This window comes from Stappia sp. (assembly GCF_048268045.1).
GTDB lineage: Bacteria > Pseudomonadota > Alphaproteobacteria > Rhizobiales > Stappiaceae > Stappia.
Genome location: NZ_JBLWWG010000013.1, coordinates 1 through 88,914 on the forward strand (window position 1 = coordinate 1; position 88,914 = coordinate 88,914).

Annotated in this window: 72 protein-coding genes, 1 tRNA gene and 1 pseudogene; 44 read left to right on the forward strand and 30 right to left on the reverse strand. The window is 65.5% G+C overall.

Features of this window, described 5'->3' with window-relative positions; translation table 11 throughout:
• Window positions 1–161: 161 nt before the first annotated feature.
• Both ACN0WF_RS17500 and ACN0WF_RS17505 read right to left on the reverse strand, forming a co-directional pair.
• Complete coding sequence (locus ACN0WF_RS17500; protein WP_417774058.1) at window positions 162–2,306, reverse strand: putative bifunctional diguanylate cyclase/phosphodiesterase; 2,145 nt, start codon at window positions 2,304–2,306, stop codon at window positions 162–164.
• A 321-nt stretch (window positions 2,307–2,627) separates the two neighbouring features.
• Window positions 2,628–3,446 carry a phosphodiesterase gene (locus tag ACN0WF_RS17505; protein WP_417774059.1) on the reverse strand — a complete coding sequence of 273 codons (819 nt, stop codon included), beginning with the start codon at window positions 3,444–3,446 and terminating at the stop codon, window positions 2,628–2,630.
• A gap of 348 nt (window positions 3,447–3,794) precedes the next feature.
• On the opposite strand from ACN0WF_RS17505, the gene ACN0WF_RS17510 reads away from it, so the two are divergent.
• From ACN0WF_RS17510 to ACN0WF_RS17525, 4 genes are read left to right on the forward strand one after another with little or no spacing between them, the layout of a single operon-like run.
• Window positions 3,795–5,528: an ArnT family glycosyltransferase gene (locus ACN0WF_RS17510; protein ID WP_417774060.1), complete on the forward strand. Its 1,734-nt coding sequence runs from the start codon at window positions 3,795–3,797 to the stop codon at window positions 5,526–5,528.
• Window positions 5,525–6,442: a phosphatase PAP2 family protein gene (locus tag ACN0WF_RS17515; protein WP_417774061.1), complete on the forward strand. Its 918-nt coding sequence runs from the start codon at window positions 5,525–5,527 to the stop codon at window positions 6,440–6,442. The genes ACN0WF_RS17510 and ACN0WF_RS17515 overlap by 4 nt, the downstream gene beginning before the upstream one ends.
• Window positions 6,439–7,266 (forward strand): glycosyltransferase family 2 protein, encoded by an 828-nt coding sequence (locus ACN0WF_RS17520; protein WP_417774062.1) that lies wholly within the window; start codon window positions 6,439–6,441, stop codon window positions 7,264–7,266. Before ACN0WF_RS17515 ends, ACN0WF_RS17520 begins: the two co-directional genes overlap by 4 nt.
• Before the next feature lie 9 nt (window positions 7,267–7,275).
• Window positions 7,276–7,590 (forward strand): lipid-A-disaccharide synthase N-terminal domain-containing protein, encoded by a 315-nt coding sequence (locus ACN0WF_RS17525; protein WP_417774117.1) that lies wholly within the window; start codon window positions 7,276–7,278, stop codon window positions 7,588–7,590.
• A 33-nt stretch (window positions 7,591–7,623) separates the two neighbouring features.
• Here ACN0WF_RS17525 and metC read toward each other — a convergent pair whose 3' ends face one another.
• Window positions 7,624–8,802, reverse strand: coding sequence for a cystathionine beta-lyase (metC, locus tag ACN0WF_RS17530; protein ID WP_417774063.1), 1,179 nt, complete (start codon window positions 8,800–8,802; stop codon window positions 7,624–7,626).
• Window positions 8,803–9,081: 279 nt separating this feature from the next.
• Here metC and ACN0WF_RS17535 point away from each other — a divergent pair, with 279 nt between their 5' ends.
• The 4 genes from ACN0WF_RS17535 to ACN0WF_RS17550 all read left to right on the forward strand — a co-directional run bounded on the left by ACN0WF_RS17535 (window position 9,082) and on the right by ACN0WF_RS17550 (window position 13,628).
• A complete protein-coding gene (locus ACN0WF_RS17535) occupies window positions 9,082–10,098 on the forward strand; it encodes an amino acid ABC transporter substrate-binding protein (protein WP_417774064.1) in 1,017 nt (338 codons plus the stop codon).
• Between the two features lie 171 nt (window positions 10,099–10,269).
• Window positions 10,270–11,472, forward strand: a complete 1,203-nt coding sequence (locus tag ACN0WF_RS17540) for an amino acid ABC transporter permease (RefSeq protein WP_417774065.1) — start codon at window positions 10,270–10,272, stop codon at window positions 11,470–11,472.
• 4 nt (window positions 11,473–11,476) lie between these two features.
• Complete coding sequence (locus ACN0WF_RS17545; protein ID WP_417774066.1) at window positions 11,477–12,778, forward strand: ABC transporter permease subunit; 1,302 nt, start codon at window positions 11,477–11,479, stop codon at window positions 12,776–12,778.
• 49 nt (window positions 12,779–12,827) lie between these two features.
• A complete protein-coding gene (locus ACN0WF_RS17550) occupies window positions 12,828–13,628 on the forward strand; it encodes an amino acid ABC transporter ATP-binding protein (protein ID WP_417774067.1) in 801 nt (266 codons plus the stop codon).
• A gap of 83 nt (window positions 13,629–13,711) precedes the next feature.
• Here ACN0WF_RS17550 and ACN0WF_RS17555 read toward each other — a convergent pair whose 3' ends face one another.
• Both ACN0WF_RS17555 and ACN0WF_RS17560 read right to left on the reverse strand, forming a co-directional pair.
• Window positions 13,712–15,760 (reverse strand): EAL domain-containing protein, encoded by a 2,049-nt coding sequence (locus tag ACN0WF_RS17555; protein ID WP_417774068.1) that lies wholly within the window; start codon window positions 15,758–15,760, stop codon window positions 13,712–13,714.
• 379 nt (window positions 15,761–16,139) lie between these two features.
• Window positions 16,140–17,177 (reverse strand): GlxA family transcriptional regulator, encoded by a 1,038-nt coding sequence (locus ACN0WF_RS17560; protein ID WP_417774069.1) that lies wholly within the window; start codon window positions 17,175–17,177, stop codon window positions 16,140–16,142.
• 451 nt (window positions 17,178–17,628) lie between these two features.
• On the opposite strand from ACN0WF_RS17560, the gene ACN0WF_RS17565 reads away from it, so the two are divergent.
• Entirely contained in the window at window positions 17,629–18,513 is an 885-nt protein-coding gene (locus ACN0WF_RS17565) for a hypothetical protein (protein WP_417774070.1), read from the forward strand.
• Window positions 18,514–18,804: 291 nt separating this feature from the next.
• On the opposite strand, the gene ACN0WF_RS17570 is transcribed toward ACN0WF_RS17565, so the two are convergent.
• A tRNA-Val gene (locus ACN0WF_RS17570) sits at window positions 18,805–18,879 on the reverse strand.
• A 368-nt stretch (window positions 18,880–19,247) separates the two neighbouring features.
• Here ACN0WF_RS17570 and ACN0WF_RS17575 point away from each other — a divergent pair.
• Entirely contained in the window at window positions 19,248–20,360 is a 1,113-nt protein-coding gene (locus ACN0WF_RS17575) for a hypothetical protein (protein WP_417774071.1), read from the forward strand.
• Here the strand turns inward: ACN0WF_RS17575 and ACN0WF_RS17580 are convergent.
• Both ACN0WF_RS17580 and ACN0WF_RS17585 read right to left on the reverse strand, forming a co-directional pair.
• A complete protein-coding gene (locus tag ACN0WF_RS17580; RefSeq protein ID WP_417774072.1) occupies window positions 20,341–21,021 on the reverse strand; it encodes an HAD family hydrolase in 681 nt (226 codons plus the stop codon). The genes ACN0WF_RS17575 and ACN0WF_RS17580 overlap by 20 nt on opposite strands.
• Window positions 21,022–21,119: 98 nt before the next feature.
• Window positions 21,120–22,814, reverse strand: a complete 1,695-nt coding sequence (locus ACN0WF_RS17585) for a methyl-accepting chemotaxis protein (protein ID WP_417774073.1) — start codon at window positions 22,812–22,814, stop codon at window positions 21,120–21,122.
• Between the two features lie 330 nt (window positions 22,815–23,144).
• Here ACN0WF_RS17585 and rpiA point away from each other — a divergent pair, with 330 nt between their 5' ends.
• Genes rpiA through gor form a run of 3 tightly spaced genes read left to right on the forward strand, consistent with a single transcriptional unit; the run spans window position 23,145 to window position 25,858 of the window.
• Window positions 23,145–23,840, forward strand: coding sequence for a ribose-5-phosphate isomerase RpiA (gene rpiA, locus ACN0WF_RS17590; protein ID WP_417774074.1), 696 nt, complete (start codon window positions 23,145–23,147; stop codon window positions 23,838–23,840).
• A gap of 56 nt (window positions 23,841–23,896) precedes the next feature.
• Window positions 23,897–24,430 carry a DUF2059 domain-containing protein gene (locus tag ACN0WF_RS17595; RefSeq protein WP_417774075.1) on the forward strand — a complete coding sequence of 178 codons (534 nt, stop codon included), beginning with the start codon at window positions 23,897–23,899 and terminating at the stop codon, window positions 24,428–24,430.
• A 54-nt stretch (window positions 24,431–24,484) separates the two neighbouring features.
• Window positions 24,485–25,858 (forward strand): glutathione-disulfide reductase, encoded by a 1,374-nt coding sequence (gene gor, locus ACN0WF_RS17600; protein ID WP_417774076.1) that lies wholly within the window; start codon window positions 24,485–24,487, stop codon window positions 25,856–25,858.
• A gap of 124 nt (window positions 25,859–25,982) precedes the next feature.
• Here gor and ACN0WF_RS17605 read toward each other — a convergent pair whose 3' ends face one another.
• Complete coding sequence (locus tag ACN0WF_RS17605; protein ID WP_417774077.1) at window positions 25,983–27,185, reverse strand: aminotransferase class V-fold PLP-dependent enzyme; 1,203 nt, start codon at window positions 27,183–27,185, stop codon at window positions 25,983–25,985.
• A 94-nt stretch (window positions 27,186–27,279) separates the two neighbouring features.
• Here ACN0WF_RS17605 and ACN0WF_RS17610 point away from each other — a divergent pair, with 94 nt between their 5' ends.
• The 7 genes from ACN0WF_RS17610 (at window position 27,280) to ACN0WF_RS17640 (ending at window position 36,366) form a co-directional block, all read left to right on the forward strand.
• Window positions 27,280–27,876, forward strand: a complete 597-nt coding sequence (locus ACN0WF_RS17610) for a gamma-glutamylcyclotransferase family protein (protein WP_417774078.1) — start codon at window positions 27,280–27,282, stop codon at window positions 27,874–27,876.
• A gap of 225 nt (window positions 27,877–28,101) precedes the next feature.
• Entirely contained in the window at window positions 28,102–29,484 is a 1,383-nt protein-coding gene (locus ACN0WF_RS17615) for a class II 3-deoxy-7-phosphoheptulonate synthase (protein WP_417774079.1), read from the forward strand.
• Between the two features lie 237 nt (window positions 29,485–29,721).
• Window positions 29,722–30,342 carry a response regulator gene (locus tag ACN0WF_RS17620; protein ID WP_417774080.1) on the forward strand — a complete coding sequence of 207 codons (621 nt, stop codon included), beginning with the start codon at window positions 29,722–29,724 and terminating at the stop codon, window positions 30,340–30,342.
• Window positions 30,343–30,506: 164 nt separating this feature from the next.
• Window positions 30,507–32,186, forward strand: a complete 1,680-nt coding sequence (locus tag ACN0WF_RS17625) for an NAD+ synthase (protein ID WP_417774118.1) — start codon at window positions 30,507–30,509, stop codon at window positions 32,184–32,186.
• 52 nt (window positions 32,187–32,238) lie between these two features.
• Window positions 32,239–33,459 carry an MFS transporter gene (locus tag ACN0WF_RS17630; RefSeq protein WP_417774081.1) on the forward strand — a complete coding sequence of 407 codons (1,221 nt, stop codon included), beginning with the start codon at window positions 32,239–32,241 and terminating at the stop codon, window positions 33,457–33,459.
• Between the two features lie 226 nt (window positions 33,460–33,685).
• A complete protein-coding gene (locus tag ACN0WF_RS17635; protein ID WP_417774082.1) occupies window positions 33,686–34,924 on the forward strand; it encodes an MFS transporter in 1,239 nt (412 codons plus the stop codon).
• Between the two features lie 80 nt (window positions 34,925–35,004).
• Window positions 35,005–36,366, forward strand: coding sequence for a glutamate--tRNA ligase (locus ACN0WF_RS17640; RefSeq protein ID WP_417774083.1), 1,362 nt, complete (start codon window positions 35,005–35,007; stop codon window positions 36,364–36,366).
• Here the strand turns inward: ACN0WF_RS17640 and ACN0WF_RS17645 are convergent.
• Window positions 36,329–37,615 (reverse strand): DUF2865 domain-containing protein, encoded by a 1,287-nt coding sequence (locus ACN0WF_RS17645; RefSeq protein WP_417774084.1) that lies wholly within the window; start codon window positions 37,613–37,615, stop codon window positions 36,329–36,331. The genes ACN0WF_RS17640 and ACN0WF_RS17645 overlap by 38 nt on opposite strands.
• 370 nt (window positions 37,616–37,985) lie before the next feature.
• On the opposite strand from ACN0WF_RS17645, the gene ACN0WF_RS17650 reads away from it, so the two are divergent.
• Both ACN0WF_RS17650 and ACN0WF_RS17655 read left to right on the forward strand, forming a co-directional pair.
• On the forward strand, window positions 37,986–38,330 hold the full coding sequence (locus ACN0WF_RS17650) for a hypothetical protein (protein WP_417774085.1): 345 nt from the start codon (window positions 37,986–37,988) through the stop codon (window positions 38,328–38,330).
• 65 nt (window positions 38,331–38,395) lie between these two features.
• The gene (locus ACN0WF_RS17655) at window positions 38,396–38,929 is read left to right on the forward strand and encodes a CreA family protein (RefSeq protein ID WP_417774086.1); all 534 of its coding nucleotides are present in this window, start codon (window positions 38,396–38,398) and stop codon (window positions 38,927–38,929) included.
• 13 nt (window positions 38,930–38,942) lie between these two features.
• On the opposite strand, the gene ACN0WF_RS17660 is transcribed toward ACN0WF_RS17655, so the two are convergent.
• Window positions 38,943–39,269 carry an ArsR/SmtB family transcription factor gene (locus ACN0WF_RS17660; RefSeq protein ID WP_417774087.1) on the reverse strand — a complete coding sequence of 109 codons (327 nt, stop codon included), beginning with the start codon at window positions 39,267–39,269 and terminating at the stop codon, window positions 38,943–38,945.
• Between the two features lie 169 nt (window positions 39,270–39,438).
• Complete coding sequence (locus ACN0WF_RS17665; protein ID WP_417774088.1) at window positions 39,439–39,690, reverse strand: hypothetical protein; 252 nt, start codon at window positions 39,688–39,690, stop codon at window positions 39,439–39,441.
• Window positions 39,691–40,030: 340 nt separating this feature from the next.
• On the opposite strand from ACN0WF_RS17665, the gene ACN0WF_RS17670 reads away from it, so the two are divergent.
• Window positions 40,031–40,843: a class II aldolase/adducin family protein gene (locus ACN0WF_RS17670; RefSeq protein WP_417774089.1), complete on the forward strand. Its 813-nt coding sequence runs from the start codon at window positions 40,031–40,033 to the stop codon at window positions 40,841–40,843.
• 90 nt (window positions 40,844–40,933) lie between these two features.
• Here ACN0WF_RS17670 and ACN0WF_RS17675 read toward each other — a convergent pair whose 3' ends face one another.
• A complete protein-coding gene (locus tag ACN0WF_RS17675) occupies window positions 40,934–42,652 on the reverse strand; it encodes a L,D-transpeptidase family protein (RefSeq protein WP_417774090.1) in 1,719 nt (572 codons plus the stop codon).
• A gap of 300 nt (window positions 42,653–42,952) precedes the next feature.
• Here ACN0WF_RS17675 and cysS point away from each other — a divergent pair, with 300 nt between their 5' ends.
• The 4 genes from cysS to rarD all read left to right on the forward strand — a co-directional run bounded on the left by cysS (window position 42,953) and on the right by rarD (window position 47,645).
• Window positions 42,953–44,398 (forward strand): cysteine--tRNA ligase, encoded by a 1,446-nt coding sequence (gene cysS, locus ACN0WF_RS17680; RefSeq protein WP_417774091.1) that lies wholly within the window; start codon window positions 42,953–42,955, stop codon window positions 44,396–44,398.
• A complete protein-coding gene (locus ACN0WF_RS17685) occupies window positions 44,395–44,895 on the forward strand; it encodes a GFA family protein (protein WP_417774092.1) in 501 nt (166 codons plus the stop codon). Before cysS ends, ACN0WF_RS17685 begins: the two co-directional genes overlap by 4 nt.
• 197 nt (window positions 44,896–45,092) lie before the next feature.
• Window positions 45,093–46,688 carry a citramalate synthase gene (gene cimA, locus ACN0WF_RS17690; RefSeq protein ID WP_417774093.1) on the forward strand — a complete coding sequence of 532 codons (1,596 nt, stop codon included), beginning with the start codon at window positions 45,093–45,095 and terminating at the stop codon, window positions 46,686–46,688.
• A 33-nt stretch (window positions 46,689–46,721) separates the two neighbouring features.
• Window positions 46,722–47,645, forward strand: a complete 924-nt coding sequence (gene rarD, locus ACN0WF_RS17695; protein ID WP_417774094.1) for an EamA family transporter RarD — start codon at window positions 46,722–46,724, stop codon at window positions 47,643–47,645.
• A gap of 53 nt (window positions 47,646–47,698) precedes the next feature.
• On the opposite strand, the gene pssA is transcribed toward rarD, so the two are convergent.
• From pssA to ACN0WF_RS17725, 6 genes are all read right to left on the reverse strand, one after another.
• Window positions 47,699–48,589, reverse strand: coding sequence for a CDP-diacylglycerol--serine O-phosphatidyltransferase (gene pssA, locus ACN0WF_RS17700; RefSeq protein WP_417774095.1), 891 nt, complete (start codon window positions 48,587–48,589; stop codon window positions 47,699–47,701).
• A 10-nt stretch (window positions 48,590–48,599) separates the two neighbouring features.
• Entirely contained in the window at window positions 48,600–49,301 is a 702-nt protein-coding gene (locus tag ACN0WF_RS17705) for a phosphatidylserine decarboxylase (RefSeq protein ID WP_417774096.1), read from the reverse strand.
• A gap of 142 nt (window positions 49,302–49,443) precedes the next feature.
• Window positions 49,444–51,390: an ABCB family ABC transporter ATP-binding protein/permease gene (locus tag ACN0WF_RS17710; RefSeq protein WP_417774097.1), complete on the reverse strand. Its 1,947-nt coding sequence runs from the start codon at window positions 51,388–51,390 to the stop codon at window positions 49,444–49,446.
• Window positions 51,387–51,797 carry an ArsR/SmtB family transcription factor gene (locus ACN0WF_RS17715; RefSeq protein ID WP_417774098.1) on the reverse strand — a complete coding sequence of 137 codons (411 nt, stop codon included), beginning with the start codon at window positions 51,795–51,797 and terminating at the stop codon, window positions 51,387–51,389. The genes ACN0WF_RS17710 and ACN0WF_RS17715 overlap by 4 nt, the downstream gene beginning before the upstream one ends.
• Before the next feature lie 234 nt (window positions 51,798–52,031).
• Window positions 52,032–54,182 (reverse strand): TonB-dependent receptor domain-containing protein, encoded by a 2,151-nt coding sequence (locus ACN0WF_RS17720; protein WP_417774099.1) that lies wholly within the window; start codon window positions 54,180–54,182, stop codon window positions 52,032–52,034.
• Between the two features lie 284 nt (window positions 54,183–54,466).
• Window positions 54,467–55,930 (reverse strand): LysM peptidoglycan-binding domain-containing protein, encoded by a 1,464-nt coding sequence (locus ACN0WF_RS17725; protein ID WP_417774100.1) that lies wholly within the window; start codon window positions 55,928–55,930, stop codon window positions 54,467–54,469.
• 175 nt (window positions 55,931–56,105) lie between these two features.
• On the opposite strand from ACN0WF_RS17725, the gene ACN0WF_RS17730 reads away from it, so the two are divergent.
• Complete coding sequence (locus tag ACN0WF_RS17730; RefSeq protein WP_417774101.1) at window positions 56,106–56,702, forward strand: TIGR00730 family Rossman fold protein; 597 nt, start codon at window positions 56,106–56,108, stop codon at window positions 56,700–56,702.
• A gap of 107 nt (window positions 56,703–56,809) precedes the next feature.
• On the opposite strand, the gene ACN0WF_RS17735 is transcribed toward ACN0WF_RS17730, so the two are convergent.
• Genes ACN0WF_RS17735 through ACN0WF_RS17745 form a run of 3 tightly spaced genes read right to left on the reverse strand, consistent with a single transcriptional unit; the run spans window position 56,810 to window position 62,069 of the window.
• Window positions 56,810–60,391, reverse strand: coding sequence for an efflux RND transporter permease subunit (locus ACN0WF_RS17735; protein ID WP_417774102.1), 3,582 nt, complete (start codon window positions 60,389–60,391; stop codon window positions 56,810–56,812).
• Window positions 60,388–61,491 (reverse strand): efflux RND transporter periplasmic adaptor subunit, encoded by a 1,104-nt coding sequence (locus ACN0WF_RS17740; RefSeq protein ID WP_417774103.1) that lies wholly within the window; start codon window positions 61,489–61,491, stop codon window positions 60,388–60,390. The genes ACN0WF_RS17735 and ACN0WF_RS17740 overlap by 4 nt, the downstream gene beginning before the upstream one ends.
• 23 nt (window positions 61,492–61,514) lie before the next feature.
• On the reverse strand, window positions 61,515–62,069 hold the full coding sequence (locus ACN0WF_RS17745) for a PadR family transcriptional regulator (protein ID WP_417774104.1): 555 nt from the start codon (window positions 62,067–62,069) through the stop codon (window positions 61,515–61,517).
• Between the two features lie 240 nt (window positions 62,070–62,309).
• Between ACN0WF_RS17745 and ACN0WF_RS17750 the strand changes: the two genes are divergently transcribed.
• The 8 genes from ACN0WF_RS17750 to paaE all read left to right on the forward strand — a co-directional run bounded on the left by ACN0WF_RS17750 (window position 62,310) and on the right by paaE (window position 68,766).
• The gene (locus tag ACN0WF_RS17750; RefSeq protein WP_417774105.1) at window positions 62,310–62,738 is read left to right on the forward strand and encodes a hypothetical protein; all 429 of its coding nucleotides are present in this window, start codon (window positions 62,310–62,312) and stop codon (window positions 62,736–62,738) included.
• Window positions 62,739–62,859: 121 nt separating this feature from the next.
• On the forward strand, window positions 62,860–63,771 hold the full coding sequence (gene puuE, locus ACN0WF_RS17755) for an allantoinase PuuE (protein WP_417774106.1): 912 nt from the start codon (window positions 62,860–62,862) through the stop codon (window positions 63,769–63,771).
• 13 nt (window positions 63,772–63,784) lie between these two features.
• Window positions 63,785–64,684 (forward strand): PaaX family transcriptional regulator C-terminal domain-containing protein, encoded by a 900-nt coding sequence (locus ACN0WF_RS17760; protein ID WP_417774107.1) that lies wholly within the window; start codon window positions 63,785–63,787, stop codon window positions 64,682–64,684.
• Window positions 64,685–64,912: 228 nt separating this feature from the next.
• Entirely contained in the window at window positions 64,913–65,914 is a 1,002-nt protein-coding gene (gene paaA / locus ACN0WF_RS17765) for a 1,2-phenylacetyl-CoA epoxidase subunit PaaA (RefSeq protein WP_417774108.1), read from the forward strand.
• A gap of 131 nt (window positions 65,915–66,045) precedes the next feature.
• Window positions 66,046–66,333, forward strand: a complete 288-nt coding sequence (gene paaB / locus ACN0WF_RS17770) for a 1,2-phenylacetyl-CoA epoxidase subunit PaaB (protein ID WP_417774109.1) — start codon at window positions 66,046–66,048, stop codon at window positions 66,331–66,333.
• Between the two features lie 20 nt (window positions 66,334–66,353).
• Window positions 66,354–67,106 carry a 1,2-phenylacetyl-CoA epoxidase subunit PaaC gene (gene paaC, locus ACN0WF_RS17775; protein WP_417774110.1) on the forward strand — a complete coding sequence of 251 codons (753 nt, stop codon included), beginning with the start codon at window positions 66,354–66,356 and terminating at the stop codon, window positions 67,104–67,106.
• Window positions 67,107–67,109: 3 nt separating this feature from the next.
• Entirely contained in the window at window positions 67,110–67,625 is a 516-nt protein-coding gene (paaD, locus tag ACN0WF_RS17780) for a 1,2-phenylacetyl-CoA epoxidase subunit PaaD (protein ID WP_417774111.1), read from the forward strand.
• A gap of 61 nt (window positions 67,626–67,686) precedes the next feature.
• On the forward strand, window positions 67,687–68,766 hold the full coding sequence (paaE, locus tag ACN0WF_RS17785; RefSeq protein ID WP_417774112.1) for a 1,2-phenylacetyl-CoA epoxidase subunit PaaE: 1,080 nt from the start codon (window positions 67,687–67,689) through the stop codon (window positions 68,764–68,766).
• A 103-nt stretch (window positions 68,767–68,869) separates the two neighbouring features.
• Here paaE and ACN0WF_RS17790 read toward each other — a convergent pair whose 3' ends face one another.
• Complete coding sequence (locus ACN0WF_RS17790; RefSeq protein ID WP_417774113.1) at window positions 68,870–70,042, reverse strand: tetratricopeptide repeat protein; 1,173 nt, start codon at window positions 70,040–70,042, stop codon at window positions 68,870–68,872.
• A gap of 223 nt (window positions 70,043–70,265) precedes the next feature.
• Here ACN0WF_RS17790 and guaA point away from each other — a divergent pair, with 223 nt between their 5' ends.
• Together guaA and ACN0WF_RS17800 are read left to right on the forward strand one after the other, a co-directional pair.
• Window positions 70,266–71,822 (forward strand): glutamine-hydrolyzing GMP synthase, encoded by a 1,557-nt coding sequence (gene guaA / locus ACN0WF_RS17795; RefSeq protein WP_417774114.1) that lies wholly within the window; start codon window positions 70,266–70,268, stop codon window positions 71,820–71,822.
• Window positions 71,823–72,114: 292 nt separating this feature from the next.
• Window positions 72,115–73,373, forward strand: a pseudogene (locus ACN0WF_RS17800) (tyrosine-type recombinase/integrase).
• Here the strand turns inward: ACN0WF_RS17800 and ACN0WF_RS17805 are convergent.
• Window positions 73,345–73,635, reverse strand: a complete 291-nt coding sequence (locus ACN0WF_RS17805) for a helix-turn-helix transcriptional regulator (RefSeq protein ID WP_091738346.1) — start codon at window positions 73,633–73,635, stop codon at window positions 73,345–73,347. The pseudogene ACN0WF_RS17800 and the gene ACN0WF_RS17805 overlap by 29 nt on opposite strands.
• 140 nt (window positions 73,636–73,775) lie before the next feature.
• Complete coding sequence (locus tag ACN0WF_RS17810; RefSeq protein ID WP_417280887.1) at window positions 73,776–74,156, reverse strand: hypothetical protein; 381 nt, start codon at window positions 74,154–74,156, stop codon at window positions 73,776–73,778.
• 147 nt (window positions 74,157–74,303) lie between these two features.
• Here ACN0WF_RS17810 and ACN0WF_RS17815 point away from each other — a divergent pair, with 147 nt between their 5' ends.
• From ACN0WF_RS17815 to ACN0WF_RS17840, 6 genes are all read left to right on the forward strand, one after another.
• Complete coding sequence (locus ACN0WF_RS17815) at window positions 74,304–74,501, forward strand: recombinase family protein (RefSeq protein ID WP_417280899.1); 198 nt, start codon at window positions 74,304–74,306, stop codon at window positions 74,499–74,501.
• Window positions 74,502–74,673: 172 nt separating this feature from the next.
• Window positions 74,674–74,760: a hypothetical protein gene (locus ACN0WF_RS17820; protein ID WP_417774119.1), complete on the forward strand. Its 87-nt coding sequence runs from the start codon at window positions 74,674–74,676 to the stop codon at window positions 74,758–74,760.
• 21 nt (window positions 74,761–74,781) lie between these two features.
• Window positions 74,782–75,540, forward strand: coding sequence for a hypothetical protein (locus ACN0WF_RS17825; RefSeq protein ID WP_417280889.1), 759 nt, complete (start codon window positions 74,782–74,784; stop codon window positions 75,538–75,540).
• A complete protein-coding gene (locus ACN0WF_RS17830; RefSeq protein WP_417280890.1) occupies window positions 75,537–76,247 on the forward strand; it encodes a plasmid partitioning protein RepB C-terminal domain-containing protein in 711 nt (236 codons plus the stop codon). The genes ACN0WF_RS17825 and ACN0WF_RS17830 overlap by 4 nt, the downstream gene beginning before the upstream one ends.
• A gap of 175 nt (window positions 76,248–76,422) precedes the next feature.
• Entirely contained in the window at window positions 76,423–77,313 is an 891-nt protein-coding gene (locus ACN0WF_RS17835; RefSeq protein ID WP_417280892.1) for a plasmid partitioning protein RepB C-terminal domain-containing protein, read from the forward strand.
• A 305-nt stretch (window positions 77,314–77,618) separates the two neighbouring features.
• Entirely contained in the window at window positions 77,619–79,472 is a 1,854-nt protein-coding gene (locus ACN0WF_RS17840) for a type II toxin-antitoxin system HipA family toxin (RefSeq protein ID WP_417280893.1), read from the forward strand.
• An 11-nt stretch (window positions 79,473–79,483) separates the two neighbouring features.
• On the opposite strand, the gene ACN0WF_RS17845 is transcribed toward ACN0WF_RS17840, so the two are convergent.
• From ACN0WF_RS17845 to ACN0WF_RS17865, 5 genes are all read right to left on the reverse strand, one after another.
• Window positions 79,484–82,612 carry a DEAD/DEAH box helicase gene (locus ACN0WF_RS17845; RefSeq protein WP_417280894.1) on the reverse strand — a complete coding sequence of 1,043 codons (3,129 nt, stop codon included), beginning with the start codon at window positions 82,610–82,612 and terminating at the stop codon, window positions 79,484–79,486.
• Window positions 82,602–84,458: a hypothetical protein gene (locus ACN0WF_RS17850; protein WP_417280895.1), complete on the reverse strand. Its 1,857-nt coding sequence runs from the start codon at window positions 84,456–84,458 to the stop codon at window positions 82,602–82,604. The genes ACN0WF_RS17845 and ACN0WF_RS17850 overlap by 11 nt, the downstream gene beginning before the upstream one ends.
• A complete protein-coding gene (locus ACN0WF_RS17855) occupies window positions 84,448–85,632 on the reverse strand; it encodes a DUF6361 family protein (RefSeq protein ID WP_417280896.1) in 1,185 nt (394 codons plus the stop codon). The genes ACN0WF_RS17850 and ACN0WF_RS17855 overlap by 11 nt, the downstream gene beginning before the upstream one ends.
• A gap of 111 nt (window positions 85,633–85,743) precedes the next feature.
• Window positions 85,744–88,527, reverse strand: coding sequence for an ATP-binding domain-containing protein (locus ACN0WF_RS17860; RefSeq protein ID WP_417774115.1), 2,784 nt, complete (start codon window positions 88,525–88,527; stop codon window positions 85,744–85,746).
• A partial coding sequence (locus ACN0WF_RS17865) for a hypothetical protein (protein ID WP_417774116.1) occupies window positions 88,511–88,914 on the reverse strand: 404 nt, incomplete at its 5' end. The genes ACN0WF_RS17865 and ACN0WF_RS17860, both read right to left, overlap by 17 nt.

Genomic DNA, 88,914 nt, shown 5'->3' on the forward strand with positions numbered 1-88,914 from the left:
CTTCTGTCCCATTCGTTCGTCCTCCATCTGGCTCGAAAGCCTACTTCAAGAAGGACCACTTTTCTGGGGGCAGACCAGTCGCCAAACTTTCCCATCAGTTGCGCGCGTTGAAGGCCTGGAGTTCCAGCTTTCGCGTCTTGTCTTGTCCGGGCGGGCGGACGTCAGTTTGACGCTTGTCTGGCCGAAAGATAGGCGGTCAGTTCCGCGTCGTCGCAGGTCGGGCGGCCGAAGAGGTAACCCTGAGAGCAGGGGCAGCCATATCGGCGCAGGAAGTCTCGCTGGTCGTCGGTCTCCACGCCTTCAGCGACCACGTCCATGCCGAGCGCATCCGCCAGGCCGATGATCGCCTTGACGATCACCTCGTCGTCCGGCTGGGTCTCGATCTCGCTGATGAACGACCGGTCGATCTTCAGCCGGTCGACCCGGAACTTCTTCAGATGGGCGAGTGAGGCGTATCCGGTGCCAAAGTCATCAAGGGCGATGCGGATGCCAAGGCCGCGCAACTTGCGCAAGGTGGCGGCGATCATGTCTGCCCAGGGGCCAAGGATCACCGTTTCCGTCACTTCGATCTCCAGCGCCTCGGGCGGATGGTCGAACTCGCGGATCAGCGTTTCCACCGTCGCGACGAAGCCGTCGTCGCGCAGCTGACTTGCCGACACATTGACAGAGATCGGCCCCGGATCGCCGGCGCTGCTGCGCAGGCGGGCCGCGCGCCTGAGCGACTGGATCATCAGCAATTGGCCAAGTTCGACGGCGAGACCGGCTTCCTCAGCCAGCGGAATGAACTCGGACGGGGCGACCGCGCTGCCGTTGAGCGTCCAGCGCGCCAGAGCCTCGAAGCCGCGGTGGGCGCCGGTATGGGTGTCGACGATGGGCTGGAAGGCAATGTCGACGGCATGGCGGTCGATGTCTGCACGCAGTGAGTCGGCCAGTTTTCGCCGGCGCTCGCGAACGATGCTCATTTCAGGCGTGTAGAGCATGAAGGACGGGCGCCCGGTCGCCTTGGCTTCGTGAAGCGCGATGTTGGCGTGGCGCATCAGGGCATCCGTCGTCGGTCCGTCACGAGGCATCAGCGCGGCGCCAATCGCGACGCCGGTCGAAACGACCCGCTCCTCGATAACGGTTGGGTGGGACAGGCCGGCGGCGATACGGTTGATCTCCACCTGCAGTTCTTCCGCGTTGGCGATGTCGGTCATCACCAGGCCGAACTCGTTGCCGCCAAGGCGCGCGACGAGCTCCTCCGTCTTGGCAAAGCCGCGCAGCCGTTCCGCGGTGATCCTCAGGAAGGCGTCACCGGCGTTGTAGCCGAGACGGTCGTTGATGTCGCGGAAGCCGGCGAGGTCCAGCAGCAGCAAGGCTCCGAAAGCTCCGTCCTTCTGGCTGGCCGCGAGAGTCTCGGTGAGCCGCTGGCGCAGAAGTGCGCGATTCGCGAGCCCGGTGAGGTCGTCATACTCGGCCAGATGCCGGATCTCCTCTTCCTGGCGCAACTGATCGGTCACGTCGAGAATGAGGCCGTTCCAGGACACCCCGCCATCCGCGGTTCGCTCCGGCTGGGCGCGCCCTTCCAGCCATTTCATCCGGCCGGACGGGGTGAGGATCCGCCAGCGGTGAAACCAGGCCGACTGCGTTTCCGCGGAGGCATCGAGAGAGGCGCGAAGGGGAGGGGTGTCCTCTGCCACGACCATCTCCCACAGGATTTCGGGTTGTTCGCGTATGCGACCGGAGTCGAGCTCCCATATTTCCTCGCAGGCCGCGCTCAGGAAGGACATCGTCTGGCTGCCGCTGGAGTCCGTCAGCGAGTGGAACGCGACGCCGGGGATGCTCTCAGCCAGGGCGCGCAGCCGGCTTTCGCTTGTCTGAAGGTCGGCGACGGCGCGAAGCTGGGCGCTGACGTCGGTGACCAGAATGCTCCAGCGGCCCACGGTGACGCCATCGAACGGAATGCCGCGCACGAGTGTCCAGCGTGCGGTGCCGTCGGGATCGAGGACGCGGACGGTGATGCTCCATTCCGCGTCGCTCAGTTCGCCCTTGGACAGCGCCGCGCGCACTTCGTCGACGTCGTCGGGATGGAAGCTCTCGAGGAGGCGCTCGAAGCTCGAGCCGATTTCCTCTCGGCTTTTGTGCCAGACGTGACGACAGCTTTCGCTGACGTAGTCGATAACGATGGCGCCCTCGCGGCGGGCGAGGCCGAGGACGGCGAAGGGGAGCGCGCTTTCGAGGAGGATCAGCGACCTGGCATCGTCATCCCGTCCATGGGCGCTGGAAAGCCCGGCCTCTCGCGAATTGGTTTTGCGTCTGACATTCACGGCGTCTCTCTTTCGAAAAACCAGCAGGCAGCGCGACCCTCCACAACTGGAACGCTGCATTTCACGGTCAGCAATCGAAGTGTGACACAAAAAAAATCGAGGTGACAGCTTTGATGAAAACAATATTTGAAATCGAAGGGATATAACCGTCAGCGCATGTTTGAAGAGTGTATGCCGCGAGGAAGTCTCTATTTTGCTGCATTGCAAAATTGACGAAGGATTGGCGACCTTCGTATTAATATCGATGCACTTTAGCAGGCATTCTTATTGAAACGGCGCGCCGGCCCTTGCGTCATCTGCAGGGGCCGGCGGCAGGCTTGGCTACCAGCTGACGTTTTCGTCGGCGTAGAAGGGGAAGGGCCCTGGGTAGGCTTCGACATAGGCCAGGTGACTGACGACGCCGGTCTCCATCTGCTGGTGCAGGAAGAAGGCGGGCGGCTCCATGATGAACTGCCCGTCGTCCCGGTCGGAAAGGTCGAGGTTGACCTGATGGCCGGTGCTGGGCGCAAGCGTCATCACCCGGCCGCCGACGGAGGTGATGATTGTGCGGTGCACATGGCCGCACATGATGCGCTCGACATGGGGGTGGCGGGCGACGATCTCCGTGAAGGCGGCCGAATCCGTCAGTCCGATGCCGTCCATGTGCTTCAGACCGGTCACCGCCGGCGGGTGGTGCATGGCGATCAGCGTCGGCATGTTGTTTGCCGAGAGTGTCGCGTCGAGCCAGTCGAGCTGCGCGTCGCCGAGGGTGCCGTGCGGGGGGCCGCCAACGGAGGTGTCGAGGGCGACGAGGCGCAGGCCTCCGATCTCGACGGCGTAGTGGATCTTGTCGCCCGTGCCCTGGTTGATCGGTCCGACGCCGGTCAGTATCTCGCGCATCATCCGGGTGGAATCGTGATTCCCCGGAATCACATAGACAGGAACCTTCAAGCGATTGACGAGCCTTTGGACGCCTTCATACTCGTGAGGGTCCGGCTTGTCGGCGAGGTCGCCGGTGATGACCACCGCATCGGGTTGCGGGTCGAGGGCGTTGAGCGTGGCGATGGCGCGGCCGGCCAGCATGTTGGTCTCGCTGACCCGGTAGCAGGCCAGGCCGCGCGGACGCAGGTGCAGGTCGGTGATTTGTGCGATCAGGGTCATGACGGATGTCTCCTGGCCCGGTTTTTCTCTCACCCGTCGGGTGACTGGCTCCATTCCCGCAGTTTCGCGGGGAACGCATTGATTGCTAACCGATAAAATTGTCATGGTGAAGGGCCAAGGGACCCGTGTCGGATGGCGCGCGGGCCAGCAGTCGCGGGGTTTCGTGAGCCGGCTTGCCGTTTCGCGGGCCGGCGACAACGTGGCGTGCGCGCCACGTTTACGGTGTTCGAAAGCCTGCGGCGATCCTGTGGTTTCCCTTTTGCCCGCGCTCATGTAGGAAGCGCGGGGCGCGAGCGTGTGCACCGCACGGGGTGCCGGCATGGCGCCCGTAGAACAGGCATGGCGACGATGAGCGAGACGTCCACTCAGCAATCCGCAACCCGGCAGGCCGGGACGACGCAGGACGGGCTGTGGCTGCGCCTGCTCGGTCGCCGGTTTGTCGCGCCCGCACTTCTGATCGTTCTCTCGGTTCTCTTTTTCGCACCCGGGGTAACCCAGGTTCCGCCGCTCGACCGCGACGAACCGCGTTTCACCCAGGCCACCAAGCAGATGGTGGAAACGGGTGACTATGTCGACATTCGCTTCCAGCAGGAGGCGCGCCACAAGAAGCCGGTGGGCATCTATTGGTTGCAGGCGCTGGCGGTCGAGGCGAGCGGACTTGGGGCTGATGCGCCGATCTGGGTCTACCGGCTGCCCTCGCAGATCGGCGCGTTGCTTGCCGTCCTTCTGACCTATTGGTGCACGCGCGCCTTCGCCGGACCGCGACCGGCGTTGGTCGCCGGCGCTCTGGTCGCGGCGGCCCTGATCGTCGGCGTCGAGGCGCGGCTTGCAAAGACCGACGCGGCGCTGCTGGCGACGATCCTCGCCGCTCAGGGCGCGCTCGCGCGGATCTGGCTTTCGCGCAGCGCCGAGGCGTTGTCCCGTCTCCGGCGCTGGGGGCTTCCGGCGCTCTTTTGGATCGCGCTTGCCGTATCCGTCCTGATCAAGGGACCGGTCGGGCCGATGGTGGTCGGCCTGACGCTTGTCGCCCTTTGCTTGTGGCACCGCGAGTTGCGCTGGCTGTCGCGTCTGCGTCCGCTCTTCGGTCTTCCAGCTTTCGTGCTGCTCGTGGCCCCCTGGTTCGTGGCGATCTACATTCAGACCGATGGTGCCTTCTTCGCCGAGGCCGTCGGCAAGGATCTGCTCGGAAAGGTCGCCACCGGACAGGAAAGCCATGGCGCGCCGCCGCTGACCCATCTTGCCGCCGCCCTTGCCACCTTCTGGCCGCTGCCGGCCTTCGCGCTGCTGGCGCTGCCGCGCGTGCGTCGGTCGCTGCGGATGCCGGCCGTCGTCTTCGCGCTGTGCTGGATCCTGCCAAGCTGGGCGGTGTTCGAGCTGACGGCGACGAAGCTGCCGCACTACACCATGCCGCTGCTGCCGGCGGTCGCGCTGCTGGCGGCGATCCTGCTTGCCGCCGAAGGGCCGGTGCCGGGGCGCGGCTGGCGCTATGCGGCCGCGGCTCTACTGGTTATCCCGGCCATCGGCGTTGCCGCGGCGAACTTCGTCGCGCCGGCGGTCTTCGGCGTATGGCCGTCCCCGCCGGGGGCGGTGATCGCCGCGCTCGCGCTGGTGCCGGCCCTTGCCGCGACGCGGCTGATGGCGCGCGGCGAAGCGTTCCGCTCGCTGCCGCCGACGCTGCTGGCGGGCCTGCTTCTGGTCGTCGCCACCTGGGCCTTCACGATGCCGGCGCTTTCTCCGATCTGGATCAGCCCGCGTCTTGCCGATGCGGTGCGCGCCAGTGCCGGTTGCGCGGCGCCCGAGGTTGCGAATGTCGGCTTCAACGAGCCGAGTTACATCTTCCTGCAAGGCACCGACACCCGCCCCTCGAGCGCCGCGGAAGCGGCTGCCTTCCTGCGTGAGGCGCCAGCCGGAGCCTGCCGCGTCGCCGTGGTGGAGGGGCGCGAGGAGGCGGCCTTCCTGGCCGCGCTCGGCGGATACGGAGAGGCCCAGGCGCCGAGCGCGCTGCGGGTGAGCGGCTTCAACATCAACGGCGGGGACGAACTCGACTTCGGTCTCTACCGCGCAACGGACCTGACGCGATGAGCGACATGACGGGAAGCAACAAGGGCGCTGGCGCGCGGGAGCGCGGTCTCAAGGCGCGCTGGCGCCGTTGGCTTGCCCGGGCGAAGGACAACGCCGGTCGCATCCGCGCGATCTGGCGGCACCGCAACGAGCGGGTCGCGCATGACCGGCCGCCGCTGCCGCCCGGCCACAGTCCGCAGGATCTGCTTGCCGTGCTGCTCTTCACGGTTGGTATTGCCGTCATCGCGCTCGACATTCCGACCTATCCCTGGCTGCGCTCGCTGCCGGGGGAATACCGCCAGGCATTCGCCGTGATCACGGATCTCGGCAAGGGGCACTGGATCCTCTGGTCGACGGGCCTCTACTGCCTGTTGACGCTGGCCCTTGACTGGGAACGCCTGTCCTGGCGTGTGCGCATGACGCTGTCGGCTTTGTGGACCTATTGCGCCTTCATCTTCGCCTCGGTGGCATTGAGCGGTGTTATCGCGCTGGTGCTGAAGAACGCGCTCGGCCGGGCACGTCCCAAGCTCTACGAGGAGCTTGGACCGATGCATTTCGACTTCCTGTCGTTCAAGGGTGCGTTCACGAGCTTTCCTTCCGGTCATTCGACCACCATCGCGGCGCTGGCGACCACGCTTGCGATCCTGGTTCCGAGCTATCGCTGGCTCATTGTCGTCTCGGCATTCTGGATCGCCTTCAGCCGCATCATGGTCGGCGCGCATTACCCCAGCGACGTCATCGCCGGCACGCTGCTCGGCGCGAGTGTCGCCGTCGCCGTGGCGCGCTTCATGGCGCAGCGGCGGATGGGCTTCGGTTTCGATCCCGATGGCCGGATCTATCCGCTGATGGGGCGGGTGAGCGCGAAGGCCGGCATCAAGGCGCTGTGGCGCGCCGCGACAGGGGCACGGCCCCTTGGCAAGGAGACGTCAGAATGACGAGCGATGGGCCGGCATCCGGCATCGAGGTCGTTCCCGGGATTTCCGTCGTCGTGCCGGCGAAGGACGAGCGCGAGAACCTGCCGGAGTTGCTGTCGGAGATCGCCGCGGCTCTTTCCGGCCGCAGCTTCGAGGTGATTGTCATCGACGACGGCTCGAGTGACGGCACCTCGGAGATGCTGGCGGATCTGGCGAGCCGCACGCCCTGGCTGCGGGCGATGCGCCATGCGGTCGCCTGCGGACAGAGCGCCTCGGTGCGCACCGGTCTGCACGCGGCGCGCGGCGATATTCTCGTCACCATCGACGGCGATGGCGAGAACGATCCGGCCTATATTCCGGCGCTGGTCGCCGCCCTCGAGAGCGCCGGCGAGGGCGTGGCGCTGGCCGCCGGACAGCGCGTCGGGCGCAAGGCGAGCCGGGCCAAGCGCATCGCCTCGAAACTCGCAAACCGCCTGCGCGGCGCGCTGCTCAAGGACCAGACGCGGGATTCCGGCTGCGGCCTCAAGGCGATCCGCCGGGAGGTGTTTCTCCAGCTCCCCTATTTCGACAGTTGGCACCGGTTCCTGCCGGCGCTGGTGCTGCGCGAGGGGCATGGCGTGACGCATGTCGACATCGTCGACCGGCAGCGGCGGCACGGAACGTCGAAATACGGCATCCTCGACCGTGCGTTCGTCGGGGCGCTGGATCTCTTCGGCGTGTGGTGGCTGCGGCGCCGGCGCAAGCGCGTGCCTGAGGTTTCTGCGGTCGCCGGCTTCGGGGAGGGGATATCCGGGGGGATGGCAACGGGCGAAAGGGGGGCAGTGCCCCCGGCGCTGAAGGAGTAACCGCGCGTGATCGACCAGCTTCTTTCCTGGCTCCACCTCGTCTTCGTCCAGCGGTTCGATGCCTGGGTTCTGCTCGGCTTCGTGGCGCAGGCGATGTTCATGATGCGCTTTGTCGTGCAGTGGGTCGCCTCCGAGAGGGCGGGGCGCTCCATCGTGCCGGTGGCGTTCTGGTTTTTCTCGATCAGCGGCGGCAGCCTGTTGCTGATCTACGCGATCCAGGCGGGCGATCCGGTGTTCATTGCCGGCCAGGGGCTCGGCCTGTTCATCTACTTCCGCAATATCTGGCTGATTTTCCGCGAGAAGCGGCACGGCCCCAGGGACTGAGGGCCGTGCCGCCGGTTTTCGGCAGGCGGGCGGTCAGCCGCGGAGCGCGGCGAACCCCGCTTCCAGGTCGGCGCGGATGTCGTCGGTGTCCTCCAGCCCGATGTGCAGGCGGATGCTGGGGCCGCCCTGGGGCATCGGCGTCGCCGTGCGCGCGCCCTTGAGCCTGACCGGGATGGCAAGGCTCTCGAAGCCGCCCCAGGAGTAGCCGAGACCGAAGAGCTTCAGCGCGTCGAGGAAGGCGTAGGAGCGTTCCGGCGTGATGTCGTCGGTGAAGTCGAAGGCGAAGAGGCCCGACGCGCCGGTAAAGTCGCGTTTCCAGATGGCATGGCCTGGATCCTGCTCGAGAGCTGGATGGCGCACGCGGGCGACCTCGGGGCGGGTCTCCAGCCAGCGCGCGATCTCGATGCCGCTTGCCATGTGCCGGTCGAGACGAACCTTCATGGTGCGCAGACCGCGCAGGCCGAGGTAGACGTCATCGGGAGCGACATGGATGCCGAGCGCGCCGGCGGTGGCGTCGAGCGCCTCGAAGGCCCGCTCGCTTGCCGCAACGGTGCCCAGCATCGCGTCGGAATGGCCGACGATATATTTCGTGCCCGCCTGGATCGACAGGTCGACGCCGTGGTCGAGCGGGCGGAAATACACAGGCGTTGCCCAGGTGTTGTCCATGAGGACCGTCGCGCCGGCGGCATGAGCGGCCTCGGCGATCGCGGGAATGTCCTGCATTTCGAAGGTGAGCGAGCCCGGGGCTTCGGTCATCACGGCGCGGGTGTTCGGCTTGAACAGCGCGGCAACGCCGGCGCCGATGGTCGGATCGTAATAGTCGACTTCGATTCCCATGCGGCGCAGCACGGTCTCCGCCACATGCCGGGTCGGCCCATAGGCGCTGTCGGTCACCAGAAGGTGATCGCCGGAGGAAAGGCAGGAGAGCAGCGCCAGCGAGATCGCGTTGAGCCCGGAGTTGGCGAGCTTGGCACCGGCCGCGCCCTCGATCTCCGCCATGGCCTCCTCGAGTGCGTTCGTCGTCGGGTTTCCGCGACGCGCGTAGTGGAAGGTCTGGTTGCCGGACAGCATCGTTGCAGTGTCGGGAAAAAGCACGGTTGACGCGTGGACAACGGGCGGATTCACAAAGCCGTGGAAATCGGCAGGATAACGTCCCGTGTGGGCAAGACGGGTCGCCAGACCCGTGTTCGTGGTTGGTCGTGACGCAGACATTCAGTCCCTTTCGGCGTGGGTGATTGAGTTTTCGCGATGTGAAAAGTTACTCACAAATCGCGCCTTACTTTGCGTCGGCCCCTTGACCCCTAGCCCTAAATGCCATCGAATGCAGTCATGAGATGACGATGACGGGTCTAGGTCAAACAACAAGCGACCAGGTTCGTCGGGGGGAGTTTTCGGTGTTTTTTTTCTACAACGTGGCAGCATTCTCCTCCCTGACGGCGTGATCTCGATAACACCCAGAACATACAGGGCAGAACAGAAGGCTGCATATCCATGACGACAAAAATCCTTCCGATCGTGCTTGGCGCGGCGCTTGGCCTTTCGGCCGCGGCTGCTTCGGCGGCGACGCTTGATGACGTCAAGACGAAGGGGTTCCTGCAATGCGGCACGAACACCGGACTGGCGGGCTTTGCCGCGCCGGATGACGCCGGCAACTGGACCGGTCTTGATGTGGACGGTTGCCGCGCGATCGCGGCTGCGATCTTCGACGACGCGGATGCGGTGAAGTTCACGCCGCTGACCGCCAAGGAGCGCTTCACCGCTCTCCAGACCGGCGAAGTCGACGTGCTGATCCGCAACACCACCTGGACGATGAGCCGCGACACGACGCTCGGCCTCAACTTCACCGGCGTGAACTACTACGACGGCCAGGGCTTCATGGTGCGCAAGTCGCTCGGCGTGACTTCGGCACTCGAGCTGTCCGGCGCCTCGGTCTGCGTGCAGACCGGCACCACGACCGAGCTGAACCTGACGGACTACTTCAAGGCGAACGGCATGGACTACAAGCCGGTCGTGTTCGAGCAGCTTCAGGAAGTGAACGCCGCCTATGACGCCAACCGTTGCGACGTCTACACGACCGATGCTTCGGGCCTTTACTCGATCCGCCTGCAGCTCACCAATCCGGGCGACCACATGGTGCTTCCGGAGATCATCTCCAAGGAGCCGCTTGGCCCGGTCGTTCGCCAGGGCGATGACCAGTGGTTCAACCTGGTGAAGTGGGTGAGCTACGCCATGCTGAACGCCGAAGAGCTCGGCGTGACCTCGGCCAATGTGGACGAGATGATGACCTCCGAGAACCCGAACATCCGTCGTCTGCTCGGCGTCGAGGGCCAGTTCGGCGAGGCCATCGGTCTCAGCAATGACTGGGCCGCCAAGGTGATCAAGCACGTTGGCAACTACGGCGAAGTGTTCGACCGCAACGTCGGCCCGGACACGCCGCTCGGCATCGCCCGCGGCATCAACGCGCTGTGGACCAAGGGCGGCCTGCAGTACGCGCCGCCGATCCGCTAAGGCGTGAATTCGCGGCCCGGCGCCATGGTGCCGGGCCGTGTTTCCTTCAAAAAACAGGCAATCAAAACAGGCAAAAGAACCCGAACAATCGGGTCATATCAAGCCTGGCCAAGGGCAGATCATCGGGTCGTTTGAAGTTCCGGCGACCCGGGCGAGGGGATAAAGTCGGACATGACTCCTGTTAGCTCCGCCAAGGGCGAGCGTGCAGGCGACGGGACAAGTGCATCCTGGTTCTACAATCCGCGCGTGCGCGGGTGGATCTTCCAGATACTTGTCATCGTCGCGCTGATCACGATTCTCGCGTTCTTTGTGCACAATGCCAGAGTAAATCTCGAACGCGCGAACATTGCGTCCGGTCTGGGCTTCTTCAATGAGCGGGCCGGTTTCGACATTTCGCAGACGCTTATTCCCTATACCAACGACAGCACCTACCTCCGGGCGTTCTTCGTTGGCCTGATCAACACGCTCGTCGTCGCCAGCATCGGCATCGTGCTTGCCACGATCATCGGCTTCATCGTCGGCGTCGCGCGTCTTTCCAAGAATTTCGTCATCCGGCAGATCGCCACCATCTATGTCGAGACGCTGCGCAACATCCCGCTGCTTCTGCAGCTTCTGTTCTGGTACAAGGCGGTGCTCTCGGTGCTGCCCTCTCCACGGCAGTCGCTCGAGCCGTTGCCGGGCGTCTTCCTCAACAATCGCGGACTGATCCTGCCGCAGGTGGTTGCCCAGCCGGGCAGCAATGCCGTTCTCTTCGCCTTCCTGCTCGGCCTGGCGGCGACCATCGCCATCTCCCGGTGGGCGCGCAAGCGGCAGATGGCGACCGGCCAGCAGTTCCCGACCCTGTTGTCGGGCCTTGGCCTGATCATCGGACTTCCTCTCGTCGTCTTCTTCGCGGCCGGGCTGCCCATCGGGCTCTCCTTCGCCGAGCTCAGGGGCTTCAATTTCGCAGGCGGGCGGGTGATCAATCCGGAGTTTCTGGCCCTGCTCCTCGGTCTGTCGCTCTACACGGCGTCCTTCATCGCCGAGATCGTGCGCGCGGGCATTCTCGCCGTTTCGCACGGCCAGACGGAGGCGGCCTTCTCTCTGGGACTGCGGCCGCGGCGCACGCTTCAGCTCGTCGTCGTTCCGCAGGCGATGCGGGTGATCATCCCGCCGCTGACCAGCCAGTACCTCAACCTGACCAAGAACTCCTCGCTCGCGGTGGCCATCGGCTATCCGGATCTCGTCGCGGTGTTCTCGGGCACCGTGCTCAACCAGACCGGCCAGGCCGTCGAGGTGATCAGCATCACCATGCTCGTCTACCTCACCCTGTCGCTGGCGACCTCGGGCTTCATGAACTGGTACAACGGGCGCATGGCGCTGGTGGAGAGGTAGGATCATGACCAAGCCATCCATCGCGTATCTGCGCAGCGACGAGGCACCCCGGCTGACGCCTCCGGTGACCAAGACCGGCCTCATCGGCTGGATTCGCGACAATCTGTTCGACAGCATCGGCAACTCGATCCTGACGATCGTGGGGCTCGCCATGCTGGCGCTGATCCTGCCGCCGATGATCAACTGGCTCTTCATCGACGCGGTCTATGTCGGCGATGACCGCGAGGCTTGCATCGTACCGGGGGCCGGGGCCTGCTGGGCCTTCGTCGATGCCAAGTTCGGCCAGTTCATGTACGGCCGCTATCCGTTCGAGGAGCGCTGGCGGGTCGATCTTACCGGCCTGCTTCTGATCGCCGGCCTGGTTCCCGCGGCGATCCCGAGCATTCCGTTCAAGCGGGAGACGGTTGCCTATCTGCTCGTCGTCTTCCCGATCGCCGGCTTCATCCTGCTGACGGGCGGCAATGTCGATTTCTCGACCGAGTTCTGGGTCGGCTATCTGGTGTTCTCGGCGGTTCTTCTCGTCATCGTCGCCGGGGTCTGCCGCAATGCCAGACTCGATTTGGCCGGACCGCTGAAGGGCACGGGCATGGCGCTTGCCGCGCTGGCTCTGGTGTTCTTCGTGATCGCCGTCGACTTTGGCCTGGAACCGGTGGAGACGCAGCGCTGGGGCGGCCTGCTGTTGACGCTGGTCGTCGCCATCGTCGGCATCGTCGCCTCGTTTCCGCTCGGCATCCTGCTCGCCCTCGGGCGGCGCTCCAAGCTGCCGGCCGTGAAGCTGATCTCGGTGATCTTCATCGAGTTCTGGCGCGGCGTGCCGCTGATCACCGTGCTGTTCATGTCATCGGTGATGCTGCCGCTGTTCCTTCCCGACGGCGTCAACTTCGACAAGCTTCTCAGGGCGCTGATCGGCGTCGCGCTGTTCGCCTCGGCCTATATGGCGGAGGTGGTGCGCGGCGGTCTCCAGGCGATCCCGAAGGGCCAGTACGAGGCGGCCGATGCCATGGGCCTGTCGTTCTGGCAGGGCATATGGCTCGTCATCATGCCGCAGGCGCTGAAGCTCGTCATTCCGGGCATCGTCAACACCTTCATCGGCCTGTTCAAGGACACGAGCCTGGTGCTGATCATCGGCCTGTTCGACCTGCTCGGTATCGTTCAGCAGAACTTCTCCGACGCCCGCTGGGCCTCTCCCAACACACCGGCGACGGGCTTCATCTTCGCCGCCTTCATCTACTGGATCTTCTGTTTCGGCATGTCGCGCTATTCCATCTACATGGAGCGCCGACTGCACACCGGGCACAAGCGCTGATCCGCGCCCGCACCGCCGATATGGAAAAACGACGCCTGGAGCAATCGCAATGACCGGAAACGCAGTCGATATGGATACCGCGGAGATCACCCGCCCGAAGATGACCGTGTCCGAGACCGACGTGGCCATCGAGATTACCAACATGAACAAGTGGTACGGGGACTTCCACGTGCTGCGTGACATCAACCTCAAGGTGATGCGCGGCGAGCGCATCGTCATCTGCGGACCCTCTGGGTCCGGCAAGTCGACGATGATCCGCTGCATCAACCGCCTGGAGGAGCACCAGAAGGGTTCGATCGCCGTGGACGGCATCGAACTCACCGACGATCTCAAGCGGATCGACGAGATTCGCCGCGAGGTCGGCATGTGCTTCCAGCACTTCAACCTGTTCCCGCATCTGACGATCCTGGAGAATTGCACGCTGGCGCCGATCTGGGTGCGCAAGATGCCCAAGGCCAAGGCCGAGGAAGTCGCCATGCACTATCTGGAGCGGGTGAAGATCCCGGAGCAGGCCAACAAGTACCCGGGCCAGCTCTCCGGCGGCCAGCAGCAGCGTGTGGCGATTGCCCGCTCGCTGTGCATGTCGCCGAAGATCATGCTGTTCGACGAGCCGACCTCGGCGCTCGATCCGGAGATGATCAAGGAGGTGCTCGACGTGATGGTCGGGCTCGCGGAAGAGGGCATGACCATGCTCTGCGTCACCCACGAGATGGGCTTCGCCCGTCAGGTTGCCAACCGGGTGATCTTCATGGACGCGGGGCAGATCGTCGAGGAGAACGAGCCGGAGAGCTTCTTCACCAACCCGCAGCACGAGCGGACCCAGCTTTTCCTGAGCCAGATCCTGCACTGAACACGGGCTCAGGTTGAAACGACGATGCAGCGACGCCGGCGCCTTGCGCCGGCGTCGCCATGTGCGCATGAGGCTACGTCCGCCTAGATCATGCTCGGCAGGGCAAGGGGCATGGCTGCGGGCGCGGGATCCGGCCTGGCGACGGCGGCGGATGGTGCGCGGTGGGCGAGGGCATAGGCCAGCGCCTCCTGCATCGGCAACGCCTTGGCGAAGTACCAGCCCTGGACCACATCGATGCCGCAGCTGCGCACCAGGCGGTACTGGGTCTCTGTCTCGACGCCCTCGGCGACGACCTGGAATCCGAGTTCGCGGCAAAGGCCGGCGAGCGTCGTATAGAGCGCGCGCCCCTTTTCGCATTCGGCGCGGACGAGGAGCGTCCGGTCGAACTTGATGGTGTCGATGGGAAGGTTGACCAGTTCCGCCAGGTTTGAATAACCGGCGCCGAAGTCGTCGATGGACAGATTCGCGCCGGCGCCGCGCAGACGTTTCAGGTTGTCGACGAAGACGCCGTCGCGACGCATGCCGCGTTCGATGATCTCGAAACCGACCGGCAGGCCGGCGAAGGCCTGGGCGATCCAGTCGACGGTGGAGGCGTCGCTGATGGTTTCGGGATGCAGATTGATGCAGATGGTGAGGTTGTCGCCGAGCGCATCTCTCATCTGCGGCAGTTGCTCCAGTGCCCGCCGGCAGACCCATCGGTCGATCATCCGCGCGAAGCCGGCGTTTTCCAGCGTTTCGAGAAAACTTGGGCCGATCACCGTTCCGTCGCGCAGGCGCACCCGCAGCAACGCCTCGAAGCCGATGCAGGCGCCGGACATCGTGTCGATCTTGGGTTGGAAGTACAGCAGCAGCGCATTGCGGCGAAGAAGGTCGACGGCCTCGCGGGTGCGACGGCTGCTGAGACGCAGGCGCGCGTGCGTGTCCTGGATGGCGCGGCCGTGCTGGCGGCGCATGGTCTCGCTGAAGTCCGCTTCCTCGTGCAGAACCTTGCTCAGCAGCGCGCCATGGGCGCTGCGGCTGTAGCGCAGGACGAAGGGTGCGTAGAGCAACGCGCCGAACAGGATCAGCCCGGCTTGCACGGCGACGCCGGCCAGGCTGCCGCTCGACAGGTAAATATTGAGGAGCACCGGCGTTGCCCAGGGCACCGTTGTGCCGGAGAAGGTGAGCAGACCGAGCGAGACGACCGCATAGCCGACCGTCAGGCAGGCCAACGGCACCAGCAGGAACGGCAACAACAGGTTGAGGTTGAGGACAAGCGGCAGGCCGAAGATGAAGATCTCGGAGACGTTGAACACCGCGAAGGGGAGGCCGAGCAGCGCGACGGTGCGCATGTGACGGTCGCGGGCGCACAACAGCACCGCAAGCCCGAGCGAGATGGTCATGCCGCAGCCGCCGATCTGGCCGAACTGGTCGAAGAAGGTGTCGTGCCTGAGGCCTGGCACGATCTCGCTCGCGAGATAGGACTTGTCGACGGCGACCCGCAGCATGTTCTCGCCGTGGAGCCCGAAGAACCAGAGAAACTGGCTGGCGAGAGAATAAAGGGTGACGCCCGCCGCGTGGCTCAGGTCGGTGAACGCGCCGACGGTCGCGTGATAGATCGTGCCCCCCCAAAGATGCACGAGATGCATCGCCGCATGGGTGAGCAGGAAGGTCGCCACAGCGGGAAGAGCCAGGTTGATCGAGGTGGTCAGATTGTAGCTGAGAGCCCCGTGCTCCAGGCGTGGCAACGGCAGCCTCAGGAGGCCGGCGAAGATGGTGAGCGCGGTGATCGGCGTGAGGATGGCAAAGGCGGCGGCGAAGTCGGGCATCAGCAATGCCCTGTCTTGCAGCTTCATCTGGCTCAGGAAGATGGCAAGGCACAGGCAGGAGGAGATGATGCGGTCTATGTGAAGCAGCGCGGCCAGGTGAAAGGAAATGGAGACGATAAGAACCAGCGGCATCGCATAGGACAGCAGCCACGCCGTTGTGTCGATCAGTAGGCGCCAGTCTTGCGGAATGGCCAGTGACTCGATCCGCGCCGCCGCGCCCGCGATCTGTGCGATCGAAAAGATCACGATGTAGGGAAGAAGCGCGATCAGTGCTTCCTGCAGCGTGAAACGCAGGCCCTCCAAACGCGATAAGAGCGAATCCATTTTGCCGTCAGTCCTCAGCGGCGCACTGGCCAGTCGACGATTTTTCTCGTCTATACAATGCACTCGCAGGTTTGAATTCGTATATTTTGTGTCTTCTGAATTTGATATTACAGAAAGGTTTCCAACGTCTTTTGACACTCAAGATCAGTCGATACTGTTTCTCGGGACGCGTGTCATACGCGTTTTTGCATAGCGTCCGTGGGATGTTGTGTCGCGCGGAGGGGGAGGTCGCCCCAAGGGCTGTCGAAAACAGGAAATGGAAAAGGGAGTTGTGCCGGAGCGCGCGCGAAAACTCATGCGGTGGCCAGTCGTTTTCGCGCCGGCGGCCCGCGTCCTCTTTCCCCAGGCAAAGTAGTCTCAGGTGCGGCCGGGGTGCGTCTCAGACGGCGACCACCTGCCGTGCCGCGGCCTTTCGCGGTCCCTGAGCCCAGAAGTACGACTGGCGCTCCTCGGTCGGAGTGCAGCCGTAGCGCTCACGGTAGCACTTGGTGAAATGCGAGGTCGACGCGAAGCCGCAGGCGATGGCCACGTCAAGCACGGCGCGATTGGTCCGGCGGAGCAGGTCCCGTGCCGTCTCGAGGCGCAGTTTCAGGTAATACTGGCCGGGTGTGCAGTCGAAATGGCGGCGGAACAGGCGCTCGAGCTGGCGCGGACTCAGGTTCACCGTCATGGCGAGCTGCTGGCAGGATAGAGGGTCCTCGATGTGCAGGTCCATGATGCGGATCGCGTCGAGGATCTTGACGTTGGAGATGCCGGTGCGGCTTTCCAGGTCGTGGCGCTGCGCGCTCTCGCCGGAGCGCATGTTCTGGTAGAGCGCGACCTCCGCCACCTCATGCGCGAGATAGGCGCCGTGCTGGATGGCGATGACCCTGAGCATCATGTCGAGAGCGGCCATGCCGCCGGCGCAGGTGATGCAGTTCCGGTCGATGGCGAAGAGATCCGCCGAAATGTCGATGTCCGGGAATTCCTCCCGGAAGGAGCGGATATTCTCCCAATGGATGGTGCAGCGGCGCCCGTCGAGCAGATGGTAGCGGGCGAGAACATAGGAACCGGTGCAAATCGCTCCGTAGGTACGGCCCCTGGCGTTGAGGCGGCGCAGCGTCACGCCGAGATCGCGCGGCAGGCTGACCCGCTCGACATCAACGCCGGCGCAGATGAGCGTGATGTCGGCGTCCTGCAATTCGCTGACGGAGCCGTCGACGGAAAGCTTGCAGCCGTTGCTTGCCGTTACGGGGGCGCCGTCGAGCGAATAGGTCTTCCAGTCATAGAAGTCGCGCCCGAGCACGCGATTGGCGATGCGTATCGGCTCGATGGTGGACGTAAAGGCAATCATCGAGAACTGGTCGAGAAGGACCAGCGCGACCCGCTGCGTCTCGATGTCTCCGGTGTTCCTCCGCGTGCCTGCGGTATCGGTCATCGCGGTGACCTCCACGCCGCTGCGTCCGTCTCGAGACGGGGGCTGTGTCATGGGCTCTGTCCGTTCTCAAGTCTTCTGGAAGCTATATGTTTTTTCTTTCATATCAGTCTGTGCCTCATGAATTTGCATGTCAAATAAATTCACGGGGTAATACATCGAGGCTTCCGGGGTTTCTCGCCATTTCAAGTAAATCATAGAATGAAATCGAAATGACACATGATACGCTCCCGGCCGCGCGGTCGCGGGACGTCTTCGTGGCGCATGTCATTGAAAAGACGCCGGTCCCGGATGTGTTTTCGCTGCGAGAAAGCTGCGATGAGCTGGCGTCGTGTCTGCGGGCGGGCGGTGCGCGCCGGGTGTCGGCTTTTTACCCGGAGCGGGATTGTTCGCCTTGTCGGAAAGCCGGCGGATTTCGTCTGCGTTCCGGCGCGTTCTGTTCATGGAGACCGGTGTGCGGACCGCGAACGGCGCGGCGGGGCGGTGCCGGCGTCATCAGGTGAAGGCTGGAGCGGGTTTCGCGCTTCGCACACCGTTCGAGCGCCGCTATGTCTCGGCCTTCTCCGCCAGCGCCCATCCCGACGCGGTGCGGGCGTTCAATGCGACACCGCCCGTTGCCCGCAAGTTCTTTCCCGGCGCGCGCGGGCTCTATCGAACTGGCCATCACTATGTCGTCGCGCCGGCGAGCTGGGCGGAAATGCCGGAAGGGGCCGGCTGGGTGGCGGTTGTCGCCCATGAGATCGGGCACGCGGTCGACTTCCACGGGCGGGGCGTGGCGAACGGGCGGTCCCTCTGGCTTGCGCCGGCGATCCGGCGCGACAGGGCAACGCTGGACGGGCGTCTGCAAAGCGCCATGGCCGGCAGCCGCGAGAAGGGGGATGCTCGGCTGGCGCTGGCGCATTTCCCCTCCGCGGCGCGGGCGCGGTTGCTGCATCTTGTTCCCGATCCCGGCGCGGCTGGAACCTTCGCCGCCGTCTGGAATGTCGGGCGCATGGAGGAAGCCCTGGCGCTGCTTGGCCGTAGCGCCCTGGCCTTGCGCTCCGACAGGGAGGCGACGGTCCCTCATGCGCTGGTGAAAATCAGCGATTTCATCGGCGCGGTTTATGATCTGGAGCGTGGCGGCGGGCATTCGCGGCGGTACTACCGCAGCTTCGGTCAGATCCTCGGGCCGGCGCTGACCGTTGGCCATACGGCCGAAGCCTTCGCCAACGCCTTCCTCGCCGATGTGCTGGAGGGAACGGAGTTGCTGTCCTTCCTCGCGGCAAGCAGCGCGCCGGCGACCCATGCGGCCTACCGCGAGATCCTGCGCCGCATCGTGCGCGGGCAAGGCTGTGCCTGAGAAACTGATTCAACGGGCGCGGGTAGGAGAATCAAATCAACTGGTTGGGGCGAAGTTTCGCGAAACGGATTCAAGGGGCGAGGCGCGGTCGAGGGGGAGTGGTGCGCACTGAAGCCGGCGCGGCTCGACGGGGACTCGCTGAAACGGCTGCATGTGCTGAGGGCGCGTTCGTGGCCATCCCCGTCATCTGACCAAAGACGTGCGACGCCATTGGTCGGCGCAGGCCTGTTCAGGGTCGGTGCGATCAAGCCTGTTGGCTTTGCACACGCTTATGTCAGGTACTTCGGGGAATGGTGGGCGATACTGGGATTGAACCAGTGACCTTTCCGGTGTGAACGGAATGCTCTCCCGCTGAGCTAATCGCCCGGGCCGTTTCGGCTGGTGGCGGTTGTCTAAGGGATGGAAAGGATTTGCGCAAGCCGGTTTTTGCACGGCTGTGGATTTTGAAAGGGCGCGAGCGCGGCCGCATGGGCAAGAGGAGGTGCCGCCGGGCCCGAGCGCCGGGTTAGCCAAGGAAGCGATTGCCGGCCGCAAGGGCGGAAATCATGCGTTTGTTGCGTTTGTAAAGCTGACTGAAAGCCTTTCAGTCCTATCCTTGGGCGCAAATGGCTTGCCGTCAGGCGGGTGGAGGCGATGCGCAAGGGGCGGCGGGGATGATCGTTTACGGGGCAAACGAAGTGGATCGATCTTCAGCGCCCGAGGGCGCGGCGCAGCAGGGGGGCTGTGTGCGGGCCATGACCCTCGACGACCTGCCGCAGGTTTCGCGCATGTTCCTGTCCGTCTTTCGCGGCAGGGCGTCTGGGCGGACCGGGGAACTGGAGACCTACCTGCAGGCGTTGTGCTTCGGCAGCCCGCTGCTGTCGCAGGACAACGGCAGTCTTGTGCATCAGGCGCCAGATGGTGCGCTCGACGGTGTCCTGCTCAGCATTCCCATGAGTTTTCTGGTCGACGGTCGCCCTGTCCTCGGCCGCCTCCTGTGCAGCTACATGTCGTTCGGCCGCAGCGGCTTGCGCGCGGCCGCAGCGCTCAACCGCCACTTTCGCGGCGTGCCGCACGGCTTTCTGTTCTCGGACACGTCGTCGGCGCAGAGTTCCGGCCACTGGCGCGCGGCCGGCGGCGAGACGCTTGCCGTCGAAAGTCTCGACTGGCAGCGCGTGTTTCGCCCAATGGCCGCGCTCGAAACCCGTTTGCGCGTCCGGCTGAGGGCGCATCTGCCCGCCATCGCGCGCTTCCTGTCCGCCTCTCCATCCGCCCTGACCGCGCCCCTCACCGGGCTTGTCGACCGTGCGTTGCGCCGGGTGCGCAAGAGCCTGCGGGCGCCGGAGACGAACAGCGTTCGTATCGAGGCGGTGGACACCGAGCGCTTCCGCAAGGCGGCGGACGACCTGCTGTCGCGGTTTCGGGTGCGCCCCAACTGGCTGGCTGGCGAATTCTCCTGGCTGTGCGAGATGGCCGGGAGGAACCCCGATCTCGGTGACCTGCATCTGGAGCTGGCGTTCGAGCAGGGCGCCGCAGCGCCCTTTGCCGCCTTTGCCTATTGCGGCAGGCCGGGTGGGCGGGTTGCCGTGCTCAACCTGATCGCCGGGGTCGGGCGGGAGGATCTCGCCACCGCGGCGCTGCTTGGCCATCTCGACCGGCAGGGCTTCGCGCAGGCGCGCGGCATCGTCAACGGCGCCAATCTGGTGGCGTTGCAGATGCAGCGGCGGATGACCTTCCGGCACCGGGGGTTCTTCTGTTTCTCGAGCCACGACGAGGCCGTTCGCGAGGCTGCGCGTTCGGGAGACCTCTATGCCGGCGGACTTGCGTCGGAAAGCTGGTCGCGCCTTGTCACCGGCTTTCCCGGTTGAGGCCAGCGAGCGCCTCGGGCAGTTCGCTATAGGCATTGATCACGACGTCTGGCTCGAGCTCGGCCACGGGCACATCCGTATATCCGAAGGTCACGGCAACGACGGGCAGGGCCGCGGCGCGGGCCGCGTCGATGTCGGTGCGGCTGTCACCGAGCATGACCGATCCCGCGCGCGCGCCGCCGGCGCGTTCGATCGCGCCGAAGAGCGGCATGGCATCGGGTTTGGCGCGGGCGAAGGTGTCGCCGCCGACGAGCGCGTCGAAGAGGCCGTCCAGGGAAAGCCGCTCCAGCAGATGGCCGGCGAGGGCCTCGGACTTGTTGGTGCAGACGGCGGTCAGCCAGCCGCTTGCGCGCAGCGCCGCGATTGTTTCCGCCGCGCCGGGGAAGGGGCGGCTGAGGCCGGCGATGTCGGCCCTGTATTCTTCCACGAAGAGCGCGTTGAGCCGTTCGATCTCCGTTCGCTCGGGGGTGGCGATGCCGTTGTCGGCGAGCGCCTTCGCCAGCATCGCCCGTCCGCCATGGCCGAAGAGATGGCCGAGGCTCTCGATCGTCACGGTTTCCAGTCCTTCCGCCAGAAGAACGCGGTTTACCGCTGCGGCGAGGTCGTGGCGGGTGTCGACAAGCGTGCCGTCGAGATCGATCAGAAGGACGGGTGAGGGCATGGGCGCTCCGGTCGGTTGCGGTCGGAGCGGGTGTTATAGACGGGAGAGCGCCCGCGGGCGAGCGCGCCGGCGGCGGCCGGCGTCGCTTGTGTCGGGTCCTAGAGCTTGTAGGCGGTGCGGAAGCCGCCCCAGTGGCGCCCCGAAACGACGATCGGCGCGTCGACCTCGCGCATCCAGATCACGGTGCCATTGCCCATGTCGCGCGGATAGGTCTGCACCAGGAAGGGGCGGGTGTTGCGCGCCGCGCTGAGGCCGGCGCGGTCGTCAAAGATGCGCCGGTTGCGGCAATTGGCGGCGTTCCAGGCCGGGTCGTCCGGGCGCTGCGGCTTGGAGTAGACCAGATTGTGCACTGGCAGGTAGCCGTTGCGGTCGACGGTCGCGCAAAATGTCATGCCGCCGCCGGTGCCGCGCTTGAGAATGTCCTCCTGCACGGGCGGCAGGATCTGCTCCAGCACGGCGAGGGCGCGGTTGGAGACCTGCTGCGGGTTGGTTCCCTGCACCGGAAGATAGTTGGTGTCGAACAGGTCGTCGAGCGAGAGCGCGCGTCGTTCCAGTGCCTCGGTCATTGCGCGGGCGACCCGCGTTGCTCCGTCCTGGGCACAGGTTATCACCGGATCGAGCTCCGAGCGGACGCGGGCGATCAGGCGCGCGAGCCGCTCCTCGAATTCGGGCTCCGTGCGTTCGAAGGAGCAATGCAGGCCATTGTCCGATTGCGCGACGATGCGCAGGTCGACCTTGCCGAGGCCGGAGAACTCGGCGGTTGCCATGCCGGCGGCATCGCAGGTCTGGCCGTCCTGCGGCACCAGCAGGGCGCCGCCGTCGGAGAGGTCGCGCGTCTTCACGCGGAGTTGCCGTCCGCCGACCTGCAGCCGGCCGTCGATTTCAACCGGAAGCCGGTCGCTGCGTCGCCGGTCGCCGATGGCGGTCTGACGGATCATCATCGTGAAGCGGCTGTCGAGGCTGGCGCCGAGGGCGCTCATGCGTTGCGAGGCCTCGGTGGCGGCGGTGCCGGCGGCGACTGCGCTTTCCGTGGCGGCCTCGATGGTGCTCACCTTGTCGTTGACCGCACGCACGAACTCGGCCGTGTCCCGCGCGGTTTCGTCGACGGTCTGCGACGTCTCCATCTGCCGTTCCACGGCGCCGGCCACGGCGGCGAAGCTCGGCAGAATTTCGCCGATCACCCCGATGATCCGGTCGACGGCGGTGATGCTGCCCTCGGCCGACGTCTGCAGGCGGGCGATGTTGGCAACGATCTCGTCGGTCGCGGCCTGGGTCTCGACGGAGAGCGACTTGACCTCGTTGGCAACGACCGCGAAACCCCTGCCGGCCTCGCCGGCACGCGCCGCCTCGATGGTGGCGTTGAGGGCAAGGAGGTTGGTCTGCTTGGCCACATCCGAAATCAGCCGAACGACGCTCGCGATGGCGTCGATGGCCGACTTCAGGTCCTGGATGCCCGCGCTGGCGGTGTCGGCGACAGTGCGGGCCTCCTCCGTCAGCTTGCCGGCGCCGCGAACCTGGGCGTCGATTTCGTTGCTGGCCTCGACCAGGTCCTCGATGGAGGACGACAGGCGCCGCGCGGTCTCGTCCGCATGTCGGGTTTCCGCGCCCAGGGCCTCGGCGTGGCCGCGAATGTCGGACAGCGCGACCATCTGCTCGCCGACTTGCGCGCGCAGTGCGGTGGCGCTGTCACCGATGCCTCCGGCTGCGCGGCGCAGATCCGACTCAATCAGGTCGAGCGCCAACGCTGCCTGCTCTCCCTGCCGCAGCGAGAGCTCGTCTCTTGCGGCGCACAAATCTTCTCGCGCTTCCGCTTCGGTATCTGAAGTAATTGTAACTTCGATATTTTTTCGAATTCCTCTTGAGAGGAAGCGCATATCATTTCTCCGAAATACAGGTAATCTCGTATATTGCGTTGGATCGTTTGCGTATATTTCTCCAATTGCTTGAAGACTTGGTTAAGCTGGAGATCGGAATCCCGCCTTGGTTGTGACGTTGGGTGCGGCTGCGCGTCGTGCGCGCGGCGGCGTTGCCGGGGGGAGCCCTTTGCCTTGTCGTCGTCGCATGCTAAACCCGCCCGGCCCGGAGCTTGGCCGGGAGAAGACAGAAATTCGAAACGGGGTGCGATGAGCGAAGAGCTGAAGCGCAAGGCCGCCGAGGCGGCGTTGAGTGAGGTGCGGGACGGCATGCGTCTTGGCATCGGAACGGGGTCGACGGCAGAACATTTCGTGCGTGCCCTGGCCGAGCGGGTGCGCGACGGCCTCACGGTCATTGGCGTGCCCACCTCGGAGCGCACCGCAGCGCTGTGCGCGGAGCTCGGCGTCCCGCTCGCGACGCTTGAGACCTGCCCTGAACTCGACCTCACCGTTGACGGCGCCGACGAGCTCGATGCGCGGCTGACCCTGATCAAGGGTGGCGGCGGCGCGTTGCTGCGCGAAAAGATCGTCGCCACGGCGTCCGCTCGCATGATCGTCATTGCCGACGGCAGCAAGCGCGTTGCCCGGCTCGGCCGGTTTCCGCTGCCCGTCGAGGTGGTTCCCTTTGGTCTGACGGCGACGAAAAACGCCATCGTCGCGGTGCTCTCGCGGATTGGCGTCGATGTTCCCGTGCGTCTGCGCGGCGGAGATGTGCCCTTCGTCACAGACGGCGGCCATCATATTCTCGACATCGATATGGGCGAGATCGACGATCCGGTCTCGTTGTCGCGGGCGCTGCTGGAAATTCCCGGTGTCGTCGATCACGGCCTGTTCATCGGGATCGCCGATGCCGCCTATCTTGCCGCAGACGGGGGCGTGGAGCGCCTGGTGCCGGCCGCGGAATAACCAGAACGCGGGAAACGGCGCAGAGCCGAGCCCGCGAAATTCCTATGGAGTGGGAAATGTATCCGACCTTCCGAAAGACCCTGACGGGCATCGTCGGCGCCGTCCTTATCAGCGCTGCCGCCATCCTGCCCGCCGCGGCGCAGGAGAGCTTCTCCGACGAACACATCGCGGCCGCGCGCGAGGCGGTCGGCGCTTCCAACGCGATCCGTCCGTTCGATGACGTGCTGCCGATCATTGCAGAGCGCACGCGCACGCTGTTCATCCGCAACGATCCGGCCAACACCGTGGTCATCGACGAAGTCGTCAACGCGGTGGCGCTGTCGCTCGCCGAGCGCCGTCCGGAGCTCAACCGGATCGTCTATGAGGTCTGGGCGCGTCGGTTCACCGTCGAGGAGCTGCAGCAGCTCGCCAGCTTCTACAAGTCGCCGCTTGGCCAGAAGTACGCCAAGGTCGAGCCGGAGCTGCGGGCCCTGTCGATCGGCGCGGCCAAGCAGTGGGGCGATGCGATCTCGACCGAGATGGTGACGCTGGTGCGCGAGGAACTGACCAAGCGCATGTCGGGCGGCGAAGAGGCCCCGGCGAAGCAGTAACAGCCGGCGTGAAGGCGGATGCGGCAGGTGTCGCGGCAGGGATGAAGGGCTGAGATGAGCGAATTCGACTACGATCTCTTCGTTGTCGGCGGCGGGTCGGGTGGCGTTCGCGCCGCGCGAATCGCGGCCGGCTACGGTGCCCGCGTCGGCATCGCCGAGGAGTACCGCTACGGCGGCACCTGCGTCATTCGCGGCTGCGTGCCCAAGAAGCTCTTCGTCTATGCGTCGAAGTTCTCCGAGGAGTTCGAGGATGCGGCGGGCTTCGGCTGGTCGGTCGGTGAGCGGTCGTTCGACTGGGAGCGGTTGATCGATGCCAAGGACCGCGAGATCGCTCGGCTCGAGGGTGTCTATCGGCGCAACCTGGAGCGCACCGGCGTCGAGATGTTCGACACCCGGGCCGTGCTCGAGGATGCCCATACTGTTCACCTGATGTCCGACGGGCGGCGGGTGCGGGCGAAGACCATCCTGATCGCCGTCGGCGCGACGCCGAATGTCGATGCGAGCCTGCCGGGGTGCGAGCACGTCATCACCTCGAACGAGGCGTTCCATCTCTCCGACTTCCCCAAGCGGGTCATGGTCGCCGGTGGCGGCTATATTGCCGTCGAGTTCGCCGGGATCTTCAACGGGCTCGGCGCCGAGACGACGCTGATCTACCGGGGTGAGGAGATCCTGCGCGGCTTCGACGACGATCTGCGCAAGGCTCTGCACGAGGAGATGGAAAAGAAAGGCATCAGAGTCATTTGCGGCGATGTCTTCAAGTCGATCGAGAAGACGGCGGACGGGCTTGTGGGCACCACCCGCGGCGGCGAGACGCTTGAGGCCGACCAGATCCTCTTTGCCATCGGCCGGCGTCCGAACACCGCAGGCCTCGGGCTCGACGCGGCCGGCGTCGCGGTGTCGCAGACGGGGGCCGTCATCGTTGACGGCCAGTCGCGGACCAATGTTCCCTCGATCTATGCGGTGGGTGACGTGACCGACCGGGTCAACCTGACGCCGGTGGCGATCCGCGAGGGCCATGCCTTTGCCGATACCGTCTTCGGCGGCAGGGAATGGTCCGCCGATCACAGCCTTATCCCCACGGCCGTGTTCTCCCAGCCGGAGATCGGAACGGTCGGCCTGACCCAGGCGGAAGCGCTGGCGAAGCACGGTGGGGTCGATGTCTACCGGGCGCATTTCCGGCCGATGAAGCACACGCTGTCGGGGCGCGACGAGAAAATGCTGATGAAGGTTCTGGTCGAGCCGGAAGGCAACCGGGTCGTCGGCGTGCACATTCTCGGCGCCGATGCGGGCGAGCTGTCGCAGGTTCTCGGGATCGCGCTGAAGATGGGGGCGACCAAGGCCGATTTCGACGCGACCATGGCCGTTCATCCGACGGCGGCGGAAGAGCTTGTCACCATGCGCGAGCCGAGCGAGCGGATCCGCTCCTGAGGCTTTCGCCGAACCGTTGCAGTCGTGAAAAAAAGGCCCGGACGCCTCTGCGTCCGGGCCTTTTTCGTGCGGCATTTCCTGCAAACCGTGTGCGGAATTTCGAAAAACTGTCTTCGGTAGAAGCCTAATTGTCGCGCATCAGCCTCAGCAGGGTGTCGACTTCGTCCTCGCTGTTGAAGGCGTGAACGGAGGCGCGCACCAGGGCATCGAGACCGCGCATCGGCAGGTCGATTCGCGAGGAGGAGGCGGCGGAGACCGAGACATTGACCGAGGCGGCGGCAAGGCGCGCCTTCGTCGCGGCCGGCGCCTCGCCGTCCTTGCGGAAGGTGACGATGCCGCAGCGCCGCCGCCCCTTGTCGTGGACCGTGACGCCGGGGATAGCGGCCAGCCCCGAGCGCAGGGTCTCACCGAGGCCAACGATCCGCGCCTCCAGCCGGCCGGTGCCGGTCGCGACCGCGAGGCGGGCGGCGCGGGCCAGGCCGATCTGGCCGGCGACATAGCGCTCCCAGTTCTCGAAGCGGCGGGCGCCGTCGACCAGGCGGTAGCTGTCGGCGTCGACCCAGTCCGTCGCCTCCAGGTCGACGAAGGGGGGCTCGAGCTGGTCGAGAACCGTGTCGCTGACATAAAGGAAGCCGGTGCCGCGCGGGCCGCGCAGGTACTTGCGCCCGGTGCCCGACAGCATGTGGCAGCCGATACGGGGGACGTCGAGGTCGAGATGGCCGGCCGACTGGCAGGCGTCGAGCAGGTAGAGCAGCCCGTGGCGGCGGGCGATGGCGCCGACCTCCTCGGCCGGATTGACCAGGCCGCCGAAGGTCGGGACATGGGTGAGGGCGATCAGCCGGGTGCGCGGGGTGATCGCCGCCTCGAGCGCGGCAAGGTCGATCTGCCCGTCCGTGTCGTCGTCTATCAGGTCGATCTCGATGCCGGCGCGCGCCTTCATCTGGAGCAGCGCCACATAGTTGGAGACATATTCCGCCCGGCCGGTGATCACCCGGTCGCCGGGGCGGAAGGGGATGGCGTAGAAGGCCATGTCCCAGGCGCGGGTGGCGTTCTCGATATAGGCGATCTCATGCGGCCGGGCGTTGAGCAGCGCGGCGATGGCGGGATGAAAATCGGCGATTGAGGAGGCGGACCTGTCGGCGGCCTCGTAGCCGCCGATTTCCGCCTCAAGATCGAGATGCGCCTTCACCGACTGCAGCACGGTGGCGGAAACCAGGCCGGTTCCCGCGTTGTTGAAGTGCACGCGGGTGGCGACGCCGGGCGTGTCGGCGCGCAGGCGTCGGGTGTCCTCGTCGCACCAGAGGCTCGGGGCGGGGGCGCTGGTCATCGGCGGGCTGATCCTTTAGGCATGGGCGGCGCGTGGCCGTGGAGGCGGGGGCGCGGCAGAACCGGCGCGGCAGAGCAGAAAGGGAACGGCTCCCATGCGGATTACGTATTTCGGCTATGGATCGCTCGTCAACACGAAGACGCTGGGCCCCGAGGCGGTGGCGACGGCGGGAACGCTCGAGGGCTGGCAGCGTGAATGGCGGGCCTGGTGGCCGGCCGATGGCACGGCCGGCGCGCTGTCTTCCTGCACGCTGACGGTGCGCCGCGACCCGCGCTCGGCCATTCGCGGCGTGATGGTGAGCGAGCCGGCCGAGCAGCTTGCCGTGCTCGACCGACGCGAGAGCCGCTATGTGCGCGTTCCCGGTATCGGCCCGAGTTTTCGCGCCGACACCGGCGCGCCGGGCGACGACGCAGCATTTCTCTATGAGGCGGAAACCCAGATCCGGCGGCCGGGCAGCGAGGAACATCCGATCCTGCAAAGCTATCTCGATTGCGTGCTGGCAGGGTTCCACGCCTTCTGGGGCGAGGCGGGAGTGCGTCACTTCCTGGAGACCACCGATGGCTGGGAGGCGCCCGTGCTGGCGGACCGCGACCGGCCCGTCTATCCACGCGCGCAGGCAATCGCACCGGAGCTTCTTGCCCGCTTCGACGCCCTTCTTGCCGAGCTGGGTCTGCGCTACTTTTCGCGCTGAGGCCGGGTTTGCGCGCTCCGCGAACCGACGATGGCGACCGGCCTGGCGCCTGCGCCAATGCGGCGGTTTGCTGTGGCCTCGCGGGGGCACCGCGTGTATAACCCCCTCCACCCGGGGGTTGCGCAATATTTGCAAGACCTTTCGGGCAGACACGAAACTCGCAATCGGAGCTCAGACCCGCAGATACCGAATCTTGCCGCAGGTCGATTTAACGGAGTTGGAGAAATGGCGCAGAACTGGACACCGGACAGCTGGCGGTCGAAGCCGATCGTGCAGGTTCCGGAGTATCGTGATACCGAGGCACTTGCCGAGGTGGAGCGGCGCCTCTTTGACTTTCCGCCGCTCGTTTTTGCAGGTGAGGCGCGCAAACTGACTGCTCAACTCGCCGAAGTCGCCGAAGGACGCGGGTTTCTCCTCCAGGGTGGTGATTGTGCGGAAAGCTTCGCCGAGCACCATGCGGATCACATCCGCGATTTCTTCCGCGTGTTCCTGCAGATGGCGGTGGTGCTCACCTATGCCTCTTCGCAGCCGGTGGTGAAGGTCGGCCGCATCGCCGGTCAGTTCGCCAAGCCACGCTCCTCCCCGATGGAGAAGAAGGGCGACGTCGAGCTGCCGAGCTACCGTGGCGATATCGTCAACGAGATCAGCTTCACGCCGGAATCGCGCGAGCCGGATCCGCAGCGCCAGATCATGGCCTACCGCCAGTCGGCGGCGACGCTGAATTTGCTGCGTGCCTTCGCTCAGGGCGGCTTCGCCAATCTCGATCACGTGCACCGCTGGATGCTGTCCTTCGTCAAGGACAGCCCGCAGAGCCACCGCTATCAGGTGCTGGCTGACCAGATCTCGCAGTCGCTTCACTTCATGCGCGCCTGCGGCATCGACCCGGACACCGCCCCGCAGCTTCGCTCGACGGATTTCTTCACCAGCCACGAGGCGCTGCTGCTCGGCTACGAGCAGGCGATGACGCGCGTCGACAGCACGTCGGGCGACTGGTACGCGACGTCCGGCCACATGCTGTGGATCGGCGACCGCACCCGCCAGCCGGACCACGCGCATGTGGAGTTCTTCCGGGGCATCAAGAACCCGATCGGACTGAAGTGCGGCCCGAGCCTGAAGGCGGACGAGCTGCTGCGCCTGATCGACACGCTCAACCCGGCCAACGAGGCGGGGCGCCTGACGCTGATCTGCCGCTTCGGCGCGGACAAGGTGTTCGAGCACCTGCCGGCGCTGGTGCGCGCGGTCGAGCGCGAGGGGCGCAAGGTGGTGTGGTCCTGCGATCCGATGCATGGCAACACGATCACGGCCAACGGCTACAAGACGCGGCCGTTCGACCGCATCCTGCGCGAGGTCGAGGCCTTCTTCGCCGTCCACCGGGCCGAGGGCAGCTATGCCGGCGGCATCCATATCGAGATGACCGGCAAGAACGTCACCGAATGCACCGGTGGCGCGCGGGCGCTCACGGCCGAGGATCTGGCCGACCGCTACCACACTTACTGCGATCCGCGTCTCAACGCCGAGCAGGCCATCGAGCTGGCCTTCCTCGTCGCGGAGAACGTGCGCAAGGAGCGCGATGCGCGCGAGAGCGACCGCCAGGCGGCCGCCGGCTGAGCAGCCAGGCGCAGCACTGACGACACGCAAGAAAAAGGGGGCGGGCCGGAATGGCCCGCTCCTTTTTGCATGCGTCGCTCTGGTTGCAAAGTTTCTACGCATTTTTGACCGCGTAAAAATACTTAAGGCGGTGAAACGGCAATCGTTTCGTAACGGTTGACTACGTATGTCCCTCTTGCCACTCGACATTTCACAAAGGGACTGCAGACGCAGCGTCGGACTGTCTGCCGGAACCCTTTGCCGCCTTGCGCCATTTCCCGCGCGCCCGCATCGTATTTTTCCGTATCGGGAAGGTTACGTAAGGGAATTTTAATAGGGAATGTGCAGTATTTCAGTATCGCCACTCGGGAGGGACCGAACGGCATGGTTGTGGATATGAGTGAGCTGTCCGTGCTCGTCGTCGATGATAATTCGCACATGCGATCGCTGTTTCGGGCGATCCTCAGCGGGTTCGGCGTCCGACGGGTCTTCGAAGCGGCCGACGGGGCCGATGCCCTGGCCGTCGCGGTCGATCGCAAACCCGATATCGCGATCTGCGACTGGCTGATGACGCCGATCAGCGGCGCCGAATTTCTGACCCTTCTCCGACATGACAGGGGAAACATGATCTCCGAGATACCGGTGATCATGGTCAGCGCCGATGCCCGCCGGCAGGTGATCCTGCGGGCGGCGCAACTTGGCATCGACGAGTTTCTCGCCAAGCCGGTTTCCCCGGCGATGCTGTACCAGCGGATGCTGCGCATTCTGAACAATCCGCCGAAGCGCAGGCGCAAGGGCGGCGAACGGCGCGCGACTCCGGCGCTTGCCGGCGTGGCGCGCAGGGGATCCGGGGCGCAGGCGGAGGTCTGCTATCTCTGAATGCCCGGCTCTGAATGCCCGGACCGACCTCTGATCCCGACACTTGACGGCCGCGCCGTGGGCTGATGCCGGCGCTGGCCAGACGTGCAAGCCGCGTTGCGCTTGCCGGCGGGGCGGGATAAACCGGACGCATGTCTGAAACCTCCCGCACGTCCGGTTCCTCCATGTCCCAGGATCTTGCCGCGACCGGCCGTCTCCGGCTCGCCGTTGCCCAGCTCAACCCCGTCGTCGGCGATGTCGCCGGCAATCTCGCGCTTGTCCGCAAGGCGCGTGCGCGGGCAGCCGAGGAGGGGGCCGACCTTGTGCTCTTCTCCGAACTTTTCCTCTCGGGCTATCCGCCGGAAGACCTTGTCCTGAAGCCGGCCTTTGTCGCCGCCTGCAAGGCGGCGCTGGAGGAGCTTGCGGGGGAGACCGCCGATGGCGGGCCGGGCCTGATCGTCGGGCTTCCCTGGCGGGAGGGTGAACTCCTGCACAATGCGGTGGCGTTGATCGACGGCGGCCGGGTCGTCGGCGTGCGCTTCAAGGTCGACCTGCCGAACTACGGCGAGTTCGACGAGAAGCGCGTGTTCCAGCCGGGCCCGTTGCCGGGCCCGCTCGGCTTTCGCGGCATCCGCCTCGGCGTTCCCGTCTGCGAGGACGCCTGGGGCGAGGAGGTCTGCGAGTGTCTGGCGGAGACCGGAGCGGAGCTGCTGCTGGTGCCGAACGGCTCGCCCTTTCATACCGGCAAGGCGGAGCGCCGCCTGCAGGTGATGGTGGCGCGGGTGGTGGAGACGGATCTGCCGCTGGTCTATTGCAACCAGATCGGTGGGCAGGATGAACTCGTCTTCGACGGGGCATCCTTCGCGCTGCAGGCCGACCGCTCGCTGGCCTTCCAGATGGGCGAGTTCGTCGAGGAGATCGCCATCACCGAATGGCGGCGCGACGGCGAGACCTGGATCTGCGAGAACGGCCCCCGCGTGCCGCTTCCCGACGCCGATGCGGCGAACTGGCAGGCCTGTGTTCTGGGCTTTCGCGACTATGTGGAAAAGAACCGCTTTCCGGGCGTTGTCCTTGGCCTGTCGGGCGGCATCGACAGCGCCGTGGTGGCGGCGATGGCGGTCGATGCACTCGGCGCCGAGCGTGTCCACTGCATCATGCTGCCCTATCGCTACACGTCGACGGAGAGCCTGGCGGATGCCCAGGCCTGCGTCGACGCCATGGGCCTGCGCTATGATGTCGTGCCCATCGCGCCGGCGGTTGAGGGTTTTTCCGAGGCGCTTTCGGGTCTGTTCGCGGGAACCGAGGCCGGCGTGACGGAGGAGAACCTGCAGTCGCGCGCGCGTGGCACGATCCTGATGGCCGTCTCCAACAAGTTCGGCGCCATGGTCGCCACCACCGGCAACAAGTCGGAGATGTCGGTCGGCTACGCCACGCTTTACGGCGACATGAACGGCGGCTTCAACCCGATCAAGGATCTCTACAAGACCGAGGTCTATCGGCTCGCGGCCTGGCGCAACGCCAACCGGCCGGAGGGGCTGAAGGGGCCTGCCGGCATCGTCATCCCGCAAAACATCATCACCAAGGTGCCGACGGCGGAGCTGCGCGAAAACCAGACGGACCAGGATTCGCTGCCACCCTACGAGGTGCTCGACGACATTCTCGAATGCCTTGTCGAGAACGAGATGTCGGTCGGCGAGATCGAGGCGCGCGGACATGACCGCGCGCTGATCCACCGCATCGAGCATCTGCTCTACATCGCCGAATACAAGCGCCGGCAGTCGGCGCCCGGCGTCAAGATCACCCGCAAGAACTTCGGCCGCGACCGCCGCTATCCGATCACCAACCGCTACCGCGACCGCAGCTGAGCGGAAGCGCCCCGCCAACCGGCGTTGCCCGTGCGCCCGGAGACCGTCCGCCATGCGTCTCGACCGCCTGCGGCTTGTCGCGATCCTCGCGCTCGGCCAGATCATCGGCTGGGGCACGACGTTCGACATGCCGGGTGTGCTCGGACGGTCGATCGCCGCCGATCTCGGCATGTCCAACGCGCTCGCCTTTGGCGGACTGACGGCGATGATGCTGGTCGGCGGTCTCTCGGGTCCCGCAACCGGGCGGGCGATCGAGCGGCTTGGCGCGGCGCGGGTGCTTGCCGCCGGCGCGGCGGCGATGGCCGCGGGCCTCGTCGGGCTCAGCGTCGCGCAGGGCCCTGTTGTCTATTACGCTGCCTGGGTCGTTGCCGGCATCGGCGGAGCGTTGGGGCTGTCGGTGCCCGCGCACACGGCCGTGGTCGAGCGGGAAGGGGCGGGCGCCAAGGGCGTCATCGGCCTGCTTATGATCTTCACCGGGGTCTCGGCCGCGGTCTTCTGGCCGCTGTGGAGCCTGGCCGCCGAGGCCTTCGGCTGGCGTAGCGCGCTGCTGATCGGCGCGGCGGCGCAGCTCGCGCTCTGCCCGCTCTATCTCTTCGCCCTGCCGCGCAAGCGCGAGGAGAGTGCGGAAATGCGCGCCGCCTCGCTGGACGAGCCGCTGGTCATGTCGCCGCGCCAATCACGCCTTGCCTTCGCGCTGATCGCGTTTGTCTTCGTTGTCTTCGGGCTGGTGACGACAGGCATCGCCCCCTCGCTCATCGCGCTGCTGCAGGCCTCGGGCGCCTCGCCGGCGCTGGCGCTGCAGCTCGGTTCGCTGCGCTCGCTGCTCGGCATCACCGCGCGGCTGGCCGACATGCTGGCGGGCCGGCGCGCCTCGGCGGTGCTTTCGGGGCTGGTGGCGGCGGGGCTGCTGGCCGGCTCGCCGCTGATCCTGCTGTTCGCCGACGGAGAGGCATCGTTGCTGTTCCTCTTCGTCGCCTTCTACGGATTCGGCTCGGGCATCTCGGCGCTGACGCGCGCGCTCCTGCCGCTGCAGTTCTTCTCCGCCGCGCGCTATGCGCGGGCCGCCGCCAGCCTGTCGCTGCCGACCAATATCGCGATGGCCACGGGGCCTCTGGCGATAACCCTGGTGCTCGACAACGCCGGCGTCGCCGGGGCGGTCGCTGTGACTTGCGGGCTTTCCGCGCTCGCCTTTGCCGCGCTCGTCGTGCTGGTGGCGATCGTGCGGCGGGCGGCGCGGCCGGCGGCGGGCGCAGCAGCGACCCTGCCGGGCTGAGCAAAAACCGCAAGCTTTCGCGGGCTGCGGCTTTCCTTTATGGTCGCAGCCTTCAGCAGACGCGGCGGCGGGCGCTCGGGGGATTGCACTCCCTCCGGCCCGAAACGCCGCCGCCGCAGATCCGCTTCCGGTCATCCGTCCGGCGCAGGCCGTCCGCTCTCGCGTTCCCCCGTTGCGCCGGGGAACTGGGGCACGCGGGCGGGTGCGCGTCTTCCAGGTCGCCTTCATGTCGTTCCTCGCCTTCGTCCGCGCGAACCTCCGCTGGCTTCTCGCCGGCCTGCTGCTGATGTTCTTTTCGAGCTTCGGGCAGACCTATTTTATCTCGCTGGTGGCGGGAGAGTTGCGCGCCACCTTCGACCTTTCGCATGGCGCCTTCGGTGGGCTCTACATGGCGGCGACCCTGTGCTCGGCGCTGTCGCTGACCATCGTCGGCAAGGTCGTCGACACCCGTTCGCTCGCCCTGGTCGCCGTCTGCGTGGTCGCTGGCCTGGCGCTTGCCTCCGCCGGCATGGCCAGCGTCTCCTCCGTGCCGATGCTTTTCGTCGTGCTCTTCGGGCTCAGGCTCTTCGGGCAGGGGATGATGACCCATGTGGCGATGACGGCGATGGGGCGCTGGTACGATGCTCAGCGCGGACGGGCGGTTTCCATCGCTTCGCTCGGCATCCAGTGCGGCGAGGCGACGCTGCCGCTGACTTTCGTGGCGCTCGCGGGCGTGCTCGGCTGGCGCGGCACCTGGTGGCTCGGCGTTGGCGTGCTCGTCGTGGTAGCGCTGCCGGCGCTGCTCATGCTGCTCAAGGTCGAGCGCATTCCGCGCGGGACCGTGCATGTGGACGCCGGGAGGCCCGAGCGGCGGCACTGGACGCGCGGCGAGGTGCTGCGCGACCCGGCCTTCTGGCTGATCTCCGCCGGCACGCTGGCGCCGCCCTTCATCGGCACGACGATCTTCTTCCATCAGATCTACCTGGTGGAGCTGCGCGGCTGGACGCGGGAGCTCTTCGCCTCCGCCTTCGTCGTCAGTTCGACGATGACGATCTGCTTCGCGCTGCTGTCGGGCTGGCTGATCGACCGCTTTTCCGCCGTTCGGCTGCTGCCGACGTTCCTGCTGCCGCTGGGGCTTGCCTGCCTGCTGCTTGCCGGCGTCACCGCACCGGCTGCCGCCTTCGGCTTCATGGCGCTGCTCGGCATGAGCACCGGCGTCAGTTCGACGCTGTTCGGCGCGCTGTGGCCAGAGGTCTACGGCTCGCGCCATCTTGGCGCGATCCGCTCGGTCACTGTCGCGATGATGGTGCTGGCCTCGGCCGTCGGACCGGGGCTCACCGGCTATCTGATCGACATCGGCGTTCCCTACGGGGCGCAGATGGTGGGCATGGCGGTCTATTGTTTCGCCGCCGCGCTTGCCATGACGGCGCTCTCGCGCCGGCTTGTCGCCCGCGCCGCGCAGGATGAACAGGTCGCGGCGGCGTGAACGGGCATCACGCCGGAAATCGTGAAAATCCCCACGACGGGGAGTAGCGGGAGACGGCGGAAATGCTCTAGGAAGAGCCCATGACCGTCACCGTTCGATTTGCCCCGTCGCCCACCGGCTTTCTCCATATCGGCAACGCCCGGCCGGCGCTGATGAACTGGCTCTTCGCCCTGCGCGAGGGCGGGCGCTTCATCCTGCGCTACGACGATACCGACAGGGAGCGTTCGACGCAGGCGTTTGCCGACGCCATCGCCGGCGATCTCGACTGGCTCGGCATCCGCCCGCACGAGAGCTTCCGCCAGTCGGAACGGATCGCGCTCTATGACGCGGCGGCGGCGAGGCTGAAGGCGGCGGGCCTGCTCTATGCCTGCTACGAGACGGCGGATGAACTGGAGCGCCGCCGCGCCCGCGCCCGCGCGCTTGGCCGGCCGCCGGTCTACGACCGCGCCGGGCTGAAGCTCACCGACGCGGACCGGGCGAAGCTCGAGGCCGAAGGACGGGTCGCGCACTGGCGCTTCCTGCTGCCGAACTTCGAGACCGACCCTTTTGAGACCCGCCGCACGGAAGTCTCCTGGGACGACCTGTGCCGGGGCGCGCAGAGCGTCGATCTCGCCTCGCTGTCCGATCCGGTGCTGATCCGCGAGGACGGCACCTATCTCTACACGTTGCCCTCCATCGTCGATGACATCGCCGCTGGCGTCAGCCATGTCATTCGCGGCGAGGATCACGTCGCCAACACCGCCGTGCAGATTGCGATCTTCCAGGCGCTGGAGGCGACACCGCCGGTGTTTGCCCATCACAACCTGCTGACCACGGTCTCCGGCGAGGGGCTCTCCAAGCGCAAGGGCGCGCTGTCGCTGCGCTCGCTCAAGGAGGAGGGCGTCGAGCCGATGGCGGTCGCCTCGCTGGCGGTGCTGACCGGCACGAGCCACGCCATCGAGCCTGCGGAGAGCCTCGCGGCGCTGGCCGGCATGATCGAGCTTGCCGATGTCTCGCGGTCCTCCGCCAAGTTCGACCCCTCCGACTTGCGCCCGCTCAACGCCCGGCTGGTGCACGCGCTCGCCTTCGACGCGGTGGCCGAGCGGCTCGCGGAGCTGGGCGTAGGCGGCGGTGCGGCGTTCTGGCTGGCGGTTCGGGAGAATTGCGAGATCGTCGCGGATGCGGCGCGCTGGTGGAAGGCCGTCGACGCGCCGGCACGGGTGGCACCCGATGCGGGGGATGCGGACTATCTGGCTCTTGCCGCGCGGACGCTGCCGCACGAGCCCTGGGACGAAACGACCTGGGGGGCGTGGACCGCCGCGCTCAAGGCCGAAAGCGGGCGCAAGGGCAAAGCGCTGTTCCTGCCGCTGCGCAAGGCGCTGACCGGTGAGGACCACGGACCGGACATGAAGCGGCTGCTGCCGCTCATTGGGCGATGTAATAGCGTGGCCCGACTATCCTGACAGCGCGGTCCTGAGCGTCGGAGGCGGTCTGGGAAACAGCTGTCTGGGGAACATTGGCCGGCTGCGGCGCGGGCAGATCGATTTCCGCTTCCGGTTCGGACCGCGTTCGCCCGAGCACCGGCAGAACGGCAGGGCGCGCCAGCGCCGCATAGCCCAATTCGATGTTCATCCGCGTGTCGGGGTCGGCACCGTCGGGAACCTGCGCGGACACGCGGTCCAGCCCGGGCGCGGAAAGCGCGGAGCGCATGCTGTCGAGGCCGAAGCCGGCAGAGCCTTCGCCCTGCCTCAGGCTGTCCAGCGCCAGATCGTCGCCGCTGCGGGTGAGGCTGGCCAGCGACTGCCGGCCGTTGCCGGCCGACCTGCATCCGCAATCCGAGACATAGGTGGTGCGGAAGCGGTTGGCGTTGGGCAGGTCGGCGTAGGGCGTGCCGTCGAGCGCGACGAGGTTTTCCGCCGTTTCTCCCGGATTTCGATGCACGAAGAGCTGGGTGTCGGCGCCGGGGCAGCGGGCGCGGCAGATCGCCGAATCCCGCCCGAAACCTTGCTCGCCAGTGGCGAAACTGACCGGGAAATAGAAGCCGTCGCAGATGCGCACGCACACCGTGCGATAGGTGGTGCCGTCGCCGCCGCGCGTCGTCAGCGGCACGGACATGTGGTCTCCGCCGCCGGAATGCTCGATGCGGACCCGCGACCGGACCGCCGGTTGGTCTCCGGAGGACACGGCGACCGGCTGACCGCGCTCGCGGCTGGAAATGCCGAGAAAGGCCAGCAACCCGCCGCCGTCGCCGGACCGGCGCGCGGAGGTTGTTGCTGCCGGTCGCTCGTTGCAGCCGTTACGCCTCATGTCGCGCGCCACGCGCTTGCGTCGCGCGGCGGTTCCGGTGTCGGCATGACGGTCGCGCTGGCGCTCGATGGCGCGCAGGTTCGAACGCATGCGCTTGATCTTGGTGGCAAGGGACGCGCAGGAGGCGGAGCTGCCGGAGGCGCAGCCGAGCAGGCGGGCGTCGCGTTCGGCGAGCGACAGCGCCGAGGACTGCTCGCGCGCGGCCTTCTGCCACTTGCGGTACTGGGGGGATTGGCCGGAAGCAGCCGAAAGGCGCGCCAGGTCGGCCGACAGGGTGGCGCAACTGGCGGCAAGCGCGGGCAAGGGGGCGAGAGACAACGCTGCCACGACCAGACCCGCCGCGACAAGCCCGCTGCCGCGGGCCGCCGTGCTCCGGTCGGCCGAATTCGCTCGCCTGCTCGCCATAACTGGTCGCATTCCCCGGTTGCGGTCTCTTCGTCGCGCTGTGCACGTGCCCAATTGGCGATGCGGTGCGCGCCAGAAACCGGCTGGCTCGGATGGAGACCAGCGCCGAAAGGCAAATGGTGGCACCGCGACGCGGGCGGTTGTTTTGCCCTGCGCGCGGTGCCCCGGCTCCTGTCCTGTGCCGCGACTATGACGCCGGCGCGCTCGGGAACACAAGGAAACCCTCCAATTTTAGTAAATCGCGACCTAACGCAGGGTTCGGCGGCTGCGGCGCCGGGCCGCCTTGCGCGGTGTCTTCGGGCGTGGCACTGATGGCGCCGCGCTGGCCCCTTGCCGGCAGCCCTCTCGTTCGCCGGAGCCAACGTCCCGCATGACCAGCCAGCCCGCCCAGTCCAGGCCGCAAAGCGGCGCGCTCATTCTCACCGTGCTCAGCCACGTGATGGTGCTGCCGGTGGCCAGTGCCTTCCTGCCCGCGTACATCTCTCATCGCGGCTGGTCGACTGAAACATCCGTGCTGGTCATGGTCGGCATCTATGCCGCACTGGTGCTGGTGCTGCACGGGTTGGCCTGGCGCTCGGCGCGGCGCAACGGCGAGCGCCGGCTGGCCATCGGGATCCTTGCGCTCATGGTGCTCAGCTTCGCCTCGATCGCGCTGCTGGCGACGCCGTCGCCCCTGGTCGCGATCATTCATGTGGTCGGTTTGCTGTTCTTCTGAGCGAGGCGGTTTTCCGGGGGCGGGCGCGTCCCCATATGGAAAGCGACAGCAAGGAGATCTCCCGGATGAAACGTCAATTGCGTCTTGCCGCCGCCGCCGCGTTCCTCGCGGTGGCCAGTGTCGCGGCCGTCGGCCTCGTGCAGCCCGCCGCCGCCCAGGACGAGCCGGACCTGATTTTCAAGAAGTCGACGGTCTGGAAACTGCTCACCCCGGACCACAAGCTGGCCACCTATGCGATCGATGACCCGCTGGTGGAGGGCGTTGCCTGCCATTTCACCGTTCCCGAAAAGGGCGGTGTTTCGGGCTGGCTGGGCGTTGCCGAGGAGGTTTCCGACATCTCGCTCGCCTGCCGGCAGGTCGGGCCGGTGAGCTTCAAGGGCAAGTTCGAGCAGGGCGACGAGATGTTCCGCCAGCGCCGCTCGTTCATGTTCAAGAAGATGCGGATCGTGCGCGGATGCGACGCGAAGCGCAACGTGCTCGTCTATCTGGTCTATTCAGACAAGATCATCGAGGGCAGCCCGAAGAATTCCACCTCGACGGTGCCGATCATGCCGTGGGGCGGCTCGGATGCGCCGCGCTGCGCGGATTGGCTCGACTGACGGGCGACGGCGGTTATTCCGCCGCCGCCTCCGCGGGAGCGCTCTCGTCCGTCGGGCAGAAGTGCTTTTGCAGCAGCGACAGAACGTCCTGGGCCATCTCGCTTTCGAGTGTGTAGTAGATGGTGGTTCCGTCGCGCCGCGTGCGGACCAGCCCCTGGGCGCGGAGCAGGGCGAGCTGCTGCGATACGGTCGGCATGCGCATGCCGGTGAGTTCGGCGAGCTGGCCGACGCTGGTCTCGCCGCCGGCCATGTGGCACAGCAGCATCAGCCGCGGACCCGAGGCCAGCATCTTGAGAAATCCCGCCGCCTCCTCCGCCTTCTCCTGAAGCGCGTTGATCATGAAAATCCTTCCTGAACACACGAAAACGCTCCAGGGGGCCCGTCCGGTTCCCTGATGCGTTCGTGTGTCGTCCGACCCCTTACCCGGATCTCGATCCGGGTGCCCCGCCGCCCCTGCGAAGCGGCAATAAGTGGACATTAGATTGCAAGCATTCTTGGTATGCAAGATATCAGCGAATGCTAAAAGATGAAACGCTCTGATTTAATGTGAACGGTGTGTCAGCAGGGCAGGTGGCCGAGGCGCAGCCGCCAATCACGGAGGCGTGGCGATCGCCGGACTGCCGGTCCGCTCCGGCAAGGACAAAGGCGGCGACCGGGGCCAGCAGCAGGGCGCACAGCACGGTTGCTCCGAGCATGGGGCCGATTAGCGACCGCAGGGACGTGGTGCGCGGTGCGGTCGGGGTGGCGAAAGAACGGGTCATGGCACTGGTCTCCGGTACGCAGGAGGCTTCGAACATGACCGGATGATGCCAGGGCGGGCCTGAACCCGTCCTGAGAGGGGTCTTTATCTGTCGTTCAGAAACGTGAAGGCGGTCGCAAGCGCCCGCCCTTGCGATAGGCCAGAGGATCGGCCCACCGCCTGCGGCGCTGCCCGCAAGGCCGTCTTCGGCATGTCTGACATGGCACAAATACGCATTTCTTCATTTTGCAGTGCAGCAATCATATTGGACCCGGCCTGTGAATTCTCGCAGGGTTTCCCGGTTGGACCAGGTGCGCGGCGTTCAGGCAAGGCACGCGGCGCCGTCAACCGCGGAGAGGGTCATGCTTGAAACTGTCGAGAAGACATCCGTCTACCAGCCCGAGCAGAAGGGGCTCGCGTTCCCGACCGAGCGTGAATTCGCCAGCGTCGAGGACGAGCGGCGGCACCGGAAGGAACGGCTGGTGATTGCCTGTCGGGCCTTCGCGCGCGAGGGCTATGACTACGGCTTCGCCGGCCATCTCACGGTTCGCGATCCAGAGCGACCGGAGCTGTTCTGGACCAACCCGATGGCGGTCCATTTCCAGGACGTTCGCGTCTCCAGTCTCGCGCTGGTCGACCATTCCGGCTGTGTCGTGGAAGGCAGCCATGCGGTCAATCGGGCCGGGTTCGTCCTGCATGCGAATGTGCACAAGGCGCATCCCGACATCGTGTCCATGTGCCACGCCCACACGGAAGCCGGCACCGCCTTTGCGTCATTGGGGCGCAGCCTGCGACCTCTGACGCAGGATTCCTGCGCCTTCTTTGAGGACCATGTGGTGATCACGGAGGAGGCCGGCGCCGCGGCGCTCGAAGACAAGGCCGGGGTGAATGTGGCGCAGGCCTTTCGCGGGGTGAAGGCGGCGATCCACGCAAATCACGGTTTGCTGACGGCCAGCCGGCATTCCGTCGATGCAGCGGCCTTCTGGTTCATCGCGATGGAGCGGTGCTGCAGGCAGGAGCTTCTGGTCGACGCGACCGGCAGGGAGCCGGTTCTGGTGAGCCAGGAGCGGGCGCGCTACAGCCGCAAGCATGTCGGGTCGGACTATATCGGCTGGCTGCATTTCCAGCCGATCGCCGAGCATTTGTTGCGCAGCCAGCCGGACATGCTCGACTGAGCCTTGCTGCCTGGCCGGAGCGGATGGGGCGCCCCGGCGCGGCAGCGCAGGCGAGACGGGCGCGACAGCCAAGGCGCGCCCGTCCGTTTTTCAAAGAGGGGTCCGGCGGCGTGCCTCGATCGCCTTGGCCAGCACCGTGTCGCGGCCGTAGACGTCGCGGCGGAAGTTCACCGATCCGTCCTTGTTCACCCAGGCGGTGAGATAGGTGAGATGCACCGGAACCGGCGTCTTCAGCTTGATCACCCGGCGGTCGCCGGTGTCGCGCGCCTGAAGCAGCTTCGCCTTGTTCCAGCCGTCGGGACCGAGGAGGACGGCGCCCAGGTCAAACGGGTTCTCGGTGCGGATGCAGCCATGGCTGAAGGAGCGTTGGGCCTGCGAGAACAGCGCCTTGGACGGCGTGTCGTGAATGTAGATGTTGAACTTGTTCGGGAACATGAACTTGATGCGCCCGAGCGCGTTGGAACTGCCGGGATCCTGGCGCAGCGTGAAAGGAAACTTGCCCGTCCCGTAGCTGCCCCAGGAGACCGACCAGGGGTCGACCTCGCGGTTGCCGGAAAAGATCCGGATGCCCTTGCCGGCGAGCGCGCCGGGGTTCTTGCGCAACTGCGGCAGGTATTCCTTCGTGGCGATGGAGTAGGGCACCGTCCAGTACGGGTTCACCTCCGCGTAGGTGATCTTGTCGGAGAACACCGGCGTGGCGTGATAGGGCTTGCCGACCACGACGCGGGCGGTGTGGATCGTCTTGTCGTCGTCCACGACCTTCAGCGTCTGGTCGGCCAGGTTGACGAAGACGTAGCGGGCGCCGAGATCGTCGGGCATCCAGCGCCGGCGCTCCATGTTCAGCTCCATCTGGGCGACCCGCTCGGCGATCGGCACGTTGATCTCGGCCAGCGTGTTCTTGCCGATCACGCCGTCGACATCGAGGCCGTGACGTTCCTGGAAGAGCTTCACCGCCTCGACCAGCGTGCCGTCGTAGACGTCGCCCGTGTGGCTCGCGGGCGCGAGGAGGTCTTCCTCGACAAGGCGGGCGCGCAAGGCCTCGAGGCGCGGATCGGTCATGCCGGGCTTCAGCGTCTGGCCGCCCGGCACGACGGTGAACCCGCCGGCGGCCGCCTTCGCCCGCCAGACGGCGAGGGACTGCTTCAGGCGGGCGTAGTTGGGCGTGTTGGGCGACAGGCTGTCGAGCGCGAGGCTGAAGTCCTCGCCGCTGTCGATGAAGTCGAGCAGCACGGAGGGGTCTGGCGCCTTGGGGAAGATGTTGAGCGACTTGTTGACCTCGTTCGGCTTCACGCGGCCCGAGGTCAGGTGGTTGGCATAGGTGACGAACGTATCGGAGAGCGTCACCTCCAGCCTGGCGAGGTCGTCGTCGGAGGCGGCGGCCGAAGCCAGACGCGCGAGGCCGTCGGCATCATACTCGCGCGGGTCGAGCGCATCGTCGGCGGAGGAGGCAAAGGCGGCGATCAGCCGCTGGCCGTTCGGGTTGAGACCTTCCGCGCTGACCCAGAGCGGCTGGAACACGCGGGCCCGGTAGAAGCCCGCGACGCCGAGATCGGCCTCCTCGCCCGAGCCGGCGCTGTAGGCGGCGTCGAGCATCGGCGCGGGGGCGGTGGCGAGATAGCGCTCGATCGCGCGCGACAGCGGGTCGGCCGGACGCACCTCGTTGGGCGTGACCACGGGGGCGGCGACGGCTCCGCCCGCCGGCGCCTGTCCGGCCGCCGGCGTCTGCGCAAGGGCGAGGCCCGGTGCGATGGCAAGGAAAAGAGCCGTCGCCACGGTGGGCACGAGGAAGCGGGAAGGGGCGGGAATCATTGGCAACTCCTCCGAAGAAATCTGCTGCGCATATTACACAGCCCAATGCGCGCCGACGAGGCGTGTCGTATGTCACGAAAGCGCCGTTTTGGCTCGAAAAGAGCCGATTTGCATACTTGACCGAGCCGTGCAAACCGGTCAGAACGAAAGCATGAAGAAGGCCATGCGGACCCAGATTTCGATCCTCATTATTTGCAGCTAGCGACAAAGCTGGCTGTGGCCGTTCCCCTCATGCTCGATGCTCCTCCGCCCAGGAGGTGAGACGGACGCCCAGGCCAGCCGGCCAGGAGGCGACCAGACATGACGTCGAAGCATCAGTTGAAGCTCACCAACACGCTGTCCCGCACGAAAGAGGATTTCGTGCCGGAGGATCCGTCGAACGTGCGGATGTATGTGTGCGGACCGACGGTCTATGACTACGCCCATATCGGCAATGCCCGGCCCGTGGTGGTGTTCGACACGCTCTACCGGCTGCTGCGCCATCTCTACGGTGCCGACCATGTCACCTATGCGCGCAACATCACCGACGTCGACGACAAGATCAACGCGCGCGCGGCCGCGGAGGGCGTGACGATCCGTGATCTCACCGAGCGCACCGCCGCGCAGTATCACGCCGACATGGCCGCGCTCGGCGCGCTGTCGCCGGACGTGGAGCCGCGCGCGACCGAGCACATCGAGGACATGAAGGCGATGATCGAGCGCCTGGTCGCCACGGGACATGCCTATGTGGCGGAGGGACATGTGCTCTTCGACGTCGGCTCGATGGAAGACTACGGCCGGCTGTCCGGCCGCTCTCTCGACGACATGCGCGCCGGTGCCCGCGTCGAGGTCGCCCCCTACAAGAAGGGGGCGATGGACTTCGTGCTGTGGAAGCCCTCGAAGGAAGGCGAGCCCGGCTGGCCGAGCCCCTGCGGGATCGCGGAGCCCGGCCGCCCCGGCTGGCACATCGAGTGTTCCGCCATGGCCGCGCGCCACCTCGGCGAGACCTTCGACATCCACGGCGGCGGCATCGACCTGGTGTTCCCGCACCACGAGAACGAGGTTGCCCAGTCGCGTTGCAGCCACGGCTCGCAGGTGATGGCGCGCTACTGGCTGCACAACGGCTTCCTGCAGGTGGAAGGCGAGAAGATGTCGAAGTCGCTCGGCAACTTCATCACCGTCCATGAGTTGCTCGAAACCGACAAGGTCGGCGGCCGGCGCTGGGCGGGCGCAGCCATCCGCCTGGTGCTCACCATGAGCCATTACCGCCAGCCGCTGGACTTCACCGAGAAGGCGCTGGAGGAGGCGACTGCCCTGCTCACGCGCTGGGCGGCGACGCTGGACAAATGCGGCCTCGACGGCGCGCCCGGCGAGGCGGCGGCCGCGCTTCCCGATGATCTGATCGAGGCGCTTTGCGACGATATCAACACGCCGCGCGCGCTGGCCGTGCTGCACCGGCTTGCCCGCGAGGCGCGTGGCGGCGACGTCGACGCCGGCCGCGGGCTGGCGGCATCACTTGCTTTCCTCGGGCTGGATCTCTCGGGCGTGCGCGCCGCCGCCGAGGAGGCGCGCGAGGTCGCGGCCGATCCGGCGCTCGCCGCCCGCGTCGACGGGCTGATCGCCGAGCGCAAGGCGGCCCGCGAGGCCAAGGACTGGGGCGAGGCCGATCGCATCCGCGACCTGCTCGCCGCCGAGGGCGTCGTGCTCAAGGACACGCGGGACAAGGCGACCGGCGAAGTCGAGACAAGCTGGGAGGTGGCGCAGTGAGCGCGAGCGAAAACGGATCGCATTCGGGCGGGTGCCAGTGCGGCGCCGTACGCTTCCGGGTGCGCGGCGCGCTGGGACGGGCCTCGGTCTGCCATTGCCGCATGTGCCAGAAGGCGGTGGGCGGGTTCTTCGCGCCGCTTGTCAACCTGAGGCGCGACCAGCTCACCTGGACGCGCGGGGAGCGGGCGATCTATCACTCTTCCAATCACGTCTCGCGCGGCTTTTGCGCCGCCTGCGGCACGCCGCTGAGCTACGAGGAGCCGGGTGAGATGATGGCCCTGTCCATCGGGGCCTTCGACCGGCCGCAGGATATTGCGCCGACGGTGCAGTACGGCATCGAGGCGAAGCTTGGCTTCGTCGATGACCTCGCCGGCCTGCCCGCGCGCACGACGCTCGACGATCTGGCGGAGGCGCCGTTCCTCAGCGACATCCACTCCAACCAGCATCCCGACCACGACACGCAGAGCTGGCCGCCGGCCGACCGACCGACTGACTAACCGACCCGCAACCGACTGCCTCGCGCGACCGGAAACGCAAGAAGACGCAAGATCATCCGCACGCGGGACATTTCACGCCGCCACAAGCCTTCACCAGCAGGCTGCGGCACGTGGACTGTCCGGCAGATCACTGACATGCCGACCGAAAAACCGCCCGCAAGGGAGCGGGCCGGCCGCACCACCCCAGGACACGCATCATGACCCGCGAACGCCTCACCCTGTTCGACACCACCCTGCGCGACGGGGCGCAGACGGCCGGCATCGACTTTTCGGTGGAGGAGAAGATCGCCGTCGCCGACCTGCTGGAGCGGCTCGGTGTCGACTATGTCGAGGGCGGCTATCCGGGCGCCAATCCGACCGACAGCGCCTTCTTCTCCGAAAAGCGCACCCGGCGCGCCACCTTCACCGCCTTCGGCATGACCAAGCGGGCAGGGCGCTCTGCGGCCAACGACCCGGGACTGGCGGCGCTGCTCGCGTCCTCCGCCGATGCGATCTGTCTCGTCGCCAAGAGCTGGGACTACCATGTGCGCGTCGCGCTCGGGTGCACCAATGAGGAAAATCTGGAGAGCATCCGCGAGAGTGTCGAGGCGGTGTGCGCCAGCGGCCGCGAGGCGATGATCGACTGCGAACATTTCTTCGATGGCTACAAGGCCAATCCGGATTATGCGCTGGCCTGCGCGCGCACCGCCTATGAGGCCGGCGCGCGCTGGGTGGTGCTGTGCGACACCAACGGCGGCACGCTGCCGGGCGAGGTGGCGTTGATCGTGCGCGCGGTGAGTGATCATGTTCCCGGCGACCGGCTGGGCATCCATGCGCATGACGACACCGGCCACGCGGTCGCCAATTCTCTTGCCGCGATCGAGGCGGGCGTGCGCCAGGTTCAGGGCACGCTCAACGGCATCGGCGAGCGCTGCGGCAACGCCAATCTCGTCACGCTGATCCCGACGCTGATCCTCAAGGAACCCTATCGCTCGCGCTTCGAACTGACGCCTGACGAGGCCTCGCTCGCCGACATCACGCCGATCTCGCGCGCCTTTGACGAGATCATCAACCGTTCGCCGGACCGGCACGCGCCCTATGTCGGCGCGAATGCCTTTGCCACCAAGGCCGGCATCCACGCCTCGGCGCTGCTCAAGGAACCTGAGACCTACGAGCACATCCCGCCGGAGACGGTGGGCAACCGACGCCGGGTGCTGGTCTCCGACCAGGCCGGAAAGTCCAATCTGATCGGCGAGCTGAAGCGGCTCGGCATCGCCGTCGAGAAGAGCGATCCGCGCCTCGACGGGTTGCTCAGCGACGTGAAGGAACGCGAGGCGCTGGGGTATGCCTATGAGGCGGCCGATGCCTCGTTCGAGCTGCTTGCCCGCCGCCGGCTGGGAGAGGTTCCCTCCTTCTTCGACGTGCAGTCGTTCCGCGTGATGGTGGAGCGGCGGTTCAACGCCATCGGCGAGCTTGTCACCGTCTCCGAGGCGGTGGTGAAGGTCGACATCGACGGCGAAACGCGCATGTCGGTTGCCGAGGGCAACGGCCCTGTCAACGCGCTCGACAACGCGCTGCGCAAGGATCTCGGACGCTATCAGTCGGTGATCGACGAGATGGAGTTGTCCGACTTCAAGGTGCGTATCCTCAACGGCGGCACGGACGCGGTGACGCGCGTCCTGATTGAGAGCCAGAATCTTCGCACGCACAAGCGCTGGTTCACGATCGGCGTTTCGGGCAATATCGTCGATGCGTCGTTCCAGGCGCTGATCGATTCCCACACTTATACGCTCCTCAAGGCCGGCTGCCGCTAGGCAGGGCCCGTGCCGGGGCATCGGACGGACAACATGTCAAACGTAACGGCGCGCGCGGCGGACGACGCGGAGCGGCGCCTCGGGCTCGCGCTCGGCCTTTCCGCCTTCCTTCTCTGGGGCTTCCTGCCGGCCTACTACAAGTTCACCGCGTCGGTTCCCGCCGACGTGGTGGTGGCGCATCGCATCGTCTGGTCGGTGGTGTCGCTCGGTATTTTCCTCGGTCTGCGCGGCCGGCTCGGCGAGGTCGGCGCGATCCTGCGCGACCCGGCAACGGCGGGAAAGCTGGCGCTGTCGGCGACCGCGATCTCGGTCAACTGGCTCGTCTTCATCTTCGCCGTGGAACAGGGCAAGATCCTGGAAATCAGCTTCGGCTATTTCGCCAATCCGCTGGTCTCCGTCGCCATCGGCCTCATTGTTCTCAAGGAGCAGCTCTCGCGCGCCCAGTGGGTGGCCATCGCCATCGCCACCTTTGCCGTCGGCGTGCAGGCGGTGGCGATCGGCAACGTGCCCTGGGTGTCGCTGGCGCTGGCCGTCTCCTTCGCGGTCTACGGCTATCTTCGCAAGACGGTCGCCGTCGGCGCGTCGCCCGGGCTGATGGTCGAGGCGATCCTGCTGTCGCCCTTCGCCATTGCCTATCTGGTCTTCATGGGCGTGGGGGAGGGAATGGACGTGACCTTCCTCGGCGATCCGGGGCTGCTGCTGCTGCTTGTCGGCACCGGCGCGGTCACGGCCGTTCCGCTGGCGCTTTTCGCCGCCGGCGCGCGCCGCCTGCCGCTCACCGTGGTCGGCCTGCTCCAGTACATCGCCCCGACGATCCAGCTTTTCCTGGCGCTCTACATCTACGGCGAGACGATCAGCGCGATCCGGCTCGCGACCTTCGGGCTCATCTGGGTGTCGCTGGCGATCTTCACCGTCGACGCGCTGAACCGGGGCCGCAAGGCGCGCCGGGCGCGGTAGAAGACCGCGTTGCTGGGCCCGGCTGCCGCGCAGTGATTCGCCCCGAGCGCGGTTCAGCCGGCGTCGCTCTTGTCCGGGTCGCCGAGGTGATCAAGGTCGGTGTCGGTTTCGGCCGCCTCGTCCTCGCTCTCCTCGGCTCCGATGGCGCCGGAGGCATAGCGGGCGTGCCAGTGCCAGGCGGCCGGGATGGAGATGAGATAGCCGGTGGTGCCGATCGCCAGCATCTCGAACGGGTAGCTGACGAGAAGGGCGACCACCAGCACGGCGGCGACGAAGAGCGGCAGCACCAGATCGCGGCGCACCCGCGAGCCGAGCTTCTTGCCGGAGAAGGTCGGCAGGCGGCTGACCATCAGCAGCGCGATGGCGACCACATAGAGCGCGATGACGGGCGCAAGCTCCGGCCAGTGCGGCAGAATGCCGACGAACTCCAGGTAGACCGGGAAGAGCACGACCAGCGCACCCGCCGGGGCGGGAACACCGGTGAAGAAATGCACCGCCCAGGCGGGCTTGTCCGGATCGTCGATGGAGACGTTGAAGCGGGCAAGGCGAAGGGCGGCGGAAATGGCGAAGACCAGCGCCGCGATCCAGCCGATGGATCGCACCTCCTGGAGTATCCAGGAATAGAGGATGAGCGCCGGGGCAACGCCGAAATTGACGAAATCGGCGAGCGAGTCGAGCTCGGCGCCGAATTTCGACGTGCCCTTGAGAAGGCGCGCGACGCGGCCGTCGAGCGCATCGAGGACGGCGGCGATGACGATGGCGCCGATGGCGAAGTCCCAGCGCGACTCAAGCGCCATGCGGATGGCGGTGAGGCCGGAGCAGAGCGCCAGCAGGGTCACCAGATTGGGCAGGATCAGGCGCAGTGGCACCCTGCGAAAACGGGGCGCACGGCCGCGGCGGCGGCGTGTGGGGCCTGGGTCGTAGGGGGCGAAGGGTGCCGACATGGGATCCGTTTCAGCTTACGCGCGTGAGCAGGAGCGGATCGCCGGCGCCGGTGAGGTCGGCGACGACGGACTCGCCGGCGATCATGGTCTGGCCGATGGCGACCTTCACCGAGGCGCCCTCGGGCAGGTAGACGTCGAGGCGCGAGCCGAAGCGGATCAGGCCGAAGCGCTCGCCGGCGCCGACGTTCTCGCCCTCGTTGACGAAGCAGACGATCCGGCGCGCCACCAGACCGGCGATCTGGACGACGCCGATGCGCGTCTCGCCGCTCTCGATCACCAGGCCGTTGCGCTCGTTCTCGGCGCTGGCCTTGTCGGATTCGGCGTTGAGGAACTTGCCGGCGCGATAGGCGATGCGCACGACCCGGCCGCCGATGGGCGCGCGGTTCACGTGGCAGTTGAACACGTTCATGAAGATGCACACGCGCATCATCGGCTGGCTGCCGAGGTCGAGCTCGGCCGGGGGAACCGCCTGTCCGATCTGGCAGACGGTGCCGTCGGCGGGCGAGACCACGAGGTCGTCGTCGATGGGCGTGACGCGGGCGGGGTCACGGAAGAAGTAGCAGACCCAGGCCGTCAGGATGAGGCCGATCCAGAACAGCGGCTGGGCGAACCAGCCGAGAACCAGCGTCGCCGCACCGGCGATGGCGACGAAGGGCCAGCCCTCGCGGTGAATGGGTACGATCGTCTTGGCGATGGTATCGGTCAGCGACATGGAGGTCCGTCCGTCTGGCAAGGCCGCAGCGCGATTGCGCCCGCAGCGCGGAATTTCAGCCCCTTGTGCACCGGACCGCACGTCAAAATCAATCCGTATGGTGATGTGGCCCGCCGCCGCATGGCGCGCGGGCCGTGCCGTGCTACGTCCCGGCAACCTCCTCGCCGGCGCGCGGGCCGCGCAGCACGAAGCCGGAATCATCCGCGGTGGCGGCGCGCAGGCGCTCCTCCGCCTCGCTCGCCTCCTGCTGGCGCGCCCACATGGACGCATAGAGACCTTCCTGCGCGAGCAGGTCCTGATGGCGGCCGCGCTCGACGATGCGGCCCTTTTCCAGCACCAGAATTTCCTCGGCATTGACCACCGTCGAAAGACGATGGGCGATGACGACGGTGGTGCGGTTGCGCGACACCTGGTCGAGCGCGGCCTGGATCTCGCGTTCGGTGTGGGTGTCGAGCGCCGAGGTTGCCTCGTCGAGGATCAGGATCGGCGGCGCCTTGAGGATGGTGCGGGCAATGGCCACGCGCTGCTTCTCGCCACCCGAGAGCTTCAGGCCGCGCTCGCCGACCTCTGTGTCGAATCCGTCCGGCAGGGTCTCGATGAACCCGGCGATCTGGGCCATGCGCGCCGCCTCGATCACCTCCGCCTCGCTCGCGTCGGGACGGCCATAGCGGATGTTGTAGGCGATGGTGTCGTTGAACAGGACGGTGTCCTGGGGAACCATTCCGGTGGCGGCGCGCAGCGAGGCCTGGGTGACGTCGCGCAGATCCTGCCCGTCGATGGTGATGCGCCCGCCGGTCACGTCGTAGAAGCGGAAGAGCAGGCGCGAGACGGTGGACTTGCCCGCGCCCGAGGGACCGACGATGGCGACGGTGCGCCCGGCCGGCACCTCGAAGGAGATGCCCTTCAGGATGGGCCGGTTGGCGTCGTAGTGGAACACCACATCCTCGAAGCGCACGGTGCCGCCCTCGATGCGAAGCGGTTGCGCGTCTGTCCGGTCGGTGATTTCCGCTGGCTGGGAGAGCAGCTCGAACATCGCCTCCAGGTCGGTCAGGCCCTGACGGATCTCGCGGTAGAGAAAGCCGATGAAATTGAGCGGGATCGAGAGCTGCAGCAGCAGCGCATTGATCATGACGAAATCACCGATCGTCTGGGTGCCGGCCATGACGGCGCGGGCCGAGAGGATCATGCAGATGGCGGTGCCGATGCCGAGGATGAAGGCCTGGCCGAAGTTGAGCCACGCAAGCGAGGTCCAGGTGCGGGTCGCGGCGTGCTCGTAGCCAGCCATGGAGCGGTCGAAGCGCTCCGCCTCCATCTCCTCGTTGCCGAAATATTTGACCGTCTCGAAGTTGAGCAGGCTGTCGATGGCCTTGGAGTTGGCCTCCGTGTCGCTGTCGTTCATTTCGCGGCGGATGGCGATGCGCCAGTTGGAGGTCTGGATCGTGAACCAGGTGTAGGCAACGATCATCGCCGCGACGACGAGGACGTAAACGAAGCCGAACTGGTACCAGATGACGCCGGCCATCACGGCGAATTCCAGGAAGGTGGGAATGCCGTTGAGGATGGTGAAGCGGACGATGTTCTCGATGCCCTTGACGCCGCGCTCGATGACCCGCGACAGGCCGCCGGTTCGCCGCGCCAGATGGAAACGCAGCGACAGGGCGTGCATGTGGCGGAAGGTCAGGAAGGCGAGGCGGCGCACCGCATGCTGGCCGACGCGGGCAAAAAGCGCGTCGCGAAGCTGGTTGAAGCCGACGAAGAGGACGCGGGCGACATTGTAGGCGACGACGAGCATCACCGGGGCGACAAGCCAGGCTGGCAGAAAGCCGGGCGTGGCGGCCTCGCCGGCAGCCGTTGCCGCCCCGCCGCCGGTCAGCGCGTCGGTCGCCCACTTGAAGAAATAGGGCGAGAACACCGTCACGATCTTGGCGATGACGAGCGCGATCACGGCAAGGCCGACGCGGCTCTTCAGGTCGGGCCGGTCGCCGGGCCAGATGTAGGGCCAGAGCTGGCGCAGGGTGTGAAACATGGAGGCTTCCTCGGCCGAGATCTTGCTCGGCCGGGGGGCGATGCCGGAGCGGCGGCTCGTCATGCGTTGTCCTTTCGACAGGCGCGGGAGCGGGCCTGTGCGTTGACCTGAAGCGGGTGGAGGCAATCCTGCTCACCGCGTCCAAAGAGCCCGGCAATCGCGGTCTCGATCCGCGCGCGGGCGTCGTCGGCGAGCACATAGCGACAGGAGCGGCCCTCGTCGCGCATGACGACAAGGCCGGCGGCGCGCAGGACCGAGAGGTGCTGGGAAACGGTGGACTGGGCAAGCGGCAGGCCGCGCACGATGTCGCCGCAGCAGGCGCCGGCACAGCAGGCGAGCGCCGAAACGATTTCCACCCGCACGGGGTGGGCGAGTGCCTTGAAGACGGCGGCGGGGTCGTCGCGGGAGGGATCCGTGTCGCGACAGCTCAAGGGAGATGCCTCCGGCGCGGCGGTCGGTCTGGTCGTCATGTGTGCCCATTCATCGTAAAATTACGATGATTACGCTCATAGGCGTCCCGCGCCCGGCTGGCAAGGGGGCGGGGGCGTTTCTCCGCCGCGAGGCAGCCCGAACCGACAGCAAAAAGACCTTGATGCCCGAAAAAAAGGCGCCCCGAAGGGCGCCTGAAGTTGCGTGTGGAACGATGGGTGCCGGTCGGTCTCGCGCGCTCACATTGGGTCGGCGAGACCAGGCGGACGTCTTGGTCAGAACGTCATGCTGGCACCGAGAATGAAGGTTCGCCCGCGCCCGGTGTCGAGAGAATTGTAGGCCTCGGCGAAGCCGCTGTTGGCGGCCATGTAGGACTTGTCCGTCAGGTTCTCGATGTTGACGAAGAGCTTGGCGTTGTCGCGCCATTCCCAGGAGCCGTAGAGGTCGAAGAGGACGTAGCTGTCCATCGGCAGGGAGTTGTTCTCGTCGAAGAACACCTGGACGCTGTCGCCGACATAGTTCATCCGGCCGCCGACCGTGAGCTTGCGGTCGAAGAAGCGGGCGCCGATGTCGACGGTGGCGAAGTCGTCGGGCAGGCGGCCGACGTCGGTGCCGATGCCGGCCTGATAGGGCAGCGGCTGCTTGGTGTCGCTGAGCGTCAGCGAGACGTTGGCATAGGCGAAGCCCGCATCGTAGCCGCCTTCCAGCTCGAAGCCCTGCATGCGGGTGATGCCCGGCAGGTTGACCCAGCGCGGCACCGGATAGACGTCGGTCGGCCACTGGGTCTGGGCATAGGTGATGTAGTCGTCGACCCGGTTGTTGAAGTAGCCGAGCTTCAGGCGAAACCGGTCGTTTTCCAGAAACAGGTTCGACGCGGTGATGTTGGCGCCGATGTTCAGGCCCCACATGACCTCGGGCTGAAGATTGATGTTGCCCTGGATCGGATCGCCGTTGCCGGTGAAATTGTGGCCGCCGGGATAGAACATCTCCGAGGCGGTCGGCGCGCGGTAGGTGCGGGCGTAGGAGGCGTAGAGCTGCAGCCAGTCGAGGGGACGGGCGGAGAGCTCGACGCTCGGGTTCCACTCGCCGCCGGAGCGCGAGGTCCTCTCGGCGACGCAGTTCGGCCCGCCCGGCGGGCAGCTTCCGGTGCCCGGCGCATCGTAGTCGCGCACGCCTTCCAGGTTCCAGGTGTCGTAGCTCAGGCCGGCGGTCAGATCGAAAATGCCGTAGGAGGCGGTCGCGCGCATGAAAGTGTCGGTCTTGATCAGCGTGCCGTCCGGATTGGCGCCGCGCTGGTCGTTGCCCTCGTAGTCGTCATGGGAGAAGGAAAAGCCGTATCTGAAGCGCAGGCCGAGCGCGCCCAGGTCGACGCGCGAGATGTTCTGGATGTTGGCGCCGGTGCCGGTCTGCGTGCCGCGACGGCCGGAGAAGACGCCGCCGGTCCCGTCGAAGGCAAGGTCGGTGATGTTGCGGTAGGCGTTGATCGACAGGTCCGCCCAGGTGTTGTCGGGCGTGAAACGGTAGTTGGCGGTATAGGTCTGGTTGTCGGTCGTCCAGTCGTAGCCGCCGCTCTGCACGAAGAAGCTGTTGTGGTACCAGATGCCGCCGAGCTTCAGGCTGTGGGAGGAATTGGGTTCGAACTTCACCTTGAACAGGCCGGATTTCGGCATGTTGGAGGGGTCGAAGGGAACCGCTTGGCCGCTGCCGTTGTCGTAGTGGCCGAACTCGCTGAGCGAGAAGGCTCCGATCATGCTGATGTCGCCGCCATCGCCCATGTCGGCCCGTACCGCGCCGGCGAGCATGCCGGACCAGCCGTAGTCGTTGGTTCCCACGCGCCACATGGTCTTGGCGCCGACGTTCTTGCCTTCCGACAGCAGGTCCTCCGGGTCGAGGGTGCGGAAGTTGACCGCGCCGGCGAGCGCGCCCATGCCCTCGGCTCCGGCGACGGACCCGCGCGCGACGTCGATGCCGGCAAGCAGGTTCGGGTCGAGATAGACGAAATTGTCGAAGGTGCCGCCATGGCCGGAGAGGTTCGTGAGGGTTTGCGGCACGCCGTCGATCATCGAATTGACGCGCCCGAAGCCCTGCAGACCCCGGATGTTGGGGGTGATGCCGGGCTGGTCGCTCGACTGGCGGGTGAAGGTGCCGGCGAAGGAGCGCAGCGCCTCGTTGACGTCGCCGGCGTAGGCTTCCTCCAGTCGCGCCCCGTCCACGTAGCTGCCGGCCTCGGGCTGGTTGTAGACGTCGACGTCATCGCCGGTAATCTGGATGGGCTTCAGCCGCGTCGCGGTTCGGGCAGGGCCGGATCCGGTGGTGGAATCGGCGGCGGCGTCCTGCGCGAACGCGGCCATGGGAAAGGCAAGGGCGGCGGCAAGGCACGCCACGGCTGTCGCGGCCGGGCGGCCGCGGTCATCTGTCCTGCTCACGAGAGCCTCCAGTATTGCGTGGGGAGTTTTGCTGGCAAGCGTGGAGGCAGACGTGCTGCGGCATTCATGCTGGCTCGCTGGGCGCGCGTGTTCGCTGCGCCCGCTGGCCGCCACAATATTAACATGAATTTAAGAGTCAAGTTTTCTGATGAAGGAAACTTCAAAGAAATTCATGGCGTTGCGTGAGAGAAGGGTGCCGCAACGAAAAGCGGGTGAGGCGCAGGCACCTCACCCGGTCGGTTGGCTCGGCGGCGAGCCGGGACATGCGGAAGCTGTCGGCTCCCTCAGTTCGCCGGCGGCCAGTTCCGGTCGCCTTCCGGCATCATGAACACCTGGCCGGGGTAGATCAGGTCCGGATTGCGAATCTGGTCCTTGTTGGCCTGATAGATCGTGGTGTAGCGCAGGCCCTCGCCGTAGCGGCGCTGGGAGATGGTCCAAAGGTTGTCGCCGGTGCGAATGATGACACTGGGGATCCGGCGCGCGCTTGCCGAGCCGCTGGCGCCGGCAGATCCGCCGGCCGTTCCGCTGGCGTCGAGCGGCCGCAGGACCACCTGTTCCTCGGCCTTCTCGAAGGTGACCTCGGCACGCGCGGTCACCGATCCGTCGCCGGTGGCGACCTGATCGGCGCGCACGTCGACCTTGCCCGGGTCGACCTTGCTCTCGGCCTCCATCAGCCAGCGGCCCTTGGTGTCGGTCTTCGCCTCGCCGACGAGCTTGTTGTCGAGATAGACGCGCACATCCGAGCCAGGCTTGCCGGCGCCGGCGATGAAGACCTTTTCGTCCTCGGTCTCGACCGCGTCGACAGTCACCTGCGGTGCGTCAACCGAAGCGGGGGCAACGCCGTCGGCGGGGGCGGGGGCGGTCTGCGCCGCATCCGTATCGGGCCGCGCGGTCGTGTCGGCGGCATCTGCGGTGGCCGTCCCGGCGGATGCGGGACCCGGGTCGCTGCCGCCTTTGTCGGCCGGGGCCTCCGCAGCCGGGGAGCCCTTGTCGTCGCCGGCGGGGGCGGACGCCGTGTCGGTGCCGCGCGCCTCCGTGCCGGCCGAGGAGGCGGGAGCGGTGGATGCCCGCGCCGGGTCGGCGGCGGCAACCTGCGTTTCCGCTTCGCCGCCGGCCGGTGCCTCGGGCTTCTGCAGGATCATGGACGGCGCGCCCGGCTCGTTGAGCATGACGAGCACTTCGCCGGAGCTGGCGTCATCGGGAACCGAGACGGCCATGGACTGCTGTGAGCTCCGCAGCGCCTTGCCGTTCTTGTCGAGGGTTTCCAGCGTGACCGCATGCGCGCCCGGGTCGAGCGGCGTGTCGAGAACGATGGCGAATTCACCGGCGGCATTGGCGATGCCCTTGCCGACAACCTTGCCGTTGGACAGCAGCGCGACGATGGAGCCGGCTTCCGCCCGGCCGGCGACCACGGTCGAGCCGTCCGGTTCGACGCGCATCAGGTCGAAGCTCGGAACGCCGTCATCCGGGGTCGGCGCGGCGGTCGTGCTTTCGGGCGCGGACGCATCGGCCCGGGCGCCGACGGTGTCGCTCGCAGCCGTGTCGTCGCCGGCGGGAGCCTTGGCGGTTGTCTGCGGCTTGTCCGTCGAGGGGGCGGCTGTTTTCGAGGGGGGAGCGGTGTTCGAGCCTTGCGCCGTCACGGTGGTCCTGCCGGCATCCTGTCGCTCGCGCCAGATGCCAACGCCCAGGCCGGCAATGCCGACGATGGCGGCCAGAACGACAAGTTGAATGACCAATTTCCGCGACATGTCGGATCGTGCTCCCCGCGATTCCCGCCGTCGAAACACCATATGTGTCACCGGCCCCCGCAATCCAGCGAATGGTTATACTCTATTGGTCATACCGGCAAGCAAGCCGCTCTTGCGCTCGGGGCGTTCTCCTGCCGGCTTGACCGCCGTTCGACCCGGTGCCAAACAGAAAAACATGAGTACACTGAAAACGATTTGCGTCTATTGCGGCACCGGCGTCGGCGCCACGCCCGAGTACATGGACGCGGCCACGCGCCTTGGCCGGCAGATTGCCGGGGAGGGCCTCGGCCTGGTCTACGGTGGCGGGTCGATCGGCCTGATGGGCGCGGTCGCGGGGGCGGCGCTGGAGGCCGGCGGCCGCGTCACCGGCATCATTCCGCGGTTCCTCGAGGAGCGCGAGGTGATGATGCCGACGCTCACCGAAACCGTCGTCACCCAGGACATGCACGAGCGCAAGCAGGCCATGTTCGACCGGGCCGACGGCTTCGTGGCGCTGCCCGGCGGCATCGGCACGCTGGAGGAGGTCGTCGAGGTGCTGACCTGGGGGCAGCTCGGGCGGCATTCCAAACCGGTGGTGCTGGCCGATATCGGCGGCTTCTGGCGGCCGTTGGTGGACCTCCTGTCGCACATGCGCGGCGAAGGCTTCATCCGCCCTGGCTTCGAGGTCGACTACCGGGTCGCCACGCGGGTCGAGGACATCATTCCAACGCTGCGCGGTGCGGTCGCCGAGGAGCGCAGCGGAACCGGTGTTGCCGATCTCGAACGGCTCTGAACCGGCCGAAACCCGGCGCCGGAAAGAAGCCGGATCTGAAAAGAAGCCGGATCTGAAAAGAAGAAAGCCCCGCGGAATGTTCCGCGGGGCTTTTGCGTTCTGGCGGTTCATTCCGCCGCGTGCGGCAGTCCGTCCGGCGGTCGCGGCGTCTTTGCCTTTGCCTTCGCGGAGGTGATCGGTGTGATCGTCGCGGGCTTCGGCTCGCCGTCGGCGGCTTCGCCATAGACGGCGGCGACGGGCGGGGTCGAGGGGGAGGGCGCCGTATCGGCGTCGGCTCGCGCCTCGTCGTCACCCGTCTGCGCGTCCGCCGCCCCGGTCTTGCGCGCCGGGAACCAGACGCTCGGCAACGCCAGCATGGTCGGAATGACGACCAGCGTCAGGATCGTTGCGAAGGCGAGGCCGGAGATGATCGCGGTGGAAAGCTGGACCCACCACACGGCGGTGATCGAACCCTTGGCGATAACCCGCTCGACGAAGTCGAAGTTGATCTGCGTCGCCATCGGGATCAGGCCGGCGATGGTGGTCGTGGTGGTCAGCATGACCGGCCGGATGCGCTGCGCCGAGGTCTTGAGCACCGCCTCGACCGGCTCCAGTCCGTCCTCGCGGAAGCGGTTGTAGGTGTCGATCAGCACGATGGCGTTGTTCACGACGATGCCGGCCAGAGCGACGATGCCCGTTCCCGTCATCACGATGGAGAACTTCTGCATGGTAAGAGCCATGCCGAGCAGCACGCCGAACACCGACATCACCACCGTCGAGAGGGTGAGGGTGGTCTGGTAGAAGCTGTTGAACTGGGTCACCAGGATGATGAACATCAGGAACAGCGACCCGACCATCGCCTTCATCAGGAACTCGCCCGACTCCTTCTGATCCTCGTCCGCGCCGCGGAAGCGGAAGGCGATGCTGTCCGGCCAGCTCTGTTGCTTCAGCCAGCCATCGAGCTCGGCCACCTTGTCGTTGGCGGTGAGTGCGCGGGTGACGCCTTCCGCGGTGGTGATCGTGTCGCTGGTCACCACGTTGGCCTTGATGTCCATCGCGTACAGGCCGTCGCGGCGGGTGATCGAGGTCACCTTCTGCTGCGGCGCGCGGTCGATGAAGTTCGAGAGCGGAACCTGGCCGAGCGGTGTCTGCAGGCGCAGGCTGTCGAAGCGGTCGAGCGTGCGCTCCCCGGCCGGCAGGCGCACGCGAATGTCCACCTCGTCCTCGGAGTCGTCCGGCCGGTACTTGCCGATCAGCACGCCGTTGGTGACGAGCTGCACCATGGAGCCAACCGAGCCGATGCTGGCCTGGAAGCGGCCGGCCTGCTCGCGGTCGATGGTGATCTGCCACTCGATGCCAGGCAGCGGGCGGCTGTCCTCGCGGTCGCGCAGGCTCTCCATCGTGTCGACGTGGCGGCGCACCTTGTCGACGGTTTCGACCAGGGTCTTGTAGTTCGACGCAGTGACCTGCAGGCGCAGGTCCTTGCCGGTTGGCGGCCCGCCCTCGATCTTCTTCGCCTCGACGATGATGCCGGGGATGGAGGCGGTCCGCTCGCGGATCTCCTCGGCAAGCGCGTTCCACTTGCGCCGGCAGCAATAGTCGTCGAGCTCGAGCGTCAGGTCGCCGATGACGTCGGAGCGCTTGTCCTGGCTGCCTCCCATCATGCCGCCGCCGGAGCTGCTGCCGATGTTGACGGCCATGACGACATTGTCGACGCCCGCGACCTGCAGCACCTCGTGCTCGACACTGGAAACGAGCTTGAGCGCCTCGCTGGCCGACAGGTTGCCGCGTGCCGAAACGGAGACGACGGCGACGTCCGGCTCGTCCTCGATGAAGAACTCGACGCCCTGGTTGCGCGACATGAAGAAGAAGAGAATGCCGGTGCACAGCACCACGAGGCTCGCGAGCGTCACCACGTTGCCAAGGCGCGTGCCGGCGCAGAAGGCGAGCGCGCGCACGTAGAGCCCGGTAACGCCGCGGACCTTCGCCGGGTCGAATTTCTCCTCGGCGGAAAGAAGGAGCGCGCTGGCCTGCTCCTCGGCGGCATTGCGGGCGGCGCGCCGGCGCGACCACGCCACGAGCGGCCGCACGGCGCGGTGCACGACAAGGCCGATGGCGATGCCGGCGACGAGCCCCGCCGCAAGCCCCGCCCAGCCGCCGATCGCCATGGCGGCGACGACAGCGACCGCGAGCCCGGCGACCAGCGCCAGCAGCACTTCGGCGTGGCGGGCGGTCCAGGCGATCAGTCCGGAGAGCACCGCGCCGGAGACCGGCAGGAAGACGAGCGCCGTCAGCAGCGAGGCGGAGAGCACGATCACCACCATCAGCGGCAGATAGCTCATGAACTCGCCCGCGACGCCCGGCCACATGAGCATCGGCAGGAAGGCGGCGAGCGTCGTCGCCGTGGAGGAGACGATCGGCCAGAACATCAGCTTGGAGGCGCGGATATAGGCCTCCTGCGTCGGCATGCCCTCGGCGATCTTGCGGTCGGCGTATTCGACCATGACGATGGCGCCGTCGACGAGCATGCCGACGGTGAGCACCAGGCCGAACATCACCATCGTGTTCACGGTCATGCCGAGTGTCGACAGGATCAGGAAGCCGACCAGGAAGGAGGTCGGGATCGAGATGCCGACGAGGATCGCCGACTTCGGCCCCAGCGACCAGATGATCAGGATCATCACCAGGAAGATCGCGGTCAGGATCGATGACTGGAGCGAGCCGAGGATCTCGAAGATGCTGGTCGACTTGTCGATCAGGAAGTCGATCTTGATGGCGTCCGGCCAGTCCTTCGTCACGCTCTCGACCGCCGCGCGCACCGCGGCGTTGTTCTCGATGACGTTGGTGCCCTTGCGCTTGACGACGTTGAGGGTGATCGCAGGTCGGCCGTTGACCCGTGTGTAGCCGGACGCGTCCTTGAAGGTGCGGCGCACCTCGGCGATGTCGCCGAGGGTAACCACGCCCTCGCCGTTCTGCTTGATCGGCAGGGAATAGACGTCCGCGGCATCTTCGACGAGGCCGGGCACCTTGACGTTGAAGCGGCCGTTGCCGCTGTCGATGAAGCCGGCGGGAACGAGCTGGTTGTTGTTGGTGAGGGAGGAGAGCAGCTCCTGCTGGGTGACCTGGTAGGACTCCAGCTTCATGCTGTCGATAACGACCTCGAGCAGCTCCTCGCGGTGGCCGGAAAGCTCGGCCTCGAGCACGGTCGGAACCGCCTCGACCACGTCCTTCAGCTTGCGCGCATGCTGGTAGAGCGTGCGCTCCGGAACGTCGCCCGAAAGGGCCACGTAGATCGTCGGCGTCAGCGCGAAATTGGTCTCGGTGATGGTCGGCTCGTCCGCCTCGGCGGGCAGCTTCGCTTTGGCCTGGTCGACCTTGTCGCGGACATCGGCGAGCGCCTTGTCCTTGTCGAAGGAAATGTCGAACTCGAGGATCACGCCGAGGTGGCTTTCAGCGGAGATCGAGGTGATCTCCTTGAGGCCGTCGAGGCCGCGAAGCGCGGTTTCCATGGGGCGCGCGAGCAGCCGCTCGGCGTCCTCGGGCGAGATGCCCTGCTGGGTCACCGAGACATAGAAGACGGGAATGTCGATGTCCGGGTCGGCTTCCTTGGGAATGGTGATGTAGGCGAAAAGGCCGGCGATCACCATGACGATCATCAAGGTGACGACGGTTCGCGGGCGGCGAAGGACGTCCTCGAGAGCGGAAATCATCCCCTGGCCTCCTCGGCTTCGAGCACCGGATCGACGGTCTGTCCCTCGACCACGTAGTCCTGGCCGGTGACGATCACCCGCACGGTCTCCGGCAGGCCGGAAACCCAGACGCCGTCGTCGTCGCCGCCGAGCAGCGTGACCGGCAGGAAGGTCACGCGGTTGTCCTCACCGACCGCGCGCACGCCGATCGTTCCGTCGTCATCGAGCGTCAGGATGCCCGAACTCAGGTGGTGGGCCGGGCGGGAGGTGAGGGGGATGCGTGCATCCGCCGTCAGGCCGTCGCGGATCATGCCATCGTCGTTGTTCATCTCGATCTCGATGCGGAAGGTCCGCGTCGCCGCATCCGCCGTTGGCGAGATGTAGCGGATCGCGCCGTCGACCGCCTCGCCCGACACGAGCATGATGCTGGCCTTGTCGCCACGGTTCAGCGCGCCGACCTCGCGTTCCGAGACCTGGCCGATCATCAGCATCGGATTGTTGTCGATCAGCTTGGCACAGGCCTGTCCGGCCGACAGCATGGTGCCGACCTCGGCGAGCGGCGTCACGACGACACCGGCGATCGGCGCCTTGATGTCGATGCGCGAAAGCTCCAGCCGCGCCTCCTCGAGGCGGGCCTGTGCCGCGTCCATCTGGGCCTTGAGCGCGGCGACGCGGGTCTGGGCGGTAAAGCCCTTGTCCTTGAGCTGGATGGCGGCGGAATGGTCAAGCTCGGCCTGGGCGAGCCCCGCCTCGGCCTCGGCGACGCCGGCCCTGCGCGCACCGGCGTCGAGCACGCAAAGCGTGTCGCCCCGGGTGACGCTCTGCCCCTCGCTGACCGGTCGTTCGGTGACGCGGCCTGTCGTTTCCGCGCGCACCTCGACGGTTGCCTCCGCCTCTGTCCGTCCCCGTATCACCAGGGTGGAGGTGCGGGGCTCGGCCGCGATCTCGCGCACCGAGACGCGGAAGGGCGTCTCGTCGGCTTCGGTCTGGCGGGCGGCGGGCGGCGGCGTCGCTTCGGGCGAGCCGGCGTGACCGCCCTCGATGTAAGAGCCCGTGCCCATCCACACTGCGACGCCTGCGGTCAGGGCGAGTGCGAGGACGTGGGAGAAGCGGATCTTCATTCGTTGGTTCTCCGGAGCAGCGTCTATTCTGCCGCCTGGGCTACCGCCGGTCCGGCGTCGCGGGCGATGTCTTCGAGAATCTGTCTGTTCGCCTCAAGAAACCCGAGATCGGCTGCGATACAATGACGTCCGTAGTCGATTATGAAGCCGGTCGGCGCATGGCCCCCGGTCTCCTGAGCGGTGGCGTCGAGAAAAGCGGCTTCCTCGCGCAGGGATTTGATACGCAAGTCGATTGCCCGCCCGATCACCTGCGGGCCGACGATGTCGGCGCACATGGCGACAAGAAGGAATGGCGAGCGAAATGTGTCGGGCGCCGGCGGTTCGCAGAGCGCGCGGACGAACTCGGCCCGGCCGGCGTCGGTGATGGAGTAGACCTTGCGGGTCGGTTTGCCCGATTGGCGCTCCTCGCGCACGGTGACGAGACCCTCGCTCTCGAGCCGCGCGAGGGTGGGGTAGATCGATCCGAAGCTGGCCTCGACGAAATAGCGGAACTTGCCCTCCGTCGACATCTTGCGGATCTCGTATCCCGTCGCGTCCTCGCGCTCGAGAATGGCGAGGCAAAGCGTCCTGACGCTCATCTGGTGGCCCGGCCCCCGTTTTTTCGCGCATCGGCCAAAGCTGCCGACGTTTTCTTGCTGAATATATCATCTCGATATATGGCGGCAATATGGGGCCGGGACAATGAAACGCAAGCCCGTTCGTGGCTCGAAGGTGTGGATATTGATCCGGACACCGCATGCGCCATTTGACCACGTGGACGCGCGCCGGGACTCGCGGCACGATGCAGTGTGAGAAGCGCGCGAATGGAGGCCTGATACATGTCGGACGAACGGGTGACGGACGGACGCGAAGCCGGGGATGCTGCTGCAACGAAGATCGGCCCGGTCGGTCTCAGGGGGCTTGCCGCCTCGCCGTTGTTTCGGCTCCTTGCGATCAACTGGCTCATCGGCGCCTTTGCCGCCGTGCTCGTGCTTTCGGGCCTGCTCTGGTTCGATACCGGCGGCTTGCGTAGCCTGATCGTCAATTCGCCCGAGCCCTGGCTGCCGATTCTGGTGCTGCTTTTCGGCCTGATGGTGACCCTGTGTTCGGCCGCCATGGGCGCGGCCGTGATGTCGCTGCCGGAGAGCGACGACGGTGCGGGCAAGGGCCGGGGGCGGCGTCTTTTCGCGCGGTCGTCGGAGGCCTTCGCACCGGAGCTTGTGCCGGTCCGCGTGCCCGTGCGCGCCGAGGGGCGGGCGCGCCGCTAGACGGGCGTTCGCCGGAAAGTCTTGCATCGGCGCGACGATTTGGGTTTCCTCGCAGCCTTGAACAGCCCGCCGGAGCGAACCGGCCGGGCACAGGCCATGTGACCAGGCGGGACCCCTCGACATGAGCGATATCTATCCGCGCGACCTCATCGGCTACGGGCGCGAGACGCCCGATCCGCAATGGCCGAACGGCGCCAACATCGCCGTGCAGTTCGTCATCAACTACGAGGAGGGCGGAGAAAACGCCATCCTCCATGGCGACAGTCATTCCGAAGCGTTCCTGTCGGAGATGATCGGCGCGACCGCCTGGCCGCGCCAGCGGCACATGAGCATGGAATCGATTTACGAGTACGGCTCACGCGCCGGCTTCTGGCGGCTGTGGCGGATGTTTACCGCCCGCTCCATTCCCGTCACGGTCTATGGCGTCGCCACCGCGCTTCAGCGCAACCCGGATGCCGTCGCGGCGATGAACGAGGCCGGCTGGGAGATCGCCTCGCACGGGTTGAAATGGATCGACTACAAGGACTTTTCCCGCGAGGACGAGCGCCGGCACATGGCCGAGGCGATCCGCATCCACGAGGAGGTCACCGGTTCGCGTCCGCTTGGCTGGTACACCGGGCGCACCTCGGAGTTCACCCGCGAGCTGGTCATGGAGGAGGGCGGTTTCCTCTATGACGCCGACAGCTATGCCGACGACCTTCCCTATTGGGAGGAGGGGCCGTCCGGCCCGCATCTCGTCATCCCCTACACGCTCGATGCCAACGACATGCGCTTCGCCACCCCGCAGGGCTTCAATTCGGGCGACCAGTTCTTCACCTACCTCAAGGACACCTTCGACACGCTCTATGCCGAAGGAGAGGAGGGTGCGCCGAAGATGATGTCCGTCGGCCTGCACTGCCGGCTTGCCGGGCGTCCGGGACGCGCGGCGGCGCTCGCCCGCTTCCTCGATTATGTCGCCGGCCACGAGAAGGCCTGGCTGGCGCGGCGCATCGACATCGCCTGGCACTGGCATGCCCACCACGCCAAGGGGTGAGGCGGTGGCGGAAATGGTTGCGTCTGGCGGTGGTGAGGCGCGCGCCGTCGTCGCGACGCTTGTCGAGGGGTTTCACGCAAGGCCGCCGCTCCGGGTCTGGTCGCTCATCGTCACCATCTTCGGCGATGTGGTCGCCCCGCGTGGCGGCGACATCTGGGCGGGCAGCCTGCAGGAACTTCTGAGCCTGATGCGGATCGACGCGGCGGCGGTGCGCGCCGCGCTGTCGCGCCTTGCCCGCGACGGGTGGCTCGATCGGGCGAAGGTCGGGCGGCTGAGCTATTACGCGCTGTCGGACGAGGGCCGGCGGGCGTTCGGGCCGGCTCTGGCGCGGGTCTATCGCCGCCACAGGGCTGGTGGCGCGCCGCGTCTCAGGCTGGTCGTGCTGCCCGAGGGCGAGGAGCGCCTGGCGCTGCGCGACGCGGCCCTCAAGTCCGGCTACGGGGCGCTGGGCCCGATGGTGCTCGTCGGCACCACGGAGAGCCCGCCGCTGGGCGGTCCGGGGGCGAAGGGGCTGGTGCATCTCGACGCCACACTCGCCAGCGGCTCGCCGCGGGATCTTGTCGCGCGCGCCTTCGATCTCGCGCCGCTCGCCGGGCGCTACCACGGTTTCCTGCGCGACTTCACGCCGCTGGCGGAGGCGCTGGAGCGGGGTGAAACCCTGTCCGACGACGCGGCGGTGGTGGCGCGCGTCTTGCTGATCCATGCGTTTCGCCGGCTGATCCTGCGCGATCCGATGCTGTCCGACGACCTGTTGCCCGGCGACTGGCCGGGCGATGCGGCGCGCGCGCTCACCGCCCGGCTCTATGCTCTGCTGCGGCCGGCCTCGGAGCGCTGGATTGCCGCCAACGGGCGCGGGCGCGACGGCGACATGCCGCCGGCGGGCCAGGACGAGGCCGCGCGCTTTTCCGATTAAATTCAGGATTTCATATCGTTACCGCGCTGCATCGTAATGTGTGACGAAAAATGATTGAAACTTGTAATATTCGTCACGTATAATCTCTTCGTTCCGACGTGGACGGAGTGGAGCGTCGGAGGGGAAGATGTGTCCGGCGGTGGACGGGGACCTGTGTCCCGCCGCCCCACATCGCCCCGCGACGCGGTGGTTCCGCGCGGCAAGGTCGGATCGAGGAGGCCCAGCACGATGTATACCCAGGCACTGAACGCCCGTGACACGGAAGCGACGGCGGTCGAGGACGCGGAGCGCGTCGCGGCCTTCCAGGCGCGCGTCGACGCGGAAGAGAAGATCGAGCCGAACGACTGGATGCCGGAGGCGTATCGCAAGACGCTGGTGCGCCAGATCTCCCAGCATGCCCATTCCGAGATCGTCGGCATGCTGCCCGAAGGAAACTGGATTACCCGCGCGCCGAGCCTCAAGCGCAAGGCGGCGCTGCTTGCCAAGGTGCAGGACGAGGGCGGCCATGGCCTCTACCTCTATTCCGCCGCGGAGACGCTTGGCGTCTCGCGCGAGGAACTGACCGGGCAGCTCCTGTCGGGCAAGGCCAAGTATTCCTCCATCTTCAACTATCCGACGCTGACCTGGGCCGACATCGGCGCGGTCGGCTGGCTGGTCGATGGCGCGGCGATCATGAACCAGATCCCGCTGTGCCGCTGTTCCTACGGCCCCTATTCGCGCGCCATGATCCGCGTCTGCAAGGAAGAGAGCTTCCACCAGCGTCAGGGCTACGAGCTGCTGCTGGAGATGTGCCGCTCCTCCGAGGAGCAGAAGGAGATGGTGCAGGACGCGCTGAACCGCTGGTGGTGGCCGTCGCTGATGATGTTCGGTCCCTCCGACACCCATTCGAAGCACTCGGCCCAGTCGATGGCCTGGAAGATCAAGCGCTTCACCAACGACGAGCTGCGGCAGAAGTTCATCGATGCCACGGTGCCGCAGGCCCACTACCTCGGACTGACGATTCCGGACGCGGATCTCAGGCTCAATGAGGAGACCGGGCACTGGGAGTATGGCGAGATCGACTGGGACGAATTCAACCGGGTGATCGCCGGTGACGGCCCGTGCAACCGCGAGCGGCTGGCCGCGCGCCAAAAGGCCGATGCGGCCGGAGCCTGGGTGCGCGAGGCAGCCCTTGCCCACGCTGAGAAGCGCCGGGCACGACGCGAGGCGGCACGCCACGCGGCCGAATAGGGTCGCGGCGAGGGATCTTCCGCGGCGCGCGGGCACGGTGCCGCGGCCGCGAATTGCTTGCTTTCAAGAACAGACAAGGCCGGTCGGGGCAGGGCGCATGCGCCCGCCGCCGGCTTGAGGGAGAAACGCAGATGACCGAGAAAACCACTCCGCTCTGGGAAGTCTTCATCCGCTCGCGCACGGGCATGGCGCACCGCCATTGCGGCTCGGTGCATGCGGCGGACTCCGAAATGGCGCTACAGGCGGCGCGCGATGTCTACACGCGGCGCGGCGAGGGCCTGTCGATCTGGGTGGTGCCCTCCAGCGAGATCGTCGCCTCCGATCCCTCGCAGAAGGACGAGCTGTTCGAGCCGACCGCCTCGAAGATCTACCGGCATCCCACCTTCTATGAGATCCCCGAAGAAGTCGGCAACATGTGAGCGGGGCGGAGGACAAGGCGATGACCATCGATCTTTTCACCTACACGCTCCGGCTGGCCGACGACGCGGCGATCCTGGGCCAGCGCCTCGGAGAATGGTGCGGCCACGCGCCGACGCTCGAGGAAGACATCGGTCTTGCCAATGTGGCGCTCGACCACATCGGCCAGGCCCGCACGCTCTACACCTACGCCGGCGAGGTCGAGGGCGAGGGGCGCGATGAGGACCAACTCTGCTTCCTGCGCAAGGAGCGCGAGTTCGGCAACTGCCTGCTGGTCGAGCAGCCGAACGGCGACTTCGCCCATACGATCGCGCGCCAGCTTTTCTTCTCCGCCTTCATGCTGCCGTTCTGGCGCAAGCTGACGGGCTCGAAGGACGCGACGCTCGCCGCCATCGCCGCCAAGGCGGAGAAGGAGGCGACGTATCACCTGCGCCACTCGAGCGAATGGACGATCCGCCTGGGCGACGGCACGCAGGAGAGCGCCGCGCGGATGCAGGAAGCGATCGACACGCTGTGGCCCTACACCGGCGAGCTGTTCGAGGCGGACGAGGCCGTGACCCGGCTCATCGCCGAGGGGATCGCCGTCGATCCGGCGTCGATCCGCGATGAATGGCATTCGACGATCCGCGATGTTCTCGACCAGGCCGTGCTGCGCATGCCGCCGGAAGGCTGGATGCAGACGGGCGGACGCGGCGGCCGGCATTCGGAGAGCTTCGGCCATCTGCTGACCGAGATGCAGTACATGCAGCGGGCCTATCCCGGCCTCAGGTGGTGAGCCATGAGCCCGGCCGAGACGCATGATCTGGCTGCCGCCCTCACGCGCAAGCGCGCCTGGGACGTGGCGGCCGAGGTTCCCGACCCGGAAGTGCCGGTCCTGACAATCGCCGATCTCGGCGTTCTCCGCGACGTGCGGGTGGGCGAGGACGGCGCGGTCGAGGTCGACATCACGCCGACCTACACGGGGTGTCCGGCGATGGCCGTCTTCACCTTCGACATCGAGGCCGCGCTTCTCAAGGCGGGTTTCGCGTCGGTGAGGATCAACACGGTGCTGTCTCCGGCCTGGACCACGGACTGGCTGAGCGAGGAGGCGCGCGAGAAGCTGCGCGCCTACGGCATCGCCCCGCCGGCCGGCAAGGCCTCGCGCCGCGCGCTTTTCGGCGACGACGAGGTCGCCTGTCCGCAATGCGGCTCGCTCGACACGCAGAAGGTCTCCGAATTCGGCTCGACCGCCTGCAAGGCGCTCTGGCGCTGCCGCGCCTGCGCCGAGCCGTTCGATTATTTCAAATGCCATTGACGGCGCCGGACGGGGATCTCCGTTCGCCCGCTACCAGACCCGCTAACTGGGAGGTACCCGCATGTCGCCGCGTTTCCATGCGCTGAAGGTCAAGGACGTGAAGAAAGAGACCGCCGAGGCGGTTTCGATCTCCTTCGAGGTCCCCGAGAGCCTGCGCGATGCCTATCGCTTTTCCGCCGGCCAGTATCTGACGCTGCGCACGGTCATCGACGGCGCGGACGTGCGCCGCTCCTATTCGATCTGCGCCGGCGAGGATGACGGCGAACTGCGTGTCGCGGTGAAGAAGATCGACGGCGGCGCCTTCTCCTGCTTCGCCAACGAGAATGTGCAGCCCGGCGACGAGATCGATGTCATGACGCCGTCCGGCCGCTTCATTCTGCCCCGGCACGAGGGCGGCCGGCGGACGCTGGTGGCGATCGCCGCCGGCTCCGGAATCACCCCGGTGCTGGCCATGATCCGCACCGTTCTGACCCGTGAGGCGGAGAGCGAATTCTACCTCTTCTACGGCAACAAGACCTCGCAGAGCATCATCTTCAAGGAAGAGATCGAGAACCTGAAGGACCTGTTTCCGGCGCGGTTCGGCGTCTTTCACGTGCTTTCGCGTGAGGCTCAGGACGTGGAGATGCTCTCCGGCCGCCTGGACGAGGAGAAGCTCAAGGTGCTGCTCAGCCATGTGGTGCCGGCGCGCGAGGCCGACGGCATCTTCCTCTGCGGTCCTGGTGAGATGATCGAGACGGCAACGCGGGCACTCGCCGAACTCGGCCTCGACGAGGCGCGCATTCACCGCGAGTTCTTCACGCCCGCCGACGGCTCCGCGCCGCATGCGCCCAAGCCGGCGCGCGACAGCTCCGCGACGGACCATGCCGCGGTCGCCGATCTTGTCATCGACGGAACCCGCATCAGCGTGCCGGTGGCGCGCGGCGAGACGATCATCGACGCGGCGCTGCGCGCCGGCGTCGAGGCGCCTTACTCCTGCAAGGGCGGCATGTGCTGCACCTGCCGCGCCAAGGTGGAGGAAGGCGAGGTCGACATGGCCGTCAACTACTCGCTGGAGCCCTGGGAAGTGGAGGCGGGCTTCGTGCTGACCTGCCAGTCGCGCCCGGTGAGCGAGAAGGTGGTGCTCGACTTCGACGCCATGTGAGTTTGGCCCGCGCCAAGCCGGCCCATGCCGGGGCGGCCATGGTCGGCCCGGAAAAAAGAACGGCGGGAGAGATCCCGCCGTTTTCGTGTCGTGTCGCCTGGCTTCAGTGCTCGGGGAAGAGCGGAAGCGTATCGGGTTCGTCGTCGGGCTCCGCCGGCGTGGTGGTCGGAGCCGGGCCGGTGTCGCCGGCGTCGAGAGCCTGGGGTGCCGAAGATTGCGGCGCGCTGTGGTCCTCCTCGGAGGCGGCATGGGCGCGGGCCCGCTCCTCCACGGCGCGCGCCTGGGTCTCGCGCAGGTGGACGACCAGGGCGTCGACATCGCGCCAGACGCCGGCGGGGACATGGTCGGCCTTGCCGCCGGCCATGAGCACCTCGCGGGCCTGGATGCCGGCACCGGCGGCTGCCAGCGCGGCGCCGAGCGCATTGGCGGCGGCCTTGTTCCCGCCGTCGACCTGCCAGGCGTCGCGGGCATGGGCGAGCGCACCCGCCACATCGCCGGCGCGCCGGCAGGCGAGGCTCATGTTGACGAGATGTTCCGGATTGTCCGGGTCGTGCTCGTGAGCGGAACCGAGCGCATCGAGCGCGCCGGGCCAGTCCTCGCGGGCAAGCAGGATGGAGCCGAGCAGGGCGCGCGTTTCCACATCCGCCGGCGCGCGTCGCAGGGCGTGGCGGACGTGGGCCTCGGCATCGGCCGTGCGGCCCTGGTGGAAGAGCAGCCCGGCAAGCCCTTTCAGCGCGGGGAGGTAGTCCGGGTCGAGCCGCAGCGCGTGACGATACTGGGCGACGGCGGAGGCGTCGCCGGTGGAGCCGCGTGCATCGGCATCCAGGGTCAGCGCGGCGGCGCTGTCGGGCAGGGCGGCGAGCAGCCGGGCGGAGAGCTTCTGCGCCTCCGCATGGCGGCCGAGGCGGATCAGGATCGTCGCGAGGCCGTAAAGGGCGTTGCGGTTGTCGGGATCGTTCTTTAGCACGGCGATGAAGGCCTCGCGGGCCTGTTCGTCGCGGCCGAGCAGCAGCAGCGCGTTGCCCAGGTTGGCGCGCGCCGGCGCGTGGTCGGGGCGCGAGAATACGACCCGGCGCAACAGGGTGACGGCGTCGTCCAGATCGCCGCGTCGCATCAGCGCGGTGCCGGCCCGGTAGTTCGCGTCCGCGTCGTGCGGGTCGCGGGCGGCAAGCGCCAGATAGATGCGCAATGCCGATTCCGGCTCGCCTGCGGCCTCGAGCGCGATCGCCTCGGCGAGCGCTTCTTCGGTTCCGACTGTATCGGGGGGAGGGGCCATGCCTCGAAGGGCTCCTTTTTCTGCGGCCACGGGCCAGGGGAGGGACCAGGTCCGACTCGCACAGCCTTCCGCGCTTCAAGCGTAGGAGGCTTGCCGTTCCGGGTCAAAGCCTGCAATGGTTCTCCTGCCACCTATCCGCAGGCTTTATCGCCATTGCGGCCAAGGCGCGGCGGCGCGTGAAATTTCGGTTCAAATCCGTCAATGCCTCCGCTAGAAGCGAGCCATGACCCAGCATGATCGCCTCCTCATCATCGACTTCGGCTCCCAGGTCACGCAGCTCATCGCCCGTCGCCTGCGCGAATTGAACGTCTACTGTGAAATTCATCCGTTCCAGAACGTCACGGATGCCTTCCTGGCCGACTTCGCGCCGAAGGCCGTGATCTTCTCCGGCGGTCCCAATTCGGTCTTCGCCGACGGCGCGCCGATGCCGCCGGAAAGCGTCTTCGGGCTCGGCGTGCCGATCCTCGGCATCTGCTACGGCCAGCAGGTGATGATGCACTGCCTGGGTGGCAAGGTGGAGCGCGGGCACAACACGGCCGAATTCGGCCGGGCCTATGTCAAGCCCTCCGAGGCGCGCATCGCGCTTCTCGAAGGCTGGTTCGAAGGCGAGCGCGAGCAGGTGTGGATGAGCCACGGCGATCACGTCAGCGCGCTGGCGCCGGGCTTCGAGGTTTTCGGAACCTCGCCCAATGCGCCCTTCGCGATCACCGCTGATCTCACGCGCGACTTCTACGCCGTGCAGTTTCATCCCGAGGTCCACCATACGCCGAACGGTCGCAAGCTCTACGAGAACTTCGTCAGGCTGGCCGGCTTCACCGGCGACTGGACCATGGGCGCGTATCGCGAGGAGGCGATCCGCAAGATCCGCGAGCAGGTCGGCGACAAGAAGGTCATCTGCGGCCTGTCCGGCGGTGTCGACAGTTCTGTCGCGGCAGTGCTGATCCACGAGGCGATCGGCGACCAGCTCACCTGCGTCTTCGTCGACCACGGGCTGCTGCGCCTGGGCGAGGTGGACGAGGTCGTGTCGATGTTCCGCGACAACTACAACATCCCGCTGATCCACGCCGACGAGCAGGAGCTCTTCCTTGGCGCGCTCGAGGGGGTCTCGGACCCGGAGACCAAGCGCAAGACCATCGGCAAGCTCTTCATCGACGTGTTCCAGAAGCATGCCAACGCGATCGAGGGCGCCGAGTTTCTGGCGCAGGGCACGCTCTATCCCGACGTGATCGAGAGCGTCAGCTTCTCCGGCGGCCCCTCGGTGACGATCAAGAGCCATCACAATGTCGGCGGCTTGCCCGAGAAGATGGGCCTGAAGCTCGTCGAGCCACTGCGCGAGCTGTTCAAGGACGAGGTGCGCGCGCTTGGCCGCGAGCTTGGCTTGCCGGAAAGCTTCATCGGTCGCCATCCCTTTCCAGGACCGGGGCTTGCCATCCGCTGCCCCGGAGAGATCACCCGCGACAAGCTCGACATCCTGCGCAAGGCGGATGCCGTCTACATCGACCAGATCCGCAAGCACGGTCTCTACGACGAGATCTGGCAGGCCTTCGTGGCGATCCTGCCGGTGCGCACCGTCGGCGTCATGGGCGACTACCGCACCTATGACTACGCCTGCGCGCTGCGCGCGGTGACGTCTGTCGACGGCATGACGGCGGACTATTATCCCTTCACCCACGAGTTCCTCGGCGAGACCGCAACGCGGATCATCAACGAGGTCGAGGGCATCAACCGCGTCACCTACGACATCACCTCCAAGCCCCCGGGAACAATTGAGTGGGAATGATTCGGGGCCATTTTGGGCTATCGCGACCAATCGGCATTGTTCTATCAACGCATTGAAATAAAAAGATTATCTCACGTTATCTATCGGGATCAATCGCGGAGCAGCGGTTGGTTCTGGAGTCATGCGTGACGGTATCCGGCAAACTTGCACTTGGCCCAATCCAGCGATACCGTCAGAGGTATTGAAGCCAGTGACGGTATTTTTTCCGCACTAAACCATTGTAAATCAAGTGATAAAGTTGGCGAAAATGGCCAAAAATCGCCTGACGGTATTTTGCGTAGAGGAGGTCGGTATACTCACCGATGTTGCCCTTAAGAACCTGAAACCACGCAAAAAAGCCTACAAGGTCACGGACCGTGACGGCCTTTATGTGCAGGTCTCAACCTCCGGGACGCTGACGTTTCGGCTGGACTACCGGCTGCATGGGCGGCGCGAGACGCTCACGCTCGGGAAGTACGGTCCCTCCGGCTTGTCGCTCGCGCGAGCTCGTGAAGCGACGATCGACGCCAAGCGTGCAGTCTTTGAAGGCAGGTCCCCGGCTCAGGAAAAGCAACGCGACAAACGCCGGATCAAGGAGGCCAAGAGCTTCGGTGAGTTTGGTGAGCGCTGGTTGGTGAAGGCACCGATGGCGGACAGCACCCGCGCGATGCGGCGTTCGATTTTCGAACGAGAGCTTCTGCTAGTCTGGAAGAATCGGCTGCTGATAGAAATCACGCCGGACGACCTGCGCGCCCACTGCGGTAAGATCGTCGATCGCGGCGCTCCGGCGACTGCGATCCATGTCCGCGACATCCTCAAGCAGATCTACGGGTTTGCGATCTTGCACCGCGAGAAGGTCGCCAATCCGGCCGATGATGTCGGCCCCGCCTCGATCGCGACGTTCGTTCCAAAGGATCGGTCGCTGTCGCCGACGGGAATTCGCGTGATGCTCAAGCAGCTCGACCATGTGGCGACGCTGCCAACGATCCGACTCGGGATGCGCCTCTTCCTGCTGACAATGGTGCGCAAGAGCGAGCTGCAGGATGCGGTCTTGGGACGAGGTCGATTTCGAGAATGCTGTGTGGACGAGCCCCAAGGAGCGCATGGAGCGATCCAAGGCGCATAACGTCTATCTCTGGCAGCAATGCCTCGACATCATGATCGCGTTGAAGACCTGCGCGGGCAACTCGCGCTACCTTCTGCCGTCTCGGTATGATGCGGATGCGCCGATGTCCCGGGCGACCTTCAACCGCGTCACCTATGCCGTCGTTGAGCGCGCGAAGAAGGAAGGCTTACCGCTGGAGCCGTTCACGGTACATGACTTGCGCCGGACCGGATTGACCCTGCTCAACGAACTGGGGTTCAACAGTGACTGGATCGAAAAGTGCCTGGCCCATGAAGATGGGCGGTCCTCGCGGGGAGTCTACAACAAGGCGGAGTACGAGCATCAGCGGCGGCACATGATGCAGGAATGGGTCTGATATCATCGATGCCTGGGTGGCGGGGCAGAAGCGCGTGCCGGTCCTGATTCCGCCATCGATGCCTAGGCTCGCGCCTGATCCGGCGCTTTGACGGGACGCGCCTTGCGCTTGCGTACATCGGGATGCGGCGCCCGGTCGATGGGTGATCGCCGGGCTGTCGCCAGGCGCTCGGTCAGCCAGGCTTCGACCTCGGCCAGATCCCACACCACGCAGCGCGGGGTGAGCGCAAAGCGACGAGGGAATTCGCCGCGCTGTTCCATCTCATAGATGGTGGTGTCGGCCAGCGGTACGATCTGCCGAAGCTCATGGCGGCGGATCATCCGCTTTTTGAGGGCCTCAGATTTCGTCGACATAACTCTACTCCAACGAGATTGACGTCTGATGCCGATTGGAGCCGATAGACCCGACATGAAAAGAGCGAACGCTCCGGCGTAGGGCTCGCGGCGGCAATGGCGTGCAAATCGGCGGGGTCGTGCTTGTCGTCCGGTAGCCGTTAGTCAGGCGCGAGGGGCAGTTCGTCGATCGCCGCCACGGCGTCAACAAGCTGTCGTCGCAGGCTCGCCAGACCGATCGCCAATACCAAGTCTTGCCGATCCGCCAGGCTGAGCATCGTGCGGAGGACGAGATCAGAGTGTCGCATCAGGATTACCAGGTTCTCCCCGCTGGGGCTGTTCTTGCCCTCGAGCCAATTCCGAACCGCGCGCTCGTTTGAGCGCGTGAGCTGCGCCACGGTCTTGTGGGCGGAGGGGGGGGTGCCGAATTCCGCCTTCAGCGCTGCGGCGATCGCCGCGGCGAGCGGCTCGTTTGGCTGGGGCGACGGAAAAGAGTTTCCAGTTTTCGACTGAAGTTTTCGGTCTTTCTCGGAGAACGACATTCGTCCTGACTCCCAATAGATTTGGTGGGAAGTCAAACCTGTCCGCTCGGAGCCTAAACGAAAGCAACCTGTGTGATGAACTTATCGGAGTCGGTCATTTCTGAAGTATCGCCGCGACCTACGGTGCGCGCCGCGCAGTATGTCCGTATGTCGACGGAGCATCAGAAATATTCGACCGAGAACCAGGCCAAAATCATCGCCCAATACGCCGCTCGGCGTGGCTTCGAGATCGTGAAGATCTACGAGGAATCGGGCAAGAGCGGCCTTCGGCTCGATGGTCGGCTATCGCTTCAGCGCTCATCGCCGACGTGCGAGGCGGTCAGACCGACTTCAAGGCGATCCTAGTCTATGACGTGAGCCGCTGGGGCCGGTTGGCCTACGCCGCTATCTCGTAGATGAGCATCGCCAGCCCAAAGCGGTCCTCAATCATGGAGAGCAGAAGAGCCTGCAAACGGACCGGGTCGTGCTCAGGCCGGGGCCACCTGAAGAGATCGAGGTGGTCCGGCGTCTCTACCGGATGTTCGTCGTCCAGCGCCGCACCGAAACGGAGATCGCCGCAGCCCTCAATGATGAGGGCATCCTCACCGATCTTGGTCGGCCATAGACGCGCGGAACCGTTCACCAAGTGCTGACCAATGAAAAGTACATCGGCAACAACGTCTACAATCGGGCGTCCTTCAAGCTGAAGGCGAAGCGGGTGGTGAACACGCCCGATATGTGGGGCCGGGGCGATGGGGCTTTCGAGGCGGCCCAGCGGATTATCCAAGAGCGCAGCCGCCGCTTCACCGACGAGGAGCTTCTTGGTCGGCTGTCTGCTTTGCTCGTCGAGAAGGGCTGGTTGTCGGGCCTTGTGATCGACGAGGTCGAGGACATGCCGTCCAGCTCGACGTTCCGACACCGCTTCGGAAGCCTGGTGCGTGCCTATCAGCTTGTTGGGTACGCCCCCTCGCGGGATTATCGCTACATCGAGACCAATCGAACGCTGCGGACACTGCATCCCGATGTCGTGGCACAGGTCATCGCCGACATTGGCGCGGCCGGCGGCACGGTGCACCGCGACCCCGTCACCGACCTACTGCATATCAATGACGAGTTCACGGCCTCGCTGGTGATCTCTCGGTGCCACATCAGCCCTGCCGGCGGGCTGCGCTGGAAGGTGCGCTTCGACAGCGGGTTGAGGCCCAGCATCACCATCGTGGCCCGGATGCAGGAAGATAATGCCGCCATACACGACTACTACTTGCTGCCATGGCTGGACGTCGGCGCCACGCCGAATCTGAGGCTCGCACTAGAGAACGGCATCCTGCTCGATGCCTACCGCTTCGATACCTTGGAGGCGTTTTTCGATCTGACGCGCCGCGTGCCGCTGAAGGTTGCCGCATGAGCGCACCGCTCCCCGAAATCCGCTCGGTGCCGGTCGATCTGATCACCATTCTCAACCCGCGGGTACGCAACAAGCGGATCTTCCAAGAGCTGGTGAATAGCATTGCCCATCTCGGGCTGAAGAAGCCGATCACGGTCAGCCAGCGACCCGGAAAGACGCGGTTTGACCTGGTGTGCGGTCAGGGTCGCCTCGAGGCCTTCATCGCACTTGGTCAGACCGCAATCCCAGCCATCGTGATCGATGCGGCCGAGGAAGATTGTTACGTGATGAGCTTGGTCGAGAACCTTGCGCGGCGCCAGCACAGCCCATTGGAACTGGTTCACGCCATCGGCGCGCTGAGCGCCCGGGGCTATTCGCACCCGGAGATCGCCGCCAAGGTCGATTTCTCGGTCGAATATGTCAGTGCGATCTGCCTGTTGCTCGACAATGGCGAGGAAAAGCTGATCGCGGCGGTCGAGCGCGGCGTCATCCCGCATTCGATCGCCATGGAGATCGCCCGCGCCAAGGAAGGCGAGGTTCAGCAGGCGTTGGCGCAGGCCTATGAGGAAAAGTCGATCCCGGGCAATCAGGTGCTCGCGATCCGGCAGATCATCGAACAGTGCAACACCAGCGGCAAGCAGCTGCATAAGCGCGGATCGCGGGTTGGTCGCACCCAAAAGCCTGTCACATCGGAGAGCCTGATCCGCGCCTATCAACGCGAAACGTAGCGGCAGAAGCTGCTGATCAAGCGCGCCTCCTTGGCGCGCAGCCGGTTGCTGTTCGTGGCCAACGCCATGCGGCGTCTGCTGGCCGACGATCATTTCGTGACGCTGCTGCGGGCGGAGGGGTTGAGCACCTTGCCGCGCGCACTGGCCGAACGGATTGGACCGACGAAGGCGTAAGATGTTCGATACGGTCAAAATCTCCTTCGAGCGCAAGATCCTAGCCCTCCCGATCGGTGAGCTCTTGGCGACCAAGGCGCTGCCGGCAGGGGTGCGTGTGTCCGTCAAATATCGCCGGATCGCAGCATCTGTTGCGGAAGTCGGGCTGATCGAGCTGCTGTCGATCGCGCGCCAGAAAGGCGGCAGCTACCTTCTCCTCGACGGACACATGCGGCTGGATGCCCTTCGGTTTCTTGGTGCGACCGAGGCCCCTTGCGTTGTCGCCGACGATGACGAGTCCTTCACCTACAATAAGCGGGTCAACCGGTTGGCGACGATTCAGGAACACTACATGATCGTGCGCGCGCTTGATCGTGGGGTGTCGGAGGAAAAGCTGGCGCGCGCGCTCAATGTCGACGTGAAGGTGATCCGCCAGTGCCGCCATCTGCTGGCAGGGATCAGCGGGGATGTCGCCGAGCTGCTGAAGGACAAGCCGGTTGGGCACCACGCCTTCCAGAAGCTGCGCAAGATGAAGCCGATCCGTCAGCTCGAGGTGGCCGAACTGATGGTGTCGGCGAACAATTATACGGTCAGTTATGCCAAGGCGCTCCTGGCGACCTCGAAGCCGTCGGATCTGCACAAGCCGGACGAACTCAAGAAGGCTACGGGGTTGTCGGCCGAGCAGATGGGGCGTCTCGAACGGGAGATGGCGTCGGTGAGTGAGGACTATAAGGAGCTTGAGGTCTCCTATGGCGACGACTTGCTGGTCTTGGTCGTGGCGTCCGGCTTTATCGAGCGCTTGCTGGCGATGCCTGAGATCGAGGGATTTCTGGCAGGGCGGCCCCCCGAATTTCTGGAGAATTTCCGCGCCATCGTGCAGGCCATCTCGCTCGATCAATCGATGACTCCCTGACAGTTCAAGCTTGGGGACCGGGACCCAGAAGCGCCGGAACCGTCGGAGAAGCCGCCGCGAGGGGCGGATCAAGGGCGGTGGCGGGGATGGCGGCGAACCCGCTCGGAGCCCGCTAGGCCAGTCGTCATAGGGCTGGCTGCGTGCCGTTCGCGGCATGACTGTTCTGGAGCGCGCCGATCATTCCGGGTCGGTGCGCTCCAATTGCTCTTTATGTCGGAATTATCGCGCATCTCAGATGCGCGATAATTCTTGCACGCGAAGCCGGATGGTGGGATTAACGCGCATCTGAGATGCGAGATAATCCTATGGCTCTTCATTTGGTCGGTGAGACAATTGACGCCAAGCGCGCGCATCAGCGCGCGCAGGCCGGTGAGTTGATCCAGCTCGTGCGCGGGGTTTACGTCGACGACCAAGGGGATATCGAGGCGACGATCCTCGGTCATGCGGTCCGGATTGCACACTATCTCTATCCCAACGCCTATCTGTCGTCGGCGAGTGCAGCGCTACTCGCGCCGATGCCCGATGGGCGGCTGTTTATCAGCGGCCGCCGCAACCAGCGCACGCGGTTGCGGACGCTCGAGATTATCCAGAACGAAGCGCCGAAGCATCCATCGACGGCGATCGCTGTCATCGGTGACGACCTGGGCGAATTACGCATCGATGCATCATCACCGCGCCAGCGCTTTCTCGAAGCGTTCCGCCTGCGCAGCGAACATGCGAGCGCGGTTACCGCCGACATGCGTGCGCAGATGGCGGCGCGTCTGGTGGAGGAGCATGGGACGCCCCAAGCCGCGGCCGACGCCGTCTGGGTGCTGGCGCGTGAGAATGAATGGTATCGCGAAGGCGAAGGCGCCGAACGCTTCCTGCTGGCACAGCCGGGCGTCGCCAAGGCGCCGGTCAACAAGGCGGCGCTCGATCTCATCGTCGCCTGGCACGGTGAACCGCTCGGCCGGCTGACCCACGATGGATTCGAATGGCGCTGGAAGCCGGGGCGTCGAGCGGGACCGGCCCTCGTGCGCGAAACCACGCCGGGCAAGCTGCCGGCCTTTATTGAATCGCTGCTGCCCGAGGGCTGGTTGGCGCAGGTTCTCCATGAACGCGATGAACGCGAGGCGCTTCGGCGCGGACGGCGATATATGTCGAACATCGTCATCGTCGAGGGGCGAGAGGAACTGGCTGCACTGCCTGCCGACATTCTCACGACAACACTGGCTGGATACATCGACGCCGGTCGCTTCACGGGCCGCTACGCAGGTCCGGCGCGGGGCGAGATCGAGGAGACCTTCGAGCAAAATCTGGCGCGCATCTTCGCGCGCGCGGAAACACCGCGCCTGTCGGGCGTCCAGATCAAGGCGCCGATGAGCCTGATGCCTGATGGCGCCCTCGTTCCGGCCATCGATCAGCCGTTCAGCCATATCCTCAAGCCCGCTGGCACGGCGGGCTTCGAGACGTTGCCGGTCGTCGAGTGGCTTTGCCTGGAGCTTGGCCGCTCGGCCGGGTTCGATGTGCCCGATGCCGCGCTGCTGGAAATGCCGGATGGCATGTCGCCTGCACTGGTCGTCGAGCGGTTTGATATCCGTCGCGGGCCTGCGGATCAGCGGCGTCTGGCGATGGAGGACTTTTGCTCCATTCTGGACCTTCCCGCATCCGCCAAATACGACGGAACGATCGAGCGGATGGCACGCGGCCTACGACCGCTGTCGACCGATCCGGCCGGCGATCTCGATATCCTGTTCCGCCGGGCCGTGTTCGCCTGGCTCATCGCCGATGGCGATATGCACCTCAAGAACCTCGCTGTGCTCAAAGTCGCCGAGGTGGATGCCAAGGCCTTCACGAGCGTGCGCTTTGCGCCGCTGTACGACGCCGTCACCACGCGCGTCTTCCCAGGTCTGGGGGGCGATCGCATGGCGCTCAAGCTCAACGGCAAGGATGACCGCCTGACGCGCCAGGACTTCCTCGCGCTGGCGCGGACAATCGGCGTATCCGCCGGAGATGCCGAGACTGCGATTGCGGACCTGACCGCGCGTGTGGCCGACCGGGCGCAGGGGCTTCAGCTACCTGCCTTCTCGGCCGAGGCTGAGGCCGCCAAAACAGCGCAGGACAAGGTGATCGCGTTGGTCGGGGAACGCTGCACGGCACTTGCAGCTGAAGGCGACTGAGTGGCGCGACGTTACGGTTGGAGTCGGATCTGCAGGTCGTCGAGATCATCTGCCGCCATGGCGGTTCCCATGAGGCTGTGAAGATACTCCAGTAGGTCTTCCTGACGCGGTTGCCCGAACGCGAGGCGATAGACGGTCAAGCTCCGCTTGAGCCATTCGAGTCGTCGGACCTCGCGGCTGAACGGGAGCATGGGCACGCGGCGTTCGACCTTCACCGGACCTTCGTAGATCCAGCAGGGAATGAGGTCAGAGTCATTCTCGGTCTCAGCGCGAGCTGCGTCGAACATGATCTGCCAAGGATCATCGTGATCTGTCTCGCGCCCACGCACCACGTCGACCTGCCGATGCGCCAGATTGAGGCGGATGGCGTGACCCTTGAAGCGGTGGACACGCCCCTCGCGCTGCTCGAGATCGACGGGATTTCCGGGCAAGTTCCAGTGATAGAGCCGATAGCAATAAGGGTGAAAGTCGAGGCCTTCTTGTCCGATGGAGGTCGTGGCCAGCGCGAAGGGTCGGAACGGTGAGTTGAAGGCGTCGCGAACGCTGGAGAGGCGTGCGGCGCCGCCTTCCTCGTCCTTGCAGTCGGCCAGGCGCATGGCGAAGCGCCCGCGCATCTGGAACTTGTTGATCACCAGCTTCTTACCGTCGACCGTTGGATCCTCGACATCGATCTGCGAGGGACGAATGGCCAACGGCTCCGAGATCGCCTTGCTGATTCCAGCGATACGATCAACGGCTGGCTTGGCGCCCAAGCCCTCGGCGTCGAGCAGATAGTGGACGTACTCGTCGAGAACGGCCTGAAGGTTATGCTCAACGCCGTAGGTCAGCACCTGGCGCCAATAGCGGTCATCGTCGTCCTTGCGGAGGAGGGCGACGGCGTCGTGCTGGTTGAAAAGCGTGCGGAAACCCCAGGAGATCTGGTTCGCCGCCTTCAGCAGTCGATGATCGTCCCAAGCGAGATCGGGCGCGATCCGGTGCAGGGCGCGCAGCGCACAGACTGCGGGGCTGCCGAGAGCGACATCTACAAGGAGGTCAATCAGCGTGTCCGGTATGGGTCCAAAGGTGCGTTCGGTCGTCACAGTCCGCAGTTCGGCGACATGCTCCTTGAAACCCTCTTCGTTGCCGAGGAGGGCGAAGCCGTAAGGCGAGTTGACCCAGGCGACGGAGCTGGCTTTTGCCATGGCGTCGATGACGGCCGGGGCAGCCCATTCCCAATCGCGGCCATCTGCGGTGTCGCTTGACCGCTCGGCGAGCGCGGCGACGCTCTCGCGCAAGCGCTCGGCGACGGCTTTACGCATGGCGTCGACCGACAGGACTTCGTTCGACGCTCCAAAGATCGCAAGAGGGTCGGCAAGGCGCGCCAAGGTCGGCGACGGATAGACCAGGTGCATTGCCCGCATGGCGACAAGCCGCCCTTGGTTCTGCCGGAACTGGATGGGACGTGGGCGAACATGACCGAAATATCGCTGCCCCGAAGCGCCGACGCCCATACGGCGTTCGGCCTCGTAGGACAGGATTGACGCGATCGCATCGGGCACCATCGACCAGGATGAGAAGATCAGCGCCTTGGTCAGCGGCGGCCCGGATCGCTCGGGACCGTAATAGGGTAGGGATGGCGGGATCCACAGATGTTGATCGAGACCATCGCCGAACACGTCTTCCATGACGCCGCGCATCCGACCGTTAGCGGGTTCGAGCGGCTCGTAGGCGTCAAGCCGGTCGCGATCGAGCATGGCAGGCCGTGCGCGATCGAGCGCCGCGCACAGATTGGGCGCCGGCTTGTCGAGCTGATCTTTCAATAGCCGCTTGAGCGCATAGTCGCGCATGAAGTTGAGGAGGTAGGGCGCGGACTTCCAGTATTCGGTGATCTCAGGCGCATCGAGGGCGCGCGCAACGTCCGATACTGCTGCGGCCTGGCGCAGATCAGACGGCAGGATCGTGATGGCCATCGGCGGCTCGCTCACCATTGAGTCGCGCTCGATGGTGCTGGCCACGCGTTCGGTGCGCGCCATTACCTTGCGCAGCCGGTCCTCGACGACATGGCGCGCGCCGATGGCCTCGTTGCGCGCGCCGGGCAGCGCATGAAGGAAGCCGCGAAACTCGCGCATTTCGCGTTTCAGCGCCTTGGCCACGTCGGGACCGTTGGTCCGACCGTAGAGGAAGGACAAGGTCTCCAGAAAATCTCGGTAATGTTCGCCGTCGTCGGGTTCGTCACCGGACAAGGTCAGCATCCGGTAGGGTGTGGCGGAGAGCAGAAGCGTACGCGCGGCATGATCCTTGCCGTCCGAGTAGTCGAACAGCTCGCGCGCCAGGTCAGCAGCCGGGGTTTCGCCGTGGAGCAAGTCGCGGAACCGTTGAAACTCATCCATGATGATGAGGTCGGGTTTCAGGGCGTCGATGCAGGCGTGCGAGAGTTTGCCGCGAAGGCGGCCGACCAAGGCATTGCGCCGCTGGTTCAGCTCTTGAGGATAGGTGTCACGGCGACGTGGGAAGAGGTCGCAGACCGCCTCCAACTCCGTGAACAGCTCGGCGTCTTTTTCGACGTCGCGGCGGAAGCGATCGATGATCCGTTGATCGACACCATCCAGGGACAACTCGCGGACGGCGCCATTCCAGCCATCAACACCGGCGGACACCTGAAGCAGATTGTGCAAGCCGCGCGGCCGCGACACCCGGTCTTCGAGCATCCGCAGCAGCAAGGCGCGTTCCTGTGTAACGCCTGTGGTCGAGCGTAGGTCAAAGGTCGTGCCTGGTGTCAGGCTGATGAAGTTGACCTTGTTGGCGTCGAGCCCCTGATCGCCCCGGACCTGGAGCGGTATAAGGGTCATGCGGGTCGGTAACGCCAGCTCGCGTCGGCCAAGCACATTGAGGCGATTGATGTTCTGAGCCGCAATCGCCTGATTGGAACAGATGTAGAGGATATCGATCCGATCTGTGCTGTCCCAAAGTTTCTCGATGGTGCGGGCGATGACGCCGCGCGCGACCATGGTTTTGCCAAGGCCCACTTCGTCCGCGACAAGGAATTGCCTGACGGGATCCTGGTCGCCGTAAAGCCGGTCAAACACATAATCGACTGTACGACGCTGAAAAGCTTTCAGCGGAGCGAGGGAAGCTTCGGCTTCAAACCGGTTATCCGTCATGGCTGAGGCCCTGATCTTGGAGGGCAATGCGGAAAGCATCCCAAAGGGTTCGGAAATCGCTGGGTATCGGATCGGCGCCGGTATCGTTGCAAGCCTCCAATCGCGTCATCAGGCGTTCGATTGCCTGAAGTCTTTCGCCTCCACGACACAAGGCGCGAACCATATCTTCCAAGAGCGGTGCGTCGTCGGCGGCACTGGCCCAAGCCATGCTGCCGGAACCTTCCAGCGCCGCCAAAGCCGCGCCGAATGGATCGCCGAGTTCTGACAACAGGAGCCGCAGATAGCGAAAGAACGCATCTCGGCTGTCGATCACCCAGCGAAGGATCGCGGCATGGCGTTCGGGCGGAAGGCCTTCCATCACCAGACTGGTGCTGAACAGGGCTGACACCTGGGCACCGTCTGAGGTCAACCGAAAGGCCAGAAAGCGGGTGAGGTCGACGATCGGCATGGCACCGAGATCGACGGCCGTTCCTGCGCGAAGGGCATCCAGCACATCGCTGGCATGGCCATCTCCTCGGGTGATGGGCCAAACCTGCAGCGAGGCGATGCCGACAAGCGGCAACGGCTCCGTGGGAATGAGCCAGACGCGCCACGGGTGCGCATCGCCGTCAATGCTCTCGATCCGCTCACAGCGCAGGCGCAATCCACCACGGCACAAGGCGCGGCGTGCGTCGTTGAGCCGGGCCTCTGCGGCGATGGTGGCGGGATCAATGGGGTCAAGCTCGCTGGTAACGAAGTTGCGGGTGAGGCGCCCAAAGCCCTTCTCGCCCATGATCTGCTCGACGCTGCCGACCTTAGATCGCTTGCCTCTGAGCGAGGCGAAGAGCTCCACATTGTTGCCCGACAGAAGGGCAGGACGCGTCGCGTTGCCAGACCCAATCGTCAGAATCGTGTCCCAGCCCGTCTCGGCGATGAATGCCTTGGCGTGTAGTCCCTGAAGCGCGCTGGTGGAGACCTCCTCGCCGTCTTCGCTGGCGGCCATTTCGTCAAGGACGGAAACGCGTTCAAAACCGTCCAGTATGGCGCTGTCGACGCAAGCCAATTGATCCGGGCGGCTGATGATGACGGGCTTTTCTGCTGTCGGCAGCCCGCTGAGCAGGTTGAGCGCACTGGTATCGCAAAAGGGCGAGATGATGCCCAGTCGCGCGCAGGACGCAGGCTGCCAGATTTTGCCGCCGAACCCGTTGACCGCGAAGCTGATCTCGTCGAACCGGTCGGGCACGGTCCACCGGGCGCGCCGGATATCTTCGGCAACCTCTGCGGTCAGTGCGCGCGCATCGTCGGAGATGCCGGCGACGGCGAGATCTGGCAGTCGGCTCAGAAGATCGAACAGCGGCCGGTTGTTCGCATCGGGGCGGCGCGTCAGCTCGCCATCGAGGCGTAGCGAGATGTCCCAAGACCGATCTCGCGTAAGGTTGCGCGAGAGCACCAGCAACCGCAGGAGCGTCAGGTCTTCGGTGCGCGTCGGCCGATAGCGGAGAGCCCAGAGCTTGGGATGGAACGCACCTCCGCGCGGTGCGGCGACTTCGACGATGATGCGTTCGAGCAGAGAGCAGAGCCGTGAATGAGGGCGGCTTTGAGCATGTAGATGCCCTGCATCGGCATAGATGACGAGGCGTCCAGCGATCCGCTCGGCACCTTCGAGCAGCGCCAGTGGGTGGGTAAGAATGTCGTCACGATTTTCAGCCGCGAACAGGGCGAGGCTGACGGATGCGGCGAGCGCGGTTTCGAAATCGAGCGAGAAAGTCGTCGCGATCGCAGCGTCGAAGACATAGCCCGGAGGGGGCTGCAGGCTGTCGCCGTAGAGAACGCGGGTTTCCGGATCGAGCGTCGTTCTATTCAGCACTGGCAAGATCCCGCAGGTGCGACTTGGCTTGCGCCCATCGGAAGGTCAGCGGCTCGACACCAGAAGCGCCTGTCCAACGGTCTCGCACGGCTCGGTTGGCAAATCGGGACTGGCTTGTTTTCAGTCGCCGCTCGCGATCCTGCACAAGACGGGCGGCCGGTGTCAGCGCACCGTCTAGGACGCTGCCCGCGGTCAACAGGCCAAGCCATTCGGCGACGAAGCGTTTGGCTGCTGGCCGGATGCTGTGTGCGGGATGATCGATCGCCGCCCAGAACGCATCCAGTGACCAAGCCCGGATTGCGGCCATGTCTAGGCTGGATTGCCATTCGGCAAACCGGACCTCGTATTTCTCGATCCATTCGGCCCGATCACGGAGCCGGCTGAGCAGCAAGTTGTAGAGCAGTGAGGCGCCGTGCATCACGCTGGAGAATATCGCGCCATGGCGGACCAATGTGCGGGCGTCGTCAGGGAAATCGGCAAGATGGGGGTGCTCCCAGATGTTGTCGCATTCAGCTTGGCTGGACCCGCTTCGCGCCAAAAACGCCAAGAGGCTGTGAGGTTGATGGGCAACGAGCCGGTCGATGATGAACTGGGCCTCATCGAGCGAGAGCTTGAACTGCGTATGGTCGAGCAGGTCGGTGGGACGCGCTGGCAGCGTCGGGGTCCAGATCTGAAGGGCTTGGGCCTCGGACGCTGAATCCTCGCTTTCACGGACACGAGGCCGCGCGCGTTGGAGATGGCGCATGGAGGAAAAGAGGTTGTCGGTTGAGCCTGGGAAGAGACGGATGCCCCATGTGCCAAGCCCAGCCCAGTAGACCGAACTGGGCAGTCTCTGGAGGTCCGCACCGGCGTCCCTACCAATGATGCCGTTGGACTCTCCGCCGGCCTTGAGCGCGTTGGCGAGCCGGTTTTCGAGGGCGCGCGCTTCGCTCGCGAGCTGATCCGCCCCGGCCGATGATCCTTCGAGCATCTGGAACAGCCAAGGGATGAACAGCATGTAGCGCAGCCGGGTTTGGATCGTGCTTGTGCCCGGGAAAAGGTGATCGGCGATCGAATCGCGGATGCCGCCCAGACCCAGTTCGTCGCGGGTTTCCCGCTCCTGGAATAGCGCCATGATCCGCTGCGCGCGCTGGCGTTCAGCTTCATCGAAATCAATCCAGGCGAGCGATGACATTTTCGATCCAATTATGTTGGGTCGCGCCTTTGGCGTAACTAATTGACTAGCTTCGGTTCGCTGCGAGCAGAGCGCCGCTTCTCTACACACACACGGGGGGAGGAGCACCCGCTACCAGTGATCGCTAAAGTGATCGCGAAGGCGGTCCAACGATGGTGGAACGGTGGTGCCAGCACAGACACCTAGATAGGTGGCTGCCCTTGTTGCACCTACGTAAAGGTAGCGCTCGAACAGCGTCGGCTCTGCCTCCGCCAATTCCTCCACACCTACGAAGAACACAGCCTCGAACTCGAGGCCCTTGATGTGACGCACATCGAAAACCCGAATCTCGTCATCGCGGCCAATAATCTTGCCGTCTACACAGGCGACAGCGTGGAGATTCTGATCCTCCAATATCTCATTTAACGCTTCGGCTAGAGGTCGAACGGCAGCTTCCTCATGCACCAGCACAGCGATTGACGGCAAAGGGCGAGGTGATACGGACCTCTCAATCTCAGAAAGTCGGCGAGAAAGCCATTGAGCTACGTCGGCGGGGTCTGACAGACCTGAGGTGATGACCGGTGCCACTGCATCGTTGTTTACATCGACAGGAAGGTCAGCATCAGCAGGATTGGCGCTGGCAGGATCTGCAAGCGCGTTTGCTAGATCGTTCAGTTGGCGGCTCTGACGATAGGCTATGGAGATTTTCTGAATCTTGAGCCCTGGTTCAACCCACCGGAGGCTCTCCTCGGAACGACTACCCCACTCCGTAATACGCTGATTGAAATCTCCGCACGCGAAGAACGAAGAGATTGGGGCAATTGCCAAGCCTCGCATGCAAGCAAGTTGGACAGGAGAAAAATCTGGCGCTTCATCGACCAGGATCTGATTGCGTTGAATCTCACGTACAGCTTTCAGCGCCTCATAGGCAGGAAATTCGATATTTCGTTTGATACGGTTGTCCGTCAGCAAAGAATTCGCGGTACGAAGCATTGCTAGGATTATGACATCCGCCTCGAGCGGGTGTATGTCCCGACCAACAAGTTGGTCGGAATACCATTGTCCACCACGCCCCGCTCGGCGGAAAGTGCGGTATCGTGCAGGGATACGGTTGAGATAACCGCGAACGGGCGCGCTGAAACGGTTCAATGCTAGCTGAACGGTTAAGCGCTCGGCGAGACTCGCAACCTCCGTTTCATTGAGGCCGCGATCGCCGATCCAATCTAGCACGGCAGATGTTCGTGTGGCCGCACCGCGGCGCCGCGAACGCGTGCGTCTCGCTTGCAAGCGCAGAGCAGCATAGTAGGCGCGCTGCGCTGCTGCGGGCTTGTTCGTAGGCCGTTCTTCTTCGTCCTCTTCCTCATCTTCGAGATCGTCGTCGATAGAGTCGGTTTGCTCATCCAATTTGTCGAGGAAACTAATAAGCTGTTCAAAGAAATTATCGCCGCCTTGGCGGGCTTTCGCCTGCGCACGCGTTAAGGCAGCTTTCAAAACGCTATCAACCTCACTGCGGACCCTACCGAGCACCTTGCGAACATCGTCATTCAAGGCGGCGAGCGCGTAGATTGCACTCGCACTTGAGGTGCTGCGGGCACTCCCTAATGCCGATGACAAGCGGCCCCCAAGTCTGACCACTTCCTCATCCGAGCTGTCAGCCAGAGCGTTGCCAGCGCCATCAAGGCCCGACCAAAATTCGTCATCTTGCTCGGCATAGAACTGTTCAAACCAATCGATTGGCCGTTCATATGCAGAATCAGTAATTGTGGCGGCGCTGACTTTCATGATGAATGGGCCACCGCCGTTGGCAGTTCGCAAGATAGGGAAGTGGTTGCGCGATAGCTCCTTACGATGGCTCGTCCATGTCTTAATCCGAAGATCGGAGGCGGGGACATTGTTGCGGCTGAAGGCTTCTTTTATGTATTGGCCCAGCAGGTCCGTTGGCGTGAACATGATCCAGCTTTGGCCATGCGGAAGTGCGGAGGGCGAGGCTTCTACCATTTCTTGTTCTTCATCGCTCAATCCGTGAGGATCGAGCTTCTGACCGAGTCGACGGATAAGCGTCGTGGTTTTGCCGGTTCCCGGCGGCCCTAGGATCAGCAATTGGGAATCTAGCGGCAGCCTGAAAATCTCGTCCTGGAACTCATCAAGCACCGCCTGATCGCGCAACTGCATCTTGTCGATGATCCCACGCTTACGACCGACGGTGATGTTTTCGTCAGCTTCAGCAGCGAACAAAATGCGCTCGATTTCGTCGAGCGCATCATTTGAGCCGCCAGTCTCAGCAAGTAGGCGTAGAAGCGACGCTACCGTGACAGTCTTCTGGCCGTCAGCTTCAAAAACGGTATTCCGAGAGTCCCAGCCGTCAGGTAGCGATTCGGCATGGAAGAGCGCTCGATCAACGACCTCAAGCGATCCTCCTGGAACATCGATATAGCCGCCAGGCCGCAACGATGCGAGGCGACCGATGCGAGCGTTGTAGCTCGCGAATTTAAGCCCATCGTTGCCTAAGCCAGACGGTGCAAAGCGAGAGATATAATATGTCGTTTGAACGTCATTCTCATCGATTGCGACAACACGCGCGATCGCAGGCTCACGAGCGAGGATTTGGTGGCCGTCCAACATTTCTCGGCCAATTTCGTTGAGCTTGGCCACCGCCTTTTCGGTAGTCAGCGTGTTGAGTGGCGCTAAGCTCTCTGCAGTTGGTCCCCGAAAACGAGCGAGTTCGTCGCGAGCTCGCACAGACACAGTCTCAAATATATTGAGTGCCTGATGAGCGATTTCGCCAATATGGTTGTTTCGATCGGCGCCCAAACTCACTCCCCCCTTCTCAGCAGTCATACTTGCAACCAGGTATCGAGAAATCCAGCGCAAATTCCTTCTGCGTGGAATATTGTTTTCGCTAAGCAGGGTGGCCACTACCGCTTGGTACTGCGATAATCTCGCCGCTGGTCATAAACACGATCATGCCTCGATCGGCCGATGTCATGTCGAGATAGGCGCCCACCTGGGCACGATAATGGTCGATCATTGCAGGCGAAGGCTGCACGTCGCTTTTCCAATCGACGACAACGGTTGGCCTACCCGCGTTATCGAAGCTGGTGGCGGTGACGTTGCCCCTTGGAGCTAATCCAGTTTGAATTAGGCTCTGGCCCGACGAGAAGGACCAGAGATGAAGCGCAACCGATTTTCCGAAGAACAGATCATAGGCATATTGAAGGAGCGCGATTTGGCCTGCCCCTATCGGGTGGTCCGGTTTCAGTCTTAGTGCATGATGGGTCTCGGCGCCAAGGTAGATGCCTGGGG

Coding starts and splice junctions, on each gene's coding strand:
- ACN0WF_RS17845 (WP_417280894.1), bottom strand. CDS start 82,612: ATGACGGATAACCGGTTTGAAGCCGAAGCTTCCCTCGCTCCGCTGAAA.
- ACN0WF_RS17815 (WP_417280899.1), top strand. CDS start 74,304: ATGTCGACGGAGCATCAGAAATATTCGACCGAGAACCAGGCCAAAATC.
- ACN0WF_RS17705 (WP_417774096.1), bottom strand. CDS start 49,301: ATGTCGCTGACCGATACCATCGCCAAGACGATCGTACCCATTCACCGC.
- ACN0WF_RS17715 (WP_417774098.1), bottom strand. CDS start 51,797: ATGACGACCAGACCGACCGCCGCGCCGGAGGCATCTCCCTTGAGCTGT.
- ACN0WF_RS17655 (WP_417774086.1), top strand. CDS start 38,396: ATGAAACGTCAATTGCGTCTTGCCGCCGCCGCCGCGTTCCTCGCGGTG.
- metC (WP_417774063.1), bottom strand. CDS start 8,802: ATGTCTGCGTCACGACCAACCACGAACACGGGTCTGGCGACCCGTCTT.
- ACN0WF_RS17560 (WP_417774069.1), bottom strand. CDS start 17,177: ATGACCGATACCGCAGGCACGCGGAGGAACACCGGAGACATCGAGACG.
- ACN0WF_RS17740 (WP_417774103.1), bottom strand. CDS start 61,491: ATGAAGATCCGCTTCTCCCACGTCCTCGCACTCGCCCTGACCGCAGGC.
- ACN0WF_RS17855 (WP_417280896.1), bottom strand. CDS start 85,632: ATGTCATCGCTCGCCTGGATTGATTTCGATGAAGCTGAACGCCAGCGC.
- ACN0WF_RS17760 (WP_417774107.1), top strand. CDS start 63,785: ATGGTTGCGTCTGGCGGTGGTGAGGCGCGCGCCGTCGTCGCGACGCTT.
- ACN0WF_RS17805 (WP_091738346.1), bottom strand. CDS start 73,635: ATGTCGACGAAATCTGAGGCCCTCAAAAAGCGGATGATCCGCCGCCAT.
- ACN0WF_RS17610 (WP_417774078.1), top strand. CDS start 27,280: ATGCGGATTACGTATTTCGGCTATGGATCGCTCGTCAACACGAAGACG.
- ACN0WF_RS17575 (WP_417774071.1), top strand. CDS start 19,248: ATGACCCTCGACGACCTGCCGCAGGTTTCGCGCATGTTCCTGTCCGTC.
- ACN0WF_RS17605 (WP_417774077.1), bottom strand. CDS start 27,185: ATGACCAGCGCCCCCGCCCCGAGCCTCTGGTGCGACGAGGACACCCGA.
- ACN0WF_RS17505 (WP_417774059.1), bottom strand. CDS start 3,446: ATGACCCTGATCGCACAAATCACCGACCTGCACCTGCGTCCGCGCGGC.
- ACN0WF_RS17730 (WP_417774101.1), top strand. CDS start 56,106: ATGAGTACACTGAAAACGATTTGCGTCTATTGCGGCACCGGCGTCGGC.
- paaD (WP_417774111.1), top strand. CDS start 67,110: ATGAGCCCGGCCGAGACGCATGATCTGGCTGCCGCCCTCACGCGCAAG.
- ACN0WF_RS17830 (WP_417280890.1), top strand. CDS start 75,537: ATGAGCGCACCGCTCCCCGAAATCCGCTCGGTGCCGGTCGATCTGATC.
- ACN0WF_RS17840 (WP_417280893.1), top strand. CDS start 77,619: ATGGCTCTTCATTTGGTCGGTGAGACAATTGACGCCAAGCGCGCGCAT.
- ACN0WF_RS17675 (WP_417774090.1), bottom strand. CDS start 42,652: ATGATTCCCGCCCCTTCCCGCTTCCTCGTGCCCACCGTGGCGACGGCT.
- ACN0WF_RS17625 (WP_417774118.1), top strand. CDS start 30,507: ATGTCCCAGGATCTTGCCGCGACCGGCCGTCTCCGGCTCGCCGTTGCC.
- pssA (WP_417774095.1), bottom strand. CDS start 48,589: ATGTCGGCACCCTTCGCCCCCTACGACCCAGGCCCCACACGCCGCCGC.
- cimA (WP_417774093.1), top strand. CDS start 45,093: ATGACCCGCGAACGCCTCACCCTGTTCGACACCACCCTGCGCGACGGG.
- rarD (WP_417774094.1), top strand. CDS start 46,722: ATGTCAAACGTAACGGCGCGCGCGGCGGACGACGCGGAGCGGCGCCTC.
- ACN0WF_RS17735 (WP_417774102.1), bottom strand. CDS start 60,391: ATGATTTCCGCTCTCGAGGACGTCCTTCGCCGCCCGCGAACCGTCGTC.
- ACN0WF_RS17810 (WP_417280887.1), bottom strand. CDS start 74,156: ATGTCGTTCTCCGAGAAAGACCGAAAACTTCAGTCGAAAACTGGAAAC.
- ACN0WF_RS17555 (WP_417774068.1), bottom strand. CDS start 15,760: ATGGATTCGCTCTTATCGCGTTTGGAGGGCCTGCGTTTCACGCTGCAG.
- ACN0WF_RS17745 (WP_417774104.1), bottom strand. CDS start 62,069: ATGAGCGTCAGGACGCTTTGCCTCGCCATTCTCGAGCGCGAGGACGCG.
- ACN0WF_RS17835 (WP_417280892.1), top strand. CDS start 76,423: ATGTTCGATACGGTCAAAATCTCCTTCGAGCGCAAGATCCTAGCCCTC.
- paaE (WP_417774112.1), top strand. CDS start 67,687: ATGTCGCCGCGTTTCCATGCGCTGAAGGTCAAGGACGTGAAGAAAGAG.
- ACN0WF_RS17645 (WP_417774084.1), bottom strand. CDS start 37,615: ATGGCGAGCAGGCGAGCGAATTCGGCCGACCGGAGCACGGCGGCCCGC.
- ACN0WF_RS17640 (WP_417774083.1), top strand. CDS start 35,005: ATGACCGTCACCGTTCGATTTGCCCCGTCGCCCACCGGCTTTCTCCAT.
- ACN0WF_RS17630 (WP_417774081.1), top strand. CDS start 32,239: ATGCGTCTCGACCGCCTGCGGCTTGTCGCGATCCTCGCGCTCGGCCAG.
- cysS (WP_417774091.1), top strand. CDS start 42,953: ATGACGTCGAAGCATCAGTTGAAGCTCACCAACACGCTGTCCCGCACG.
- ACN0WF_RS17545 (WP_417774066.1), top strand. CDS start 11,477: ATGACCAAGCCATCCATCGCGTATCTGCGCAGCGACGAGGCACCCCGG.
- paaB (WP_417774109.1), top strand. CDS start 66,046: ATGACCGAGAAAACCACTCCGCTCTGGGAAGTCTTCATCCGCTCGCGC.
- ACN0WF_RS17650 (WP_417774085.1), top strand. CDS start 37,986: ATGACCAGCCAGCCCGCCCAGTCCAGGCCGCAAAGCGGCGCGCTCATT.
- gor (WP_417774076.1), top strand. CDS start 24,485: ATGAGCGAATTCGACTACGATCTCTTCGTTGTCGGCGGCGGGTCGGGT.
- puuE (WP_417774106.1), top strand. CDS start 62,860: ATGAGCGATATCTATCCGCGCGACCTCATCGGCTACGGGCGCGAGACG.
- paaC (WP_417774110.1), top strand. CDS start 66,354: ATGACCATCGATCTTTTCACCTACACGCTCCGGCTGGCCGACGACGCG.
- ACN0WF_RS17580 (WP_417774072.1), bottom strand. CDS start 21,021: ATGCCCTCACCCGTCCTTCTGATCGATCTCGACGGCACGCTTGTCGAC.
- ACN0WF_RS17710 (WP_417774097.1), bottom strand. CDS start 51,390: ATGACGAGCCGCCGCTCCGGCATCGCCCCCCGGCCGAGCAAGATCTCG.
- ACN0WF_RS17615 (WP_417774079.1), top strand. CDS start 28,102: ATGGCGCAGAACTGGACACCGGACAGCTGGCGGTCGAAGCCGATCGTG.
- ACN0WF_RS17595 (WP_417774075.1), top strand. CDS start 23,897: ATGTATCCGACCTTCCGAAAGACCCTGACGGGCATCGTCGGCGCCGTC.
- ACN0WF_RS17550 (WP_417774067.1), top strand. CDS start 12,828: ATGACCGGAAACGCAGTCGATATGGATACCGCGGAGATCACCCGCCCG.
- ACN0WF_RS17790 (WP_417774113.1), bottom strand. CDS start 70,042: ATGGCCCCTCCCCCCGATACAGTCGGAACCGAAGAAGCGCTCGCCGAG.
- ACN0WF_RS17535 (WP_417774064.1), top strand. CDS start 9,082: ATGACGACAAAAATCCTTCCGATCGTGCTTGGCGCGGCGCTTGGCCTT.
- ACN0WF_RS17510 (WP_417774060.1), top strand. CDS start 3,795: ATGAGCGAGACGTCCACTCAGCAATCCGCAACCCGGCAGGCCGGGACG.
- ACN0WF_RS17660 (WP_417774087.1), bottom strand. CDS start 39,269: ATGATCAACGCGCTTCAGGAGAAGGCGGAGGAGGCGGCGGGATTTCTC.
- ACN0WF_RS17665 (WP_417774088.1), bottom strand. CDS start 39,690: ATGACCCGTTCTTTCGCCACCCCGACCGCACCGCGCACCACGTCCCTG.
- ACN0WF_RS17520 (WP_417774062.1), top strand. CDS start 6,439: ATGACGAGCGATGGGCCGGCATCCGGCATCGAGGTCGTTCCCGGGATT.
- ACN0WF_RS17725 (WP_417774100.1), bottom strand. CDS start 55,930: ATGTCGCGGAAATTGGTCATTCAACTTGTCGTTCTGGCCGCCATCGTC.
- ACN0WF_RS17515 (WP_417774061.1), top strand. CDS start 5,525: ATGAGCGACATGACGGGAAGCAACAAGGGCGCTGGCGCGCGGGAGCGC.
- ACN0WF_RS17750 (WP_417774105.1), top strand. CDS start 62,310: ATGTCGGACGAACGGGTGACGGACGGACGCGAAGCCGGGGATGCTGCT.
- ACN0WF_RS17540 (WP_417774065.1), top strand. CDS start 10,270: ATGACTCCTGTTAGCTCCGCCAAGGGCGAGCGTGCAGGCGACGGGACA.
- ACN0WF_RS17820 (WP_417774119.1), top strand. CDS start 74,674: ATGTTCGTCGTCCAGCGCCGCACCGAAACGGAGATCGCCGCAGCCCTC.
- guaA (WP_417774114.1), top strand. CDS start 70,266: ATGACCCAGCATGATCGCCTCCTCATCATCGACTTCGGCTCCCAGGTC.
- ACN0WF_RS17635 (WP_417774082.1), top strand. CDS start 33,686: ATGTCGTTCCTCGCCTTCGTCCGCGCGAACCTCCGCTGGCTTCTCGCC.
- paaA (WP_417774108.1), top strand. CDS start 64,913: ATGTATACCCAGGCACTGAACGCCCGTGACACGGAAGCGACGGCGGTC.
- ACN0WF_RS17670 (WP_417774089.1), top strand. CDS start 40,031: ATGCTTGAAACTGTCGAGAAGACATCCGTCTACCAGCCCGAGCAGAAG.
- rpiA (WP_417774074.1), top strand. CDS start 23,145: ATGAGCGAAGAGCTGAAGCGCAAGGCCGCCGAGGCGGCGTTGAGTGAG.